Source organism: Streptomyces sp. NPDC043908, from assembly GCF_056435525.1.
Window position 1 is genome coordinate 343465 of sequence record NZ_JBWKEI010000004.1, and the last position, 111145, is coordinate 454609.

The 111145-nt window shown below is 72.9% G+C and carries 109 protein-coding genes, 1 tRNA gene and 1 riboswitch (2 of these 111 running past the window's edge); of the genes, 66 read left to right on the forward strand and 44 right to left on the reverse strand.

What is annotated here, in order from left to right:
- Window positions 1–627 carry the 5' portion of a transglycosylase domain-containing protein gene (locus AC069K_RS12205; protein ID WP_365100451.1) on the reverse strand. 1656 nt of this gene lie to the left of the window's left edge, so the window shows 627 of its 2283 coding nt (coding positions 1–627); its start codon is at window positions 625–627; its stop codon lies beyond the left edge, outside the window.
- A 428-nt stretch (window positions 628–1055) separates the two neighbouring features.
- On the opposite strand from AC069K_RS12205, the gene AC069K_RS12210 reads away from it, so the two are divergent.
- Window positions 1056–1421 carry a WhiB family transcriptional regulator gene (locus tag AC069K_RS12210; protein WP_358834023.1) on the forward strand — a complete coding sequence of 122 codons (366 nt, stop codon included), beginning with the start codon at window positions 1056–1058 and terminating at the stop codon, window positions 1419–1421.
- 83 nt (window positions 1422–1504) lie between these two features.
- Here the strand turns inward: AC069K_RS12210 and bagB are convergent, their stop codons facing one another.
- Window positions 1505–2902, reverse strand: coding sequence for an ATPase BagB (gene bagB / locus AC069K_RS12215; protein WP_478615237.1), 1398 nt, complete (start codon window positions 2900–2902; stop codon window positions 1505–1507).
- A gap of 2 nt (window positions 2903–2904) precedes the next feature.
- Window positions 2905–3867: an ATPase BagA gene (gene bagA, locus AC069K_RS12220; RefSeq protein WP_478614987.1), complete on the reverse strand. Its 963-nt coding sequence runs from the start codon at window positions 3865–3867 to the stop codon at window positions 2905–2907.
- Between the two features lie 72 nt (window positions 3868–3939).
- On the opposite strand from bagA, the gene AC069K_RS12225 reads away from it, so the two are divergent.
- A complete protein-coding gene (locus tag AC069K_RS12225; protein WP_003975360.1) occupies window positions 3940–4101 on the forward strand; it encodes a Sp36 family protein in 162 nt (53 codons plus the stop codon).
- Entirely contained in the window at window positions 4098–4598 is a 501-nt protein-coding gene (locus AC069K_RS12230) for a RidA family protein (RefSeq protein ID WP_478614990.1), read from the forward strand. The genes AC069K_RS12225 and AC069K_RS12230 overlap by 4 nt, the downstream gene beginning before the upstream one ends.
- 439 nt (window positions 4599–5037) lie before the next feature.
- On the opposite strand, the gene AC069K_RS12235 is transcribed toward AC069K_RS12230, so the two are convergent.
- Entirely contained in the window at window positions 5038–6060 is a 1023-nt protein-coding gene (locus AC069K_RS12235; RefSeq protein WP_358834026.1) for a LacI family DNA-binding transcriptional regulator, read from the reverse strand.
- A 24-nt stretch (window positions 6061–6084) separates the two neighbouring features.
- A complete protein-coding gene (locus AC069K_RS12240; RefSeq protein ID WP_365100446.1) occupies window positions 6085–6897 on the reverse strand; it encodes a response regulator transcription factor in 813 nt (270 codons plus the stop codon).
- Between the two features lie 229 nt (window positions 6898–7126).
- On the opposite strand from AC069K_RS12240, the gene AC069K_RS12245 reads away from it, so the two are divergent.
- From AC069K_RS12245 to AC069K_RS12280, 8 genes are all read left to right on the forward strand, one after another.
- Window positions 7127–7933: an alpha/beta hydrolase family protein gene (locus tag AC069K_RS12245; protein WP_478614995.1), complete on the forward strand. Its 807-nt coding sequence runs from the start codon at window positions 7127–7129 to the stop codon at window positions 7931–7933.
- 33 nt (window positions 7934–7966) lie between these two features.
- On the forward strand, window positions 7967–8221 hold the full coding sequence (locus AC069K_RS12250) for a MoaD/ThiS family protein (RefSeq protein WP_190087954.1): 255 nt from the start codon (window positions 7967–7969) through the stop codon (window positions 8219–8221).
- A 10-nt stretch (window positions 8222–8231) separates the two neighbouring features.
- Window positions 8232–9560 carry a hypothetical protein gene (locus tag AC069K_RS12255; protein ID WP_478614998.1) on the forward strand — a complete coding sequence of 443 codons (1329 nt, stop codon included), beginning with the start codon at window positions 8232–8234 and terminating at the stop codon, window positions 9558–9560.
- A gap of 54 nt (window positions 9561–9614) precedes the next feature.
- The gene (locus AC069K_RS12260; protein ID WP_358834030.1) at window positions 9615–10364 is read left to right on the forward strand and encodes an LmeA family phospholipid-binding protein; all 750 of its coding nucleotides are present in this window, start codon (window positions 9615–9617) and stop codon (window positions 10362–10364) included.
- A 298-nt stretch (window positions 10365–10662) separates the two neighbouring features.
- Entirely contained in the window at window positions 10663–10743 is an 81-nt protein-coding gene (locus AC069K_RS12265) for an Ms5788A family Cys-rich leader peptide (protein WP_365100641.1), read from the forward strand.
- Window positions 10744–10909: 166 nt separating this feature from the next.
- Entirely contained in the window at window positions 10910–11755 is an 846-nt protein-coding gene (locus tag AC069K_RS12270; protein ID WP_358834031.1) for a sulfurtransferase, read from the forward strand.
- Between the two features lie 38 nt (window positions 11756–11793).
- Window positions 11794–12081, forward strand: a complete 288-nt coding sequence (locus AC069K_RS12275) for a DUF1416 domain-containing protein (RefSeq protein ID WP_358834032.1) — start codon at window positions 11794–11796, stop codon at window positions 12079–12081.
- Between the two features lie 147 nt (window positions 12082–12228).
- Window positions 12229–12486, forward strand: a complete 258-nt coding sequence (locus AC069K_RS12280) for a DUF3099 domain-containing protein (RefSeq protein WP_344080574.1) — start codon at window positions 12229–12231, stop codon at window positions 12484–12486.
- An 84-nt stretch (window positions 12487–12570) separates the two neighbouring features.
- On the opposite strand, the gene AC069K_RS12285 is transcribed toward AC069K_RS12280, so the two are convergent.
- Window positions 12571–12936, reverse strand: a complete 366-nt coding sequence (locus tag AC069K_RS12285) for a DsrE family protein (RefSeq protein WP_365100437.1) — start codon at window positions 12934–12936, stop codon at window positions 12571–12573.
- Between the two features lie 297 nt (window positions 12937–13233).
- On the opposite strand from AC069K_RS12285, the gene AC069K_RS12290 reads away from it, so the two are divergent.
- From AC069K_RS12290 to ygfZ, 3 genes are all read left to right on the forward strand, one after another.
- Window positions 13234–13806, forward strand: coding sequence for a heme-binding beta-barrel domain-containing protein (locus AC069K_RS12290; protein ID WP_344080589.1), 573 nt, complete (start codon window positions 13234–13236; stop codon window positions 13804–13806).
- Window positions 13807–13937: 131 nt separating this feature from the next.
- Window positions 13938–14396 (forward strand): Fur family transcriptional regulator, encoded by a 459-nt coding sequence (locus AC069K_RS12295; RefSeq protein ID WP_365100436.1) that lies wholly within the window; start codon window positions 13938–13940, stop codon window positions 14394–14396.
- Window positions 14397–14406: 10 nt separating this feature from the next.
- Window positions 14407–15387, forward strand: coding sequence for a CAF17-like 4Fe-4S cluster assembly/insertion protein YgfZ (gene ygfZ, locus AC069K_RS12300; protein WP_358834036.1), 981 nt, complete (start codon window positions 14407–14409; stop codon window positions 15385–15387).
- Window positions 15388–15448: 61 nt separating this feature from the next.
- Here ygfZ and dtd read toward each other — a convergent pair whose 3' ends face one another.
- Complete coding sequence (gene dtd, locus AC069K_RS12305) at window positions 15449–15874, reverse strand: D-aminoacyl-tRNA deacylase (protein ID WP_358834037.1); 426 nt, start codon at window positions 15872–15874, stop codon at window positions 15449–15451.
- A gap of 143 nt (window positions 15875–16017) precedes the next feature.
- Between dtd and AC069K_RS12310 the strand changes: the two genes are divergently transcribed.
- The 3 genes from AC069K_RS12310 to AC069K_RS12320 all read left to right on the forward strand — a co-directional run bounded on the left by AC069K_RS12310 (window position 16018) and on the right by AC069K_RS12320 (window position 19002).
- Window positions 16018–16626 carry an RsiG family protein gene (locus tag AC069K_RS12310; RefSeq protein WP_365100431.1) on the forward strand — a complete coding sequence of 203 codons (609 nt, stop codon included), beginning with the start codon at window positions 16018–16020 and terminating at the stop codon, window positions 16624–16626.
- A gap of 49 nt (window positions 16627–16675) precedes the next feature.
- Window positions 16676–17632 carry an asparaginase gene (locus AC069K_RS12315; protein WP_365100429.1) on the forward strand — a complete coding sequence of 319 codons (957 nt, stop codon included), beginning with the start codon at window positions 16676–16678 and terminating at the stop codon, window positions 17630–17632.
- Between the two features lie 80 nt (window positions 17633–17712).
- A complete protein-coding gene (locus AC069K_RS12320; RefSeq protein ID WP_478615013.1) occupies window positions 17713–19002 on the forward strand; it encodes a GNAT family N-acetyltransferase in 1290 nt (429 codons plus the stop codon).
- Between the two features lie 15 nt (window positions 19003–19017).
- On the opposite strand, the gene AC069K_RS12325 is transcribed toward AC069K_RS12320, so the two are convergent.
- A complete protein-coding gene (locus AC069K_RS12325; protein WP_365100425.1) occupies window positions 19018–19206 on the reverse strand; it encodes a hypothetical protein in 189 nt (62 codons plus the stop codon).
- Window positions 19207–19367: 161 nt separating this feature from the next.
- Between AC069K_RS12325 and AC069K_RS12330 the strand changes: the two genes are divergently transcribed.
- The 3 genes from AC069K_RS12330 (at window position 19368) to AC069K_RS12340 (ending at window position 22417) form a co-directional block, all read left to right on the forward strand.
- Entirely contained in the window at window positions 19368–20264 is an 897-nt protein-coding gene (locus AC069K_RS12330) for a winged helix-turn-helix domain-containing protein (RefSeq protein ID WP_365100424.1), read from the forward strand.
- Window positions 20265–20373: 109 nt separating this feature from the next.
- A complete protein-coding gene (locus AC069K_RS12335) occupies window positions 20374–21066 on the forward strand; it encodes an HAD family hydrolase (protein WP_478615018.1) in 693 nt (230 codons plus the stop codon).
- A 169-nt stretch (window positions 21067–21235) separates the two neighbouring features.
- Complete coding sequence (locus AC069K_RS12340; protein WP_478615021.1) at window positions 21236–22417, forward strand: phosphotransferase family protein; 1182 nt, start codon at window positions 21236–21238, stop codon at window positions 22415–22417.
- A 259-nt stretch (window positions 22418–22676) separates the two neighbouring features.
- Here AC069K_RS12340 and AC069K_RS12345 read toward each other — a convergent pair whose 3' ends face one another.
- Entirely contained in the window at window positions 22677–23651 is a 975-nt protein-coding gene (locus tag AC069K_RS12345) for a zinc-binding dehydrogenase (RefSeq protein ID WP_478615024.1), read from the reverse strand.
- A gap of 145 nt (window positions 23652–23796) precedes the next feature.
- On the opposite strand from AC069K_RS12345, the gene AC069K_RS12350 reads away from it, so the two are divergent.
- The 6 genes from AC069K_RS12350 to AC069K_RS12375 all read left to right on the forward strand — a co-directional run bounded on the left by AC069K_RS12350 (window position 23797) and on the right by AC069K_RS12375 (window position 29181).
- Window positions 23797–24405, forward strand: a complete 609-nt coding sequence (locus AC069K_RS12350; protein WP_358833345.1) for a TetR family transcriptional regulator — start codon at window positions 23797–23799, stop codon at window positions 24403–24405.
- A gap of 175 nt (window positions 24406–24580) precedes the next feature.
- Complete coding sequence (locus AC069K_RS12355) at window positions 24581–26644, forward strand: HelD family protein (protein ID WP_478615028.1); 2064 nt, start codon at window positions 24581–24583, stop codon at window positions 26642–26644.
- A 202-nt stretch (window positions 26645–26846) separates the two neighbouring features.
- Window positions 26847–27431 (forward strand): YceI family protein, encoded by a 585-nt coding sequence (locus tag AC069K_RS12360; RefSeq protein WP_365100416.1) that lies wholly within the window; start codon window positions 26847–26849, stop codon window positions 27429–27431.
- 103 nt (window positions 27432–27534) lie between these two features.
- Window positions 27535–28002, forward strand: a complete 468-nt coding sequence (locus AC069K_RS12365; protein WP_478615032.1) for a helix-turn-helix domain-containing protein — start codon at window positions 27535–27537, stop codon at window positions 28000–28002.
- Window positions 28003–28031: 29 nt separating this feature from the next.
- A complete protein-coding gene (locus AC069K_RS12370) occupies window positions 28032–28733 on the forward strand; it encodes a hypothetical protein (protein WP_478615035.1) in 702 nt (233 codons plus the stop codon).
- 106 nt (window positions 28734–28839) lie between these two features.
- The gene (locus AC069K_RS12375) at window positions 28840–29181 is read left to right on the forward strand and encodes a DUF2516 family protein (RefSeq protein ID WP_358833367.1); all 342 of its coding nucleotides are present in this window, start codon (window positions 28840–28842) and stop codon (window positions 29179–29181) included.
- Between the two features lie 57 nt (window positions 29182–29238).
- On the opposite strand, the gene AC069K_RS12380 is transcribed toward AC069K_RS12375, so the two are convergent.
- The 3 genes from AC069K_RS12380 to AC069K_RS12390 form a co-directional block, all read right to left on the reverse strand.
- The gene (locus AC069K_RS12380) at window positions 29239–30663 is read right to left on the reverse strand and encodes a PP2C family protein-serine/threonine phosphatase (protein WP_478615038.1); all 1425 of its coding nucleotides are present in this window, start codon (window positions 30661–30663) and stop codon (window positions 29239–29241) included.
- A gap of 145 nt (window positions 30664–30808) precedes the next feature.
- A complete protein-coding gene (locus AC069K_RS12385) occupies window positions 30809–31828 on the reverse strand; it encodes a C40 family peptidase (protein WP_365100640.1) in 1020 nt (339 codons plus the stop codon).
- Window positions 31829–32186: 358 nt separating this feature from the next.
- Window positions 32187–32975 (reverse strand): class I SAM-dependent methyltransferase, encoded by a 789-nt coding sequence (locus AC069K_RS12390; RefSeq protein ID WP_478615042.1) that lies wholly within the window; start codon window positions 32973–32975, stop codon window positions 32187–32189.
- A gap of 194 nt (window positions 32976–33169) precedes the next feature.
- Between AC069K_RS12390 and mshA the strand changes: the two genes are divergently transcribed.
- The 3 genes from mshA (at window position 33170) to AC069K_RS12405 (ending at window position 37303) form a co-directional block, all read left to right on the forward strand.
- Window positions 33170–34513 carry a D-inositol-3-phosphate glycosyltransferase gene (gene mshA / locus AC069K_RS12395; protein ID WP_478615045.1) on the forward strand — a complete coding sequence of 448 codons (1344 nt, stop codon included), beginning with the start codon at window positions 33170–33172 and terminating at the stop codon, window positions 34511–34513.
- Complete coding sequence (locus tag AC069K_RS12400; RefSeq protein WP_365100404.1) at window positions 34506–34994, forward strand: type III secretion system chaperone family protein; 489 nt, start codon at window positions 34506–34508, stop codon at window positions 34992–34994. The genes mshA and AC069K_RS12400 overlap by 8 nt, the downstream gene beginning before the upstream one ends.
- Before the next feature lie 623 nt (window positions 34995–35617).
- A complete protein-coding gene (locus tag AC069K_RS12405) occupies window positions 35618–37303 on the forward strand; it encodes a glycosyl hydrolase family 28-related protein (protein ID WP_478615048.1) in 1686 nt (561 codons plus the stop codon).
- On the opposite strand, the gene AC069K_RS12410 is transcribed toward AC069K_RS12405, so the two are convergent.
- The gene (locus AC069K_RS12410; protein ID WP_365100402.1) at window positions 37257–38531 is read right to left on the reverse strand and encodes an MDR family MFS transporter; all 1275 of its coding nucleotides are present in this window, start codon (window positions 38529–38531) and stop codon (window positions 37257–37259) included. The two genes, AC069K_RS12405 and AC069K_RS12410, sit on opposite strands and share 47 nt — an antisense overlap.
- Before the next feature lie 196 nt (window positions 38532–38727).
- Between AC069K_RS12410 and AC069K_RS12415 the strand changes: the two genes are divergently transcribed.
- Window positions 38728–39489 carry a phosphoglyceromutase gene (locus AC069K_RS12415; RefSeq protein ID WP_358833356.1) on the forward strand — a complete coding sequence of 254 codons (762 nt, stop codon included), beginning with the start codon at window positions 38728–38730 and terminating at the stop codon, window positions 39487–39489.
- Between the two features lie 302 nt (window positions 39490–39791).
- Here the strand turns inward: AC069K_RS12415 and phoU are convergent, their stop codons facing one another.
- Window positions 39792–40511, reverse strand: coding sequence for a phosphate signaling complex protein PhoU (gene phoU, locus AC069K_RS12420; protein ID WP_478615053.1), 720 nt, complete (start codon window positions 40509–40511; stop codon window positions 39792–39794).
- A 212-nt stretch (window positions 40512–40723) separates the two neighbouring features.
- Between phoU and phoR the strand changes: the two genes are divergently transcribed.
- Entirely contained in the window at window positions 40724–42001 is a 1278-nt protein-coding gene (gene phoR / locus AC069K_RS12425) for a two-component system sensor histidine kinase PhoR (protein WP_365100390.1), read from the forward strand.
- A gap of 5 nt (window positions 42002–42006) precedes the next feature.
- Window positions 42007–42678 carry a two-component system response regulator PhoP gene (phoP, locus tag AC069K_RS12430; RefSeq protein WP_465270246.1) on the forward strand — a complete coding sequence of 224 codons (672 nt, stop codon included), beginning with the start codon at window positions 42007–42009 and terminating at the stop codon, window positions 42676–42678.
- Window positions 42679–42806: 128 nt separating this feature from the next.
- Here the strand turns inward: phoP and AC069K_RS12435 are convergent, their stop codons facing one another.
- Complete coding sequence (locus tag AC069K_RS12435) at window positions 42807–43487, reverse strand: copper chaperone PCu(A)C domain-containing protein (RefSeq protein ID WP_478615058.1); 681 nt, start codon at window positions 43485–43487, stop codon at window positions 42807–42809.
- Between the two features lie 629 nt (window positions 43488–44116).
- Here AC069K_RS12435 and AC069K_RS12440 point away from each other — a divergent pair.
- From AC069K_RS12440 to AC069K_RS12465, 6 genes are all read left to right on the forward strand, one after another.
- Window positions 44117–44599 carry a CarD family transcriptional regulator gene (locus AC069K_RS12440; protein WP_003953493.1) on the forward strand — a complete coding sequence of 161 codons (483 nt, stop codon included), beginning with the start codon at window positions 44117–44119 and terminating at the stop codon, window positions 44597–44599.
- Between the two features lie 251 nt (window positions 44600–44850).
- On the forward strand, window positions 44851–45588 hold the full coding sequence (ispD, locus tag AC069K_RS12445; protein ID WP_478615060.1) for a 2-C-methyl-D-erythritol 4-phosphate cytidylyltransferase: 738 nt from the start codon (window positions 44851–44853) through the stop codon (window positions 45586–45588).
- 7 nt (window positions 45589–45595) lie between these two features.
- A complete protein-coding gene (gene ispF, locus AC069K_RS12450) occupies window positions 45596–46135 on the forward strand; it encodes a 2-C-methyl-D-erythritol 2,4-cyclodiphosphate synthase (protein ID WP_478615244.1) in 540 nt (179 codons plus the stop codon).
- Between the two features lie 178 nt (window positions 46136–46313).
- Window positions 46314–47711 carry a cysteine--tRNA ligase gene (cysS, locus tag AC069K_RS12455; RefSeq protein WP_365100379.1) on the forward strand — a complete coding sequence of 466 codons (1398 nt, stop codon included), beginning with the start codon at window positions 46314–46316 and terminating at the stop codon, window positions 47709–47711.
- Between the two features lie 119 nt (window positions 47712–47830).
- Window positions 47831–48790: a 23S rRNA (guanosine(2251)-2'-O)-methyltransferase RlmB gene (gene rlmB / locus AC069K_RS12460; protein ID WP_365100377.1), complete on the forward strand. Its 960-nt coding sequence runs from the start codon at window positions 47831–47833 to the stop codon at window positions 48788–48790.
- Between the two features lie 101 nt (window positions 48791–48891).
- A complete protein-coding gene (locus AC069K_RS12465; RefSeq protein ID WP_478615065.1) occupies window positions 48892–50463 on the forward strand; it encodes a DoxX family protein in 1572 nt (523 codons plus the stop codon).
- 598 nt (window positions 50464–51061) lie between these two features.
- Here the strand turns inward: AC069K_RS12465 and AC069K_RS12470 are convergent.
- From AC069K_RS12470 to AC069K_RS12480, 3 genes are all read right to left on the reverse strand, one after another.
- Window positions 51062–51793 carry a nucleotidyltransferase family protein gene (locus AC069K_RS12470; RefSeq protein WP_358831549.1) on the reverse strand — a complete coding sequence of 244 codons (732 nt, stop codon included), beginning with the start codon at window positions 51791–51793 and terminating at the stop codon, window positions 51062–51064.
- Window positions 51794–51844: 51 nt separating this feature from the next.
- Entirely contained in the window at window positions 51845–52255 is a 411-nt protein-coding gene (locus tag AC069K_RS12475) for a hypothetical protein (protein WP_358831548.1), read from the reverse strand.
- A gap of 436 nt (window positions 52256–52691) precedes the next feature.
- Window positions 52692–53834, reverse strand: a complete 1143-nt coding sequence (locus AC069K_RS12480) for an ABC transporter ATP-binding protein (protein WP_365100374.1) — start codon at window positions 53832–53834, stop codon at window positions 52692–52694.
- A 228-nt stretch (window positions 53835–54062) separates the two neighbouring features.
- Between AC069K_RS12480 and AC069K_RS12485 the strand changes: the two genes are divergently transcribed.
- Window positions 54063–54139, forward strand: a tRNA-Thr gene (locus AC069K_RS12485).
- A 92-nt stretch (window positions 54140–54231) separates the two neighbouring features.
- Entirely contained in the window at window positions 54232–56376 is a 2145-nt protein-coding gene (locus tag AC069K_RS12490; RefSeq protein ID WP_478615070.1) for a restriction endonuclease, read from the forward strand.
- Window positions 56377–56547: 171 nt separating this feature from the next.
- Here AC069K_RS12490 and AC069K_RS12495 read toward each other — a convergent pair whose 3' ends face one another.
- Window positions 56548–57024 (reverse strand): N-acetyltransferase family protein, encoded by a 477-nt coding sequence (locus tag AC069K_RS12495; RefSeq protein ID WP_478615073.1) that lies wholly within the window; start codon window positions 57022–57024, stop codon window positions 56548–56550.
- Between the two features lie 289 nt (window positions 57025–57313).
- On the opposite strand from AC069K_RS12495, the gene AC069K_RS12500 reads away from it, so the two are divergent.
- Window positions 57314–58711, forward strand: a complete 1398-nt coding sequence (locus AC069K_RS12500; RefSeq protein WP_478615076.1) for an NAD(P)/FAD-dependent oxidoreductase — start codon at window positions 57314–57316, stop codon at window positions 58709–58711.
- 253 nt (window positions 58712–58964) lie between these two features.
- Complete coding sequence (locus tag AC069K_RS12505) at window positions 58965–59468, forward strand: hypothetical protein (RefSeq protein WP_365100636.1); 504 nt, start codon at window positions 58965–58967, stop codon at window positions 59466–59468.
- Between the two features lie 59 nt (window positions 59469–59527).
- Here the strand turns inward: AC069K_RS12505 and AC069K_RS12510 are convergent, their stop codons facing one another.
- Window positions 59528–60196 (reverse strand): pentapeptide repeat-containing protein, encoded by a 669-nt coding sequence (locus tag AC069K_RS12510; protein WP_358831543.1) that lies wholly within the window; start codon window positions 60194–60196, stop codon window positions 59528–59530.
- Between the two features lie 111 nt (window positions 60197–60307).
- Between AC069K_RS12510 and AC069K_RS12515 the strand changes: the two genes are divergently transcribed.
- Window positions 60308–61465 (forward strand): NAD(P)-binding protein, encoded by a 1158-nt coding sequence (locus AC069K_RS12515; protein WP_365100365.1) that lies wholly within the window; start codon window positions 60308–60310, stop codon window positions 61463–61465.
- 479 nt (window positions 61466–61944) lie between these two features.
- On the opposite strand, the gene AC069K_RS12520 is transcribed toward AC069K_RS12515, so the two are convergent.
- Both AC069K_RS12520 and AC069K_RS12525 read right to left on the reverse strand, forming a co-directional pair.
- Window positions 61945–62571, reverse strand: coding sequence for a response regulator (locus AC069K_RS12520; RefSeq protein ID WP_478615080.1), 627 nt, complete (start codon window positions 62569–62571; stop codon window positions 61945–61947).
- Window positions 62568–63695, reverse strand: coding sequence for a sensor histidine kinase (locus AC069K_RS12525; RefSeq protein WP_478615247.1), 1128 nt, complete (start codon window positions 63693–63695; stop codon window positions 62568–62570). The genes AC069K_RS12520 and AC069K_RS12525 overlap by 4 nt, the downstream gene beginning before the upstream one ends.
- Before the next feature lie 328 nt (window positions 63696–64023).
- Here AC069K_RS12525 and AC069K_RS12530 point away from each other — a divergent pair, with 328 nt between their 5' ends.
- Together AC069K_RS12530 and AC069K_RS12535 are read left to right on the forward strand one after the other, a co-directional pair.
- Complete coding sequence (locus AC069K_RS12530) at window positions 64024–64614, forward strand: GlcG/HbpS family heme-binding protein (RefSeq protein ID WP_478615250.1); 591 nt, start codon at window positions 64024–64026, stop codon at window positions 64612–64614.
- Between the two features lie 158 nt (window positions 64615–64772).
- Entirely contained in the window at window positions 64773–66176 is a 1404-nt protein-coding gene (locus tag AC069K_RS12535; protein WP_478615083.1) for a M1 family metallopeptidase, read from the forward strand.
- A 53-nt stretch (window positions 66177–66229) separates the two neighbouring features.
- Here AC069K_RS12535 and AC069K_RS12540 read toward each other — a convergent pair whose 3' ends face one another.
- Complete coding sequence (locus AC069K_RS12540; protein WP_478615253.1) at window positions 66230–67735, reverse strand: M4 family metallopeptidase; 1506 nt, start codon at window positions 67733–67735, stop codon at window positions 66230–66232.
- A 448-nt stretch (window positions 67736–68183) separates the two neighbouring features.
- Window positions 68184–68759: a TerD family protein gene (locus AC069K_RS12545; protein WP_101388906.1), complete on the reverse strand. Its 576-nt coding sequence runs from the start codon at window positions 68757–68759 to the stop codon at window positions 68184–68186.
- 180 nt (window positions 68760–68939) lie between these two features.
- Between AC069K_RS12545 and arfB the strand changes: the two genes are divergently transcribed.
- Window positions 68940–69374: an alternative ribosome rescue aminoacyl-tRNA hydrolase ArfB gene (gene arfB, locus AC069K_RS12550; protein WP_358831538.1), complete on the forward strand. Its 435-nt coding sequence runs from the start codon at window positions 68940–68942 to the stop codon at window positions 69372–69374.
- A gap of 533 nt (window positions 69375–69907) precedes the next feature.
- Here arfB and AC069K_RS12555 read toward each other — a convergent pair.
- The gene (locus AC069K_RS12555) at window positions 69908–70381 is read right to left on the reverse strand and encodes a flavin reductase family protein (RefSeq protein ID WP_478615256.1); all 474 of its coding nucleotides are present in this window, start codon (window positions 70379–70381) and stop codon (window positions 69908–69910) included.
- 497 nt (window positions 70382–70878) lie between these two features.
- On the opposite strand from AC069K_RS12555, the gene cdgB reads away from it, so the two are divergent.
- Window positions 70879–72546 (forward strand): diguanylate cyclase CdgB, encoded by a 1668-nt coding sequence (gene cdgB / locus AC069K_RS12560; protein ID WP_358831537.1) that lies wholly within the window; start codon window positions 70879–70881, stop codon window positions 72544–72546.
- Window positions 72547–72653: 107 nt separating this feature from the next.
- Entirely contained in the window at window positions 72654–73661 is a 1008-nt protein-coding gene (locus tag AC069K_RS12565; protein ID WP_478615088.1) for a carbohydrate-binding protein, read from the forward strand.
- A gap of 99 nt (window positions 73662–73760) precedes the next feature.
- Here AC069K_RS12565 and AC069K_RS12570 read toward each other — a convergent pair whose 3' ends face one another.
- From AC069K_RS12570 to AC069K_RS12580, 3 genes are all read right to left on the reverse strand, one after another.
- Complete coding sequence (locus AC069K_RS12570) at window positions 73761–74681, reverse strand: 1-phosphofructokinase family hexose kinase (protein ID WP_478615091.1); 921 nt, start codon at window positions 74679–74681, stop codon at window positions 73761–73763.
- A 132-nt stretch (window positions 74682–74813) separates the two neighbouring features.
- Window positions 74814–75959 (reverse strand): N-acetylglucosamine-6-phosphate deacetylase, encoded by a 1146-nt coding sequence (gene nagA / locus AC069K_RS12575; protein WP_478615094.1) that lies wholly within the window; start codon window positions 75957–75959, stop codon window positions 74814–74816.
- Window positions 75959–76942, reverse strand: coding sequence for an ROK family protein (locus AC069K_RS12580; protein ID WP_365100355.1), 984 nt, complete (start codon window positions 76940–76942; stop codon window positions 75959–75961). The genes nagA and AC069K_RS12580 overlap by 1 nt, the downstream gene beginning before the upstream one ends.
- Before the next feature lie 256 nt (window positions 76943–77198).
- On the opposite strand from AC069K_RS12580, the gene AC069K_RS12585 reads away from it, so the two are divergent.
- The 3 genes from AC069K_RS12585 to otsB all read left to right on the forward strand — a co-directional run bounded on the left by AC069K_RS12585 (window position 77199) and on the right by otsB (window position 79784).
- The gene (locus AC069K_RS12585; RefSeq protein WP_478615097.1) at window positions 77199–78467 is read left to right on the forward strand and encodes an extracellular solute-binding protein; all 1269 of its coding nucleotides are present in this window, start codon (window positions 77199–77201) and stop codon (window positions 78465–78467) included.
- A gap of 162 nt (window positions 78468–78629) precedes the next feature.
- Window positions 78630–78881, forward strand: a complete 252-nt coding sequence (locus AC069K_RS12590; RefSeq protein ID WP_365100353.1) for a DUF3263 domain-containing protein — start codon at window positions 78630–78632, stop codon at window positions 78879–78881.
- A 60-nt stretch (window positions 78882–78941) separates the two neighbouring features.
- Window positions 78942–79784: a trehalose-phosphatase gene (gene otsB / locus AC069K_RS12595; RefSeq protein WP_365100352.1), complete on the forward strand. Its 843-nt coding sequence runs from the start codon at window positions 78942–78944 to the stop codon at window positions 79782–79784.
- A 174-nt stretch (window positions 79785–79958) separates the two neighbouring features.
- On the opposite strand, the gene AC069K_RS12600 is transcribed toward otsB, so the two are convergent.
- Complete coding sequence (locus AC069K_RS12600; RefSeq protein ID WP_478615101.1) at window positions 79959–81344, reverse strand: alpha,alpha-trehalose-phosphate synthase (UDP-forming); 1386 nt, start codon at window positions 81342–81344, stop codon at window positions 79959–79961.
- A 76-nt stretch (window positions 81345–81420) separates the two neighbouring features.
- Window positions 81421–82368: a glucosyl-3-phosphoglycerate synthase gene (locus tag AC069K_RS12605; RefSeq protein WP_365100348.1), complete on the reverse strand. Its 948-nt coding sequence runs from the start codon at window positions 82366–82368 to the stop codon at window positions 81421–81423.
- A gap of 188 nt (window positions 82369–82556) precedes the next feature.
- Window positions 82557–82684, forward strand: a riboswitch (SAM riboswitch).
- On the opposite strand from AC069K_RS12605, the gene thrC reads away from it, so the two are divergent.
- The 4 genes from thrC (at window position 82678) to groL (ending at window position 86926) form a co-directional block, all read left to right on the forward strand.
- Window positions 82678–84030, forward strand: coding sequence for a threonine synthase (gene thrC / locus AC069K_RS12610; protein WP_365100346.1), 1353 nt, complete (start codon window positions 82678–82680; stop codon window positions 84028–84030). (Overlaps the previous riboswitch by 7 nt.)
- 34 nt (window positions 84031–84064) lie before the next feature.
- Window positions 84065–84343, forward strand: coding sequence for a MoaD/ThiS family protein (locus AC069K_RS12615; protein WP_358831527.1), 279 nt, complete (start codon window positions 84065–84067; stop codon window positions 84341–84343).
- Between the two features lie 409 nt (window positions 84344–84752).
- On the forward strand, window positions 84753–84956 hold the full coding sequence (locus tag AC069K_RS12620) for a cold-shock protein (protein ID WP_005315736.1): 204 nt from the start codon (window positions 84753–84755) through the stop codon (window positions 84954–84956).
- A 344-nt stretch (window positions 84957–85300) separates the two neighbouring features.
- The gene (gene groL, locus AC069K_RS12625) at window positions 85301–86926 is read left to right on the forward strand and encodes a chaperonin GroEL (protein WP_365100344.1); all 1626 of its coding nucleotides are present in this window, start codon (window positions 85301–85303) and stop codon (window positions 86924–86926) included.
- Window positions 86927–87038: 112 nt separating this feature from the next.
- On the opposite strand, the gene murQ is transcribed toward groL, so the two are convergent.
- Window positions 87039–87956, reverse strand: a complete 918-nt coding sequence (gene murQ, locus AC069K_RS12630; protein ID WP_478615106.1) for an N-acetylmuramic acid 6-phosphate etherase — start codon at window positions 87954–87956, stop codon at window positions 87039–87041.
- A 39-nt stretch (window positions 87957–87995) separates the two neighbouring features.
- Window positions 87996–88916, reverse strand: coding sequence for a MurR/RpiR family transcriptional regulator (locus tag AC069K_RS12635; RefSeq protein ID WP_358831524.1), 921 nt, complete (start codon window positions 88914–88916; stop codon window positions 87996–87998).
- Between the two features lie 86 nt (window positions 88917–89002).
- On the opposite strand from AC069K_RS12635, the gene AC069K_RS12640 reads away from it, so the two are divergent.
- Together AC069K_RS12640 and AC069K_RS12645 are read left to right on the forward strand one after the other, a co-directional pair.
- Window positions 89003–89374, forward strand: coding sequence for a hypothetical protein (locus AC069K_RS12640; RefSeq protein ID WP_358831523.1), 372 nt, complete (start codon window positions 89003–89005; stop codon window positions 89372–89374).
- Window positions 89371–89640 (forward strand): DUF4031 domain-containing protein, encoded by a 270-nt coding sequence (locus tag AC069K_RS12645; protein WP_365100339.1) that lies wholly within the window; start codon window positions 89371–89373, stop codon window positions 89638–89640. The genes AC069K_RS12640 and AC069K_RS12645 overlap by 4 nt, the downstream gene beginning before the upstream one ends.
- A 76-nt stretch (window positions 89641–89716) precedes the next feature.
- Here AC069K_RS12645 and AC069K_RS12650 read toward each other — a convergent pair whose 3' ends face one another.
- Window positions 89717–90349 (reverse strand): HD domain-containing protein, encoded by a 633-nt coding sequence (locus AC069K_RS12650; RefSeq protein ID WP_478615110.1) that lies wholly within the window; start codon window positions 90347–90349, stop codon window positions 89717–89719.
- Window positions 90350–90884: 535 nt separating this feature from the next.
- On the opposite strand from AC069K_RS12650, the gene AC069K_RS12655 reads away from it, so the two are divergent.
- Both AC069K_RS12655 and AC069K_RS12660 read left to right on the forward strand, forming a co-directional pair.
- Window positions 90885–92117 (forward strand): alpha/beta hydrolase family protein, encoded by a 1233-nt coding sequence (locus AC069K_RS12655; protein WP_478615113.1) that lies wholly within the window; start codon window positions 90885–90887, stop codon window positions 92115–92117.
- 107 nt (window positions 92118–92224) lie between these two features.
- Window positions 92225–92914, forward strand: a complete 690-nt coding sequence (locus tag AC069K_RS12660) for a copper homeostasis protein CutC (RefSeq protein ID WP_478615116.1) — start codon at window positions 92225–92227, stop codon at window positions 92912–92914.
- A 158-nt stretch (window positions 92915–93072) separates the two neighbouring features.
- On the opposite strand, the gene AC069K_RS12665 is transcribed toward AC069K_RS12660, so the two are convergent.
- Entirely contained in the window at window positions 93073–94311 is a 1239-nt protein-coding gene (locus AC069K_RS12665; RefSeq protein WP_365100332.1) for an LmeA family phospholipid-binding protein, read from the reverse strand.
- Window positions 94312–94403: 92 nt separating this feature from the next.
- On the reverse strand, window positions 94404–94817 hold the full coding sequence (locus AC069K_RS12670) for an ATP-binding protein (protein ID WP_478615120.1): 414 nt from the start codon (window positions 94815–94817) through the stop codon (window positions 94404–94406).
- A gap of 205 nt (window positions 94818–95022) precedes the next feature.
- Between AC069K_RS12670 and AC069K_RS12675 the strand changes: the two genes are divergently transcribed.
- Entirely contained in the window at window positions 95023–95859 is an 837-nt protein-coding gene (locus AC069K_RS12675) for a helix-turn-helix domain-containing protein (protein ID WP_478615122.1), read from the forward strand.
- A complete protein-coding gene (locus AC069K_RS12680) occupies window positions 95856–96098 on the forward strand; it encodes a DUF397 domain-containing protein (RefSeq protein ID WP_478615125.1) in 243 nt (80 codons plus the stop codon). The genes AC069K_RS12675 and AC069K_RS12680 overlap by 4 nt, the downstream gene beginning before the upstream one ends.
- 7 nt (window positions 96099–96105) lie before the next feature.
- On the opposite strand, the gene AC069K_RS12685 is transcribed toward AC069K_RS12680, so the two are convergent.
- Window positions 96106–96771: a hypothetical protein gene (locus AC069K_RS12685; RefSeq protein ID WP_365100327.1), complete on the reverse strand. Its 666-nt coding sequence runs from the start codon at window positions 96769–96771 to the stop codon at window positions 96106–96108.
- A gap of 222 nt (window positions 96772–96993) precedes the next feature.
- Complete coding sequence (locus AC069K_RS12690) at window positions 96994–99045, reverse strand: HelD family protein (protein ID WP_478615128.1); 2052 nt, start codon at window positions 99043–99045, stop codon at window positions 96994–96996.
- A gap of 294 nt (window positions 99046–99339) precedes the next feature.
- On the opposite strand from AC069K_RS12690, the gene AC069K_RS12695 reads away from it, so the two are divergent.
- Together AC069K_RS12695 and AC069K_RS12700 are read left to right on the forward strand one after the other, a co-directional pair.
- Window positions 99340–99531, forward strand: coding sequence for a hypothetical protein (locus AC069K_RS12695; protein WP_478615130.1), 192 nt, complete (start codon window positions 99340–99342; stop codon window positions 99529–99531).
- Between the two features lie 261 nt (window positions 99532–99792).
- Complete coding sequence (locus AC069K_RS12700) at window positions 99793–101031, forward strand: glycosyltransferase 87 family protein (RefSeq protein ID WP_478615259.1); 1239 nt, start codon at window positions 99793–99795, stop codon at window positions 101029–101031.
- Here AC069K_RS12700 and AC069K_RS12705 read toward each other — a convergent pair.
- Window positions 100983–102632, reverse strand: coding sequence for a DNA repair helicase XPB (locus AC069K_RS12705; protein WP_478615132.1), 1650 nt, complete (start codon window positions 102630–102632; stop codon window positions 100983–100985). The genes AC069K_RS12700 and AC069K_RS12705 overlap by 49 nt on opposite strands.
- Window positions 102633–102740: 108 nt before the next feature.
- Window positions 102741–105329 carry a helicase-associated domain-containing protein gene (locus AC069K_RS12710; RefSeq protein ID WP_478615135.1) on the reverse strand — a complete coding sequence of 863 codons (2589 nt, stop codon included), beginning with the start codon at window positions 105327–105329 and terminating at the stop codon, window positions 102741–102743.
- A gap of 81 nt (window positions 105330–105410) precedes the next feature.
- Here AC069K_RS12710 and AC069K_RS12715 point away from each other — a divergent pair, with 81 nt between their 5' ends.
- Together AC069K_RS12715 and AC069K_RS12720 are read left to right on the forward strand one after the other, a co-directional pair.
- A complete protein-coding gene (locus tag AC069K_RS12715; protein ID WP_478615138.1) occupies window positions 105411–106463 on the forward strand; it encodes a hypothetical protein in 1053 nt (350 codons plus the stop codon).
- Between the two features lie 418 nt (window positions 106464–106881).
- Window positions 106882–107550, forward strand: coding sequence for an HAD family hydrolase (locus tag AC069K_RS12720; RefSeq protein WP_478615141.1), 669 nt, complete (start codon window positions 106882–106884; stop codon window positions 107548–107550).
- Here the strand turns inward: AC069K_RS12720 and AC069K_RS12725 are convergent.
- The gene (locus AC069K_RS12725) at window positions 107547–107795 is read right to left on the reverse strand and encodes a hypothetical protein (RefSeq protein WP_358831508.1); all 249 of its coding nucleotides are present in this window, start codon (window positions 107793–107795) and stop codon (window positions 107547–107549) included. The two genes, AC069K_RS12720 and AC069K_RS12725, sit on opposite strands and share 4 nt — an antisense overlap.
- A 172-nt stretch (window positions 107796–107967) precedes the next feature.
- Between AC069K_RS12725 and AC069K_RS12730 the strand changes: the two genes are divergently transcribed.
- Window positions 107968–108351 carry a cold-shock protein gene (locus AC069K_RS12730; RefSeq protein ID WP_358831507.1) on the forward strand — a complete coding sequence of 128 codons (384 nt, stop codon included), beginning with the start codon at window positions 107968–107970 and terminating at the stop codon, window positions 108349–108351.
- 58 nt (window positions 108352–108409) lie between these two features.
- On the opposite strand, the gene AC069K_RS12735 is transcribed toward AC069K_RS12730, so the two are convergent.
- The 4 genes in view from AC069K_RS12735 to AC069K_RS12750 are tightly spaced (at most 27 nt apart) and all read right to left on the reverse strand, a layout consistent with a single transcriptional unit that may run on beyond the window.
- Window positions 108410–109270, reverse strand: a complete 861-nt coding sequence (locus AC069K_RS12735; RefSeq protein WP_478615144.1) for a 1,4-dihydroxy-6-naphthoate synthase — start codon at window positions 109268–109270, stop codon at window positions 108410–108412.
- Complete coding sequence (locus tag AC069K_RS12740; RefSeq protein ID WP_478615147.1) at window positions 109263–109901, reverse strand: futalosine hydrolase; 639 nt, start codon at window positions 109899–109901, stop codon at window positions 109263–109265. Before AC069K_RS12740 ends, AC069K_RS12735 begins: the two co-directional genes overlap by 8 nt.
- 1 nt (window position 109902) lies before the next feature.
- Window positions 109903–110400 (reverse strand): DUF2771 domain-containing protein, encoded by a 498-nt coding sequence (locus tag AC069K_RS12745; RefSeq protein WP_358831504.1) that lies wholly within the window; start codon window positions 110398–110400, stop codon window positions 109903–109905.
- Between the two features lie 27 nt (window positions 110401–110427).
- A protein-coding gene (locus AC069K_RS12750; protein WP_365113431.1) for an MFS transporter crosses the window boundary here: on the reverse strand, window positions 110428–111145 show its 3' portion. Its footprint extends 629 nt past the window's final position; only the last 718 of its 1347 coding nucleotides appear in the window; its start codon lies beyond the right edge, outside the window — the gene reads right to left on this strand; it ends in the stop codon at window positions 110428–110430.

The following is a 111145-nucleotide window of genomic DNA, read 5'->3' on the forward strand; positions in this document are numbered from 1 at the left end:
CTCGACGCCGTACGCCTGCTGCCCGAAGAACGTGATGTTGAGGTAGTTCTCCAGGATCTTCTTCTTGCCGAGCTCCTCCTCGACCTGGATCGCGTACTTCAGCTCCTTGACCTTGCGGCCGAGCGTCTGCTGGGTGGCCTCGGCGACCTTGTCGGGGTCGTCGCCGGCCTCCTCCACGAAGACGTTCTTCACGTACTGCTGGGTGAGCGTGGACGCGCCCTGGGCCACCCCGCCGGACGTGGCGTTCTTGTTCAGGGCGCGGAGCACGCCCTTGAGGTCGACCGCGCCGTGTTCGTAGAACCGCGCGTCCTCGATCGCGACGATCGCCTTCTGCATGTACGGCGAGATGTCCGCCAGCGGGACCACCGTGCGGTCGCGCGAGTACACCGTGGCGATCTGGCCGCCCTTGTTGTCCAGGATCGTGGTGCGCTGACTCAGCGGCGGGGTCTTCAGATTGGCGGGGATCTCGTCGAATCCCTCGACCGTGCCCTTGGCCGCGAGTCCCAGCGCGCCGAACGCCGGCAGCGCGATCCCCGCGAGCACCGCTCCGGAGAGCACACTCACCCCGACGAACTTGGCGGCCTGCTGGGTCCCGGTCAGACCACCGCCCGAGCGCTTCTTTGCCATGGGGGCAGCCTACGTTCTGATTCGCCGGACACGGGTCAATGCTCTGGCCTAAGCTGCTCTCAACTGTCACAGCAGTGTGGTCGCGCATCAAGTCGATGTTTGTGTCGGTGTCGGTCGACGTACAGCGCTGTTCGGCTCTCGCAGGAGGGCGGCCGTCCCGGATTCGCCGCCCGTTTACGCCTCATGCGTCATCTGGCGTCCGTTGTGGCTCAACTGAAACGTCCCGCTTGGTCGGGTTTCTGACGTTTGTCGCCGGCTCACTCCGTTGGGTGATCTGCCGCGTACGCATAGTCCGTTCGGGCCATTCAAGATTGGGCCCGAAGGGGGTGTTGCGCTGTGCCCACCTTCCGTAACGTCCTCAACTGGCAGCGGTGAATATGCCTCTGCCGCCGTGGGGGAGCCTCGATTCGGGAGAGGACGGCGCCGGCATGGGCTGGGTAACCGACTGGAGTGCGCAGGCAGCCTGCCGCACTACCGATCCGGACGAACTGTTCGTACAGGGTGCGGCTCAGAACAGGGCGAAGGCGGTGTGCACCGGATGTCCGGTGCGGACCGAGTGCCTCGCGGACGCACTGGACAACCGCGTCGAATTCGGCGTGTGGGGCGGTATGACGGAACGGGAACGCCGCGCGCTGCTGCGCCGACGCCCCACCGTCACGTCCTGGCGCCGTCTGCTGGAGACGGCGCGTACGGAGTACGAGCGCAGCACGGGCATCCTGCCCGTGGGCATCGACGACGAGGAGGCGTACGCCTACCGGCACGCCGTGGAGGAGACGTACGCGGCCGTGGGGTAGGCCGCATCCGTCCGGCGCGTCCATGCGGATCCAAGATCTGTCCAGGATCTATGAGGATCCGCGCCGAGACGCGTCGGCCTTACTCAGAGCGCTCCGGCCGCCTCTTCCTGGGCCGCGAGCCGTTCCCCGATGGCCCGGAGCCCGGCGAGATCGTGGACATCGCCGGGCAGGGCGGCCACTTCGGCCACCGGAACCTCGGGGTGAAGCGCGGTGAAGCGGTCACGTGTGCGCTGTTCACGCGCGAGCACCCGCATCCGCTCGGCGTGCAGGCGCAGCAGACCGGCGGTCAGCCGATCGACCGACACGCCGTCCTCGGGACCGGTGGGGGAGGGAGCTTCGGGAGAGGAACCACCGGTGCCACGATCCTCAGCCTTCCCGTACCCCTGATCGACAATGCGGCCGTCGACAAGATTTTCCCCGGGTCCCTCTTTCGGGCGGTCTGCCAGGTGTACTTCCGGGCGGCCCGCCGGGCGGTCCTCCTCCCCGTGCTCCTCCTGGTGGCCCTCCTGGTGGCCCTCCAGGTGGCCCTCGTCGTCGTCCCCCCGGTCCTGGGGCTCTTCCAGGTGTTCCGCCGCCGCGAGCGCCCGTTCGGCCGACAGCCGGGCCGCGTCGCTGCCGTGCACCCGGTTCAGTACGAGTCCGGCGAGCGGCATCGAGTCGGCCGCCAGACGCTCCACGAAGTACGCGGCCTCGCGCAGCGCGTCCCGCTCGGGCGCGGCGACCACGAGGAACGCGGTGCCGGGGGCCTGGAGCAGCCGGTACGTGGCGTCGGCGCGGGTGCGGAAGCCGCCGAACATCGTGTCCATCGCCGTCACGAACGTCTGCACGTCGCGGAGCAACTGGCCGCCGAGGAGCTTGCCGAGTGTGCCCGTCATCATGGACATGCCGACGTTGAGGAACTTCATCCCGGCCCGGCCGCCCATCTTCGCGGGAGCCATGAGCAGCCGGATGAACTTCCCGTCCAGGAACGACCCCAGCCGCTTCGGCGCGTCGAGGAAGTCGAGCGCCGAGCGCGAGGGCGGGGTGTCCACGACGATCAGGTCCCACTCGTCGCGGGCCCGGAGCTGGCCCAGCTTCTCCATCGCCATGTACTCCTGCGTGCCCGCGAAGCCGGCCGACAGGGACTGGTAGAACGGGTTGGAGAGGATCGCCCGGGCGCGCTCGGGGTCCGCGTGCGCCTCGACGATCTCGTCGAAGGTCCGCTTCATGTCGAGCATCATGGCGTGCAGCTCGCCGTCGCCCTCGACGTCCTTGACCCGGCGCGGGGTGTTGTCCAGCGAGTCGATGCCCATCGACTGGGCGAGCCGGCGGGCCGGGTCGATGGTCAGCACGACCACCTTCCGGCCGCGCTCGGCGGCCCGCAGCCCGAGCGCCGCGGCCGTGGTCGTCTTGCCCACGCCGCCGGAGCCGCAGCACACCACGATCCGGGTCTCGGGGTCGTCGAGCAGCGGGTCGATGGCGAGCGGCGCCGCCGTGTCCATGGTCACTGCCCCACCCCGAGCGCTCGCAGTCGTACGGCCAGGCGGTAGAGCCCGGCCAGGTCCATTCCCTCACCGATCAGCGGCAGTTCGTACGCCGGGACCCCCAACCCGGCGACCACCGCCCGCTGTTCGCGCTCCAGCTCCACCCGCTCGGCGTGCTCGGCGGCCTCCTGGAGGAGCGGGGTGACCAGCTTGGCCGAGCCGGTGACGCCGGCCCGGGTGAGGGCCTTGGCGACCTCCTTGCGCCGGTCTCCGGTGACGCCCCGGACCGCCTCCTCGTCCAGCAGGTGCGGGCGGACCATGTTCACGATGACGGCGCCGGTCGGCAGTTCGGCGGCGCGCAGCTCGGCGATGCCGTCGGCGGTCTCCTGGACCGGCATCTCCTCCAGGAGCGTCACCAGGTGCACGGCCGTCTCGGGCGACTTGAGCACCCGCATCACGGCCTGCGCCTGGTTGTGTATCGGGCCGATCCTGGCGAGACCGGCGACCTCGTCGTTGACGTTGAGGAAGCGGGTGATCCGCCCGGTGGGCGGAGCGTCCATGACCACATGGTCGTACGCGTACCGCCCCTGCTTGTCCTTACGCCTGACCGCCTCGCACGCCTTGCCGGTCAGCAGGACGTCGCGGACGCCGGGGGCGATGGTGGTGGCGAAGTCGATGGCGCCGATCTTCTTGAGCGCGCGGCCGGCCGAGCCCAGCTTGTAGAACATCTGGAGGTAGTCGAGGAGGGCCCGTTCGGCGTCGATCGCCAGCGCGTGCACCTCCCCGCCGCCCGGCGCCACGGCGATCTTCCGCTCCTCGTACGGAAAGGCCTCCGTCTCGAAGAGCTGTGCGATGCCCTGTCTGCCCTCGACCTCGACGAGGAGCGTGCGCTTGCCCTCTGTCGCGAGGGCGAGCGCGAGGGCTGCGGCGACCGTGGTCTTGCCGGTGCCGCCCTTGCCGCTGACGACCTGGAGCCTGCTCACACCGTCGAGCCTAACCAGTCCCCGGGCGGCCTACGCATGAGGCTGCCCCCGCCAGCGACTACAGTCGCCCCCATGACCAAGTGGGAATACGCGACCGTGCCCCTTCTCGTGCACGCGACCAAGCAGATTCTGGACACCTGGGGCGAGGACGGCTGGGAGCTGGTCCAGGTCGTTCCCGGGCCGAACAACCCCGAGCAGCTGGTGGCCTACCTGAAGCGGGAGAAGCAGGCATGAGCGGTGCGGGTGCGGCTGCGGGTTCGGGTTCCGGTTCGGTGGAGGCGAAGCTGGCCGAGCTCGGCCTGACGCTGCCGGAGGTCGTGCCGCCGCTGGCCGCGTACCAGCCGGCCGTGCGGTCGGGGGCGTACGTGTACACCGCCGGGCAGCTGCCGATGGTCGAGGGCAAGCTGACGCTCACCGGCAAGGTGGGCGCGGAGGTCACGGCCGAGGAGGCGAAGGACGCGGCGCGGGTGTGCGCGCTGAACGCGCTCGCCGCGGTGAAGTCCGTGGTGGGTGATCTCGACCGGATCGTGCGCGTGGTGAAGGTCGTGGGGTTCGTCGCCTCGGCGAGCGACTTCACGGGGCAGCCGGCCGTGATCAACGGGGCGAGCGAGCTGCTCGGCGCGGTGCTGGGCGACAAGGGTGTGCATGCCCGCAGTGCGGTCGGGGTGGCGGTGCTGCCGCTGGACGCGCCGGTCGAGGTGGAGATTCAGGTCGAGGTGGAGTCCGCGTAGGTTCTGGCCCGGGGTTCGTCTGCGGGTGGTGGTGGGTTGCTCGCGCAGTTCCCCGCGCCCCTGGGCCCCGGTTTCGTCCGCGGGCTGTGGACGGCTGGTCGCGCAGTTCCCCGCGCCCCCGAGGGGTCGTCGTTTGTCTGCGGGCCTGTGGTGGGTTGCTCGCGCAGTTCCCCGCGCCCCTGAGGGGGGCCCGCGCATCCGGAGAACAGGGTTCAGCCACACCCCCCTAGGGGCGCGGGGAACTGCGCGGCCAGCCACCCACGGCTCGCAGGTGAAGGACGGCCCTCGGGCGCCCGTGATCCGCCGGTGGAGGACGGTCGGGTCGTCAGGGGGCCGGGTCCATTCATGGTTCGCGGGGTGAGGACGGGCCCGTGAGGGGCGCGGGGGCTGCGTGAGCAATCCAGCACGGGCCGCAGATGGCGACCGGCCCCCGGCGGAGCTAGCCGCAGCCGCAGGACTTGCGGATCACCAGGCGGGACGGGAACTGCTTCAGGCGTTCGCGGCGTGAGCCCGCGACGCGGAGCGCGTCGTCCAGGACCAGGTCCACCGCCGCGCGGGCCATCGCGGGGCGGTCGGAGGCGACCGTGGTGAGGGGCGGGTCCGTCAGACCCGCCTCCTTCACGTCGTCGAACCCTGCCACCGCCAGCTCCCCCGGCACGTCGATCCGCAGCTCGCGCGCCGCCCGCAGCACCCCGATCGCCTGGTCGTCCGTGGAGCAGAAGATCGCGGGCGGGCGGTCGGGCCCGGCGAGGATCTGAAGGGCGACCTGGTACGCGTCGTACCGGTTGTACGGGGCCTGGAACAGGCGCCCCTCCGTCGGCCGCCCGGACTCCAGCATCGCCCGCCGCCAGCCCTCCACGTGGTCGGCCACCGGGTCGCCGACCGCCGGGGTCGACTCGACGCCGCCGAGGCAGGCCACGTACGCGTGGCCGTGTTCGAGGAGGTGGCGGGTGGCCAGTTGGGCGCCGCCGATGTCGTCGGTGACGACGGCCACGTCGTCGATCGCCTCCGGGCGTTCATGGAGCAGCACCACCCGCGCGTCCCAGGCGTCGATCTCGGCCGCCGCGCGCTCGCTGGGACCCTGGCTGACCAGGATCAGACCGGCGACGCGCATCCCGAGGAACGCCCGCAGATAGTGGACCTCGCGGTCGTCCAGATAGTCGGAGTTGCCGACCAGGACCATCTTCCCGCGCTCGGCCGCCGCCTGCTCCACCGCGTGCGCCATCTCCGCGAAGAACGGCTGGCGCGCGTCCGGGACGATCATGCCTATGAGGTCCGTGCGCCGGGAGGCCATCGCCTGGGCAACCCGGTCGGGCCGGTAGCCCAGCTCCTTGATCGCGGCGAGTACCCGCTCGCGCGTGGCCGGGGCGACCGGCCTCGGTCCGTTGTTGATGACATAGCTGACGACCGCGGTCGACGTACCCGCAAGTCTCGCCACATCATCCCGCGTCACCTTGGCCACGAGCGGGAGTCTACGCGGGGTGACCTACCTCTGGGCAGGGCGTACGGAGGCTTCCTCCGGCTCCGTGGCGGCCGGACCCGGTGGGGAGGCCACGGATCGCGCGGCCGCCGTGGCCTTGGTCTCCGCCGCCGCCTTCGCCTTGGCCTCTTCGGCCGCCCGTTCGACCTTCTCGGGGGTGACGAACCGGTACCCGACATTCCGGACGGTGCCGATCAGCGACTCGTGCTCGGGGCCGAGCTTGGCCCGCAGCCGCCGTACGTGGACGTCGACCGTCCGCGTACCGCCGAAGTAGTCGTAGCCCCAGACCTCCTGGAGCAGTTGCGCGCGCGTGAAGACCCGGCCGGGGTGCTGCGCGAGGTACTTCAGGAGCTCGAACTCCTTGAAGGTCAGATCCAGGACCCGGCCCTTGAGCTTCGCGCTGTACGTCGCCTCGTCCACGGAGAGGTCGCCGTTGCGGATCTCCATGGGGGAGTCGTCGGAGGTGATCTGCTGGCGGCCCATCGCCAGCCGCAGCCGCGCCTCGACCTCGGCGGGGCCCGCGGTGTCCAGGAGGACGTCGTCGATGCCCCAGTCGGCGGTGACGGCCGCGAGGCCGCCCTCGGTGACCACCAGGATCAGCGGACAGCCGGGGCCGGTGGAGCGCAGCAGCTGGCAGAGGGAGCGGACCTGCGGGAGGTCGCGGCGGCCGTCGACGAGGATCACGTCGGCGCCGGGGGTGTCGACCAGGGCCGGGCCCTCGGCGGGGGCCACCCGCACGTTGTGCAGGAGCAGGCCGAGCGCGGGGAGCACCTCCGTCGACGGCTGGAGGGCGTTGGTCAGGAGCAGCAGCGAGCTCATCGCGCCCCACCTGCCCGGGTCGTCGTCGGTTTCTTCGGTTCGTGCACGGATTGCTCGCCCATGACGTCGGTTCCTCCTCGGTCCCTGCGAGGACGTTTACGGCACTGCGCATCCACAAGGTTCTCGCGCCCTGAGAGCCTTTGTTCACCTGCTCGTAACAACGATCTGGAAACGCAAAAGGACCCGGGGGCTGCGCTGCCCGGATCCTCTGCCCAGCAGAATAGCCCACATGAGTTCCGGCGCGGAGGACCGATTTCACACTGTGGATGTCTCCTCGATCACCAGGGGACCGCGGCGCGCCACTCTGCGCACCTCGGACGGGGTGTCCGTGGAGGCCGTCCACGACCCCTGCGCGGCGGGCCGGACGGACACCGCGATCGTGGTCGCGCACGGCTTCACGGGCTCGGCGGACCGGCCCGCGGTGCGGCGGGCGGCGGCGGTGTTCGCCCAGTACGCGGGCGTGGTCACATTCTCCTTCCGGGGCCACGGCGGCTCCGGCGGGCGCTCCACGGTCGGCGACCGCGAGGTGCTCGACCTGGCGGCGGCCGTGGAGTGGGCGAGATCACTCGGCTACGCGCGCGTGGTCACCGTCGGGTTCTCCATGGGCGGCTCGGTGGTCCTGCGGCACGCGGCGACGCACAGGGGGCTCGACCGGGCGCGGACCGACGCGGTGGTGTCCGTCAGTGCGCCGGCCCGTTGGTACTACCGGGGGACGGCCCCCATGCGGCGGCTGCACTGGATGGTGACCCGGCCCGCCGGACGCCTGCTCGGGCGGTTCGGCTTCGCCACCCGGATCGACCACCGCCCGTGGAGCCCGGTGCCGCTCTCGCCGGTCGAGGCGGTCCCGCTGATCGCGCCGACCCCGCTCCTGATCGTCCACGGCGACCGCGACCCGTACTTCCCCCTCGACCACCCCAGGATGCTGGCAGCCGCCGGACCTGCGCAGTTGTGGCTTGAGGAGGGCATGGGGCACGCGGAGAACGCGGCCGGGGAGGCGTTGCTGCGCAGGATCGCGCACTGGCTGTCGGTGGCGTAGCCCATCATGGGGGACGACGAAAGGAGGGTCGCCATGGCAGCGGGAACCATCCGCTTCTGGGCCGCGGCCAAGTCCGCCGCGGGTGTCGCGGAGGAGCCGTATGCGGCGGCCACGCTGGCCGAGGCGCTGGACGCGGTGCGCGAGCGCCACCCCGGCGAGCTGACGCGTGTGCTGCTGAGGTGTTCGTTCCTCGTCGACGGGGACCCCGTCGGGACCCGTGGGCATGAGACCGTACGGCTTGCCGAGGGCGGCACGGTCGAGGTGCTCCCGCCGTTCGCAGGAGGGTGACCCCCACGTCATGAGCGATCAGCAGTACCCGCATCCGTACGAAGAGCCCTATCCGCGCTTCGACCAGTACGGGCAGCCGGTCCAGCAGTACCCGCAGCAGCACCAGCAGGCCCAGCAGCACCAGCCGCCGCAGCAAGCCCAGCAGGCCCAGCAGTACGACGCGTATCAGCAGTACGACCAGTACGAGCAGTACGACCAGTACGGGCAGCCCGTGCAACAGCAGTACCAGCAGCCCGCCCAGCAGCAGCACTTCCCGCACGACGCGTCGTACCAGGAGCAGCAGCGGTACACGCAGACGTGGGAGGGCCAGACCTGGGACACCCAGTACCAGCCCACGGTCCAGCCGCAGTCGCCGCAGCCGCAGCCGGTCCAGCAGCAGCCGGTCCAGCCGCAGCCCGTGCGGCAGCAGTACGCACAGGCGTACGCGCAGTCCGCCGACGACTCCGCGTACCTGCCGCCGCAGACGGGTTCCGTGCCGCTGCCCCCGGAGGCGCCGGTGTACGAGCCGGAGCCGCCCGCCGCGCCCGCGCGGAGTGAGGACGGCCCCGCCTACGGCTCGCCCACCACCGTCGGCAACACCCGGATCACCGACGCCCAGCGGGCCCGTGCCGAGGGGCGCTCGCCGATCATCGCGCCCGGGATGCAGCCCGCGGCCCTCACCGCCGTCCTCGGCGCGCTCCTGGCCGCCGCGTCCGGCATCGGCCAGTACGCGCTGGTGGTTCCGCTGGTGCTGCTCCAGGCCGTGACGGCCGCGGGCTGGTTCCGGCTCAACGGGATGTGGCCCGCCCGGCAGGGCATCGCGCTCGCCTTCCTCGGCGGCCTGGTCGCCGACGCGGCGCTGCTCGCCGTCGGCGACGAGCACGCGCCCGCGGCGATCCTGGGCACGCTCGGGGTGTGGGTGCTGCTCACGCTGGTGCTCCAGCTGCGCAGCCACGCGGACCCGGACGAGCGGATGTACGGCCTGATGGCGACCGTGGCCTCGGCGGCGCTCACGATCCTGGCCGCCGGGTACCTCGCCGCGATCCCGCACGCGGTGGCGGTGGGCGCGGTGGCGGTGGCCGTCGCCGTCCCGGCCCGCGCGCTGCCGCTGCCCGCCCCGGTCTCCGTGGCGGTCGCGCTGCTCGCGGCGGCGGGCGCGGGGATCGTGGCCGGCCGGCTCACGGACGTGGGCGCCCCGGGCGCGCTGCTGGGGCTCGCGGCGGGCGTGTGCGCGCTGATCGGGCTGCGGGTGGCCAGCTACGACTATCCCTCGCGATTCGTCCACATGACGGCCGGAGTGGCGCTGCCGCTGACGGCGGCTGTTCCCGCTCTGTATCTGATCGGTCGAGTGATCGGGTAATTCCGGGAGTTAGGCTCGCAGGGTCAACGACCAGCGTGGGGGGACTCGTACGCAATGCGCGCACTCCGGATATGGCTCATCGTCGCGGTGGTTCTCGGCGGCCTCTTCGTCGCCGCGGACCGCGTGGCGGTGAACGTCGTCGAGTCGAAGGTGGCCGACAAGATAAAGAGCAGTCAGGGGCTGCGGGAGACCCCCGACGTCTCCATCACCGGCTTCCCCTTCCTCACCCAGGCGATGGGCAAGGAGTTCGACGAGGTCGACGTGAAGCTCGGCGGGGTCACCGCGACGGCCGACGGCCACTCGGTCAACGTCACCGAGGTCCGCGCCAAGCTGCACGACGTGAAGGTCGACAGCAGCTACTCCTCCGCCACGGCCGTCCGGGCGGACGGCTCGGCCCGTATCTCGTACGCCGATCTGACCAAGTCCGCGCCCAAGGGCGCCACGGTCGGCTACGCCGGGCCGGAGCGGGCGGCCAAGGGGCAGGTGCAGGTGAGCGGGCCCCTCGCGGACCTGCTCGAAGGGGCGGGCGTGCAGGTTCCCGCCAGCCTGAAGGTGCTGCTCGCGGGGCGGACGGTCAGCGCGTACAGCACGGTGACGACGGACGGGGGCGCGACCGTGCGGGTGCGCTCCTCGGAGCTGCCCAAGCTGCCGGTGCCGGGCTTCGACGAGAAGCTGCGCAAGGCCGTCGACTACGACCTGAAGATCCAGGGTCTGCCGCGGGGGATCAAGCTGGACAAGGTGACGGCGGTGGAGGACGGGCTGCGGTTCTCGGGGACCGGGACGAACGTCTCCCTGGCGGGGTGATGGCCGACCGCGGTCGTGATGGCAGGCCGCGGCCGTCTTCGGGCCGCGAGCCCGGTGGTGGGCTGCTCGCGCAGTTCACCGCGCCCCCGGGGGGATGGGGTCGGGGTGACCCCGAGGGGTTCGATAGCCGGATCGTGAGACGGGGGTGTCCGATCCGCAGATGGTTCGCCGGGTGAGGCCGTCCCCGGGCGACGGCGGGGCGGCTTCAGACGGTTGCTGTCCCACTATCCGGATGATCGTGTCTCACCATGCGACACGCCGGTGACATGGCCACCCGTCCGTCCCTACGATCGGACCCATGAAGCTACAGGCGGATCTCACGAAGCGGCGGGCAGTCGACCTGTGCCGCGTCGCCGCCATGCTCTGTCGTCCCGTCTGACCGGGACCCGTCCCTCTCTGCGAAGAGACGGCAACTCCCGCGTTCCCCGGGCCCGTTGAACGTTTTCAGGGCCACCCCCCGTGCCGAGGCAACGCCGCGCCCGCTCGCGTGGCGTACCCCCGCACCTCCGCACCACCCGCCGCACCTGCCCCGGAGGAGAACCCGCATGAGCCGCAGCGACGTCCTGGTAGACGCCGACTGGGTCGAGGCCCACATCGACGACCCGAAGGTCGCCATCGTCGAGGTCGACGAAGACACCTCGGCGTACGAGAAGAACCACATCAAGAACGCGATCCGGATCGACTGGACCAAGGACCTCCAGGACCCGGTCCGCCGTGACTTCGTCGACCAGGAGGGCTTCGAGAAGCTCCTGTCGGCGAAGGGCATCGCGAACGACACGACCGTCGTCCTCTACGGCGGCAACAACAACTGGTTCGCCTCGTACGCCTACTGGTACTTCAAGCTCTACGGCCACGACAGCGTCAAGCTGCTCGACGGCGGCCGCAAGAAGTGGGAGCTGGACTCCCGCGACCTGGTCGACGGCTCGCAGATCCCCTCGCGCCCGGCCACCTCCTACAAGGCCAAGCCGCAGAACACCGCGATCCGCGCCTTCCGCGACGACGTGGTGGCGGCCATCGGCTCGCAGAACCTGGTCGACGTGCGCTCGCCCGACGAGTTCAGCGGCAAGCTCCTCGCCCCGGCCCACCTCCCGCAGGAGCAGTCGCAGCGCCCGGGCCACGTGCCCAGCGCCCGCAACATCCCGTGGTCGAAGAACGCCAACGACGACGGCACCTTCAAGTCGGACGACGCGCTGAAGGAGCTGTACGCCGCGGAGCAGGTCGATCTGGCCAAGGACACCATCGCGTACTGCCGCATCGGCGAGCGCTCGGCCCTGACGTGGTTCGTGCTGCACGAGCTGCTCGGCGTCGAGAACGTCAAGAACTACGACGGCTCGTGGACCGAGTACGGCTCCCTCGTCGGTGTGCCGATCGAGCTCGGCGCCAACAAGTAACCCCGCACAGCCCCCGACCGTAAACGTAAGGAAGAACCATGTGTGGAGCGAAGGCAGGCGGCCCCGACGCCTCGACGATCAAGCCCGGTGAGACCACCATCCAGGGCCAGGTGACCAAGGACGGCGAGCCCGTGGTCGGCTACGTCCGGCTGCTGGACTCGACCGGCGAGTTCACCGCCGAGGTCCCCACCTCGGCGACGGGCCAGTTCCGCTTCTACGCGGCCGAGGGCACGTGGACGGTGCGGGCCCTGGTGCCCGGCGGGACCGCGGACCGCACGGTCGTGGCGGAGACCGGCGGACTCGCCGAGGTCGCCATCGCCGTCTGACGGCGGGCACGTACCGGCCGGAGGGCCGCACCCCAGGGGGTTGGACGCTTACCTGGACCGGGTGCGGTCCTCCGTGCCGTTTCCGGACCCTTCCCGGCCCGTTCCCGAGCCGTTTCGGGCCTGCCGATCCGGTCGTACGCTGGATGCATGTTGGCCCGACGCCGGCGCGAGTACTTCTGGATGATGGGCGGATGCCTGGTCCTGTTCGTGTCCGCCTGGGGCTTCGTGCGGCTGTGGTCCGTCCCGGCCGCGGTCGCCATGTGCGTGGTCGCCATGGTGATCCCGCCGGTCGCGGCGATGGTGGCGAACCGGCGCGGCCCGGACGACCGCTGGTGGGACGACCCGTCCGGGGACCCCAAGTCCGACGAGTGGTGGGACGAGCTGGACGGCAAGAAGAAGTACTGAGCGGACCGGCGCGGGGCCCGGGGCGGGCCGCCCGCCCACGGCTGCCGGTACGCGCCCGTGCCGTCCGTACTCATAGACCCGTCCTTAATAGACCAGCGCCTGAGTCTCCTCCGCCATCGCCTCCTGGACGAAGACCTGCGCCCCGGCGATCCGCGCGCCCTCGATCAGGTCCGCCTCGGCGATGTCCCGCCGGGCCGCGCACTGCGTGCACACCGTGATCGTGCCGCCGCCCGCCAGGATTCCGTCGATCAGGTCCGGCAGCGGCGCCGCGTGCGGCAGCGCGAACTCGGCGGCCCGTCCCGGCAGCGCGAACCACGACGACTCGCCGGTCAGCCAGAGCGAGACCTCGATCCCACTGGCGACGGCGACCGCCGCCACGGTGAACGCCTGCGAACACCGCTCGGGGGCGTCGGCCCCCGCGGTCACCTTCAGTACGAGCTTCTTGGCCATACGCCGAACTGTAATGCGCACCCGCACGACCCCTCCCGCAGAACCAGCTGCTGGGCTGACGGGGCGCACCTCACAGAGAAGGCCGTGGCCGAACCCATTAGGCTGGGGTTCGGCCCTTTACTGCCCACACGCTCATCCGAGGAGCACCCCGTGCTTGAGGCTTTCTTCGAAACCCTGCTGGTCCTGGTCTGCGTCGGTGTCCTCGCCTTCGCCGGTCTGGCCGTGAAGAAGCTGTACCAGGGCCAGCGCTGAACCGCGCCCCAGCCGCAGACGTAACGAAAGACTGATCGAAGCCTCATGATCGAGATCCCGTCCGACCTGAACCCGGACCTCGTCCCCCTCGCGTTCCTCCTCGGTACGTGGGAGGGCGCGGGCGTCACCGACTTTCCGGGTGCCGAGAAGGCCAATTTCGGCCAGTCCGTCACCTTCAGCCACGACGGCCGGGACTTCCTGGAGTACGTGTCGCACTCCTGGATCCTCGACGCCGAGGGCAACAAGGTGAAGCCGCTGGAGACCGAGTCCGGCTTCTGGCGCATCGACAAGGACCGCAAGGTCGAGGTCGTCATGGTCCGCGACCAGGGCGTCGTGGAGATCTGGTACGGCGAGCTCGCCGACCAGAAGCCGCAGATCGACCTGGTCACCGACGCCGTGGCGCGCACCGCCGCCTCCGGCCCGTACACCGGCGGCAAGCGTCTGTACGGGTACGTGAAGAGCGACCTCATGTGGGTCGGCGAGAAGGCGACCCCCGAGGTGGAGCTGCGGCCGTACATGTCCGCGCACCTCAAGAAGGTCGTCACGCCCGAGGAGGTCGCGGCGATGGCCCGGGGCCTGGGCGACCTGCCGGACGACGGGATCGCCTTCTTCAAGTAGACCGCGTTCTTCGAGTAGGGGGACCGGATACGGCCGCCGGGCACGGGGCCGCGTACTGCCGCGCGTAAGGAGATCCGAGGGAGATCCGTTCCGCGCGGGGGTAATCGCGCGGTGGCTCCTACACTGGGCGTGTGGTGACCACCGACTGGCAGAGCGACCTCCGCAAGCGCGGGTACCGGCTGACCCCCCAGCGCCAGCTCGTGCTGGAGGCCGTCGACGTACTGGAACACGCGACGCCCGACGACATCCTCACCGAGGTGAGGAAGACGGCGGGCGGCGTGAACATCTCCACCGTGTACCGGACCCTGGAGCTCCTGGAGGAGCTGGGTCTGGTCTCGCACGCCCATCTGGGACACGGCGCCCCGACCTACCACCTGGCCGACCGCCACCACCACATCCATCTGGTCTGCCGGGACTGCACCTCGGTGATCGAGGCGGACGTGGACGTGGCGGCGGAGTTCACCGCGAAGCTGTGCTCGACGTTCGGCTTCACGACGGACATGAAGCACTTCGCCATCTTCGGCCAGTGCCAGGACTGCGCCAAGAACGCCGCCCAGGAAGCCGCCGGGGACGCGGGTACCGCGTCGTAGGCTTGCTGTCATGCAGCGACATTCCACGATGAGCCCTCTGCTCGCCCTGCCCGGCGCCGTCCCCGCCGAGGGACCCGACGAAGGTGTCGCCGCGCACTACGGCGACCTGTTCCGCGAGCAGCGCGCCCTCGCCGGCGGCACCGGCCTCGTCGACCTCTCGCACCGCGGTGTCGTCACCGTCACCGGCGACGACCGGCTGAGCTGGCTGCACCTGCTGCTGACCCAGCACGTCAGCGACCTGCGGCCGGGCCTGGCCACCGAGGCGCTGATCCTCTCCGCGCACGGGCACATCGAGCACGCGCTCTACCTCGTCGACGACGGCACGACGGTGTGGGCGCACGTGGAGCCCGGTACGCAGGACGAGCTCGTCGCGTACCTGGAGTCGATGAAGTTCTTCTACCGCGTCGAAGTCGCCGACCGTACGGCGGAGTTCGCGGTGGTGCACCTGCCCGCCGGATCGATCGCGCAGCCGCCCGCGGGCACGGTGGTCCGGGAGACCCCGCACGGGCGGGACCTGTTCCTGCCGCGCGAGGAGCTGGCGGCCTTCGCCGCCGAGGAGGGCCCCGCGATCGGGATCCTGGCGTACGAGGCCCTGCGGGTCGAGGCGCACCGGCCGCGGCTCGGCCTGGAGACCGACCACCGCACCATCCCGCACGAGCTGGGGTGGATCGGCACCGCCGTGCACCTCCAGAAGGGCTGCTACCGGGGCCAGGAGACGGTCGCGCGCGTCCACAACCTGGGGAAGCCGCCGCGCCGGCTGGTCTTCCTGCACCTGGACGGCAGCGAGGTGCTGCTGCCGGGGCACGGGACGCCGCTGCGGGTCGCCGCGGACGGCGCGGAGGGCCGCCAGATCGGCTTCATCACGACGTCGGCCCGCCACCACGAGCTGGGGCCGATCGCGCTGGCGCTGGTGAAGCGGAACGTCGCCGTGGACGCGGAGTTGCTGGCCGGGGGTACGGCCGCCGCCCAGGAGGTCGTGGTCGAGCCCTGATCCCGGACGCGGGCCGAACCGTCGCCTCCGTTGTGGGCGGGCGGCGGTGGGGCGGAGGGGGCTACACCTCCACCAGCACCGTGAACGGGCCGTGGTTGGTCAGGGACACCCGCATGTCCGCGCCGAAACGGCCCGTCTCCACGGTCGCGCCCAGCTCGCGCAGCCGCGCCACCACCTCGTCCACCAGCGGCTCGGCCACCTCGCCGGGGGCCGCCGCGTTCCAGGTGGGGCGGCGGCCCTTGCGGGCGTCGCCGTAGAGGGTGAACTGGGAGATCACCAGCAGCGGGGCGTCCACGTCCGAGCAGGACTTCTCGTCCGCCAGGATCCGCACCGACCACAGCTTCCGTGCCAGTTGCGCCGCCTTCTCGGGAGTGTCCCCGTGGGTCACCCCGACCAGGACGCACAGGCCCTCGCCCGTGATCTCGCCGACCGTCTCGCCCGCCACGACGACGCTCGCGCCGTCGACCCGCTGTACCACCGCTCGCATGGGACCCAACCTATTCCACGCACCAATCCGGCCCCACGGGGGCCGAACGGGTGGTGTGGGTCTGCATATGCACCACGGGGAGTGGCACGATGCTGACAGCCGGTGCGCCCCATCCCGCACCAGTCGAGGGGACGGTAGGACACATGAGCACTCCTGGCGCCGGGCAGCAGTCGCCCGGCCCCGTTTCGCTGACCCGGACGAGCACGTCGGCCGGGCGGGCGGCCGTGTCGCGACCACCCGTCCAGCGTGCCGGTGACCACCTGTCCGTGACCACGGAGCACGATCTGACCGCGCTGCGGCTGCCGGAGCTGCGCGGTCTGCGGCGGCAGTCGCAGAGCGACGAGGCCGACCTCAGCTACGTACGACGGCTGCTGCACGGCCGCATCGACATCCTGCGGGCCGAGCTCGCCCGGCGCACCGGGCCGCACACGCCCGTCGTGGAGCGGCTCTCCGAGATCCTGGCGGACGCGCCCTCCCCGCACCGGGCCTCCGCCCGCCACGTCACGCTCTCCACGCCCCGCAGCGCCGAGTACCGGCGGCTTGCGGCCGAGATGGACGCGGAGGTCCAGCTCTCCGACCTCGACGCCCGTACGGACGAGGAGCTGCACACCGCCATGGGGCGCCTGATCCGCTACGAGCAGCAGGTCTCGCGGCGCCGCCAGCACCTCCAGCGGACCGCGGACGATTGCAGCGCGGAGATCGCCCGCAGGTACCGTGAAGGGGAAGCACAAGTAGACGACCTGCTCATCTGACCGACGATTCCAAGGTCACCGGGCGGTCCAGCCCCGGAAGGCCTCCACCATGAGCACCGACACCGTCATATCCCCGGTCCTCGCCGAAGTCGTACGTTCCGGTTTCGTCGAGGGCCGGCATCGGGGCTCGCTGGTGGTGCTGGGGGCCGACGGCGGCGTGGAGTTCGCCCTCGGCGACCCGGCGGCGCCCGTCTTCCCGCGCTCCAGCAACAAGCCCATGCAGGCCGCCGCCGTCCTGCGGGCCGGGCTCGACCTCGCCGGGGAGCGCCTCGCGCTCGCCGCCGCCAGCCACTCGGGCGAGGGCTTCCACCTGGACCTGGTCCGCAAGATGCTCGCCGAGCACGGGCTCACCCCGGACGACCTCCAGACCCCGCCCGACCTGCCGCTGGACCCGGCCGAGGCCGAGACGTACCTCGCGGCGGGCCACGTCCGCGACCGGGTCACCATGAACTGCTCCGGCAAGCACGCGGCCATGCTCGCCGCCTGCCGCCTCAACGGCTGGGACGAGCGGTCCTACCTCGACCCCGCCCACCCGCTCCAGCGCCTCGTCCACGACGGGGTGGAGGCGGCGGCGGGCGAGCCGGTGGCGACGGTCGGCACGGACGGCTGCGGGGCGCCCCTGATGGCGATCAGCCTGACGGGCCTGGCCCGCGCCTTCCGTACGTTCGTGCTGGCCGGGCCCGGGACGCCCGAGCGCCGGGTGGCGGACGCGATGCGCGCGCACCCCGAGTACGTGGCGGGCACCCGCCGCCCCGACACCTGGCTGATGCGCGAGGTGCCCGGCGTGCTGTCCAAGATGGGCGCGGAGGCGGTGCAGGCGGTGGCGCTGCCGGACGGGCGGGCGCTCGCCTTCAAGGTCGACGACGGCGCCGCCCGCGCGCTGGGCCCGGTCCTGGCCCGCGCCCTGCGGCTGCTGGGCGTGGACGGCCCGGTGGTGGAGCGCGTCGGCAGCGCGCCGCTGCTGGGCGGGGCCGAGCGGGTGGGGGAGGTCCGGGCGGCGTTCTAGGGCGTGTTGCGCCCTGGCCCCGCCGGGGGCCACGGAAATTGGGGCGACAGGCGGGCCGGGGCGTGTTTAGCGTGGCGGGCATGAGCCCGACGCGTCAGCAAGCCGCTCCCGTGCCCGCCTCCACCCCCTCCCTCGACCTGCGTTCCGTCACCGAAGCCGAGTTCACCGACTGGCTGCGGACGGTGAACACCGGTTTCCTGCGCCCGCCGGTGGTGACGGAGAACGACCGGGCGCGCCGGCTCGCCCACAGCGATCTCTCGCGTACGCGGGGCGTCTTCGACGGTGACCGCTGTGTGGCGGCCCTGCGCTCGTTCGCCCAGGAGCTGACGGTGGTGGGCGGCGCGGCCGTCCCGGCGAGCGCGGTCACCAACGTCGCCGTCGCCCCGACCCACCGCCGGCGCGGTCTGCTCAGCCGGATGATGGCCGAGGACCTGGCGGCGGCGAGGGAGCGGGGCGACGTGGTGTCGACGCTGATCGCCGCCGAGTACCCGATCTACGGCCGGTACGGCTTCGGCCCCGCCACCTGGACCGCCGAGTGGGAGGTCGACACGGGCCGGGCGGGCCTGGACCCGCGCTGGTCCGGCCCCGAAGACGGCGGCACCATCGAACTGGTCGCCTCCGAGGACGTACGCAAGCTGGGGCCCGAGCTCTTCGAGCGCTTCCGGGCCCGGCAGCCCGGCGCGGTGACCCGCGACGCGCTCTGGTGGGACCTGGCCACGGGCGCGGCCACCCGCGACGACCACCCCTGGACCGAGCCGTTCTGGGCGGTCCACCGCTCGGCGCGGGGCGAGGTGGAGGGCCTGGCCGCCTATCACGCGGACGAGACGTGGACCGACGCCAAGCAGCCGCTGAACACCGCGACGGTACGCCAGCTGTTCGGGCTGACCCCGGCCGCCGAGCGCGCCCTGTGGCACTTCGTCTGCTCGATCGACTGGATAGCCAGGGTCCGCACCGGCTACCGCGCCCCCGACGACCTGCTCCCGCTGCTCCTGCCGGACCCGCGCGCGGCGAGGATCGTGACGCACGCGGACTTCCTGTGGGTGCGGGTGCTGGACGTCGTACGAGCCCTTGAGGCGCGTACGTACGCTGCGGCCGGCACCCTGGTCCTGGAGGTCACGGACGCGTCCGGCCTCTCCTCGGGCCGCTACCGCCTGGACGCGGACCCGTCCGGCGCGTCCTGCGCGCCGACGACCGAGTCAGCGGATCTGACCCTGGACGTGCGGGAGTTGGGCGCGCTGTACCTGGGAGACGAGTCGGCGGTGCGACTGGCCGCGCTGGGCCGGGTCGCCGAGGAGACGGCGGGGGCAGCGGAGAAGGCGGACGCCCTCGTGCGGACGGGGCGGCGTGCCTGGTGCCCGGACATGTTCTGAGGGTGGCGGGCGGGGTCATGTGTCGGTCTTCTGCGGGATGAGCGCGGCCAGCACGGCGGCCGCGCCGATGAGGCTGAAGGTGGCCTCGCCGGTCTGCTGGCCGACCGTCAGCAGGACGATGCCCACGCTGCCGACGACACCGAGCCGGTGGTGGACCAGCTTCTCGGCGGCGATGACGGCCAGGGCGAGTATGAGAGCGGTCATGGGCATGGAGTCCCTCCCCCGAGAGGTCCGCCTGATGGAGGTTCCGCGCGAACTTCACCAAGTTGGCGGACAACTTTCTCAAGTTGTCCCGCTACCTCAAGAGCCATAAACCAACTTCGCAACAACTCCCGTCGGCTGTCGGATAGTTGTAGCGTTCCGGTGTGACGTCGGAACCTGAGGTGACGGACGACGGCGGCGCCAGGCGCACGCCCGACGATGTGGCCGCCTCGCTGCGGGCCCGGATCCGCGCGGGCGAGCTCACGGTGGGCGCCAAACTGCCCACCCAGGCCTGGCTGGTGGACCACTACGGGGTGGAGCGGACGGTGGTGCGCCAGGCGCTGCGGCAGCTGCATGAGCAGGGGCTGATCACCGAGGGCCGCAAGGGCGCCCCGGCGAGGATCGCCAGCGCCGAGCCGGCCGCCTCCCGGCCCGCGGACGAGGAGCCGAAGCTGACGGCGGCCGTGCTCAGCCCCCGGGTGGCGGAGGCGTTCCGGGCCGAGGAGGTGCGGATCGACGCGGTGTGCCTGACGACGGAGACCCTCAACCTGGCGCTGGGCGAGCCGCTCGCCGCCATCCACGCGGGCGTGTTCCGCCCGGCCTCGGTCCACGTCCGCATCCTGCTGCCGGACCGGGGCATCAACCTCGCCTTCCCCCGGCCCGTGCGCCGCTCGGCGGCCGACGACCGGCTCGTCCACGAACGGTGGCTGAGCCAGCGCAACACCCAGGGCATCGTCCTGCGGGACAACCTGGAAGCGCTGCACATCGTCGAGGGGATCGACGTCCACATCGAGTTCCAGGCGCTGCCGCTCACCTCGCCGATCAAGCTGTACCTGCTGAACGGCTCCGAGGCGCTCTTCGGCTACTACGACATCACCGAGCGCCAGCAGCAGATAGCCGACACCTCGGTGGAGATCTTCGACTCGCTCGGCAACCAGTCGATGCTGTTCCAGTTCCTGCGCAGTGCGGGCGCGCGGGACGCGGCCTTCGTCGACCGCTCGCAGCGGTGGTTCGACAACCTCTGGGAGACCATCACCACCAGCCTCGACCTCGGACGCTGACGAAAGGCCCACGGGTGAAGTGGCGGCCGGAAAGGGCCAGTTGCGTGGACGGGGCAGTATGGGGGACGGGGTGACGCTATTCTGCCTCCTCCTCGACGGACGGAGTGCTGTGGACGACCCGCACGATCTCCTCGACGCCGCCCAATGCGTCATCTTCGACTTCGACGGGCCCGTGTGCGACCTCTTCGCGAAATACACCGCGGCCGATGTGGTGGACGACCTCCGCGCCTGGCTGGAACGCGATCTCGACGTGAGGGTCCCGCCCGGGAAGTACGCGGCCGATCCGCTCGGCTATCTCGGGCTGGTCGAGCAGAGCCCGCACGGCAGACGGTGGGTGAGAGAACTGGAGAAACGTCTCACCCAACAAGAGGAACGCGCCGCCGAGTCGGCCGAGCCGACGGAAGGAGCGGCCGACCTGATACGGGAACTCGGGGCCGTGGAGACCCGGCTCGGCATCGCCACCAACAATTCCGCCGAGGCGGTGGGGGCGTACCTCAGACGGATGGACCTGACCGACAGTTTCGGCGCGCACGTCCACGGCCGCGGGGCCGACATCGCCAGGCTGAAGCCCGATCCGGACTGCCTGCGGCGGGCCCTCGGCTCGACGGGGTCCGCGCCGGGGGAGTCCGTGATGATCGGGGACTCGGAGAAGGACCTCGACGCCGCCAACCGACTCGAAGTACCGTTCATCGCCTTCGTACCGACCGGGAAGAGCCGGGAATCCGGCGAACAGGATTCTGAGGGCCGATGGTACGAGCGAGTGCCGGTGGTCGAGTCGCTCCATGAGCTTCTGAGCAGGTGAGGGGGGAGGCGCCGGGGTGTCGCGGGGCGCCGGAGGAACCGGCCCGGACGACACCCCGGTGAACACATCCGGATCCTCCACTGCCGGCTCCGGCGGCTCGGTACAGTCCCGCTGAAGTTCCTCCGTCCTCCCGCGGCCCGACCCGCGCCGCACCCGAAGGCTCGACACGATGGCAACCGAGACGTCCCCGGCCCGGCTGAAGGCGGCCGGGCTCAGCCGGGACGGCGACCGGGGGGTGACCGGGCCCCTCCAGGGGCACCACCACGAGGCGTACGCGATCGTGCTCCCGCCGGGGAACCCGCTCGGCGCGGAGTACACGCGCGGGAAACTGCGGGAGCGGCGGGAGAACCTGTTCTGGTTCGACCGGCGTACCTTCGCCTCCGAAGACGCGCTTCTGATGGCGCTCAGAGGCCGGGTCTCCCGTATTCCCCACTGCGCGGAATTCACCGAGGGGCTGTTCCTCCAAGGTTTCATCGAGGGGCACACGCTCCCCCGTGCGCGATGCGGGCTCGGCCGCCTCTCCCGGCGCCATATGATCCAACTCGGGGTTTTCTTCAGGGAATTGGCCGCGGTCGAGCACGGGAAACTCTCCCTGGAATTGCTGCCCGAGAAGCAATACGGCCCCGGGGGCGGTCCGCCGCCTCCGGTCCGGGACGGGGACAGCGCGGGTTTCCTCGGCCGGCTGATCGACTTCACGCAGTTCCAGGTCTACGGAAAGCACGTGGCGGAGTTCGGCGCGCTATTCGACAGCCTGGGCGTTTCGGCCAGGTCGCTGCAAGGGCTGCGGGAGCGGGCCGCGCGGTTGACCGAGCGGCCGTTCTCCCTCGTGCACGGCGATCTGCACCGCCGGAACCTGATCGTCGACGCGGCGGGTGACCTCTGGTTCATCGACTGGGAACTGGCCATGATCGGGGACCCGTTGTACGAGCTGGCGACCCATCTGCACCTGATGGACTACCCCGAGTGCGACGCGCGGCGGGTCAAGAACGTATGGCGGGAGGCGGTCGGGGCCGCCCGTCCCGGTGCCTGTGAGGGCTGGGAGCGGGACCTGCCGCACCTGCTGGCGTTCAAGCGGGCGCAGTCCGTCTACACGGACGTGATCCGTACGGCCGCGGCCCTGCTGGTGGGCGCGGGCGCGCTGGCCCTGGTGGCGGGCGTCGTCGCGGGCCCGCCGGGGGCCATCGCCGGGCCGGGCCCGAGCCGTCTGCGGCTGGCCCGGGCGGCGGGCAGGATCCAGCGGGTGCTGGCCGCCGCCAAGGAGGCCCTCGGCCTGCCCGAGGTCCCCAGCCGCGCCCGGATCCGGACGGCGTACGGGGACTGGCTGCGGGAGCGGGTGCGGCGGCGGGGCTAGCCCGGTACTTCCCTCGGCGCTCCAATCCCGGCGTCCGGGCGTCCGGGCGTCCGGGCGTCCGGGCGTCCCGGCGTCCGGGTGTCCCCGTGCCCCGTGCCTCGTGCCCCGGCGTCCGGGCGTCCCCCTGCCCCCGTGTCCGGGCGTCCCCGTGCCCCGTGTCCCCGCGTCCCCGTGTCCCGGCGTCCCCGCATCCCTACGGCCCCGCGCCCCCGTCTCTCCCGGGCCGGCCCTCCCATGGCGAGGAACACCTGCCGGCCGCCTACGCCCTGAGCAGCACCTTCCCCACCACCCCGCGCTCCTCCACCGCCCCGTGCGCCTCCCCCGCCCGCTCCAGCGGGTACACCGCCCCGATCACCGGGCGCAGCCGGCCCGCCGTCGCCTCCTCCAGGGCTCGGGTGGCCAGGGTGACGCGGTGGTCGGGGGTGAGCTGGACGTCGGCTATGCCGAGTACGGTGACCGCCCGGGCGGCCGCCTCTGCCGGGTCGACCGGGGCGAAGCCCTGGCCCGTGGGGGCGCCGTGGGCCGAGAAGCGGCCGCCCTCGGCCGTCAACGGGAAGGCCGCCGCGCCGAGTTCGCCGCCCACGCCGTCCAGGACCACGTCCGCGCCCGCCCCGCCCAGCACCTCGGCCGCCCGCTCCGGCCAGTCGGGGGCCGCCGCGTCCACGACCTCGTGGGCGCCCAGGCCCCGTACCAGCGCCAGCTTCCGCTCGCCCCGCGCCACCGCCACCACCCGCGCGCCCCGCGACCGGGCCAGCTGGACCAGGAGCGTGCCCATGCCGCCGGACGCGCCCGTGATCAGGACCGTCTCGCCCGCCTTCAGGGCCGTCAGGTCCAGCAGGGCCAGCGCGGTCACGGCGTCGTGGACCAGTGCCGCCGCCTCCCGCAGCCCCAGCCCCTCGGGGACCGGGACGAGGTGGGCGACCGGGACGGCCGCCAGCGACGCGTAGCTGCCGGCGTCGACGGCGGCGATCACCCGGCGCCCCGCCCACCGGGCCGGGTCGACCTGCGCCCCGGTCGCCGTCACCGTGCCCGAGAGGCCGCCGCCGGGCACGTACGGCGGCCGGACGTCGAAGTACTCGCCGAACGCGCCCGCCCGTATCTGCGTCTGCACGAAGAGCGTGTCGATGTGGTCGACCGCGACCACCACCTCGTGCGGTCCGGCCACCGGGTCCGGCAGCTCCACCGGAACCAGTACCTCCGGGCCGCCGAACTCCTCCACCTGTGCCACGCGCATGCCGCTCACCCATCCCCGTCGTACGTTCGCCGAAGTCGCTGGATCCGCCAGGAACCGCGAAGCGCTTCCTTGATCCGGAGTCTTCGGCCTCAAGCGCGGTTGAGGTCAAGCACGGGCCGCCCCCGCCTCCCCGTACGCTCAACCCATGGGTTTGCGGGAGCGGAAGAAACAGCAGACGTACCAGGCCGTCTCGGACGTGGCGATCGCCCTCTTCCTGGAGAAGGGCTTCGACAACGTGCCGGTCGCGGAGGTGGCCGCCGCCGCCGGGATCTCCAAGCCGACCCTCTTCCGCTACTTCCCGGCCAAGGAGGACCTGGCCCTGCACCGGTTCTCCGACCACGAGGACGAGGCCGCGCGGGTGGTCGCCCAGGGGCGTGACGAGGGGCTCGCGCCGCTTCCCGCGCTGCGCCGCCACTTCCTGGCGGGGCTTGCCGGCCGCGACCCGGTGACCGGGCTGAACGACGACCCCCGGGTGCGCGCCTACCACGGGCTGCTCTACGGCACGCCCAGCCTGGTGGCGCGGCTCTTCGCCTACCAGAGCCGGGCCGAGGGGGCGCTCGCGGCGGCCCTGGGCACGGACATCGGGGCGCGTCTCGCGGCCGGTCAGATCATCGCCGTCCAGCGGATCCTCGCGGACGAGAACTGGCGCCGCATCCAGTCCGGCGAGAGCGCCGAGGACGTGTACGAGGGCGCGGTGGCGGCGGCGGAGGAGGCGTTCGCGCAGTTGAGGGAGGGGCTGGGGCGGTACGCCTGAGCAGCGGGAGCGGGAGCGGGAGCGGGAGCAGGAGCAGGGGTGGGAGCAGCTAGCAGCAGCGGGAGACCGGGGGGCAGAAGCCGGGAACCGGGTACCGGGTACCAGGATGCGGCCCCTCCCTGAAGAATTCGTTACTGAGTAAAGAATGTAACCGGGTTGCGTTATGCTGGACGGCATGACGCCACTCGACCGCGAACTCAGCCGGGAACGGGCCTACCACGACGCCTGCCGCGCGGCCCTGCGCGCCATGGCCGAAGGCGCGGACGAGCGGGTCGTGACCGGCGAGAACGCCTTCGCCTCCGGCGCCGACGCGGAGGTGCTCGGCTACCAACTGCGCAGCTGGGCCAAGGAGTTGCGGCAGGACCCGGACAGCCCGCTGTTCTTCGGGCGGCTGGACTTCGAGGACGGCGAGGCCCGCGGCGACCACGCCGGGCAGCGTTACTACATCGGCCGCCGCCGCATCAGCGAGCACCCCTCCGCGCCCCCGCTGGTCGTCGACTGGCGGGCGCCCGTCTCGCGGACCTTCTACCAGGCGGGGGCCCGCGACCCGCTCGGTGTCGCCGTGCGCCGCCGCTTCGGCTGGGCCCCGGGCAGCCACGGCGCCCCCGAGGACCTCACCGGCCTGGAGGACGAGCGGCTGGGCGCGGCGGGCCCCGCCGAGGGGGACGGGCCGCCCGGCGCCATCCTCGCCGCCGAGATCGAGCGCCCCCGCGTCGGCCCCATGCGCGACATCGCCGCGACCATCCAGCCCGAACAGGACGACCTCGTACGGTCGGAGCTCGGCCGGTCCCTGTGCGTCCAGGGCGCGCCCGGCACCGGCAAGACGGCGGTCGGGCTGCACCGGGCCGCGTATCTGCTCTACACCTACCCGCAGCGCATCCAGCGCGGCGGCCTGCTGGTCCTCGGCCCCAACCGGACCTTCCTGCACTACATCGCCCAGGTGCTGCCCGCCCTCGGTGAGATCGACATCCGGCAGTCCACGGTCGACGACGAGGTCGCGCGCACGCCCGTGCGGGCCGTCGACGACGAGGCCGCGGCGGTCGTCAAGCACGACGTCCGCATGGCGCGCGTGCTGCACCGGGCGCTGTACGCCCGGGTCGCCGGGGCGTCCCGCCGGTTCGAGGCGGTCGAGGTGCCCGACGGGTCCTACCGGTGGCGGGTGGGCGCGGGCGAGCTGGCGGGGATCGTCGAGGAGGTACGGGCCGAGGCGCCCCCGTACGCGGTGGGCCGCGAGCGGGTGCGCAGCCGGGCCGTGCGCGTCATCCAGCTGGCAGCCGAGCGCCGGGCCGGGCCGATGAACAACACCTGGCTCCAGCGGATCTCGCGGGCCCGCCCGGTCTCCGCGTTCGTCGACGCGGCCTGGCCGAAGGTCGCGCCCGAGGAGGTGCTCGCGGCGCTGTTCACCGACCCGGACGCGCTGGCGGAGGCCGCCGAGGGGGTGCTGACGGACGAGGAGCGGAAGCGGCTGTTGTGGAGCCGGGCGCCGCGCTCGTACAAGTCGGCCAAGTGGTCGGCGGCCGACCAGATCCTGCTCGACGAGCTCGCGGGCCTGATCGAACGCCCCCGGGGATACGGCCACATCGTCGTCGACGAGGCGCAGGACCTCTCCCCGATGCAGTGCCGGGCCGTCGCCCGCCGCTCCGGCTTCGGCTCGCTCACCGTGCTGGGCGACCTCGCGCAGGGCACCACGCCGTGGGCGGCCCGAGACTGGCCGGAGCACCTGGCGCACCTGGGCAAGCCGGACGCCCCGGTGGTCCCGCTGACCACCGGCTTCCGGGTCCCGGCCCCCATCGTGGCCCTGGCGAACGGCCTGCTCGGGGCGCTCGGAGTCGCCGTACCGCCCTCCCGCTCGCTGCGCCGGGACGGGGAGCTGGCGGTGCGACGGGTCGAGGACGTACGGGCCGCGGTGGCCGACTCCGTACGGGCGGCGCTCGCGCACGAGGGGTCGGTGGGCGTGATCGCGCGCGACGCGGACGTACCGGAGCTGCGCGCGGCCCTCGCGGCGGCGGGCGTGGCGACGGCGGAGCCGGACGAGCTGACGGCGGCGGCCCGGGTGACGGTGCTGCCCGCGACGATGGCGAAGGGCCTGGAGTACGACCATGTGGTGGCCGTGGAACCGGCGGCGATCGCCGAGGCGGAGGAGCGGGGCCTGCACCGGCTGTACGTGGTGCTGACACGGGCGGTGTCCCGGCTTGAGGTCCTGCACAGCAGGCCGCTGCCGGACGCGCTGCGGCCCTGACGCGCCCGGGGAAGTGGTCAACACGCGGAATGCCCGGTGGAGTTGGCTGCGCGCGGGGTCCCGACTCACTATGTTGTCGATGGTTCAAGCAAGAGGCCGAGCCCTACGCGGGGTGAGGCCGGCCCCGCGCGGGGGCGCGGGGCGGCGCACGGCACCGCGAGCACTCCACCACTCGACGCCTACGTCTTCAGGGGGTACCAGCATGTCCGCCACTTCCTCCCCGTCGTCCGCCGCCGGCGAGCCGGCCGTCACGGCGGCCGACCTGCCCGGTTACGAGACCGGCACCTGGACGATCGACCCGGTCCACTCCGAGATCGCCTTCTCCGTACGGCACTTGGGCATCGCCAACGTGCGCGGCCGCTTCGACGACTTCGACGGCGAGATCGTGCTCGCCGAGAACCCGCTGGAGTCCTCGGTCCGCGCCGCGATCAGGATCGCGTCGGTCTCCACGGCGCACGACCAGCGCGACGCCCACATACGGTCGGAGGAGTTCCTGCACGCGGAGAAGTACCCGGAGATGACCTTCCGCTCCACGGGGGTGCGGCGCGGCGGCCGTGACGGCTTCCTGGTCGACGGCGAGCTGACCGTGCGCGGCGTCACCCGCCCCGTCACCCTCGACCTGGAGCTGAACGGCTTCGGCAAGGGGTACGAGGGCCGCTCGGTGGCGGGCTTCTCCGCGACCACCCAGCTCAGCCGCAAGGACTTCGGCGTCACCGGCGGCCCGACCGGCGCGGCGCTCGGCGACACCATCAAGATCACGCTGGATGTGGAGGCGAGCCGGGTCTGAGGCGGGGCGGGCCATGCCCCGGAACGTGGCACGGAACGTGGCGCGGCACACTTTTGCAAGCGGTCGCTTGCAATAGTTAGCGGCGAGGAGGCAGTATCGGGGCATGGCATCGCTCAACGTCGGCAGTCTCGGCGAGTTCCTGCGCGAGCAGCGGCGTTCCGCGCAGCTCTCGTTGCGGCAGCTCGCGGACGCCGCCGGGGTGTCCAATCCGTATCTGAGCCAGATCGAGCGCGGGCTGCGCAAGCCGAGCGCGGACATCCTCCAGCAGCTCGCCAAGGCGCTGCGGATCTCCGCCGAGACGCTGTACGTGCAGGCCGGGATCCTCGACGAACGCGAGCCGGATGCGGCCGGGACGCGCAGCGCCATCCTCGCCGACCCCTCGCTCGACGAGCGGCAGAAGCAGGTGCTGATCCAGATCTACGAGTCCTTCCGCAAGGAGAACGGGCTCGACGCGGACGCACCTGCTCCGGCCGCGGGCCCGAAGCCCGGTGAGAACGCCGGGAACGCCGAGAACGCTGAGAACGGCGAGAACGGCGACACGGGCGATGCCGCCTCGGCTCCCACGAGCTGACCCACGTACCGATCCGGGAGGAAACCAGCATGGCTGTCACCGATGAGCTGCGTAATGCCCTGACCGACCCCAAGCCCCTCTTCTTCGTCGCCGGCGCGCTCGACCTCGGCGCCAAGCAGGCCGCGAAGGTCCCGGAGAAGATCCCGGGCCTGGTCGAGCGGATCCAGAGCGAGGTCCCGGCGCGGCTGGAGGCCGTGCGCAGGACCGACCCCAAGGTCGTCCAGGACAAGGTCGTCGCCCAGGCCAAGGAGGCCCAGGCCGCCGTCACCGCCAAGGTGACCGAGGTCGTCGGCGCGCTCGACGGCGACGTGAAGAAGCTGGGCGACTCCGTCCAGCACCTCGCGCTCCAGGCGGTCGGCCTCGCGGTCGAGTCGCTGGTCAAGGGCCGTGAGGGGTACGAGAAGGTGGCCGAGCACGGGCAGGCCGCCGTCAAGAAGTGGCGCGGCGAGGCCGCCGAGGAGATCCTGGTGGTCGCCGAGGCCGTCGAGGGTCCGGCGACGACGCCCGCGTCGGCGCCTTCCGGGACCGGGGCCGCGACCGGGGCCGGGGCCGGTGTCACGGCCGACGAGCCCGTCGTCGCCCCGCCCGCTCCGGCCGGCACCGCGAGCGAGCCGGAGTCCGCTTCCCCGTCCCCCTCCCCGACCGCGGCCGTGTCCGCGTCCGGGTCCGCGAAGAAGCCCGCCGCGCGCAAGAGCACGGCCAAGAAGCCCGCGGCCAAGCCCTCCGAGTGACCCCGGTCCGTCGCGGCGGCGGGCACCCTTGCGGTGTCCGCCGCGTTGGACGGGTACCTTGGCCGCGTAGGGACGATCCCGGGAAAGGTGGCGGACGACCGTGCTGATGCAGGGATTCACGGGGTTCATGTGGCTGCTCAGTACAGCCCTGACCGCACTGAGCCTGTTCGCGCTAGTGGACGCTGCCTTCCGCCGGGAGGACGCGTTCCGTGCGGTGGACAAGCAGACCAAGCCGTTCTGGCTGATCATTCTGGCCATCGCGCTGCTGGTCAGCGTGTTGTTCCCGGTGCTCTCGTTCCTGCCGGTCATCGGCGCGGTGGCGGTGATCGTCTACATCGTGGACGTCCGTCCCGCGGTCCGGGCGATCAGCGGCGGGCGCGGGCGCGGCGGCCGTCGCGGCGGATCGAGCAGCGACGGTCCGTACGGGCCGTACAACGGCGGCCGGTAGGGGCCTGCCCCCCGGGTAGGGGCCCTGCCCCACCCCTCCTCTTCGGGTCCGTCCGGGTCAGCAGCCCGGCCGGGCCCGTTCCAGCAGCACCACCGCGACGTCGTCGGTGAGTTCACCGCCGTTGAGCTCGCGGGCCTCGGTGACCGCCGCCTCCAGCAGGGACTCGCCGCGCAGGCCCCCGGTCAGCAGCCGGTTGACCATGGCGGTCATGCCCTCCTGGCCCAGCCGCTGGTTGCCGACGCCGGTCCGGCCCTCGATGAGCCCGTCCGTGTACATCAACAGGCTCCACACCTCGCCCAGTTCGACCCGGCGGCGCGGCCAGTGGGTCTGCGGCAGCAGGCCGAGCGCCGGGCCCTCGCTCTCGTACGCGAGCAGGCCCGCCGGGCGGTCCGCGCGGGCGATCAGCGGGGCCGGGTGGCCCGCCAGGCTGAGGTCGGCGCGGCGGCCGTCCGGCGCGATGTCGAGCGTGCAGAGCGTCGCGAAGATCTCGTCGTTGTCGCGCTCGTGCTCCAGGACCTGCTGGAGCGTGGCCAGGAGGGCGTCCCCGCTCAGGCCCGCGAGGGTCAACGCGCGCCAGGCGATGCGCAGTTCGACGCCGAGGGCGGCTTCGTCGGGGCCGTGGCCGCAGACGTCGCCGATCATGGCGTGGACGGTGCCGTCGGGGGTGCGGACCGTGTCGTAGAAGTCGCCGCCGAGCAGGGCGCGGGAGCGGCCCGGCCGGTAGCGGGCCGCGAAGAGCAGCTCGGAGCCCTCAAGCAGGGGCGTGGGCAGCAGCCCGCGCTCCAGGCGCGCGTTCTCCTGGGCGCGCAGCCGGGACTCCGCGAGCTTGTACTGCGCGGTGTCGGCGCGCTTGCGTTCCACCGCGTACCGGATGGCGCGGCTCAGCAGCCTGCCGTCCAGCTCGTCGCGGAAGAGGTAGTCCTGCGCGCCGACCCGGACGGCCTCGGCGGCGCGCTCGGCGTGGGTGGAGGCGGTGAGGGCGAGGACCGGGTGCCGGGGCGCGAGGCGCAGCAGGTGCCGCAGCGCCGCGAGCTCGTCGTCAACGTCGCGGCCGGGCAGCGCGAGGTCGAGGAGGATGCAGTTCACGTCGTCGGTGAGCAGCCGCTCGGCCTCGGTGAGATTGCGCGCGGTACGGATACGGACCCGGGTCCCGGTGCTGTGCAGCAGCTCGGAGACGGTGAAGGGGCCGCCCGGGTCGTCCTCGATGACGAGCAGGTTGAGGGCGGTGGCGGGCTGCGGGGCGGCGCCGGCGGCCGCCTTCGGGCCCGGGCCGCTCGCGGTGGCCGGGTGCGGCGCGGCCGGCAGGACGGCCCGGCCGGTGCCTCCCAGGGCGTCCGGGGCGTCCGGGCCGGCGGGCGCGGCGGGCACCCGTGTCCCCGGCAGGGCCGGGGCCTGCGGACCGGCGGCGGCCGAAGCGGCCGGGAGCGGTTCCTCCGGCCCTCCCCGGGGCGTTCGGGGGGACCCCATGTGCGGTGCGGGCATCGTTCCGGTCTCCCTCCTCCCGAGGGCGCCGCGGAACGCCGGGCTGCGTTGCCGCCAGTCCGGGACCCTAGCCGCAGTGGGCCGCGCAGCGGAATGGCGTTCGGTGACTGTTCGGCAAATGGCTCATGGCATATGCCACATTGCCTTACTTGTCCGGGCGGACCACTCCCAGGATCGGCATGGTGCCCGCGCCCGCGACCGTCACGTTGCGGCCGGGCCGGGGGGCGTGCACGATCGCGCCGTCGCCGATGTACATCCCTACATGGGTCGCGTCCGCGAAGTAGATGATGAGGTCGCCCGGGCGCATGTCCTTCACGGCGACGTGCGGCAGCCGAGCCCACTGCTCCTGCGAGGTGCGCGGGATGCCGCGGCCGGCCGCGAGCCAGGCCTGGGAGGTCAGGCCCGAGCAGTCGAAGGCGCGCGGCCCCTCGGCGCCCCACACGTACGGCTTGCCGACCTGGTCGGTGGCGAACTTCACCGCCCTGCGGCCCTGTTCGCTCGCGCTGGTGTTGATCTCCTTCAGTATCCCCGAACCGAGCCAGTCCGTCTGCGCCTTGTACTGCTGCTTGCGCTCCAGCTCGGCGAGGCGCTCGCGCTCCTTCGCCTCCAGCTGGGACTCCAGCTTCTCGGCGGCCGCGATCTTGCCGGTGATCTCCTTCTTGGCGGTCTCCTTCTTGACCCGGTTCGCCTCCAGCCTCTTCCACTGGGCGGAGGCGTCCTTGGAGTACTGCGCCAAGTCCTGTTGCGTACGCCGCAGTTCGGCCAGCATGCCCTGGGCGGCCTGCTGGCCCTGGCGCAGCCGGCCGGCGCCGTCGAGGAAGGCCTCCGGGTTGCCGCTGAGCATCATCTGCGCACCGGCCGGCAGCCCGCCCGTGCGGTACTGCAACCGGGCCGTCGCGCCCGCCTGGTCCCGGAGCCGCTTGATCCGCTCCTCGCCCTTGACGATCTCCTGGGCGATCTTCACGATCTCGGCGGACTGGAGCTTGGTCTGCTCCTGGGCCTGGTTGTACGCCTCGGTCGCGACCGCCGCCTGCCGGTAGAGCTCGTCCACCTGCTTGCGCACGTCCTCCAGGCGCTCCGCGGACACGGGCGGGGCGGCCGGAGGAGCGGTCGACGCGGTCGGGTCCGGCGTCGGGTTCGGCGCGGCGAACGCCGTGGCCGGCATCGCGAGCACGGTCAGGGCGCACACCACGGTGATCGCGGTGGCCAAACGGCGCGGCTGCACTAAGTCTCCCCCTCCGGACAACCGGACAACACCAGGCAATACGGTAGGTGATTTACCGTCAGTAACATTTTGGCGACGTCGTGATGGTGCCATGCCGTCCCCCAAAACGACAGGGGCGGACGGCTACCTCACGGGTCACCCCCCGCGTGTGGGACGAACGGAACGGGCGGTGCGTTCCCCTCGGCGGCGATCAGCTCGCGGATTCACCCGTCCGAGGTCAACCGCCCCCGGAGCGCCCGGGGCGTGCCCCGGACACGCACACCCCCGTGCCGCCCTCACCCCCACCTCGCTGCCGCCCTCACCCCCGTGGCGCCAGCGCCCCCCACTCCACCGTGACCTCCCCCTGCCGCCACCGCCGGGGCCCGTCCCGCAGCGGCCAGTCCGCCGCCAGGTCCCGGACCGCCCGGATCCAGCGCTGCCGCGCGCCCAGCGAGGCGTACGGCGCCGCCGCCGCCCACGCCCGGTCGAAGTCGCGCAGGAACGCGTGGACCGGCTCGCCCGGCACGTTCCGGTGGATCAGCGCCTTCGGCAGCCGCTCGGCGAGGTCCGAGGGGCGGTCGAGGGAGCCGAGCCGGGTCGCGAAGGTCACCGTGCGCGGACCGGAGGCGTCGAGGGCGACCCACACGTGCCGCCGCCCGATCTCGTCGCAGGTGCCCTCCACGAGCAGCCCGCCCTCCGCCAGCCGCCCGCACAGCCGCGCCCACACCGCCGCGACCTCGCCCTCCTCGTACTGCCGCAGCACGTTCGCCGCCCGGATCAGCAGCGGCGGGCGGGGCAGCGGCACCTCGAAGCCGCCGTGCAGGAAGGTGAGGCCGTCCCTCTCGTACGGCTTGGCGGCGGCGACCCGGGCGGGGTCGATCTCGATCCCGACCACCGAGACGGCGGGCGCGGCGGTCCGCAGCCGCCCGAGCAGCTCGACGGCCGTCCAGGGGGCCGCCCCGTACCCCAGGTCCACCGCGACGGGCGCCTCGGCGCGGCGCAGCGCGGGCCCGTGGACCTCGGCGATCCAGCGGTCCATGCGGCGCAGCCGGTTGGGATTGGTGGTGCCGCGCGTGACGGTGCCGACGGGGCGCTTGGGTGGAGCCATAGGACGAGGGTAGGCGCCGGGAGAGTGCGCGCCCGGTGGCGGCCCGATGGGCAAGTTTTCGGCAAAAGAGCGGGGAAGCGGAAATGAAAGGAAGGGTTCCGGTGGTTACCGGTCATTGAGGGCGCCCGCGTGCCCTCAAGAAGCATGCCCAGCCCGCAGCGCCACCCGCCTTTCCCGGCCGAGAGGACGTCGACGTGAGCCAGTACGTGTCCCGGTTCACCGGCACCCTGGCGGGGCCGCCCCGGCTCCGGCTCCCCGGTGCCCACCGCAGACCGCGCCGGATCGCCATGCTCAGCGTCCACACCTCCCCGCTGCACCAGCCGGGCACGGGTGACGCGGGCGGCATGAACGTCTACATCGTGGAGCTCGCCAGACGGCTCGCCGAGATCAACATCGAGGTCGAGATCTTCACCCGGGCCACCACCGGCGGCCTCGCCCCCACGGTCGAGATGGCGCCGGGCGTGCTCGTCCGCCATGTGGACGCGGGCCCGTACGAGGGCCTGGCCAAGGAGGAGCTGCCGGCCCAGCTGTGCGCCTTCACCCACGGCGTGATGCAGGCCTGGGCGGGCCACCGGCCCGGCCACTACGACCTCGTCCACTCCCACTACTGGCTCTCCGGCCACGTCGGCTGGCTCGCCGCCCAGCGCTGGGGCGTGCCTCTCGTCCACGCCATGCACACCATGGCCAAGGTCAAGAACGCGGCGCTCGCCGAGGGCGACACGCCCGAGCCCGCCGCGCGCGTGATCGGGGAGACCCAGATCGTGGACGCGGCGGACCGGCTGATCGCCAACACCGCCGAGGAGGCCGACGAACTCGTCCGCTTCTACGACGCCGAGCCCGGCAAGGTCGCGGTCGTCCACCCCGGGGTGAACCTCGACCGCTTCCGCCCCGGGGACGGCCGGGCGGCGGCCCGGGCCCGGCTCGGTCTGCCGCAGGACGCCCTGATCCCGCTCTTCGCGGGCCGCATCCAGCCGCTGAAGGCGCCCGACATCCTGCTGCGGGCGGTGGCGGTGCTGCTCACCGAGAAGCCGTCGCTGCGCTCGCGGCTGGTGGTTCCGGTGATAGGCGGGCCCTCGGGCAGCGGTCTGGCGAAGCCGGAGGGGCTGCACAAGCTGGCGGCCCGGCTCGGCATCTCGGACGTGGTCCGCTTCCACCCGCCGGTGGGCCAGGATCGCCTCGCCGACTGGTTCCGGGCCGCGTCGGTGCTGGTCATGCCCTCGTACAGCGAGTCCTTCGGCCTTGTGGCGATCGAGGCGCAGGCGGCGGGGACGCCGGTGGTGGCGGCCTCGGTGGGCGGTCTGCCGGTCGCGGTGCGCTCCGGCGAGACCGGCTTCCTGGTGCCCGGCCACGACCCGGCCGACTACGCGCGCGCCCTGAGCCGCTTCGTGGACGACCCGTCGCTGGTGGGCCGGATGGGCGCGGCGGCGGCCCGGCACGCGGAGTCCTTCGGCTGGGGCACGGCCGCCTCGGCCACGGCCGACGTCTACACCGCCGCCATGCACGAACACCGCCGTCGCGTACGCTCGCACCATGGCTGACGCACGCGCGGTGATCGACGCGTACCTCAAGGACGCGGAGCTGGAGTGGGAGTCCCCCGAGCCGGACTCCTACGTGGTGAAGCTCCCCGGCACGAGGAAGCTGTCCACGACGTGTTCGCTGCGGGTCGGGCGGCACTCCCTGTCGGTGAACGCCTTCGTGGTCCGCCACCCCGACGAGAACGCGGCCGGCGTCCACCGCTGGTGCCTGGAGCGCAACCTCCGGCTGTACGGGGTGGGTTACGCCATCGACAAGCTCGGCGACGTCTACCTCGCGGGCAAGCTCCCGCTCTCCTCGGTCACCCCCGAGGAGCTGGACCGGCTGCTCGGCACGGTCCTGGAGGAGGCGGACGGCTCCTTCAACACCCTGCTGGAACTGGGCTTCGCGACGGCGATCCGGCGGGAGTACGAGTGGAGGGTGTCGCGGGGGGAGTCCACGCGGAACCTGGACGCGTTCAAGAGTCTGACCCAGCCGAGGGGCTAGCCTGCGGCTCGCTGTGCCCGAAACCCGCGGCCCGTCTGTGGCCGCTCGCGCAGTTCCCCTTCCGGGCCCGGTTTCTGCCTGCGACCCGTGGTGGGCCACTCGCGCAGTTCCCCGCGCCCCTTTCGGGCCGGTTTTCGTCTGCGGGCCGGTGGGGGCCGCCCGCGCAGTTCCCCGCGCCCCTTCAAGGCCCGTCCTTAGTCTGCGGGCCGTCTGTGGCCGCTCGCGCAGTTCCCCGCGCCCCTTCCGGGTCCGGTTTTCGTCTGCGGCTCGGTGGGGGCTGATCGCGCAGTTCCCCGCGCCCCTTCAGGGCCCGGTGGGGGCTTGTTGACCGGTTCCCCGCGCCCCTTTGCCGGCCCGCCTCGTCTGCGGGTCGTCTGTGGTCGCTCGCTTCGGTCCCCGCGCCCCCAGGTGGTTAGGGGCGCGGGGAACTGCGCGACCAGCCGCCCCCTCGCCGCAGACGAAAAGGCATCGGCCGCCCGCCCGAGGGCTTTCGGGGAGGGGCGGGGTGGGGGAAGGCCAAGGGGTTCCCGCACCACCGCTCCGCATGCCATGCTCACCTCCGCGCAACACGCACACCTGAACACAGTTCATGTACGTGGATGACAGGTGACGGAGGCCAGTCCATGAGCACACCCCGCCCGGCCCTCCCCGGACGCACCCTCCCCAGACGCACCCTCCTCGGCGGCGCCCTGGCCGCCACCGCGGCCACCACCCTCCCCACGGTGGCCCGCGCCCAAGCGCCCCCACCCCCCACCCTGTGGCAGGAATTCACCCGCGCCCCCTTCACCCACCCCCAGATCCCCTACATAGCCCGCGCGGGCCGCCACGGCGGCGGCGACCACCGGCCGCCCCGCCCCCGCCCGCCCGTCACCCGGCTCTCCCCGGACCCCACCGCCGACGCCGCCCCCGCCATCAACCGCGCCCTGGAAGCGGCCGGCCGGGCCGGTGGCGGAGTGGTGGTCCTGCCGCCGGGCACCTTCCGGATCGACGGCCTGATCCGTATCGCGCACAGCGGCGTCACCCTGCGCGGCGCGGGCAGCGCGCGCACCACGCTGTACGCCACCAGGAACCTCACCGAGCTGATCGGCCCGTACGGCTCCCGCTACGGCGGGGACAAGTCCTCCTGGTCCTGGGCCGGCGGGCTCATCTGGCTGGCCCCGCGGGCCCGTTGGGACGCGCTCACCGACGCCATCCGGGCCAGGGCGTGGCCCTTCGAGGGGTGGACCGGCAACCGGCGGGACGAGTGGAGCACCCTCACGACCGTCACCGCCCCCGCCCCCCGCGGCTCCTGGACCGTGACCGTCGCCGACGCCTCCCGGCTGCGCCCCGGCGCCCTCGTGCTGCTGCGCCTCGCCGACGACAGCCGCCACACCCTCCTCCAGCACATGTCCGGCGACGGCCCCGGCCGGGCCGCGTACACCTGGGACGACAAGACCAAGCTGACCTCGTACGTCCCGTACGAATGGCCCGTGCGGATCGCGCGCGTCGAGCGCCGCGCGCGCGGCCATCGCGTCACCTTGGAGCGGCCGCTGCCGCTCGACGTGCGGCCCGAGTGGGACCCCCGGCTGACCACCCACGTCCCCGCCCTCACGGACTCCGGGGTCGAGGGCCTCACCCTGGAGGCCGTCGAGACGCCGCAGTCCCCGCACCTGCTCGACAAGGGCTACAACGGCGTGACCCTCCAGTGCGCGTACGACTGCTGGGTCGACGACGTCGTCGTCCGCCACGTCGACAACGGCTTCGGCCTGGTCGCCGCCTCCGCCTGCACCCTGAGGCGCACCCGCGTCGAGGGGCGCGGCTCGCACCACCCGTACTTCTGCCGGGAGGGCTCGCACGACAACCTCGTGGAGGACTTCACCATCGTCCGGCGCACGGTCCCCGCGCGCCCCGGCACCCAGCTCCACGGCATCAACGTGGAGGGCCTGTCCAGCCACAACGTCTGGTCGCGCGGCCGGATGGAGATGGGGACGTTCGACTCCCACCGCGGGCTGCCGTTCGCCAACGTACGGACGGAGATCGTGGTGGAGAACGACGGGCGGCACGGCGGCGACGCCTCCGCCGGGCCGCTCTTCGGCGCCCGGTTCACCCACTGGAACATCACCGTCACCAACCACCGCGCGGGCCTGGTGAAGATCGACGGCCTCGCCCCCTACAGCGCGACCGTCGGCATCAGCGAGGTGCGGGAGTTCGACCAGATCGACGTGCCCGACTTCACCGGGGACCCGCACGCCCGCCTGGAGGCGTACGGCGCCCCCGGATCCGTCAGACCACGGAACCTGTACGAGGCTCAGCGCGCTCGGGGACGCTGACCCCGGCCACCACGTCCTCGCCGTCCGCCAGACCCCGCATCAGCAGCGCGTACCCGGCCGCGGCCACCGTCCCCAGCACCGCGCAGGCCCCCCACAGCCAGTCCGCGCCGAAGCGGTCGACGACGAAGCCGGAGAGCAGCGGGGCGACCAGGGCCGCCACCGACCAGGACATCGTGTACACGCCCTGGTAGCGGCCCCGGCCGTGGACGGGCGAGAGGCGCACCACCAGACCGGTCTGGGTGGGGGAGTTGACGATCTCGGCCAGCGTCCAGACGCAGATCGTCAGCGCGTACGCCGCCACCGAGCCGGCGAACGCGGTCAGCCCGAAGCCGTAGCCCGCCAGGAGGGCGGAGACGATCAGCAGCCGGCGCGGGTCGCGGTGCTCGATGGCGCGGGTGACCGGGATCTGGAGGGCGACGATGAGGACGCCGTTGACCGCGATCGCCAGGCCGAAGTCCGCGCTGGAGAAGCCGTCCGCGCCCATCGCCACCGGCAGGCCGACGTAACCCTGCTGGAAGATCAGGGAGATGAGGAAGGAGAGGCCGACCACGCCCATGAAGCGGCCGTCGCGGAAGACCGTGCCGAGGCCGATCTCCGGCTCCAGGTCCTTCTCCCGTACCGTCGCGGCCGCCTCGGGGCGGGACTCGGGCAGCTTGAGGAAGACCAGGACGGCGCAGACGAGGGTCAGCGCGGCCTCGCCCAGGAAGCCCGCCAGGTAGCTGTGCTGGGCGATGAAGCCGGCGCCCGCCGAGGAGACCGCGAACCCGAGGTTGATCGCCCAGTAGTTGAGCGAGAAGGCCCGCATCCGGTCCTCGGGCCGCACGATGTCCGCCATCATCGCCTGGACCGCCGGGCGGGAGGCGTTGGAGGCCATGCCGACGAGGAAGGCCGTCGCGACGATCGCCGCCGGGTCGGTCACGAAGCCGAGCAGCGCCACCGAGAAGGCGGTCGCGGTCTGCGCGATCATCATCGTGGGGCGCCGGCCCAGCCGGTCGGTCAGGACGCCCGCGCCGAGCGAGGAGATGACGCCGCCCAGGCCGTGCAGGGAGACCACCAGACCCGCGTACGAGGCGGAGTAGCCGCGCTCATGGGTCAGGTACAGGGTCATGAAGGTCGCGACGAACGCCCCGAGCCGGTTGATCAGCGTGCTCGTCCACAGCCACCAGAACTCCCGGGGCAGCCCCGAGACGCTCTCGTGTGCCGCTCGTCTGAGACTGGCGACGGACATCGGTTTCCCCCCGGAGCGCGAACGGACAGCACCCGTCCGTGTAAGTGGTGCTGGCGACAGCAGCAACTTACGATTCCGGGGCGTACGCCCGCCACCCAATTGACGGCGGCCGTCAATCGTCCAGCTGCCGAGACGCCCGCGGCAGCTCGCCGCCCGCGCGCGCGAGGGCCCGGTTGCGTCGATTACGCTCGGACGCATGGCCGACGCACCGTACAAGCTGATCCTCCTCCGCCACGGCGAGAGCGAGTGGAACGAGAAGAACCTGTTCACCGGGTGGGTGGACGTCAACCTCACCGCGAAGGGCGAGAAGGAGGCGGCGCGCGGCGGTGAGCTGCTCAAGGACGCCGGCCTGCTCCCCGACGTGCTGCACACCTCCCTCCAGAAGCGCGCGATCCGCACGGCCCAGCTGGCGCTGGAGTCCGCCGACCGCCACTGGATCCCCGTGCACCGCTCGTGGCGCCTGAACGAGCGCCACTACGGCGCGCTCCAGGGCAAGGACAAGGCGCAGACGCTCGCCGAGTTCGGCGAGGAGCAGTTCATGCTGTGGCGCCGCTCGTACGACACCCCGCCGCCCGCCCTTGAGGACGGCACCGAGTTCTCCCAGTCGGACGACGCGCGCTACGCGACGATCCCGCCGGAGCTGCGCCCGCGCACGGAGTGCCTCAAGGACGTCGTGGTCCGCATGCTGCCGTACTGGTACGACGGCATCGTCCCGGACCTCCTCGCGGGCCGCACGGTCCTGGTGGCGGCGCACGGCAACTCGCTGCGCGCCCTGGTCAAGCACCTCGACGGCATCTCCGACGCCGACATCGCGGGCCTGAACATCCCGACCGGCATCCCGCTCGTCTACGAACTGGACGCCGACTTCAAGCCGGTCAAGCCGGGCGGCACCTACCTCGACCCGGACGCGGCGGCGGCGGCGATCGAGGCGGTCAAGAACCAGGGCAAGAAGAAGTAGCCCACCCGCGTGCGCGAAAGGCCCCGTCCGGTAGCCGGGCGGGGCCCTTCTCGTGCCGCTCGCTCAGCAGCCGCCGCCGCACTGGCAGGCGCCGCCCGACTGGCAGCCGCACTGGCAGGTGGGGCCGCAGCTGCAGTTCGACGCGGTGGGGGTCGGGGTCGGGGTCTCGGTCATGGTCCCTCCCGGGGTTGGGGGTAGGCGCGCACCTCACCCCATTGGATGCCCACCGGGGCAGGCGCATCAACGGCGCGCGCGCATCTCCTTCGCGCGCCGTGCGTGCTCCGGGACGCCCCAACCGGGCGCTACGCGCCCGTGGTGCCCGCGGCGCCCGCAGCGCCTTCGACAGGATGTGTCTCGACCTGCACCGGGGGCTGGAGCTCGTCCGCGTGCTCGCCCGTGACCAGGTAGACGACCCGCTTGGCGACCGAGACGGCGTGGTCGGCGAACCGCTCGTAGTAGCGGCCGAGGAGCGTCACGTCGACGGCCGTCTCGATGCCGTGCTTCCAGCGGTCGTCCATCAGGTGCTGGAAGAGCGTGCGGTGCAGCAGGTCCATCTCGTCGTCGTCCTGCTCCAGCTGGAGCGCGAGGTCGACGTCCTTGGTGATGATCACCTCGGCCGCCTTCGCCATCAGGCGCTGCGCCAGCTGGCCCATCTCCAGGATGGTGGCGTGCAGGTCGTGCGGGACCGCCCGCGCCGGGTAGCGCAGCCGGGTCAGCTTGGCCACGTGCTGGGCCAGGTCGCCGGAGCGCTCCAGGTCCGCGCTCATCCGGAGCGAGGTCACCACGATCCGCAGGTCGGTGGCGACCGGCTGCTGGCGGGCCAGCAGGGCTATCGCCCGTGCCTCCAGGTCGTGCTGGAGGTCGTCGACCTTCTGGTCGGCGGCGATCACACTCTCGGCGAGCTTGAGATCGGCGTCGAGCATGGCCGTCGTGGCGCGCCCGATCGCCGACCCGACAAGGCGGGCCATCTCGACCAGGCCCTCGCCGATCGAGTCCAGTTCCTCGTGGTACGCGTCCCGCATGGGTGTCCCTCTTTCGATGACTCCGGGCTATGACTCCGGGGGAGGCAGGGGATGCCGCGGCCCCCACGCTCCCACGGTCCGTGGGCTACGCGTCCGATTCGGCCACACCAAGTGAACCAGCACTATCACCATGGTGAACTCTGGGCGACGAACGTTCGAGCAGGCACCCGGATGGCTGGGAGAGTGTCCGCGCACCCGCATAACCTGGAGGCATGGACGTGAACGCGGCGGTCGCCGCAGCTGCAGCGATCGCCGGGTTGTGCACCGGCGTCATCGCCATGCTGGCGTTCCGCTGGAGCGAGCGCGACCAGGCGCGGCCCACCCGGACGTCCCTGCACACGGACGCGGTCCTGCCGCCCGGTGTGGACACCGTGCTCTCGGTGCTCCGCTCCTCGGCGGTGGTCCTCGACGAGAGCGACTCGGTGGTCAAGGCCAGCTCGGCGGCGTACGCCCTGGGGCTGGTCAGGGGCGGCAAGCTGGCCGTGGAGCCGATGCTCCACATGGCCCGCGACACCCGGCGGGACGGCGAGATACGGCAGGTGGAGCTGGACCTGCCGCGCCGGGGCACCGGCCGGGGCGAGGCGCTGGCGGTCTCCGCCCGGGTCGCCCCGCTCGGCTCCCGGCTCGTGCTGCTCCTGGTCGAGGACCTCACCGAGGCGCGCCGCATCGAGGCGGTCCGGCGCGACTTCGTCGCCAACGTCAGCCATGAGCTCAAGACCCCGGTCGGCGCGCTCTCGCTGCTCTCCGAGGCCGTCATGGACGCCTCGGACGACCCCGTGGCGATCACCCGCTTCGCGGGCCGGATGCAGATCGAGGCCAACCGGCTGACCAACCTGGTCCAGGAGCTCATAGACCTCTCCCGGGTGCAGAACGACGACCCGCTGGAGGACGCCGAGCCGGTCCGGGTCGACGAGCTGGTGGCCGAGGCCATCGACCGCTCCCGCCACCCCGCCTCCACCAAGCAGATCACCATGGCCGCGGGCGGCACGGCGGACCTGTACGTCTGGGGCCACCGCGGCCAGCTCGCCGCCGCCCTCGGCAACCTCGTCGAGAACGCCGTCAACTACTCCCCGGCCAGGACCAGGGTCGGCATCGCGGGCCGCCGCGTCGCCGCGCCCGGCGGGGACTTCATCGAGATAGCCGTGACCGACCAGGGCATAGGCATCTCGGAGAAGGACCGGGAGCGCGTCTTCGAACGCTTCTACCGCGTCGACCCGGCCCGCTCCCGCGCCACCGGCGGTACGGGCCTGGGCCTGGCCATCGTCAAGCACGTGGCCGCCTCGCACGGCGGGGAGGTCACGGTGTGGAGCTCCGAGGGACAGGGCTCCACCTTCACCCTGAGGCTGCCGGAGGCCGGCGCCGTCCGGGACCGCGCCGCACCCGACCCGGCGGGCCCGGACGACGACGCCGTCGACGAGCCGCCGTACGACACCTTTGCCACCGCGCACGACTCCACCACTGTGCCCCCTGCCCCGGAGGTCCTTCCGTGACCCGAGTGCTCGTCGTCGAGGACGAGGAATCGTTCAGCGACGCCCTGTCCTACATGCTCCGCAAAGAGGGCTTCGAGGTCGCCGTGGCGGCCACCGGGCCCGACGGGCTCGACGAGTTCGAGCGCAACGGCGCCGACCTCGTGCTGCTCGACCTGATGCTGCCGGGACTGCCCGGCACCGAGGTCTGCCGCCAGCTGCGCGGCCGCTCCAACGTCCCGGTGATCATGGTCACCGCCAAGGACAGCGAGATCGACAAGGTGGTGGGCCTCGAAATAGGAGCCGACGACTACGTCACCAAGCCGTTCTCCTCCCGGGAGCTCGTCGCCCGCATCCGCGCGGTGCTGCGCCGGCGCGGCGAGCCCGAGGAGGTCACCCCGGCGGCCCTGGAGGCGGGCCCGGTCCGCATGGACGTGGACCGCCACGTGGTGACGGTCTCCGGCGGCAAGGTCGACCTGCCGCTGAAGGAGTTCGACCTCTTGGAGATGCTGCTGCGCAACGCGGGCCGCGTGCTGACCCGTATGCAGCTGATCGACCGGGTCTGGGGCGCGGACTACGTGGGCGACACCAAGACCCTCGACGTCCACGTCAAGCGCCTGCGCGCCAAGATCGAGCCGGACCCGGGGGCGCCGCGGTACCTGGTGACGGTGCGGGGTCTGGGCTACAAGTTCGAGCCGTAGGCCGCCCCCGCGGGGCGCGCGGTGGCGGAATCCGAGCCGTACGCGCGCGTCCCGGAACGTCGTAGGCGACAGGAGGGGCCCCGGACGTCTGTCCGGGGCCCCTCCTGTCGCGTACGTGTACGTCTACGTCAGTGCGCCGCACCCGTGCTCGCGCTGCCGGACGGCTTGCCCTTGGCCGGGGTGTTCGACGGCTTGCCCGCCGGCTTGCCGCTCGCGGTGGCGCCCGGGGTGGTGCCGGCCTCCGGCGAGGTGGCCGCGCCCGGCGCGCCCGGCGTGGCCGCCGGGGGCTTGGGGAGCTCGCTCGGGCCGTAGCCCTCGAAGTAGCTGGTGGAGGGGATCACGAAGGCGCGCAGCGTCACGTCGCCCGCCTTGCTCAGCTGGAAGGTGACCGGCTGGGCGTCGCCGTTCCTGGCGGCCTCCTTGCCGTTCTCGACGACGGCGGACGCGTTGTCCTTGCCGCCGAGGATCAGCGAGCCGTGCGGGGGCACGGTGAGCCCCTTCTGGCCCTTGGCGGGGGACAGCTTCACCGTGGCGCCGGAGGACGCGAGCTTGACCGCGTCGAGCGTCTGCGGCTTGTCGCCGTTGTTGAAGAGGGTCGCCGCGATGACGGCCGGACCGGGGGCGTCCGCCTTCGGCTGCGTCAGGACGGTCGCGTTCTGGATCTTGATGTCACCGACCTTGACGGCGGCGTTGTCCGGCTTCACTTCGAGCGTCTGCGCGTCGTTGCCCGCCGAGCAGGCGGCGACAGAGGCGAGCGAGAACGCGATGGCAGAGGCGGCGAGGGCGCCGCGTCGAAGGCTGCGGCTCACGGCGGCGGCAACTCCTTGGACGTAAGGACATCTAAAGGACGGCAAAGTCTGTGTCAGCTGGCTTAGGTTACCGAGCCGTCCCGGCGAGCCCGCACCCGACCCGCCCCTGCGCGCCGGTGCGCCGCGCCGGGAGTCGCGCGCCCTTCCCGGCGCACCCGCCGTACGCGTCTCCACAACTCTCCCCACAACCTCCCCCGGACCTCCGCACCCGCTCTGATCTCGACGTTTCCCGCGCCGTTCACATATCACCGGTGATCAATTCCCCGGACCGCCCCGCATTCCTTACCGAAAACCCCCCGGTCCGCACCCGGTGATCAATTCGCGAAAAAGTCGCGGTCCCGCCGAACGGGTGACCGATCACCGAACGGAGCAGTGGAAGTTCACCGCTTGGAACCCGACAAACCGGGATGTTCGGTGCATCGGAAGGGGGTTGCGAAGAGTGTGACGGGCATGTTTCCCTGCCCCCGAACAGCCGCTCCGACCTGCGAATACCCCTTCCCGCGAGCCCTCCGCAGCACGTTCCTGTTGCTGTTGTCAAGCCCCGAGATATGCCCTGACCTGCGAAAACGCCATTCAGAACAGGCTGTTCTCGTGTTACTCTGGATAGCCACGGAAGGGGTACCTGTCACATGACGTTCAAGGTTGGCGACACCGTGGTCTATCCCCATCACGGGGCCGCGCTGATCGAGGCCATCGAAACTCGCCAGATCAAAGGCGTGGACAAGACCTACTTGGTGCTCAAGGTCGCCCAGGGCGATCTGACGGTACGCGTACCCGCGGACAATGCGGAGTTCGTAGGCGTGCGCGATGTGGTCGGGCAGGACGGGCTGGACCGGGTCTTCGAGGTGCTGCGCGCACCGTATGCGGAGGAGCCCACGAACTGGTCCCGTCGCTACAAGGCGAATCTGGAGAAGCTCGCCTCCGGCGATGTCATCAAGGTCGCCGAAGTGGTGCGCGACCTGTGGCGTCGTGAGCGCGAGCGCGGACTCTCCGCAGGTGAGAAGCGCATGCTCGCCAAGGCGCGCCAGATCCTGGTGAGCGAGCTGGCCCTCGCTGAGAACACCAACGAAGACAAGGCCGAGGCCCTCCTCGACGAGGTTCTCGCGTCCTGACACCGGCCGACTCCGGGGGCTGCGCCTCCCGGTCGGCCAGTAATTGCCGCGGTGCCCGCTGACCAGCAGTGACCTTACTGCTGTGTCGCCGGGCGCTGCGGCATGTTCGGACATCATTCGTACGCCCACGGCATCCGCAGCGGCTCGCCGTGCCGGGCAGAGCGCCCGACCGGTCGTCACGGAAGGGGCCGGTCAGGGGCGTCGCGCCCAGCTTGCTGAGGCCATACCCATGTCGCCGAAGGACACAAACCTTGTCTGAGGAAACGCGCGTTTTCCGCACCGCCGCCGTGATCCCCGCGGCCGGCCGCGGCGTGCGGCTCGGCCCGGGCGCCCCCAAGGCGCTCCGCGCGCTGAACGGCACGCCCATGCTCATCCACGCCGTCCGGGCCATGGCCGCCTCCCGCGCCGTCTCGCTCGTCGTCGTCGTGGCCCCGCCCGAAGGCGCCACCGAGGTCAGGAACCTGCTGGCCGAGCACGCCCTCCCGGAGCGGACCGACTTCGTCGTGGTGCCCGGGGGCGAGACCCGCCAGGAGTCCGTACGCCTGGGCCTGGAGGCGCTGCCGCCCGGCATCGACGTGGTCCTCGTCCACGACGCGGCCCGCCCGCTGGTACCGGTCGACACGGTCGACGCGGTGATCGAGGCGGTACGGGACGGGGCCCCGGCCGTCGTCCCCGCGCTGCCGCTGGCCGACACCGTCAAGGAGGTCGAGCCGCACACCGACGGCACCCCCGAGCCGGTGCTCGCCACGCCCGACCGGTCCCGGCTGCGCGCGGTCCAGACCCCGCAGGGCTTCGACCACGCCACGCTGGTGCGCGCCCACGGACACGTCGAGGGCGAGGTCACCGACGACGCGGCCATGGTCGAGCGGCTCGGCCTGAAGGTCGTGGTCGTGCCCGGCCACGAGGAGGCCTTCAAGGTCACCCGCCCGCTGGACCTGGTCCTGGCCGAGGCGGTCCTGGCGCGCAGGAGGGCGAACGATGGCTTCTGAGGGAACGATGGCTTCTGAGCCGACGCCGATGCCCGCGCCTACGGCCCCGGCCCCGGCCCCGCTCGCCCCGGTGATCCCGCAGGTCGGCATCGGCACCGACATCCACGCCTTCGAGGAGGGCCGCGAGCTGTGGTGCGCGGGCCTGCTCTGGGAGGACGAGGGGCCCGGCCTCGCCGGCCACTCCGACGCGGACGTCGTCGCGCACGCCGCCTGCAACGCGCTGTTCTCGGCGGCGGGCCTCGGCGACCTCGGCGCCCACTTCGGCACCGGCCGCCCCGAGTGGTCCGGCGCCTCCGGCGTCACCCTCCTCACGGAGGCGGCCCGGATCGTCCGGGCCGGCAGCTTCGGCATCGGCAACGTGGCCGTCCAGGTCGTCGGCCCCCGCCCGAAGATCGGCAAGCGGCGCGACGAGGCGCAGAAGGTGCTCTCCGACGCGGTCGGCGCGCCGGTCTCGGTCTCCGGCGCCACCACCGACGGCCTCGGCTTCCCCGGCCGCGGCGACGGCCTCGCCGCGATCGCCACGGCGCTGGTCTACCGGACCGGGTGACCGGGATGACCGGACGGCCGGATGAACCTGACGGACACGTTCCGGTGGCTCCCGGAAAGCCCCGCGGCCGAGCGCGCCGCGCCGCCGCCGCGGCCCGCCGGAAAAGCTTCTGTCACACTTCGGTGCCCCGTGGCCCAAGGGTCGCGGGGCACCGCCACGGGCCCACTACCCTGGACCCGTGACTATTCGCCTGTACGACACCAGCGCCCGGCAGATCCGTGATTTCACCCCGCTCGTGCCGGGCTGTGTCTCGATCTACCTCTGTGGCGCGACCGTGCAGGCCGCCCCGCACATCGGACACGTCCGCTCCTACCTCAACTTCGACATCGCGCGCCGCTGGTTCCAGTACCGCGGCTACGACGTCACGTTCATCCGCAACGTCACCGACATCGACGACAAGATCATCGCGAAGTCGGCCGAACAGGGCCGCCCCTGGTGGTCGATCGGGTACGAGAACGAGCGCGCCTTCAACGACGGCTACCAGGCCCTCGGTTGCCTGCCGCCCACCTACGAGCCGCGCGCGACCGGGCACGTCCCGGAGATGATCGAGATGATGCGCGGTCTGATCGAGCGCGGTCACGCGTACGAGGCCGACGGCAGTGTCTACTTCGACGTGCGCTCCTTCCCCGGCTATCTGGAGCTGTCCAACCAGGACATCGACGACCTGCGCCAGCCCGACGAGGGCGTCGCGGGCAAGCGCGACCCGCGCGACTTTGCCATGTGGAAGGCGTCCAGGCCCGGCGAGCCCGACTGGGAGACGCCCTGGGGCCGCGGCCGTCCCGGCTGGCACCTGGAGTGCTCGGCGATGGCCCACAAGTACCTGGGCAGCGCCTTCGACATCCACGGCGGCGGCCGCGACCTGATCTTCCCGCACCACGAGAACGAGATCGCCCAGGCCAAGGCGTACGGCGACGACTTCGCCGCGTACTGGATGCACAATGCCTGGGTCACCATGGCCGGCGAGAAGATGTCCAAGTCGCTCGGCAACTCGGTGCTCGTCTCCGACATGGTCCAGCGGTGGCGCCCCATCGTGCTCCGCTACTACCTGGGCACCCCGCACTACCGCTCCACCATCGAGTACAGCGAGGAGGCCCTGCGCGAGGCCGAGTCGGCGTTCGCGCGCATCGAGGGCTTCGTGCAGCGCGTCGTGGAGAAGGCGGGGGGCGTGGTCGAGCCCGCCGCCGAGGTGCCGCCGGCGTTCGCCGAGGCGATGGACGACGACCTGGGCGTCCCGCAGGCGCTCGCGATCGTCCACACCACGGTCCGCCAGGGCAACAGCGCGCTGGCCGCCGACGACAAGGAAGAGGCCGTCGCCCGTCTCGCCGAGGTCCGCGCCATGCTCGGCGTCCTCGGTCTGGACCCGCTGGACGCCCACTGGGCGGGCGAGGCCGACCGCGGCGACGACCTGCACGGGGCCGTCGACACGCTCGTACGGCTGGTGCTCGAACAGCGCGAGGCGGCCCGCGCCCGCAAGGACTGGGCCACCGCGGACGCCATCCGCGACCAGCTGGCCCAGTCCGGGCTCGTCGTCGAGGACAGCCCCAGCGGCCCCCGCTGGAGCCTCGGCCCCCGCTGACGGGCAGGCGCGATGTGCCGCCCGGGCGACTGGGCGGCACACTTCATATACGTACGTACGCAGGACCCGCGGTCGCCACCACGCCCCGTAGGTCGCACAATCACGGAAACAGGTAGGTCATGGCCGGGAACAGCCAGCGCAGGAACCGCCGCACGTCCAACAAGAAGGGCGCGACGGTCGGCAGCGGTGGCCAGCGGCGCCGGGGCCTGGAGGGCAAGGGCCCGACGCCCCCCGCGGAGGCCCGCAAGAAGCACAAGAAGAACCGCATCGCCACCGCCAAGGCCAAGCAGGCCGCGACCCGCCGGCCCGCCCCGCGCCGCGGCGGCCCCAAGGGCACGTCCGAGATGGTCGTCGGCCGCAACCCGGTCTTCGAGGCACTGCGCGACGGCGTCCCGGCGACCACGCTGTACGTGCAGCAGTACATCGACAACGACGAGCGGGTGCGCGAGGCGCTCCAGCTCGCGGGCGAGCGCGGCAACATCAACCTGATGGAGGCCCCGCGCGCCGAGCTCGACCGGATGACCAACGGGCTCAACCACCAGGGCCTGGTCCTCCAGGTCCCGCCGTACGAGTACGCGCACCCGCAGGACCTCCTGGAGGCCGCGTACGACAACCACGACGAGCCGCTGATCGTCGCCCTCGACGGTGTCACCGACCCGCGCAACCTCGGCGCGATCGTCCGCTCCACCTCCGCCTTCGGCGGCCACGGCGTGGTCGTGCCCGAGCGCCGCGCGGCCGGGATGACGGCCGGCGCCTGGAAGTCCTCGGCGGGCACCGCCGCCCGTACGCCGGTCTCGCGCGTCACCAACCTGACCCGCGCCCTGGAGGACTACAAGAAGGCCGGTGTCACCATCGTCGGCCTCGCCGCCGACGGCGAGCACACGGTCGAGCAGCTTCAGGCGCTGGCCGGACCGGTCGTCATCGTGATCGGCAGCGAGGGCAAGGGCCTGGGCCGCCTGGTCGGCGAGACCTGCGACTACCGGGTGCGCATCTCGATGCCGGGCGGCGCCGAGTCGCTGAACGCCGGTGTCGCGGCGGGCATCGTGCTCTACGAGGCCGCGCGCCGCCGCAAGGGCTGACGCGGATCCGCCCGACGCCCGTCCGGAGTAGGTGATCTTGACGGGCCTCGGACAGATCGCCTGCGTCAAGGCAGTGTCCTAAACCACCATCACTCGGTTAGATGAGTGTGGACACCAGAACGCCCCGGCCCGGGTTCGACGATCAGCCTGCCCTGAGTATGGTCAAGGTGGACTCCGACCCGGCGCAGGTCATCGTCAACCACGCCAGTTTCCGGGTGCACTTCGCCCCGAAGGCCCAGTCGAAGCGCCCTCCGAGGGACCCGGCGAGGATGCCGGCCGCCCCCGGGGCGGCCCGCCGCCGGGCCCCGGTGGTGTGGAGCGGCCGGGCGGCGCCCGGGGCGACCGGCCTGCTCCAGGCGGTGCGCGGCCTGGACGCGCCACCCGCGCCGGGCGAGGCGCTCGACGCGGGCACCACCCAGGTCATCCCGCGCGTCGACGAGGACACCAGGCCGACGCCCGTGGTGGTCGGCCCGCGCGCGCCGCTCGCGGACTCCGGGGGCGGCGCCGAGACGGCCCTGCTCCAGGCGGTGCGCACCCAAGGGGCGTACGGGGACGGCGACTTCGACGCGTTCGAGCGCGGCTACGGCGAGGACGGCCCGGACGGGCCCGACGGCGCCGACGGACCCGACGGACCCGACGGCTCCGACGCGCGCGGCCAGCGGCACGGCGCGGACCAGGTGCGCCACGCGTACTACCCGGGCCGCCGGATGAACCTCGGCGTGGTCCTGCTCCCGCTGCGCGTCTTCCTCGGCTTCATCTCCGTGTACGCGGGGATGGGCAAGCTCTGCGACCCCGTCTACTTCGACGGCGGCGAGCGCGGCTCGATGATGAAGTGGCTGAACTCGCTGCACCCGTGGGCCCTCGCAGAGCCGCTGCGCACCTTCGCGCTCCAGCATCCGGTCGGGGCGGGCCTGTCGGTGGCCTTCCTCCAGATCGTGGTGGGCGTGCTGACCATGCTGGGCTTGTGGCAGCGGGTCGCGGCGGTGTTCGGGGCGCTGCTCTCGGCAGCCCTGCTGCTGACGGTGAGCTGGCAGACGGTCCCGGCGTACGACGCGCCGGACTTCATCTACCTGGCCGCCTGGTCCCCGCTGATCACGGCCGGCGCGCCGGTGTACTCGCTGGACGCCCGCCTCGCCGGCGAGGCCTGGCGCCGGCTCGGCCCGCGCTCCACGCTGTGGGAGCTGCGGCGGCGGGTGCTGCGGCGGGGCACGGTGATGGCGACGGTGGTGGTCGGGCTGACCCTGGTGATCGGCTCGCTGCTCGGCGGTGCGGTGCGCTCCACCGAGATGGTGACGGTGCCGGGTCCGCACTCCGACCCCACCAACTACCTCCCGGGCACGCCGCTGGCGCCCACGCCCTCCACCCCGTCCGTGCGGCGGCCCGGTTCGCCCAAGCCGTCCGCGAGCGGCTCGGCCAAGCCTTCGGTGAAGCCGTCCAAGCGGGCGGCGTCGAAGCCGGTGCGGGAGTCGGGGGCGGTGGGGGGTGTGCCGAGCCAGACGTCCCAGGGGACGACGGGCCACAAGGCGCCGACGCCCCGCCACAAGCCGGCGCCGGTCGCGCCGCCGTCGTCGACGTCCGGGCCGACGTCGACGGGGGGTGCGTCGACTCCGTCGGGGGGGTCCGGGGGGTCTACGGGGGGTAACCGGAACCCGATCGGCGGCCTACTGGGCTGACGGCGCTCAGCCCCCACCCCGCCCCTTCCCCAAACCCTCCGGGGGTGGGGGGAGGGGCGAAGGCATTTCCCCGGGGACCACGCCCCCACGCCCCCGGCGGGGCCTGCGGCCCCTACACCCCACTCCGGGGCTCCGCCCCTGCCCCCGGCGGGGCCTGCGCCCCCTACACCCCACTCCGGGGCTCCGCCCCTGCCCCCGGCGGGGCCTGCGGCCCCTGCACCCCGCTGCGCGGCCGCCTTTGTCTGCGGACCGTGCTGGGGCACCCGCGCAGTTCCCCGCGCCCCTCAAGGGGCCTCCGGCCCCTCCTCGGGCCGGCTGCACTGCACGCGTGCGACAAGTGCAACCCCCTAGGGGCGCGGGGAACTGCGCGACGAGCCCACCACCGACCCGCAGCCGAAGTCCGAGTCTGAAGGGGCGCGGGGAACTGCGCGAGCAACCCTTCACCGGCCCGCAGTCGAAGTCCGAGTCTGAAGGGGCGCGGGGAACTGCGCGAGCAACCCTCCACCGGGCCGCAGGGCAAAAGATGGGGTGCGGGGGCGTAGCTCCCGTCGGGGGGAGGGGGGGTAGGGCCCGGGGGGCGCCTGCGGGCCGGGGCGTTTTAGTGGCGGGGCGTTGCCAGTTCCTTCGCCGCCTCCGTCAAGTCCTTCGCCGTGTCGATCGCCCGCCAATACGCCCCGTGCGGCAGCGGAAACCCGGCCAGGCGGCGTTCGCGGGCCAGGCGCGGGAACGTGGTGCGCTCGTGGTCACCCCGGTCCGGCAGCAGCTCCGTGAAGGCGGAGGAGAACACGTACACGCCCGCGTTGATCAGATACGGCGACGGCGGGGACTCGATGAAGTCCGTGATGTGGCCGAAGGCGTCCGTCTCGACCGCGCCCCACGGGATTCGGGGACGGGCCAGCGCCAGCGTGGCCGTCGCGTCGCGCTCCCCGTGGAAGGACGCCATCTCGCGCAGCGAGAACCGGGTCCAGATGTCACCGTTCGTGGCGTACCACGGCTGGTCGCCGTGCGGCAGGTGCGCCGCCGCGTACTTGAGGCCGCCCCCGCGCCCCAGCGGCTCGCTCTCGACCACCGTCGTGACGCGCAGCGGAAGGTCCGCCGAGTCCAGCCACTCCTGGAGCACGTCGGCGAGGTGGCCGCAGGAGATCACGGCGTCGGTGACGCCCTCCGCCGCGAGCCAGGCAAGCTGATGGCCGATGATCGGGGTCCCGGTGCCCGGGATCTCGACCATCGGCTTGGGGCGGTCGTCGGTGTACGGACGCAGTCGTGAGCCCTGGCCGCCCGCCAGGACCACGGCCTGCGTCGGGAAGGTCGAAGTCGTGCTCGCAGTCATGCGGTGAACCCTATGCCGTGGACCGGACGCGGTACGGCCGGGCTGCCGCGCTCAGGACTCCTGGGCCACGCCCGAGGCGAACGACGTGTCGCAGACGGGGCGCGAGTACGACTGGGCCTTGGCGGGGCCGTACTGCTTCACGGCGGCCTGGCCCAGCGCACGCGCGATCGACATGCAGTGCTTGGCGAGCGAGGGGCGCTGCTCCACCTCGCGCTGGAGGTGGGTGAGGGCGGTCCCGGGGTCCTTCTCCTGGAGTTCGAGGAGCAGCGCGTCGCGCAGGACGTCCTGCGGGGCGCGTGGCTTCGCGCGTACGGAGACGTCCTGGGAGGAGGCGGTCAGCAGCTGCGAGTCGCTGGTCCCGGCCCAGTTGACCCGGGTGACCGCGAGCGTCCCCGAGAGGACGAGGACGACGGGCAGGACGAGAGCTAGGGTGCGGCCGATTCGGCGGGCTGTGTGCGTCACGGAGGCGAGCGTAGCGGGGAGTAATGATTTGGCGACATTTAGTCACCCAGTCGAGGGATGGTTCGAGGCGGCGTTTCGAATCCCGTGTTGACGAACACTGTTCGAAATGGCCGGTCTGCCGGGGTATTTGTCGACAGGTGACAGTGCGCGGGCGGAAACCCGGACGCGTGGAAACCCGGACCCGTGGAAACGCGGACGCGTGGAAACCCGGAAGCGTGGAAACGCGGGGGTGCGGAAACCCGGGCCCCCGGAAACCCGGGCCCTCGGAAACCCCGGGCCCTCGGAAACCCCGGGCCCCCGGAAACCCCGGCGCGCGGAAACCCGGACGCCCGGCCCCCCGGACGCGCGGTAATCCAGGGGCACCCAAACCCGGCGGCACGGAAAAGCCCCGCACCCCGGTAGGTGGGTGCGGGGCCGGCTGACGTGCCGCCGTACGTCAGTCGCTGAGGCGCTCGCCCGTCGAGGTCGAGAAGACATGCGTCTCGCCGGGCCGCGGGACCACGTGGAGCTGGGAGCCCTTCTCGGGGACCGAGCGGCCGTTCACCCGGACCACGAGGTCCTTCTGCTCGCCGCCGACGTCGGCCGTGCCGTACACGTAGCCGTCGGCGCCGAGCTCCTCCACCACGTTCACCGTGACGGCCAGGCCCGCGGGCTCGGCCTCGGACTCCTTGGAGAGGGACGCCGCCGCCGCGGCCGCGCCGTTCTGCTCGACGATGTCGAAGTGCTCGGGGCGGACGCCGACCGTCACCGTGCGGTCGCCCCGGTCGGCCGCGGCGGACAGCGCCTCCCGGCTGACGGGGACCACGCTGTTGCCGAACTTCACGCCGCCGTCGGTGATCGGGACCTCGACCAGGTTCATCGCGGGCGAGCCGATGAAGCCGGCGACGAAGAGGTTGGCCGGGCGGTCGTACATGTTGCGCGGCGAGTCGACCTGCTGGAGCAGACCGTCCTTGAGGACCGCCACGCGGTCGCCCATGGTCATGGCCTCGACCTGGTCGTGGGTCACGTACACCGTGGTGATGCCCAGGCGCCGCTGGAGCGAGGCGATCTGGGTGCGGGTGGAGACGCGGAGCTTGGCGTCGAGGTTGGAGAGCGGCTCGTCCATGAGGAAGACCTGCGGCTCGCGCACGATGGCGCGGCCCATGGCGACGCGCTGGCGCTGACCGCCGGACAGGGCCTTGGGCTTGCGGTCCAGGTACTCGGTGAGGTCGAGGATCTTCGCCGCCTCCTCGACCTTCTTGCGGATCTCCGCCTTGTTGACCCCGGCGATCTTGAGCGCGAAGCCCATGTTGTCGGCGACGGTCATGTGCGGGTAGAGCGCGTAGTTCTGGAACACCATGGCGATGTCCCGGTCCTTGGGCGGGAGGTGGGTGACATCGCGGTCACCGATGCGGATGGCTCCGCCGTTGACGTCCTCCAGGCCCGCGAGCATCCGCAGGGAGGTGGACTTTCCGCAGCCCGAAGGGCCGACGAGGACGAGGAACTCGCCGTCCTCGATCTCGATCTCGAGCCCGTCGACCGCGGGCTTGGTGGAGCCCGGGTAGATCCGGGTCGCCTTGTCGAACGTGACAGTGGCCATGGGAGACCTGTCCCTTCACCGGCAGGAACGTGCCGGACGATCCGAGTAGAGGGAGAAGTGGTGTAGTCCACCTGGGTGGGCTGCACGAGACGCTACCCGGCGCTGTCCGATCTGTCAGCAGGTGCGGGAGGGGAACTTCCTGGAGGTGCCGATCGTGCTCTGTGTAGAGTGAGGGAGCCCTCGTCGCGAGGTGGGGGCGCCTCGCGTGCGCGGCCCGGCGCACGTGCCGCCGCCTTAGCTCAGTTGGCTAGAGCGCTTGACTTGTAATCTTGAGGTCGTCGGTTCGATTCCGACAGGCGGCTCCACCGAAACACCGCGTCACACCGTGTCCCGGACCTTTCTGGTCCGGGACAATCGTGTCTCCAGGGGTGTGTGGGAAAGGGGCCGGGGGAGCCGTATGAGTCGTCGTGCCAGCGGGTTGGCCGGGGTGTGGGCACAGGCCCAGCGCCAGGAGCAGCGCCAACGGGAGGTCCAGCACCGGGCGGCGGTCCAGCAGCAGCGGCAGATGGAGCGCCGGCAGCGCGAGCACGAGAGGGACGCCGCGCGGGTCCACCGCGAGCAGCGGGCCGCGTACCGCCAGAGCCGTGAGGCGGACGCCCGGCAGCGCTCGCAGGAGCTGGACGCGCGCGTGGAGGAGTTGACGGGGCTGCTGGCGGCGGGGTGCGCCCTGCCCCCGTTCCGTACGGCGTCGCTGCTGCGCGAGGAGGCCGTCGAGCCGTTCTCGCCCGGGGCGCTGGCGCGTCCGGTGCCGATGCCGGACCCGGCGCGCTACGAGGCCCGGGGCGGCTGGACGGGCCGCCGCGCCCAGCAGGAGGCCCAGGCCGCCTACCGGCGGGACTGGGACGCGGCGCAGGTCGCCGAGACCGAGCGGCGCCGCCAACTGGCCGACTACCGGGCGCGGTACGAGTCCTGGGCGCGCGAGCGGCTCGCGGAGGTCCGGGGCCACAACGCGGGCGTGGCCGAGCTGGTGGCCGGTCTGCGCGCGGGTGAGCCGGACGCGGTCGTCGAGTACTTCTCGGCGGCCCTGTACGCGGCCTCCGCCTGGCCCGAGGGCTTCCCGCGGCAGCTGTCCTGCGCGTACGACCGGGGCGCCCGCCAGCTGGTGCTGGACTGGGAGCTGCCCGCCTTCGACGTCGTCCCCGCCGCCAAGTCCGTACGGTACGTGGCCAGTACGGACGAGGAGCGCGAGTCCGCCCGTCCGCTGACCCAGCGGCGGGCGCTGTACCGGGACGTGCTGGCGCAGAGCGTGCTGCTGGTGGTGCGGGACCTGTTCGCGGCGGACGAGTACGGCGTCCTGGACGCGGTGGCGCTCAACGGCTTCGTGGACGACGTCGACCCGGCGACCGGCCGCCGGGCGGAGATCGTGCTGGCCTGTGTGCTGGTGGACCGGGCGGCCTTCCAGGGCCTGGAGCTGACGCAGGTGAGCGCGGTGGACTGCCTGGTGGAGGCGGTACGGGGCCGGCTGTCGGCCCGTCCGGACCAGCGGGCCGCGGTGGCCGCGGTGCGCCGCCCGGGCGAGGTCGGCTCGGGGGTGCTCACGCACGGCGCGGACTCCGAGGAGGATCCGGACCTGTTCGTGATGGACCCCATCGTGTTCGAGTCCCTGGTGGCCGAGCTGTTCCGGGCGCGCGGGATGGACGCGGTGACCACCCAGCGCTCCAACGACGGCGGTGTGGACGTGGAGGCGGTGGACCCCGACCCGATCAGCGGCGGCCGGATCATCGTCCAGGTCAAGCGCTACCGCAACACGGTCCCGCCCACCGCGGTCCGCGACCTGTACGGCACGGTCCAGGCGGCCGGGGCCAACAAGGGCGTCCTGGTGACCACTTCGGGCTTCGGCCCCGGCTCGTACGCCTTCGCCCAGGGCAAGCCGCTGACGCTGGTGTCCGGGGCCGAGCTGGTGGACCTGCTGCACGCGTGCGGGCTGCGGGGGAGGCTGGGGGAGCGGCCGGGGCGCCGGGTGCCGGAGCAGCGGGGCCCCTCGGGCACGCTGGTGGACGTACCGGCGGCGGGGGCCGACGCGGGCGACGACGCGCCGGAGGCCCCCGAGTCCGACGTGGACTTCAACGTCCTGGGCATGACGTGGACCGGCTCGGTGGTCCTGGACGTGTGCGCGCTGGTGTGCGAGGGCGGCCGCGTCCTCGACGACGACCACTTCGTCTTCTTCAACAACCGCGAGATACCCGGGGGTTCGGTGCGGATGGTGCCGGGCGCGCTGGGCGACCGGGCGGCGGTCCGGGTGGCGTTCGACGCGCTGCCGGGCCGGGCGGACCGCCTGGTCCTGGTCGCCTCGGTCGACCCCGAGGCGAACCCGGACGCGGACCTTGCCGGCTTCACGGACGCGGCCATCCGCCTGCGCGACGCGGCCGGTACGGAACTGGACCGCCTGGACGTCTCGGACGGCCGCGCGGGCGAAACGGCCCTGGTGCTGGGCTCGTTCCGGCGCCGCGCGGGCGGTGACTGGGACTTCGTGGTGGGCGGGAAGGGGTACCGGGGCGGTCTGGAGAAGCTGGTGGGGGACTTCGGGATCGAGGTGGAGTAGCGACCGGGGCCGGGGGAGCGCGGCTCCGAAGGCGGCCCCGCCCGACGGCTCCGGGCGGCTCCGGGTGGCCTTTCAGCGGCTCCGGGCGGCCTTCGGCGGACGGCTCCGGGCCGGTGGCCTTCGGCGGCTGCGGGCCGGCGGTCTTCGGCGGCGCCGCGCGGACGCCGTCGGTTACCGCGTCGCTCCCAGCTCCGCCAGCGCCCCGTCCGCCAGCCGGTAGACCGTCCACTCGTCCTGCGGCCGGGCGCCCAGCGACTCGTAGAAGGCGATGGAGGGGGTGTTCCAGTTCAGGACCGACCACTCCAGGCGACCGTAGCCACGGGCCACGCAGATGCGGGCCAGCTCGGTCAGGAGGGCCTTGCCGTGGCCGCCGCCGCGCAGTTCCGGGCGTACGTACAGGTCCTCCAGGTAGATGCCGTGCACTCCGCGCCAGGTGGAGAAGTTGAGGAACCAGAGCGCGAAGCCCGCGGGCTCACCGGTGTCGGTCTCGGCGATGTGCGCGTACGCCGCCGGATGCTCGCCGAACAGCGCCTGGTGCAGCTGCTCCGGCGTCGCCCGCGCCTCGTCCGGGCACTTCTCGTACGTGGCCAGCTCGCGGACCATGGCGTGGATGACGGGGACGTCGTCGGGCGTCGCGGTACGAATCATGGCCGCAGGGTAGCCGGGCGGCGGGCGAGCGGTCGCGGGGGTTCCGCTCCGCGGACGGGGCTCGGCGGGACCGCGGCCGCAGCGCCGCCCCCCAGCCGCTCCGGGCCGGGCGCGTCCTCGTGCCCCGGTCCACGACCTGCCTCGGCGAGGGGCGTGCCGCGGCGAGCGGTGCGCCACGGCCCGGCCCTGCCCCGGCTTCCCCTAGCCGCGGATTCCACAGCCGGGGATTTCCGTAGCTGCGGATTCCGTATCTGGACAGGGCTCGTCCGGCGGTGTACCAACAAGGCCCATGAGCACGCGGACGATCAACGGCGGCATCTCCTTCTGGTACGCGCAGGACGGCATCCCGACCCCGCGCGAGCCCCTGACGGGCGACGCGACGGCGGACGTCGTCATCGTCGGCGGCGGCTACACGGGCCTGTGGACGGCGTACTACCTGAAGAAGGCCGTGCCCTTCCTCGACATCACCGTGCTGGAGGCCCGCTTCTGCGGTTACGGCGCCTCCGGCCGCAACGGCGGCTGGCTCTACAACGGCATCGCGGGCCGCGACCGGTACGCGAAGCTGCACGGCCACGAGGCCGCCGTGCGGCTCCAGCGGGCCATGAACGACACGGTCGGGGAGGTCGTGCGGGCCGCCGCCGAGGAGTCGATCGACGCCGACATACACCGGGGCGGTGTGCTGGAAGTCGCCTACACTCCCGCCCAGTTGGGCCGCCTCAAGGCCTTCCACGCCGCCGAGCTCGCCTTCGGGGAGGAGGACCGGCTGCTGCTGGGGGCCCGGGAGACGGCCGAGCGCGTCCGGGTCGCCGGGGCCGTCGGCTCCGCCTGGACCCCGCACGGCGCCCGCGTCCACCCCGTCAAGCTGCTCAAGGGGCTGGCGGCGGCCGTGGAGGCGCTGGGCGTCACCGTCCACGAGTCGACCCCCGTCACCGAGATACGCCCCAAGCACGCGGTCACTCCGTACGGCACGGTCCGCGCGCCGTACGTGCTGCGCTGCACCGAGGGGTTCACCGCGTCCCTGAAGGGCCTGCGCCGCACCTGGCTGCCGATGAACTCCTCCATGATCGCCACCGAGCCGCTGCCGGCGGAGCTGTGGGAGGCGATCGGCTGGGAGGGCCGCGAGACGCTGGGCGACATGGCGCACGCGTACATGTACGCGCAGCGCACCGCCGACGACCGGATCGCGCTCGGCGGGCGCGGGGTGCCGTACCGCTTCGGCTCGCGCACCGACAACGACGGCCGGACGCGGCCGGAGACGGTCGAGGCCCTGCGCGACGTCCTGATCCGCTTCTTCCCCCAGCTCGCGGGCGTCGCGGTCACGCACGCCTGGTCCGGGGTGCTGGGGGTGCCGCGCGACTGGTGCGCCACCGTCACCCTCGACCGCTCGACGGGCCTCGGCTGGGCGGGCGGCTACGTCGGCTCGGGCGTGGCCACCGCCAACCTCGCCGCCCGCACCCTGCGCGACCTGGTCCAGCAGGACTCCGGCCAGGCCGGCCCCACCGAGCTGACCGCGCTGCCGTGGGTGGGCCACGAAGTCCGCCGCTGGGAGCCGGAGCCGCTGCGGTGGGCGGGGGTGCGGGGGATGTACGCGGCGTACCGCGAGGCGGACCGCCGGGAGCTGACCACGCACGCGGCCGAAACGCACCGGATCGCGGTGGTGGCGGACCGGATCTCGGGCCGGCACTGACGTTCTGGGGAGCGGCCGTGCCGGGGGCCGGCGCCGCCCGGCCGCCCAGGCGGTTTCCCGCGCCCTGCGGGGCCCGGTGGCCGGGGAGCGGCTGTGGCAGGAGGGCGCCTCCTGGCCGCCGGGTCCGCTGGCCCGGCCACCCGGCCACCCGGCCGCCCGGCCGCCCGCGCGGTTTCCCGCGCCCCCCGGGGCGCGGCCGCCAGTGAAGGGGGCTGCGGCAGGGGGGCGTCTCCCGGGCGTGGGACCATCGAGCGTGCTCGACATCGGCTACTCCCTCTCCAACCGCTTCCCCGACCCCCCGCAGACCGACTACCGCCGCGCGGACGTCCACGCCCTGCGCCACGACCTCTTCTGCGGAGACGTCTACCTCGCCGACACCAAGGCGGACCGCGAGGTGTCCACAGCCTGGGGATGGGTGCCGGTGCTCGACTTCGCCTGGGCGCTCTGCGACACCGTGGAGGCGCTCGACCGCGACCCGCGCGGCAGCCGCTCCTCCCGGAGCCAGTACGCCGAGATCGACTTCACCGAGTCCAGCGACCGCATGCTCTTCGAGCGCCGCTTCGGCTGGGTCGACGTCGAGGCCGACTGGATGCCCGGCGACGAGCCCCCGCTCACCTTCAGCCACCGGCTGCTGCGCCGCGAGGCCCGCGACTTCCTGCACGACGTGATCGCCGACCTCAGCGACATGCACGACGACCTCGCCGAGAACCCGGTCATCTGGACCCTTCAGTCCCGCTTCCCGCGCCTGACGGACTAGGCGCCGGGTCCCGGGCCCGGCCCCGGACCGGGACCCGCACCCGCACCCGGGCCCGGACCTCACGCCACCACCCGCACCCCCACCTGCGCCGCGAACGCCGGTGCCAGGTCGACCAGCTGGGACGGTGTGATCACCGCGCCCGCCAGACGGTCCACGCCCCGGGCGATGTCCAGGAGCGAGGCGCCGCGCAGGTCCACGTCCTTCATCCGGGCGCCGGTGAAGTCCGCGCCGCGCAGCTCGCAGCCCGCGAACGCCACCCGGTCGAGCCGGGCCGCCGCGAAGTCCGGCTCGGCCAGGACGCAGTTCTCGAAGAGCACGTCCCGCAGGTCGGTGTCGCGCAGATTGAGGTAGTCGATCTTTCCGCCGCGGATCAGCACCCGTTCGAGCACCGCGCCGTGCAGCTGCACACCACCCATCCGGACGTCGTGGACCTCCACATCGCGCAGGGACGCGCGCGAGAGGTCGGTCCCCACGCCCCGGACCCCCGACAGCACCGTGTCGATGAGACGGGACCCGGGCAGCCGCGTCCCGTCCAGTACGCAGCCGAACACCCCGCAGTCCATGAAGCGGGCCCCGGTGCCCTCCTGGCCCGACAGGTCCAGATTCCGGAACTCCAGGCCGTCGTAGTCACCCTCCGGTTCCAGTTCCGCCGGACCGTGTGGTGCCAGCGGGGGCAGCCGGACCTCCGGACGCCGCACCGCCGTCACTTCGCTCGCCCTCTTCGCCATGACTCCATGCTGGACCACGCCACTGACAACCGACCCACCCCTACCTGTCACATTCCACCCTCCTCTCTCCGTCTCTAACGATGAGTGCCCGCACAGCGACAGGAGAGCAGAATGGACCGGATCACCGTCATCGGCGGCGGCCTCGCCGGGCTCACCGCGGCCATCACCGCCGCCGAGTCCGGCGCCCGGGTGAACCTGTACGAGTCGCACCACACGCTGGGCGGACGCGCGCGCACCGCCGAGGGCCCGTACCTGACCAACGACGGTCCGCACGCGCTGTACAACGGCGGCCCGCACTGGGCCTGGCTCAAACGCCGGGGCCTGCTGGGGCCGGTCGCCTCCGTACCGCCGCTGGAGGCCGCCAGATTCCGCTTCCACTGGGACGGCTCGCTGCGGCACACTCCGCCTCTGGCCCTGCTGAAGCTGGCCCGGCAGAGTCCGGAAAGCGCCCCCGTGGACAGCGACTTCGCGTCCTGGGCGGCCGGGATCGTCGGCGCGAAGGCCGCCCGGGCCGCCGCCAACTACGCGGCGGTCGCCCTCTTCCACCACGACCCCGGATCGCTGTCCGCCGCGTTCGTCCAGGAGCGGCTGCACCGCGCGGCCGCGCTGCCGCCCGAGGCGCGCTATCCGGTGGGCGGGTGGGGCGCGCTGGTCGACCGGATGGCCACGCGCGCGTGGGAGCTGGGGGTGCACGTGGAGACCACCGCGCGCGTGGACGCGCTCCCCGACGACCACGGGCCGGTGGTCGTCGCGACCTCCCTCGACGCGGCGCGCCGGCTGCTCGGGGACGACTCGCTGCGCTGGACCAGTGGCCGTACCGTCCTGCTCGACGTCGGGCTCACCAGCCGGCGGGGCGATCCGTTCGTCGTCTCCGACCTTGAGACCCCGGGCTGGATCGAACGCTTCACGGCGGCGGGCCGTACGCTCGCGCCGGCCGGGCACCAGCTCCTCCAGGCGCAGTTCCCCATCGCGCCGCACGAGTCGAAGGCGGACGGGGTCGCGCGGGGCGAGCGGCTGCTGGACGCGGCGTTCGCGGGGTGGCGCCAGCGGCTCACCTGGCGGCGGGACGCGCTCGCGGCGGGGCGCACGGGGGCGGTGGACCTGCCCGGCACCACGTGGCGCGACCGCCCCGCGATCGACCGCGGCCACGGGGTGTTCCTGGCGGGCGACCAGGTGGCGGCTCCCGGTGTCCTGTCGGAGGTGGCGTTCGCGAGTGGGGTGGAGGCGGGGGTGGGGGCGGTGCGGGGGTTGCGGATGGCGGCGGCGTGACGGTTGCCCGGGGCCCGTCTGCGGCCGCTCGCGCAGTTCCCCGCGCCCCTTCGGGCCAGGGGTCCGTCTGTGACCGCCCGCGCAGTTCCCCGCGCCCCTTCAGGGCTCCGACTTCGTCTGCGGGCCGGTGGCGGGTTGCTCGCGCAGTTCCCCGCGCCCCTTATTGGGTCGGACTTCGTCTGGCGGCCGGTGGTGGGCTGGTCGCGCAGTTCCCCGCGCCCCTGGAAGGGTGCCGGTCCGGTTGTTGTCTGCGGGTGGTGGTGGGCTGGTCGCGCAGTTCCCCGCGCCCCTAGGGGGTCGGCCGCAGCCGGAACAGTCGGCTCAGCCACAGGCTTTGAGGGGCGCGGGGAACTGCGCGACCAGCCGCCCACGACCCGCAGACGAACCCCTGGCCCGAAGGGGCGCGGGGAACTGTGCGGCCAGGTCGCCACCCGGTCGCAGGCGGAAGGAGGGGGCTGGGCGCAGCCCGGGAAGGGGGCTTACGGCAGGAGGCGTTGCTCCTTGCCTCGGGCCACCGCCCCCGCCCGCGTCTCCACCCCCAACTTCTCGTAGATCCGCCCCAGATGCGTCTTCACCGTCGCCTCGCTGATGAACAGCGCCCGCGCGATCTCACGGTTGCCCAGGCCCCGGGACAGCTGCGCCAGGATGTCCAGTTCGCGGTCGGTGAGCGAGGGCGCGCCCGTACCCCGCATGCGTTCCATCACCCGGCTCGCCACCGGCGGCGACAGCGCCGTACGGCCCTGGGCCGCCGCGCGGATCGCCGCGAACAGCCCCTCCGGGCGTTCGGCCTTCAGCAGATACCCCGTCGCCCCGGCCGCGATCGCCCGCGTGATGTCCGCGTCCGTGTCGTACGTCGTCAGGACGAGCACCCGTACCCCCGTCCCCGCGATCCGCCGCGTCGCCTCGACTCCGTCGATGCCCGGGCCGAGTTGGAGGTCCATCAGCACGACGTCGGGGCGTACCCGGGCCGCCGCCGCGACCGCCTCCTCGCCGCTGCCCGCCTCCCCGACCACCTCGATGTCGGGCTCGCTGCCGAGCAGGGCGAGCAGCCCGGCCCGTACGACCGCGTGGTCGTCGCACAACAGGATCCGCACCACCGCGTTCACCGTTCCTCCAGGGGGATCGCCGCCGACAGCACCGTGCCCTCGCCCGGCGCCGACTCCACCGTCAGCGTCCCCGCGAGCTGCCGCACCCGCGCCCGCATCGCGGGCAGCCCGTGGCCCCGGCCGCCCCGAGGCCCCACGCCCGCGACCGCGAACCCGCGTCCGTCGTCCGCCACGTCCAGCACGATCTGGTCACCCAGATAGGTGAGGGTGAGCGCGGCCGTGGCCGCGCGCGCGTGCTCGGTCACGTTCGCCAGCGCCCCCTGCGCGATCCGCAGCAGCGCCGACTCGACCCGGTCGGGCAGCGCCACCGGCACCCCGTCGACGTGCAGCCGTACGTCCAGGCCGGACTCGGCCGCCGCCCGCGCGGCCAGCGCCCGCAGCGCCTGGGGCAGGCTGCCGCCCGCCGCGAGCTCCGCGGGCGCGAGGTCGTGGACGAAGCGGCGCGCCTCGGCCAGGTTGCGCTCCGCGATCGACTCGGCCGTACGGACGTGGCGGCGCGCCGCCGCCGGGTCGGACTCCCACACCCGCTCGGACGCCTGGAGCAGCATCTGCTGGCTCGACAGGCCCTGCGCGAGCGTGTCGTGGATCTCCATGGACAGGCGCTGGCGCTCCGCGAGCGTGCCCTCGCGCCGTTCGGTGGCGGCCAGTTCGCGCCGGGTGCGCAGCAGGTCGTCGATGAGCAGGCGCTGCCGGTCGCCCTGGCGCTGCATATGGACGAAGACGGCGGTGGCGACGGCCGCGACGGCGGGCGGCGCGACCACCAGGTTGGGGTCGATCCCCTCGGCCAGCGTCAGTTGCGCGGCCACCACGAACGCCGTCAGCAGCGCCACCAGCACCAGCGCGGCCCGCGTCGGCAGCGTCCGCAGCCCGGTGTAGAACAGCGGCACCGCGCACCACGAGAAGCTCGGCGCGAGCACCACCAGCACCATCCACACCGCCACCACCACCCCCAGCCAGCCGAGCCGCCGGGGGGTGAGCCGCGTACCCAGCGCGGGGCCGAGGACGTACAGCGCGGCCAGGGCGGCCGAGAGCGCGACGATCCACGCGGTGCGGCCGTCGCCGGGGTGGCGGATCAGGAAGCGCGCGAGCGAGGCGCCCAGCAGCAGGAAGAAGGCGGCGTGCATCACCGCGGGCAGCCAGCGCTCGTCGGCCGCCGGCCGTTCGCCGCACCGCTCCGCCGCTGCCTCCACTGACCGGCTCCTGACCTGCGCGTACGTACGTATTCGTACTCATCCTCACCCGGTCCGGCCACCCTCGCATCAGCCGATCGGATGACGGCCGGGTCGACCGGTCCGCCCCCGGGGACCAGCCGGTGCGCCGACCGGGCGGTGGCCTCCCGGGGCCCACGATCGAAGCATGGACACGAACCAGAGCATGGACACGAACCAGAGCATGGACACGAACAAGGACACGAGCACGAGCACCATGACCCGCACCAGCACGGGCGCGGACATGGGCTCCGGCACGGGCCGGAACGCCTCCCGTTCGCTCGGCTTCCGGCCCACCAGGAAGCTCCTCGTCGGCGCTCTCGCCGCCACGGCCCTCGCCGCCGGCACCTTCGGCGCGGTCGGCGCCAGCGCCGCCGCCCCCGCCGCCGGGGCCCCCGCCGCCCCCCGCGCCGACGCGGGCGACCGCGACCTGACCCACTCCACCCACCTCACCGTCGCCGCCGCGACCAGGGCCGCCACCGCCGCCCTCGACGCCGCCCGCAAGGAAAACCAGCGCGTCTCGGTCGCCGTCGTCGACCGCAACGGCAACACCGTGGTCACCCTGCGCGGCGACGGCGCCGGGCCGCAGTCGTACGAGTCGGCCGGGCGCAAGGCGTACACCGCCGTCTCCTGGAACGCCCCCACGTCCGTGCTGGCAGGCCGCCTCGCCCAGGCGCCCCAGCTCAAGGACATCCCCGGCACGCTCTTCCTCGCGGGTGGCGCGCCCGTACGGGACCAGGGCGCCCCGATCGCGGGCATCGGCGTGGCCGGCGCCCCCAGCGGCGACCTGGACGAGAAGTTCGCCCAGGCGGGCGTCGCCGCACTGACCAAGTAGCCCCCCGGGCCCAGCAGCCCCCGGACGCATGGAGCCCCCCGACCGGGCAATCCCGCCAATCGAGCCGCCCAGCGCAAGCACCCACCCCACCTGGCGCGAAACGGTCCCTCCGCCCCGCATCCTCACGCCCCCCGCGCCCCCGCCCGTAGGATCGCCGTGTGGATCACCGCAGCGCGATACGACGTCGCCGGCTCGCCCTCTCCGCCGTTGCCGTCCTGCTCGCCCTCGGCGGCTGCACGGGCGGGGTGGAGGGCAAGCCGGGGGCGGCGGGGCTGCGGGACGGGCTCTTTCCCAGGCTGGGCAACGGCGGGTACGACGCCGAGCACTACGGCGTCGTCCTCGACTACGACCCGGCCCGCGGCCACCTCACCGGCCGCGTCACCCTCGACGCCCGCGCCACCCGCGACCTCAGCGCCTTCAACCTCGACTTCGCGGGGATGGAGGTGACGTCGGCGACGGTCGGCGGCGAGCGCGCGGACGCCAACCGGGCGGGCAGCGAGCTGACCCTGCGCCCGGCGGACGAGATCGGCAAGGGGGAGCGGTTCCGTACGAGCGTCGCCTACTCCGGGACCCCCAGGACCCTCACCGACCAGGACGGCTCGCACGAGGGCTGGCTGCGGCCCGCCGGCGGCGGCGCGCTCGCGCTCGGCGAGCCCGCCGGGTCGATGAGCTGGTTCCCGTCCAACAACCACCCCGCCGACAAGGCGACGTACGACCTGGCGGTCACCGTGCCCGAGGGGTTCACGGCGGTCTCCAACGGCGAGCTCGCCTCGACGGTCACCAGGAACGGGCGGACCACCTTCACCTGGCACACCGGGGAGCCGATGGCGAGCTATCTGGCGACGGTGGCGATCGGGCGGTACGACCTGAAGCCGGTCACCACGGTGGCGGGACTGCCCGTCCACACCGCGGTCGACCGGGCCGCGGCGAAGGAGTCCGCCGAGGTGGTCGGGCAGCTCCCGGAGATCGTCGCCTGGGGGAAGCAGAACTTCGGTCCCTACCCCTTCTCCTCCACGGGGGTGATCGTGGCGCCCGAGGGATCGGCCGAGTACGCGCTGGAGACCCAGAACCGGCCGGTGATCCCCGCCGACCAGCTCGACACCACGACCCTCGTCCACGAGCTCGCCCACCAGTGGTTCGGCGACTCGGTGACGCCCCGGCGCTGGAAGGACATGTGGCTGAACGAGGGCTTCGCGACGTACGCGGAGTGGCTGTGGAGCGAGGACCACGGCGGCAGGTCCGCCCAGGCGCACTTCGACGAGGTGTATGCCAAGCCGGACGACGACGAGGTGTGGGACTTCCCGCCCGCCGAGCCCCCGTCGGCCGCCCGGATCTCAAACAAGCCGGTGTACGAGCGCGGCGCGATGGTGGTGCACCGGATCCGCCGGGCCGTCGGGGACGACGCGTTCTACGACCTCGTCCAGGGCTGGACGAAGCGGTACCGGCACGCGAACGCCTCCACGGAGGACTTCGTCCGGTTCGTGGAGGAGCGGTCCGACGAGGCCCTGACGGACCTGTGGGACACCTGGCTCTACGGGGAGGGCAAGCCCAAGTCCCCGTAGAGCCGGGCGGGTCGTGCCGGCGGACCGGCCTACCGGTGTGTCACTTCACGTTGTCACTTCACGTTGACGGCGGTCCACGCGGCGGCCACCGTCTTGTACTCGGTGCTGCTCGCCCCGTACAGGTCGGCCGCAGCCTGGAGGGTCGTGGTGCGCGCCTTGGCGTAGTTGGTCGTCGACGTCATGTAGGTGGACAGCGCCTTGTACCAGATCTTGTACGCCTTGGTCCGCCCGATGCCCGTGACCTTGGAGCCGTCGGACGTCGGGGAGTTGTAGCTGACGCCGTTGATCACCTTCGCGCCGCTGCCCTCGGACAGCAGGTAGAAGAAGTGGTTGGCGACGCCGGACGAGTAGTGCACGTCCTTGTTGCCGACCGTGCTCGACCAGTAGTCCGCCGACTGGCCGTCCTTGCTCGGCTTGTCCATGTAGCGCAGCGGGGTGCCGTTGCCGCGGATGTCGATCTTCTCGCCGATGAGGTAGTCACCGGGGTCGCTGGCGTTGTTGGCGAAGAACTCCACCGACGTGCCGAGGATGTCGCTGGTGGCCTCGTTGAGCCCGCCGGACTCCTTGCTGTAGTTGAGCTTGGCGGTGGCGGCGGTCAGGCCGTGGCTCATCTCGTGGCCGGCGACGTCGAGCGCGGTGAGCGGCTTGAGGTTGTTCGCGCCGTCGCCGTACGTCATGCAGAAGCAGCTGTCGTCCCAGAAGGCGTTGACGTACGCGTTGCCGTAGTGGACGCGGGAGTACGCGGCCTTGCCGTTGCCCGCGATGCCGTTGCGGTTGAGCTCGGCCTTGTAGAAGTCCCAGGTCACGGCGGCGCCGTAGTGCGCGTCCACACCGGCGGTCTCACGGTTCTGCGGGGTGCCGTCGCCCCAGGTGTCCACCGACTTGGCGAAGAGGGTGCCGGTGCCGGAGGAGCCGTGCTTGAGGTCGTACGTCTTGTGCCCGCCGCGGCCCGCGTCCGTCAGGCTGTACGTGGTGCCGGACTTGGAGGTGCCGAGGGTGACCTTGCCGGAGTACTCGCTGGTGCCGGTCCCGGTGTCGATGGCCTCGTACGCGTAGAGCTCGGCGCCGGTCGCGGCGTCGGTGATGACATGGCGCTCGCTGGGGGTGCCGTCGCGCTGGGTGCCGGTGAGGACGGCCTCGTACGCCAGGACGGGCTTGCCGCCGGCGGCCCAGACGACCTTGCGGGCGTGGGCCGGGGCGGCCTTGAGGGAGGCGCCGGAGGTGGCGACGGATATCCGGGCCTCGATGCTCTTGCTGACCCCCTTCAAAGAGCCGTCCTTCTTGGCGTGGACGACGAGGTCGCCGCCGAGGACGGGCAGGCCGTCGTAGGTGCGCTCGTAACGGGTGTGGACGGTGCCGTCCACGTCCTTGACGACGTCCCGTACGACGAGGGCCTCCTTGGCGCCGAGGCCCAGCCGGTGGGCGGTGGCGGGCGCGGCGGCCTGGGCGGCCTGGAGCGCGCCGGCGCGCTCGGCCACACCGAGCACGCGGGCGCCTGCACCCGCCTCGCGGTCGGCGGCTCCGGCACTGGTGCCCGACTGGACGCCGACGACGACCATGGCGGCGGTGGCGGCGAGTGCGGCGGCACGCAGGGAAGTTCTCACGGAGGGGTCTCCTTCACTCGATCCGTTGCGCGGTGGGGGTGCGCGGTGGGGGGTGGTGCGAGTGGGTGGCTCCCGTGCGGGTGGGGCCCGTCCGGGCGGTGTCCGCACAGGAGTTGGGCGCAGGTGCGTGGGGCGCATCTGCGTGTGGTGCGTGGGGTGAGCGTGCCAGCGGATGACCGGTTCTTGACAGGGTACCGACAAGTATTTGACTGGAATGTGTCCGTCAGGGGGTGCGGGGTGTCCGGTAAACGTGCGGTTCGCGGGGGTGGGAACCGGGTACCGGGCGCGGGCACGCCGAAGCCCCCGGCGCGAAGGGCGCGGGGGGCTTCGGGGGTCGTTCTCTCAGGCGCGGGTGCCGGCGGCGGCGCTCAGGCCGGTGCCGGGCCGGTGCCGGAGCGGAGGCTCAGACGTTGACGCCGAAGTCCTGGGCGATGCCGACGAGGCCCGAGGCGTACCCCTGGCCGACCGCGCGGAACTTCCACTCCGCGCCGTTGCGGTACAGCTCGCCGAAGACCATGGCAGTCTCGGTGGCGGCGTCCTCGCTCAGGTCGTAGCGCGCGATCTCGGCGCCGCCGGCCTGGTTGATGATGCGGATGAACGCGTTGCGGACCTGGCCGAAGTTCTGCGAGCGGTTCTCCGCGTCGTAGATGGAGACCGGGAAGACGATCTTGTCGACGTCGGCGGGGAGGCCGGCCAGGTTGACGTTGATCTGCTCGTCGTCGCCCTCGCCCTGGCCCGTGACGTTGTCACCGGTGTGGACGATGGTCTGGTCCGGGGTGGACTTGTTGTTGAAGAAGACGAAGTGGGCGTCCGAGTAGACCTTGCCCGCCGGGTTGACCGCGATCGCGGAGGCGTCGAGGTCGAAGTCGGTGCCGGTGGTGGTGCGGACGTCCCAGCCGAGGCCCACCGTGACGGCGGTCAGGCCCGGGGCCTCCTTGGTGAGCGAGACGTTGCCGCCCTTGGACAGGCTTACAGCCATGGGAAGTCCCCTTCGTCGTACGTCGTGATGTGCGGGCTACGGCCGTTCCCGAAGCTACCGTCATCCCTCTTAACGTCGGCAGGGCATGCCGGGTTCCAGTTGTCTTTACTTTCTTTGCCGGAGTGCGGACGGGCGGGTGCCGTGCAAAAGAGGGTGACGCGGCGCGCCGGGCGGGGGACCATGGAGCCCATGTCCGGGCCCTACCTCATCCGCGGCTCCGTCTCCCTTCCGGAGGCCGAGCTCATGTGGCGTTTCTCGCGGTCCTCCGGGCCCGGCGGGCAGCACGTCAACACCAGCGACTCGCAGGTGGAGCTCCGCTTCGACCTCGCGCGTACGGAGGCGCTGCCGGAGGTGTGGAAGGAGCGGGCGCTGGCGCGGCTGGAGTCGCGGCTGGTGGGTGGGGTCGTGACGGTCCGGGCCTCCGAGCACCGGTCGCAGTGGCGCAACCGGGAGACGGCGGCGGTACGGCTGGCGGCGCTGCTGGCCGAGGCGACCGCGCCGCCGCCGAAGCCTCGGCGGGCGACGCGGATTCCCCGGGGGATCAATGAGCGGCGGTTGCGGGAGAAGAAGGCCCGAGGCGAAACAAAACGCGGCCGCACGGGCCGCGACTGGTAACCAACCCTCCCGGGCGCCAGCACCCCGGCCCCCTTCGCCGGGACCTGCGCCCCCCCACCCCCTTCGGCGGGACCTGCGCCCCCACCCCCCTCGCGGGACCTGCGCCCCCCACCCGCTTCGGCGGGACCTTCGGCCCCACCCCTCTCGGCGGGGCCTGCGGCCCCCGCGCCCCGCTTGCGGGGCTGCGCCCCGGCCCCTCTTTTGCCTGCGGACCGTGGTGGGCTGGTCGCGCAGTTCCCCGCGCCCCTGAGGTACTCCACCGCACCCGGAGAACCGCCCTCGGCCCAAGACCCCCAGAGCCGCGGGAAACGACGCGACCAACCACCCACCGCCCCCTGAAGAGGCGCGGGGAACTGCGCGAGCAACCCACCACCGGCCGGCAGGCGAAGTCCCGGCCCGTTCAGGGGCGCGGGGAACTGCGCGAGCAGCCCGCCACCGGCCGGCAGGCGAAGTCCCGGCCGTTCAGGGGCGCGGGGAACTGCGCGAGCAACCCTCCACCGGCCCGCAGGCAAGGACCCCGCCCGGGAGGGCGCTCAGCCCAGTTGGCGGTACCGCCCCCGGAAGTACGTCAGCGGCCCCCCCTCCGCACTGGGCAACTCCACCCCCAGCACCCGGGCGATCACCAGCGTGTGATCGCCGGCCTCCACCCGCTGTTCCGTCCGGCACTCCAGCGTCGACAGCGCACCCCCCACCAAAGGCGCCCCGCTCAGCTCGCCCCTCTTGTAGGCGATGTCGTCGAAGAGCAGGCGGTCGCTGATGCGGCCCTTCATCGCGAAGCGGCCCGCGATGTGGCGCTGGCTCTCCGAGAGGACCGAGACCGCCCAGAGGGGCTGCTCGGCGAGCAGGTCGTCCATGCGGGAGCCGTTGCGTACGCTCACCAGGATCAGCGGGGGGTCGATGGAGACGGACAGGAACGCCGTGGCCGTCATGCCGACGTCCTCGCCGCGCGGGCCCGCGTCCTCGTCGTGGGCGGTCACCAGCACCACCCCGCCGGCCAGCCGGGACATCGCGGCACGGAATTCGTCATTGCTCACCCCCTCAGCATGGGGGGTCTGCGACGGCAGGGACGGGAGAGCTCGGAGAACGTCTGTCTGCAACACGTACAGAACGCTAGTCTCCGGCGTCAACGCCGCACATCGGGCCCTGGGACCAGAGAGGTCCTAGGACCAGGGAGCGCAGGGAGGCCGCCGTACTGCAAACCACGACCCCCGCACCACCCCCACCCCGCCCCAAAAACCGGCATTAACGCCTGTTTGCATTCCTTAATTCCGCGGAGCGCTCCCACCCCAGGCGGGGCGCCCGTCATCACCCCGTGTGACTTGAGTCACAGAGTGCAGTAATTGTTGACCCTGTGTACCGAGTGGGCAGCTCGCTGTGATTCAGTGACGGGGACGTTGCACGAAAAGCGCCCACGGGGTAGTCGGAAGCCGGGCCGGAAGCCGGAGAAGAAACGCGCCGAATCAGGATCCTGGAGTTGCTGTCGAGGTCTCGGGGAGAGCGAGCAATGGAGACCGAGTCGGAGCCGTACGTCCGTCTTGCGACTCTGCGGCAGCTGCATCAGGTGGTCACCGACCTGAACACGGCCCGCAGCCTGGCGGACACGCTGCAGACCGTCGCCGACGGCGTCATCGCCGGGCTCGGATACGAGCTGGCCTGCGTCAACCTCGTACGCCCCGACGGTGACCTCGTCGTCGCCGCCTTCGCCGGGAACGCCGCCGCCGAGGCCCTGATCACCGGACGCGTCGGCAGCCGCGCCTCCTGGGAGCGCCGGCTCACCATGGGCGAGGGCTGGGGCGACCTGCGGTTCATCCCGCACACCGAGGGCTGGGTGCTCCTGGAGGACGACGTCCCGCAGTGGTACACCGAAGGCCCCGAGCCGCGCTTCGAGGACGAGTGGCACCCCCAGGACCGCCTCTACGCGCCGATGTACGCCTCGGGGGGCGGGCGCGAGCTGCTGGGGGTCATCTCCGTCGACAAGCCGCGCAACGGACGGCGCCCGGGCGCCTGGGGGCGCGAAGCGCTCCAGATGTACGCCTCCCAGTCCGCCATTGCGATCAGCAACGCCCGGCTTCGCGCAAACATGCAGCGCGCGCTGGTACGCCTGGAGCGGGAGCAACAGGCGCTCCGGGCCAGCGAGGAGAGCTTCCGGCAGGCCTTCGAGTACGCGCCGTCCGGTATGGCCATCGCCGAGATGGGCGGTGACCAGCACGGACGCCTGCTGCGCACCAACGACGCGCTCTGCCGGCTGCTCGGCAGGCCCGCCGCCGTCATGCGGCGCTACTCCTTCGCCGACCTCGTCCACCCCGAGGACATAGGGCTCCTGCTGCGCACCTCGGCCGAGGGCGGCCGCGCCGAGCTGCGGCTCGGGCGGCGCGACGGCTCCTACGTCTGGGTGTCGCTGCGCAATTCCGTCGTCGCCGATACCGCCGACGGCCCCCGTTTCCTGCTCACCCACGTCGAGGACATAGAGGAGCGCAAGCGGCACGAGCTCCAGCTCGCCCACCGCGCCTCGCACGACTCGCTCACCGGCCTGCCCAACAGCGCGGAGCTGCGCGCCCGCCTCTCCGCCCGGCTCTGCCAGCGCCCGTACGCGGTGGGCGCCACCGCCGTGGAGGCGCTGGACGCGGCGTACGGGCAGGTGCACGACGGGCGGGGCGAGACCCCGGGGCACGCGGTCTGCGACCCCGGCTTCGACTTCGACCCGGTGCCCGGCGCGGGTCCCTTCGACCACCACGTGCACATGGTCGCCCCCGAGGGGGACGTGGACGACGGCACCAAGGGGCTCGCCGTCCTCTTCTGCGACCTCGACGGCTTCAAGTCGATCAACGACCGGTTCGGCCACAACACCGGCGACGCCGTCCTCATCGAGGTCGCGCGCCGGCTCACGACCGGCGTGCGCGACGGCGACACCGTCGCCCGGCTCGGCGGTGACGAGTTCGTCGTCCTCGCCGACGGCCTGGGCGCGGCCGACGCCGCCGACCTCGCAGTCCGGCTCCGCAACGCGATCATCCCGCCCATCAGGGTGGACGGGCGGGCGGTCCGCGTCGGGGCGAGTTTCGGGATCGGCTGGGCCAGCTGCGGGATGTCCGTCGAGGAGGTCCTGCGCTCCGCCGACCAGCGGATGTACATCGAGAAGCGGTCGCGCGCGAAGGTGCACCGGCGCGCCGGTTAGCCTCCCGCGCGACGGGCGTGAGACCGAGGTCGCGGCCATGGTGTCGGCCGTTCGGGGTAGGCTCGGCCGGTCGGCGACGGCTGGCGAACAGTGAGGAGTGACCCCGGATGACGCCCGGCAACAACGGCGCGAGCACGCCCGAGGACGACGATCCGTTCGGCTATCTGTACGAGGACGGACAGGCCTCCGGCGCCACCCCGCCCCGCTCGGGCGGCTACGGCTACCCCAACCCGACGGCACCGCAGCAGCCCGGCGTGCCCCGCACCTCGTACAACCAGGTGCGCACGGTCGGCGAGCGCCAGTACGGGCAGGTCCCGCAGCAGCAGTACAACCAGCAGTACGGCCAGCCCCCCCAGCAGCAGGGCCGCCAGCAGTACGGCCAGCCCACCGCCCAGTACGCGGCGCCCGAGACCTATGGCGGGGGCGCCGGCGGTCCCAGCCGTCCCGCGCCCCCGGCGGCGGGCGGCGGCGGGCGCGGCAGCCGCGGCCCCAACACCAAGGGTCTGCTGATCGGCGCGGTCGCGGTGGTCGCGGCGGTCGTCATCGGTATCGGTGTGGCGCTGGCCACCAACGACGACGGCAAGAAGGACGACGGCGCGAACTCGCCCACGGGCGGCGGCACCTCCACGGGCGCCCCGCAGCAGCCGTCGAACAAGCCCTCGGACTCGCCGTCCGCCCCGGCCCAGGAGCTCCCCAAGCAGGACGCGGCGACGCTGAAGCTGGGCGGGGGCGCGGTGCTGGCCAAGGACGTCAAGGGCGCGCAGGGCACGGACGGGGCGTACGTCAGCGGCTTCAACCAGATCGGCGCCTCGCTGACCTGGCAGGCCGATCTGCCGTCGTCCGGGGGCTACTACCTGTACGTGCGGTTCGCCATCCCGGCGAAGGACGCCAACGCGACCGTGACGGTCAACGGCAAGCCGAACGCCCAGCCGATAGGCCTGAAGAACTTCAGGGGGTCCACCGACCCGAAGCTGGAGAACAACTGGCAGTACACGTGGACGCAGGTCAACCTCAAGAAGGGCCAGAACACCATCAAGTTCTCCTGTGAGCAGGGGAACCAGTGCGACGCGGTGTTCGACTGGGTCGAGATCAGCAAGACCAAGAAGCAGTACTAGAAGCAGTAGCCAGCAGTACGGGAAGCGGTAGCAGTCGGCAGGTCTGTTCGGCGCGGACCGCATGGCGCGACCAGCCACTGAGGCACGCGGGCGGCCCGCTCAGTCCGGCAGGGCGCTCACCCGTACCTCGGGGAGCAGGTCCTCGTACGCCCCGGCGTCGTACTCCCCCGCCACCGGCGCCAGTACCGTCGCCGTCGACAGGGCCACCGCCCTCGCCAGGCGGTCCGGCCACGGCAGGCCCTCCACCAGGGACGACAGCAGGGCCGCCACCGCCGAGTCGCCCGCGCCCGTGGGGTTGCCCCGGACCGGGGACGGCGGGGCCGCCTGCCAGGTGCCCTCGGGGGTGACCGCGACCAGGCCCTCGGGGCCGAGGGAGGCGACCACGCTGTGCGCGCCCCGGCGGCGGGCGTCGCGGGCCGCGCGCAGGGGCTCGCGGGAGCCGGTGACCCGGGCCAGTTCGTCCGCGTTGGGCTTGATCAGGTCGGGGCGGGCGGCGAGGCCGCGCCGCAGGGGTTCGCCGCTGGTGTCCAGCAGGACGGGGACGCCCGCCGCGCGGGCCCGGCGTACCAGGTCGGCGTAGGCGCCGACGGGGACGCCGGGCGGCAGGCTGCCGCAGAGGGCCACCGCGTCCGCCTCCCGCAGCAGCGGCTCGTACGCCGCCAGGAACGCCTCCCACTCCTCGGCCGTGACCTGCGGTCCCGGCTCGTTGAGCTGCGTGGTGTCGCCGGTGGCCGCGTCCACGACCGCGATCGTGCGGCGGGTGGTCCCGGCGATGGGGACCAGCGCGTCGACGGGGGCGAGCGGGGCGAGCAGTTCGCGCAGGACCGCGCCGGTGCGACCGCCCGCGAAGCCCGTGACGACGCATTCGTGGCCGAGCGCGGCCAGGACACGGGCCACGTTGAGGCCCTTGCCGCCGGGGCGCTCGGTCACCTCCTCCACCCGGTGGGCGGTGTGCGGGACGAGCTCGGGGACCCGGTAGGTCAGGTCGAGTGCCGTGTTCGGCGTGACGGTCAGGATCACGGGGTGATCATGCCAAACGGACGGGGGCCGGCCCAGACCCCACGGGCCCGGTTCCGGCCACCGCCGTGCCCGGAGCCCGGCCCGGACCCCACGGGCCCGGTTCCGGCCACCCCCCCCCGTGTCCGGAGGGGTTCAGCCCAGCGGGGGCGCCACGATCCACTCGCCCCGGCGCATCACGCCCTTCAGCGTGAACGCCTCGTCCAGGACCACCAGGTCCGCGTCCTTGCCCGGCTCCAGCGAGCCGACCCTGTCGTACACGCCGAGCAGCCGCGCCGGGTTGGCGCAGAGCGCGCGGACCGCGTCCTCCACGGAGAGGCCGTCGACGCTCACCGCGCGCCGGAACGCGCGGTCCAGGGTGAGGGTCGAGCCCGCGATGGAGCCGCCCTCGACGAGCCGGGCGACGCCCTCCTTGACCTCGACCTCCAGCGGCCCGAGGTGGTAGAGCCCGTCGCCGAACCCGGCCGCGTCCATGGCGTCGGTGATGAAGGCGACCCGGTCGGCGCCCTTGTGGTGGAAGGCCAGTTCGAGCGAGGCGGGGTGCAGGTGCGTGCCGTCGTTGATCAGCTCGACGGTGATCCGCTCGTCCTCCAGGAGGGCGGCGATCGGGCCGGGCGCGCGGTGGCCGAGCGCGGGCATCGCGTTGTAGAGGTGGGTGGCGACGGTGGCGCCCGCGTCGATCGCCTCGACGGTCTGCTCGTAGGTGGCGTCGGTGTGGCCGATGGCGGCGATCACCCCGTGCTCGGCGAGCAGCCGTACGGAGTCCAGGCCGCCGGGCAGCTCGGTGGCGAGGGTGAACATCCTGGCGGTGCCCCGGGCCGCGTCCATCAGCTTGCGGACCTCGGCCGGGTCGGGGTGGCGCAGCAGGTCCTCGCTGTGGGCGCCCTTGCGGCACGGCGAGATGAAGGGGCCCTCGAAGTGGATGCCCGCGAGGTCGCCCTGCTCGACCAGTTCGGAGAGCAGCCCGGCCCGCTGGGCCAGGAAGTCCATCTCGCCGGTGACGGTGGAGGCGACCATCGTGGTGGTGCCGTGCAGGCGGTGGGTGTGGATGCCCTTCAGGACGTCCTCGACCGTGCCGTTGGTGAAGGAGGCGCCGCCGCCGCCGTGGACGTGCATGTCGACGAAGCCGGGGACGACCCAGTGGCCGCTGAGGTCGACGCGCTCGGCGCTCCCGGGCGCGCTTCCCGCGATCCGCGCGCCCTCGACGATCACGCGTCCGTTCTCGACGACACCGGTCGGCAGCACGACGCGGGCGCCGGAGAGGACCTTGACTGCGGCCATCAGGCGGTTACCTCCGTGGAGTGGGGGGCGCCGGGAGGGGTCCCGGTGCCGGGTGCGGTGCCGGTGGCGGCGAGCAGGTCCCAGGCGAGCAGGCCCGCGCCCAGGCAGCCCGCCGTGTCGCCGAGGGCCGCCGGGACGATCGCGGGCATCTTCTGGAACGTGACGCGCTCCTCGACGGCCGCCCGCAGCGGTACGAACAAGGTTTCCCCGGCCTCGGCGAGTCCGCCACCGATGATCAGGGTGCGGGGGTCGAGCAGGGTGAGCGCGGTGACGAGGCCGTCCGCGAGGGCGGCGACGGCCTCGTGCCAGACGGCCACCGCCGCCGGGTCGCCGGAGGCGACGGCCTTGGCGCAGTCGGCCGCGTCCGCGTCCGGGTCGCCGCTGGCCTCGGCCCACGCCTGGGTGACGGCGGAGGCGGAGGCGAGGCGCTCCAGGCAGCCGCGCTGGCCGCAGCCGCAGGGGATGCCGCCGGGGCGCACCACGATGTGGCCGATCTCGCCGGCGTAGCCGTGGGCGCCGGGCTCGATGCGGCCGTCGATGCCGATGGCCCCGGCGATGCCGGTGCCGAGCGGGACGAAGAGGAAGCGGTCGGCGCCCCTGCCCGCGCCGATGCGGCCCTCGGCGAGGCCGCCGGTGCGCACGTCGTGGCCGAGGGCGACGGGCAGGCCGTCGAGCCGCTCGCTCAGCAGCGCCCGCATGGGGACGTCGCGCCAGCCGAGGTTGGCGGCGTAGACGGCGACGCCGTTCTCGGCGTCGACGATGCCGGGCACGGCGACGCCGGCCGCCCGGGCGCTCTCGCCGAGGTGCTCCTGGCCGTACGAACGCAGCTCGGCGGCGAAGTCGAGGATGCCCGCCACGACGGCCTCGGGGCCGCGCTCGCGGCCGGTGGGCCTGCGCGCCTCGTACAGCAGGCCGCCGTCCGCCCCGATGAGGGCGGCTTTCATCCCGGTGCCGCCCACATCCAGGGCGATGACGTGTCTCACGGGGACAGTCTCGCGCGTTCACCCATGAAAGGTCTAGTCCACTCACCGCGTGGCGGGGTAAGCGTTTTCCCAAGTGCCGCCCGGAATACGGCCGTACGGGTGGGGCATCAGGGGGAGAAGTTGCGGAAGTGATATCCAACTGGTGTAGACCTCAGCCCCGGCTGCGAGGGAAGATCGCAGCTCATGTAGACAGGACGTTGCGAACAGGACGTTCACGGGGGACCGACTGGCGAACAACGAGGGTGGGACAGAGCACGTGCAGCGGCGCTTCTTCGGTCTGACGGCGGCGGTGGCCGCACTCGGCATGGCGGCGGCGGGCCTCACCGGCTGCGGCAGCGACAGCGGCTCCGGCGGTGTCACCCTCAAGCTGGTCGCCGCCGACTACGACATCGCGGGCGGCAACAGCACCAAGGCGTACTGGCACGACGTGGTCGGCGCGTTCGAGAAGAACAACCCCCGCATCAAGGTCGAGGTCTCCGTCCTGTCGTGGGACGTCGTCGACGCCAAGGTCGCCGAGATGGTGAAGGCGGGCAAGGCCCCCGACATCGCGCAGATCGGCGCGTACTCCGACTACGCCGCCGGCGGCAAGCTCTACTCCGTCGACCAGCTGCTCTCCATCCCCGTCCAGGCGAACTTCCTGGCGCCGCTGGCGGACGCGGGCGAGATGAAGCGCGTCCAGTACGGCATCCCGTTCGTCGCCTCCACGCGGCTGCTCTTCTACAACCAGACGCTCTTCGACAAGGCGCACATCAAGCCGCCGCAGACCTGGGCGCAGCTGGCGTCCGACGCGAAGGCGCTGAAGGCCAAGGGCGTGAAGACCCCGTTCGCGCTGCCGCTGGGCAGCGAGGAGGCCCAGGCCGAGACGATGATGTGGATGCTGAGCGGCGGTGGCGGTTACGTCAACCAGATCTCCGGCTACGACATCGACTCGCCCGAGAACATCAGGACCTTCAACTGGCTGAAGAAGAACCTGGTCGAGGAGGGCCTCACCGGGCCCGTCGCCCCGGCGAAGCTCAACCGGCAGGCGGCCTTCGACGCGTTCGCCAAGGGCGAGGTCGGCATGCTCAACGGCCACCCCTCGCTCATGGAGCAGGCCAGGAAGAAGGGCGTGAAGTTCGGCAAGGTCGAACTGCCGGGCGTGGAGGGCAAGGCCAAGGCCTCGATGGGCGTGGCCGACTGGATCATGGGCTTCAAGCAGAACGGCCACCGCGAGGAGATCGGCAAGTTCCTCGACTTCGCGTTCAACGACCAGAACGTGCTGGCCTTCGCCGACAAGTACGACCTGCTGCCCGCGACCCGTACGGCGTCGCAGACCATGCAGAACGACGGCAAGCACCCGGAGCTGAACGAGTTCCTGGCCGCGCTGCCCACCTCCGAGCTGCCGCCGGTCGGCAAGACCTCCTGGCCGAAGGTCAGCGAGACGATCAAGAAGCGGATCGGCGGGGCGGTGTCCCCGGAGGGGGATCCCCGGTCGGTGCTGGAGGGCATCGCGAAGGTCGCCACGGAGGCCGAGAACGCGGAGTAGGGCCGCCCGGGCTGCCCGGACTTCCGGGCTTCCGGGCTTCCGGGCTTCCGGGCTTTGTCTGCGGGTGAGTGGTGGGTCGCTCGCGCCGTTCCCCGCGCCCCCGAAAGGTCCGGGGGTGGACCGGGCCCGGACCGGTTGCCCGGCGGCGCTACGTTGGGACGTATGACTGACCACGACGAGGGCGGGCGCGGGCTCGGGGAGCGGGCGCTGGCCGTGCTGGCCATCGAGCGGCGTTCCTGGGCCGGGCCCGGCGCCAAGGAGCGGGCCGTGCGCGAGCGGCTGGGGATCTCGCCGACGCACTACTACCAGCTCCTCAACGCCCTGCTCGACGACGAGCGGGCGCTCGCCCACGACCCGGTCACGGTGAACCGGCTGCGCCGGGTACGCGAGGCGCAGCGCGAACGCCGGGGCTGACCGGCGCTTTCCCCCACCCCGGCATGGCTGTGATCCGGGCCGCGCCGTTAGGGTCGTGGCATGGGCAGCCACACGCATCCTTTGCCGACCCCTGCCACGTCCGCCGGGCGCGAGGCGCTGGCCGCGATCCTGGCCGCGCCCGAGCGGGCCGTGATCGCACTCGACTTCGACGGCACGCTCGCCGAGATCGTCGCCGACCCCGAACAGGCCCGGGCGCACCCCGGCGCGGTGCCCGCGCTCGCCGCGCTCGCCCCGAAGGTCGCCTCGGTCGCCGTGATCACCGGCCGCCCCGCGGGAGTGGCCGTACGGTACGGCGGCTTCGCGGGCGTCCCCGGTCTGGAGCACCTGGTGGTGCTGGGCCACTACGGGGCCGAGCGCTGGGACGCGGTGACCGGGACGGTCCACGCGCCCGCGCCGCACCCCGGCGTCACCGCCGCCCGGGCCGAGCTGCCGGGCGTCCTGGACGCGCACGGGGCCTGGCGGGGCACCTGGATCGAGGAGAAGGGGCAGGCGGTCGCGGTCCACACCCGGCGCGCCTCCGACCCCCAGGCCGCGTACGCCGCCCTGCACGACCCGCTCGCCGCCCTCGCCGCCCGGCACGGCCTGATCCTGGAGCCCGGCCGGCTGGTCCTGGAGCTGCGGCCCCCGGGGATGGACAAGGGGGTGGCGCTGGCGGAGTACCTGCGCGAGGTGGGCGCGGGGTCCGTGGTGTACGCGGGGGACGACCTCGGTGACCTGCCCGCGTTCGGGGCGGTCGAGAAGCTGCGCTCGGACGGGGTGCCGGGGCTGCTGGTGTGCAGTGGGGCGGGGGAGGTGCCGGAGCTCGCGGAGCGGGCGGATGTGCGGGTGCCGGGGCCGGGGTCGGTGGTGGAGTTCCTCTCGGCGCTGGGTGAGTGCCTGTAGGAGCCCCCACCCCACCCCTTCCCGGAAGCCTCCGGCGGACATCGGCCGTCTGCGGACCGCGGCCGGCCGGCCGCGCCCACGCGGCGGAGCCGCACGTCAGCACAGGCCCGCGCCCCTGACTGCCCAGGGGCGCGGGGAACTGCGCGAGCAACCCAGCACGGTCCGCGGACGAAATCAGCGCCGCAGCTCCTCCAGCTGCTCCAAGAACCACCGCTGCGGCGGCAACGCGGTCGCCGCGGCGGCCAGCCGCTTCGTGCGGGCGGTCCGTTCCTCCGGTCCCATGGACAGCGCCTCGTGCAGCGCGGCCGCCGTCCCCGACACGTCGTACGGGTTCACCACCACCGCGTCCTCGCCCAGCTCCTCGTACGCCCCCGCCTCCCGCGACAGCACCAGCGCGCACCCGGAGTCCGAGACCACCGGCACCTCCTTGGCGACCAGGTTCATGCCGTCCCGGATCGGGTTGACCAGGGCCACGTCGGCGAGCCGGTACGCCGCCAGTGAGCGGGCGAAGTCGTCCTTCACATGGAGGACCACCGGGGTCCAGTCGTCCGTCCCGTACGCGGAGTTGATGGCGGCGGCCACCCGGGACACCTCCTCGGTGTACTCCCGGTACACCGCCAGGTCCTGGCGCGACGGATAGGCGAAGGCGACGTGCACGACCCGCCCGTGCCACTCGGGGCGCTCGTCGAGGAGCTGCCGGTACGCCAGCATCCCGCGCACGATGTTCTTCGACAGCTCCGTGCGGTCGACCCGCACGATCGCGCGGCGGCCCGCGCCGATCTCCTCGCGCAGCGCGGCCATCCGCTCCTCGACGTCGCTCTCGTGCGCGCGGCGCCGCAGGAACTCCGCGTCCGCGCCGAGTCCGTGCACCCCGATCCGGGTGGTGCCCGTACCGCCGACGACGTCCTCGCAGCAGCGGGTGAACGCGTCCGCCCAGCGGTGGGTGAGGAAGCCGAGCCGGTCCGCGCCGAGCATCCCCTTCAGGAGCTGGGCGGCCACGTCGTCCGGGAGCATCCGGAAGTACTCGGGCGGCGCCCACGGGGTGTGCGAGAAGTGGCCGATGCGCAGGTCGGGGCGGAGTTCGCGGAGCATGCCGGGGACCAGCGCCAGGTGGTAGTCCTGGACGACCACGGCCGCCCCGTCCGCCGCCTCGTCCGCCAGCGCCTGCGCGAAGGCCCGGTTGTACGCCTCGTACGCACCCCACTGGCGCCGGAACTCCGCGTCGAAGGCGGGCTCCAGCGGTGTCTGGTAGAGCATGTGGTGGACGAACCACAGCACCGAGTTGGCGATGCCGTTGTAGGCGTCGGTGTGGACGGCCGCGTCGATGTCCAGCATCCGCACGCCCGGCTCGCCCACCCCGCGCCGCACCGCCTCCCGGTCGCCGTCGCCGAGCGCGGAGCACACCCACAGGGTGTCCGCCTCGGCGCCGATGGCGGAGAGACCCGAGACCAGGCCGCCGCCGCCGCGGCGGGGTGTGAGTGTTCCGTCGGGGTCGAGGGTGTACGAGACCGGGCCGCGGTTGGACGCGACGAGGATCTGGGCAGCACGCGCGGGGACCATGGAGACGAACCTAGCCCGAAGCGGAATGCCTCAAACGTGCGAACCGTGTCACGGACCCCCCGGCGGCCGCGCCCGCTCACGCCGCGCGGTGCACCGCGTACTCCGAGATCTCGCGCATCGGCGGGCGTTCCTCGGTGTCCACCGCGTAGGTGCGCGGGACGAAGCCCTCCTCGGCCCGTTCGAACTGCGTCAGCGACGGACGGACCAAGTGGGCCCGGGACAGGCGCAGTTGGGCCGTGCGGTAGATCGCCGCTGCCATCCGGCCGAGCGCCTGCCCGTCCTGGTGGCGGTGTCTGCGCACGCCCACGTCGACCTGGGCCAGCGCGTCGAGACCCACGGTGTGCAGCGCGTCGACGAGCAGCCCCAGCTCCACTCCGTAACCGACGGGGAAGGGCAGCCGCTCCAGCAGGGAGCGCCGGGCCGCGTACTCGCCGCCCAGCGGCTGGACGAACCCGGCCAGCTGCGGCCAGTGCAGATTGAGCAGCGGGCGGGCCACCAGTTCGGTGACGCGACCGCCCTGACCTGGGGAGTCTCCGAACGGGCGGTCGTACATCGCCTTGACGAGGTGCACGTCCGGGTCGGTCAGGAGCGGGCCGACGATGCCGGAGACGAAGCCGGGGTCGAACTCCTTCAGATCCGCGTCGATGAAGCAGACGATGTCACCCGTGGTGACCAGCAGGGAGCGCCACAGGACCTCGCCCTTGCCGGGCAGCGCCGGTATCCGGGGCAGGATCGCGTCCCGGTGGACCACGCGGGCGCCCGCGGCGGCCGCGACCTCGGCCGTGCGGTCGGTGGAGCCGGAGTCGACCACCACCAGCTCGTCGACGAGCGGCACGGCGGCGGTCATCAGCTCGCGGCGGATCGCGGTGACGATCTGCCCGACCGTGGCCTCCTCGTCCAGCGCGGGCAGGACCACGCTGACCGTGGTGCCGGTGCGGCGCTTGGCCGCCGTGATCGCGTCCAGCGGGCGGTCGGCCGCCGACCAGGAACGCCTGCTCAGCCAGCGTTCCACCTCTTCCAGCACGATCGGTGACCCCTCTGTGAGTGACGGCGCGCGGGACGGCGCGGGTGCCGCCTGTGATCCATCTCGCGGTTCGGACGACTATCTCAACCGTCCGGGCCTTCGGTTACAGTCTTGAACAACGCGGACGGCGCTCGCATGTCGGGGTCGTCGCGCGGACAAACGCCCGGGTCCTGGACCCGGTGCCACAGCGCTCATCCAGAGGGACTGAGGGAACGGCCCGTTGAAGTCCCGGCAACCCTCCTGCCGACCGCGAGGTCACGGTGGGGAAGGTGCCAATTCCGTCTCATGGCGAAATGCGCCATGGGGAAGATGAGGAGAAAGGGCCTCGCCATCATGGCTGTGCACACCGCCGACGTAGCTGCCACCCCTGTCGCCACCGCGGACGCCACCACCGCAGACGCCGCCACCTCCGTGGATCTCGGTCCCGCCGTCGCGCTTTCCTGCCGGGAATGCGGCGAGCGGTTCGACCTCGGCCCCGTCTTCGCCTGCGCCCTGTGTTTCGGGCCGCTCGAAGTCGCGTACGACCTTCCGACAGGTGACCCCGAGGCGCTCCGCAAGCGGATCGAAGCGGGCCCGGACAACATCTGGCGCTATGCGCCCCTGCTGCCCGTTCCGGCCAATGTGGCGGAAAAGCCCAACCTGAATCCGGGATTCACCAAGCTCGTCAAGGCCGACAACCTCGCCCGTGAGCTGGGCGTCACCGGCGGTCTCTACGTCAAGGACGACTCCGGCAACCCGACGCACTCCTTCAAGGACCGCGTCGTCGCCATCGCCGTCGAGGCCGCCCGCGCCTTCGGCTTCACCACGCTCTCCTGCTCCTCCACCGGCAACCTCGCGGGCGCGGTCGGCGCCGCCGCGGCCCGGGCGGGTCTGCGCTCCTGCGTCTTCATCCCGCACGACCTGGAGCAGGGCAAGGTCGTCATGGCCGCGGTGTACGGCGGCGAGCTGGTCGGCATCGAGGGCAACTACGACGACGTCAACCGCTTCTGCTCGGAGCTCATCGGCGACCCGCTCGGCGAGGGCTGGGGCTTCGTCAACGTGAACCTGCGCCCGTACTACGGCGAGGGCTCCAAGACGCTGGCGTACGAGATCTGCGAGCAGCTCGGCTGGCGGCTGCCCGACCAGCTCGTCGTCCCGATCGCCTCCGGCTCCCAGCTCACGAAGATCGACAAGGGGCTCCAGGAGCTGGTGAAGCTGGGGCTCGTCGAGGACCGGCCGTACAAGATCTTCGGCGCCCAGGCCGAGGGCTGCTCGCCGGTGTCGACCGCCTTCAAGGCGGGCCACGACGTGGTCCGCCCGCAGAAGCCGGACACCATCGCCAAGTCCCTCGCCATCGGCAACCCGGCGGACGGCCCCTACGTCCTGGACATCGCCCGGCGCACCGGGGGCGCGGTGGAGGACGTGAACGACGGGCAGATCGTGGACGCGATCAAGCTGCTGGCCCGGACCGAGGGCATCTTCGCCGAGACGGCGGGCGGCGTGACGGTCGGTGTCACCCGCAAGCTCATCGAGGAGGGGCTTCTCGACCCGTCCCTGACTACTGTCGTCCTCAACACGGGTGACGGCCTCAAGACCCTGGACGCGGTGGCGCCGACCACCGGCCCGACCGCGACCATCCGCCCGAGCCTGGACGCGTTCCGCGACGCCGGCCTGGCCGGCTGACCCACCAGCTCCCAGACGGAAGGCAGGAAGCCCCATGAGCGTCAACGTCCGCATCCCCACCATCCTCCGCACGTACACCGGCGGGCAGGCCGAGGTCGCGGCCGAGGGTGCCACCCTCGCCGAGGTCATCGCCGACCTGGAGAAGAACCACACGGGGATCGCCGCCCGGGTCCTGGACGACCAGGGCAAGCTGCGCCGGTTCGTCAACGTGTACGTCAACGACGACGACGTCCGCTTCGAGCAGGGCCTGGAGACGGCCACGCCGGACGGCGCCGGGGTCTCGATCATTCCGGCCGTCGCGGGCGGCTGCTGAGCTACTCCGCGTTACCTGAATTGCCCCCTCCGCAAGCTAAGCGGAGGGGGCAATTCAGTGTGGTTGAGCGCGGTACAGTGGGGAAGTCCCCTTCGTTGCGCATGCCACGTGCATATGAGAACGCGACGAACCGGCGTCGAGATGCAGTCAAAGTGTTCGAGCATATTGCTCCTTAAGTGCGCTTTGCCCGGCCCGACTTGCCCCGTAATGCTGGAATAGGCGGCATTCCGCTCCTGGCCCCCGCCCGGAATTCTCGTCCGACTGACCTGTTGCAGAGGGCAGTTGGGCAGATACATTCAGCCGCGGTCGACGCGTTCCGGCGCACACCCTCTCCTGTCGGAGGGTGGAGATCTGACCCGGGTCCGCGAAGTGCGGTCCCGTGCAAGGGCCAGTAATAGGGGAGTTAGGCATGGCTCAGGGCACCGTCAAGTGGTTCAACGCGGAGAAGGGGTACGGCTTCATCGCGGTCGACGGTGGTGCGGATGTTTTCGTCCACTACAGCGCGATCCAGATGGACGGGTACCGCACCCTTGAAGAAGGTCAGCGAGTCGAGTTCGAGATCTCGCAGGGCCAGAAGGGTCCGCAGGCGGACATGGTCAAGCTCGCCGTCTGATCTCGGCGCGATCGGCCACCGACGCATACAGGCCCGTGGGGCCCGCATCCTCTGTAAATGGATGCGGGCCCCACGTGTGTGTCCGGGCCCGCCTCGGCGGTCCGGACCCCGGCGGGCGGGTGTCCGGGACCGGGCCGTGGCGGTGGGACGGCCTTGCACTCTCCGGGGTCGAGTGCTAATCATTGGCGTTAGCACTCTCCGAGTGAGAGTGACAGAACTTGGATCGGGTCAGTGAGGCCCGCGGACCGGGTGGGGCAAGGAACCACAAGGGTCGCGAGCCGTCCGTCGCGGGCACCGGCGCGGTCCACGAAGAACGCCACCCCTGTCCGGGAGGACCACTTCACATGGCCAAGATCATCGCGTTCGACGAGGAGGCACGGCGCGGTCTCGAGCGCGGGATGAACCAGCTCGCCGACGCCGTCAAGGTCACCCTTGGCCCCAAGGGCCGCAACGTCGTCCTCGAGAAGAAGTGGGGCGCCCCCACGATCACCAACGATGGTGTTTCCATCGCCAAGGAGATCGAGCTCGAGGACCCGTACGAGAAGATCGGCGCCGAGCTGGTCAAGGAAGTCGCCAAGAAGACGGACGACGTCGCCGGTGACGGTACGACCACCGCGACCGTCCTCGCCCAGGCGCTCGTGCGCGAGGGTCTGCGCAACGTGGCCGCGGGTGCCAACCCGATGGCCCTGAAGCGCGGCATCGAGAAGGCCGTCGAGGCCGTCTCCGGTGCGCTCCTGGAGCAGGCCAAGGATGTCGAGACCAAGGAGCAGATCGCTTCGACGGCCTCCATCTCCGCCGCCGACACCCAGATCGGCGAGCTCATCGCCGAGGCGATGGACAAGGTCGGCAAGGAAGGCGTCATCACGGTCGAGGAGTCCCAGACCTTCGGTCTGGAGCTCGAGCTCACCGAGGGCATGCGCTTCGACAAGGGCTACATCTCGGCGTACTTCGCGACCGACATGGAGCGCATGGAAGCCGCGCTCGACGACCCGTACATCCTGATCGTCAACTCGAAGATCGGCTCGGTCAAGGACCTGCTGCCGCTCCTCGAGAAGGTCATGCAGTCGGGCAAGCCGCTCCTGATCATCGCCGAGGACGTCGAGGGCGAGGCCCTGTCGACCCTGGTCGTGAACAAGATCCGCGGCACCTTCAAGTCCGTCGCCGTCAAGGCCCCGGGCTTCGGCGACCGCCGCAAGGCCATGCTGAACGACATCGCCATCCTCACCGGCGGCACGGTCATCTCCGAGGAGGTCGGCCTCAAGCTGGAGAACGCGGGTCTCGACCTGCTCGGCCGCGCCCGCAAGGTCGTCATCACCAAGGACGAGACCACCATCGTCGACGGTGCCGGTGACAGCGAGCAGGTCGCCGGTCGCGTGAACCAGATCCGCGCCGAGATCGAGAACTCGGACTCGGACTACGACCGCGAGAAGCTCCAGGAGCGTCTGGCGAAGCTGGCCGGCGGCGTGGCCGTCATCAAGGCCGGCGCCGCCACCGAGGTGGAGCTCAAGGAGCGCAAGCACCGCATCGAGGACGCCGTGCGCAACGCCAAGGCGGCCGTCGAGGAGGGCATCGTCGCCGGCGGTGGCGTGGCCCTGCTCCAGGCCTCCTCGGTCTTCGAGAAGCTGGACCTGTCGGGTGACGAGCTGACCGGCGCCAACGCCGTGAAGCTCGCCCTGGAGGCCCCGCTGAAGCAGATCGCCGTCAACGGTGGTCTCGAGGGTGGCGTCATCGTCGAGAAGGTCCGCAACCTGCCCGTCGGCCACGGTCTGAACGCCGCGACCGGTGAGTACGTGGACATGATCGCCGAGGGCATCATCGACCCGGCGAAGGTCACGCGCTCCGCGCTGCAGAACGCCGCGTCGATCGCCGCGCTGTTCCTCACCACCGAGGCCGTCATCGCCGACAAGCCGGAGAAGGCCGCCGCGGGCGGCGCTCCGGGCGGCATGCCGGGCGGTGACATGGACTTCTGATCCTCGTCGGAGGATCGGCAAGCCCGGTTACGTACGGAGGGCGGCACCCCACGGGGTGCCGCCCTTCGGCGTTCACGGAGTCCGGCGGGCGTTCACGGACTCCGGCGGGCGGCTACGGCAGCGCCGCGCGCAGCCGGCCCCGGGCCTCGGCCAGCCGCCGGGCCGCCGCCGCCGCGTCCAGATCCGCGAGCAGCATCAGGATCGCCGTCTTCACCTCGCCGCCGGCGGCGGTCAGGGCCGCCTCGACGGCCTCCTCGTCCGCGTCCGTGGCCAGCGCCACGATCCGGCGGGAGCGGGCGCGCAGCTTCTCGTTGGAGGCGCGGACATCGACCATCAGGTTCCCGTACGTCTTGCCGAGCCGGATCATCGTGATCGTCGAGATCATGTTGAGGACGAGCTTCTGGGCGGTGCCGGACTTGAGCCGGGTCGAGCCGGTCAGCAGCTCCGGGCCGACCACCACCTCGATGCCGTGCTCGGCGGCGGCGGCGAGCGCCGAACCGGCGTTGCAGGCCAGGCCCACGGTCAGCGCCCCGCGCGCCCGGGCGTGCTCGACGGCTCCCACCGCGTACGGGGTGCGGCCGGAGGCGGAGACCCCGACGACCGTGTCCAGCGCGGTCAGGGCGAGCCCGTCCAGATCGGCCGCCGCCAGCTCCCGGGAGTCCTCGGCGCCCTCGACGGAGGAGGCGAGGGCCGCCGGGCCGCCCGCGATCAGCCCGACCACCTGGGAGGGGTCGGTGTTGAAGGTCGGCGGGCACTCGCTGGCGTCCAGCACCCCGAGCCGCCCGGCGGTGCCCGCGCCCGCGTAGACGAGCCGCCCGCCCCGGCCCATCCGCTCGGCGGTCGCGTCGATGGCGGCGGCGATGCGCGGGAGCTGGGCGGCGACGGCGGCCGGGACCGTGGCGTCCTCCCCGTTCATGATCCGGGCGATCTCGGCGGTCGGCAGCCGGTCGATGTCGGCGAGCTCGGGCCGGAACGCCTCGGTGGTCAGGGTGGCCAGCTGGGCGCGGAGTTCCCCGTACGTGGAAGTCATGGCGCTGCTCTCTCGTGACGTGGGCGGGGGCACCCGGGGTCAGCGGGTGCGCGGGCTGTGGCGGTGGGCGAGCGCCTCGTAGGAGGCGGCGAGCGCGGGGGCGGCCGTCTCGTACGTGCGCTGGGCGACACCGATGAACAGGCAGTCCACGACGAGGAGCTGGCTGGTGCGCGAGGACATGGCGGCCGGGCGCAGCTCGCTCTCGCGGGCGGTGGAGGTGGTCAGTATGTGGTCGGCGTACTGGGCTACGGGGCCGTCGGGGCGGCCGGTGAGGGCGATGGTGGTGGCGCCCCGCTCGAAGGCGACGCGCAGCGGCTCGATGACGTCGCCGGTCGAGCCGGAGTGGGTGATCGCCACGGCCGCGTCCCCCGCGCGCAGTTGCACGGCGTTGGTGACGGCGAGGTGCGGATCGGTGTGGGCGTGCGCGACGAGGCCGATCCTGAGCAGCTTCTGGGCGAGGTCCTGGCCGACAAGGGAGGAGGCGCCGACGCCGTACACGTCGATGCGGCGGGCCTGCGCGAGGGCGGCGACGGCCGCGCCGAGCTGGACGGTGTCGAGGGCGGCGGCGGTGTCGGCGAGGGTCTGCTGCTCGTCGTGGGCGAGCTTGGCGACGACGTCGGCGAGGGGGTCGTCGACGGCGATGTCGGCGGTGACGGCCGGGGCGCGCCCCGACTGCTGCTGGGCGGCGAGCCCGGCGAGCGCGAGGCGCAGATCGCGGTAGCCCGGGTAGCCGAGGAGGCGGGCCGTGCGGACCACGGTGGCCTCGCTGGTGCCGGTGAGCTCGGCGAGGCCGGTGACGGTGAGGGCGGCGCACCCGGCCGGGTCCCCGGCGACGGCCTCGGCGACGCGCTGCATCGAGCGGGTCATCGACGGTGCCAGGGTGCGCACCTTGGCCGCGAGGGCGGCGGGGGCCGGGGGAGCCGCGTCGCCGGTGAAAGTTTCCTTCACGTCGTGGTTCACCCTTGAAAGATATTTTCGCAGGTGGGGCGGGGTCAACCCCTCGGCCCGGGACGGGCGGAAGTGGTGGATGGGGTGACAATGGCTCCATGGACGACGTCGACCCCCTGGAGCAGTACCTGCACGCCGCCCGCGCCTTGGTGCTGGCGGACCTGGCCGCGCGCGACGTGGCCCAGGCCGATGTCGTCTCCCTGGTCGAGGACGCGGTGACGCACCGCCGCTGGTGGGTGGAGCAGTGGCCGGACGGGGCGTCGTACGTCGCCGGGCTGGTCGCGCAGGACGTGCAGGACGCGCTCCTGGAGAAGTACGGCCGCTGGCCCATCTGCCCCGTCTGCCACGCCGGGGACCCGCACGCCCTCGACGTGGAGCCCGAGCTCGGGCCCGACCCGCACTGGGTGTGCGGCAAGGCGGGGGTGACGGTGGCCCCGGTCGGCGGCCTGGGCGCGGGCCCGCTCGCATGACGCTCTACATCGACCCGCCGACCTGGCCGGGCCACGGCCGTATGTGGTCGCACCTGGTCAGCGACGTGTCGTACGAGGAGCTCCACGCGTTCGCCGCCGCCGTCGGCTGCCCGCCGCGCGCCTTCGACCGCGACCACTACGACGTACCGGAGTCGCGGTACGCGGACGCGGTGCGGGCCGGGGCGGTGGAGGTCGGCTCCAAGGAGCTGGTGCGGCGGCTGACGGGGGCGGGGCTGCGACGGCCCAAGGGGCGCCCGGCGCCTTAGCCGTGGTGGTTTCGGCTGCCGGCAGCCGTCGTGGCTCCGCGGCCGTCTTGGCCGTCGCGCTCGGCCGGTCGGTGGCTCAGCCGGTGAGCAGCTCCAGCTCCGTCGTCAGGTTCTCGCGGGCGCGGGTCTCCCACTCGTGGGCGCCGTACGGGGTACGGAAGAGCCTGGGCAGGGCGAGGAGCTGGCGCAGGACCTGGGCGCGGCCGGTGCGGAAGGCGTCGTCGGGGACGAAGGCGTACTCCTCGCGGACGGCGGCGGCGTACGCGGCGTACTCCTCCGGGCCGCCCGCGAGCACCGCGAGGTCCGCGTCGCACAGGACCTCGCCGTTGGTGTCGCCCTCGGCGGGGTCGTGGGTGACGGTCAGGCGTACGAGCCGGGCGACCTCGGCGGTGTCCTCGGCCCCCAACCCGGCCTCGGCCAGCGCCCGTTCGGCCAGGGCCGCGCTGCGCTCCTCGTTCTCGGAGCGGTCCGGCCGGTAGACGGCGTCGTGGAACCACGCGGCGAGGCGGACGAGTTCGGGGGCGGCGGCGTGGTCGGCGAGGGTGTCGATGTGGCGCAGTACGGCGGTGAGGTGGGCGACGGTGTGGTACTTGCGGTGGGGCTCGCTCCAGCGGGTGAGGAGGTTGGTGGCGTAGGGGGTGGGGTCGGGGGTGGGGGTTTGGCGGGCGGCGCTGAGGGTGTCGGCCCAACGGGCAACGAGATCGACCATCCCCCGAGCGTAACGACGCCCCGCCCCCCTCCACCGGGGCTGCGCCCCGGGCCCCGTTTCCGCCTGCGGGAGGCGGTGGACCGGTCGCGCAGTTCCCCGCGCCCCTGAAAGGGCCGGAGATTCGCCTGCGGGTGGTGGGTGGCTGGCCGCGCAGTTCCCCGCGCCCCTGGGGTGTCCGGGTCCGGCTTTTGTGTGCGGGCTGGTGGTGGGCTGGTCGCGCAGTTCCCCGCGCCCCTAAAAGCCTGTGGCTGAGCCAACTGCTCCGGCTGCGGCCAACCCCCTAGGGGCGCGGGGAACTGCGCGAGCAACCGAAGCCGACCCGCGGATGAAGTCCGGGCCCGATAGGGGGCGCGGGGAACTGCGCGAGTCACCCACCACCGGGCCGCAGGCGAACACCGGGCCGGATCAGGGGCGCGGGGAGCTGCGCGAGTCACCCACCACCGGGGCGCAGGTGAGCACCCTCGGGCTACCCCCCGCCCCGCCCCGGGGGCCTCCCCGATGGGCAGGGGAGCGGCCCCCTGGGACAGTCGGAGGCATGATCGCGCCCTCTCGCCGGATCGTCCTGACCGCCACCGCCGCCACCGTCCTCCTCGGCAGCGGAGCCGCCACCGCCACCGCAACCCCCCGCATCCACACCGAACTCCCCCCACCCACCGGCCCCCACCCCGTCGGCACCGTGAGTCTGCGGCTCGTCGACCGGGCGCGGCGGGATCCGTGGGGCACGCGGGCCTGCCGGGAGCTGATGGTGGGGGTGCGGTATCCCGCCCGCCGGGTGCGCGGGTACGCGCGTGCGCCGCAGATGACCCGCGCCGCCGCCGACGCGTACGGCCGGACGAGCGGACTCGACCTGCCCGAGGGAAGCGTGGACTGGGGCGCCACCCGCAGCCACGCCCACACCCACGCCCCCGTCGCCCACCCCGCCCCCCACTCCGCCGGCTTCCCCGTCGTCCTCTACTCGCCCGGCGCCGGCGACCCCCGCACCCTGGGCACCACCCACTGCGACGAGCTCGCCTCGCGCGGGTACGTCGTGGTGATGCTGGACCACCCGTACGACGCCCAGGTCGTCGAGTTCCCCCGGGGCCGGCTCGAACGGACGGTGCTGCCCCGCGAGTACGCCCGCGCCAAGAAGGCCGGGCCCGAGCACGTCGTCGCGCTGCTGAGGAAGGTCGTGGACGTACGGGTGGCCGACACCCGGTTCGTCCTCGACCGGCTCCGCCACCTCCCCGGCCCCCTCGGGCGGCTCCTCGACCTCGGGGCGGTCGGGATGTTCGGGCAGAGCGCGGGCGGGTTCACCGCCGCGCAGACCCTGCACGACGACCGCCGCATCAGGGCCGCGCTCAACATGGACGGCGTGATGGGCTACACCGAGAACGACCACGACCCGGCGAACCCGTCCTCCGTCGGCACCGACGGCGTCACCCGCCCCCTGCTCCTCATGGGCATGGACGGCGACGACCACCACACCCTCCCCTCCTGGGGTGCCGCGTGGCGGCACAGCACCGGCTGGCACCGGGACCTGGCCCTTACTGGCACCGCCCACGCCTCGTTCACCGACCTCCAGTCACAGATCCCGCAGATCGCCCGCCGGCTCGGTCTGCCGGACGCCTTCGTCACCCAGAACGTGGGCACCATCGACCCGGTACGTTCCGTCGCCGCCCAGCAGGCGTACGTCGGCGCCTTCTTCGACCGGTGGCTGCGCGGCCGCGACGAGGCCGGCCTCCTGGAGCGGCCCTCGCGGCGCTGGCCGGAGGTGCGGTTCGTGGAGTGAGCCCCCGGCGCGCCGCCCCCTGACGCATGCGGCCCCGCGCCCCGCCGCGTAGGCTGTTATTGGACTAGACCTGTTGAACGGGTAGGCAGCCGAGGAATTGGGGTCAGATGAGCAACCGTGCACTGCTTGAGGTGATCGCTCTCGACGCGGACGACGCCGTCGCGGCACAGGCCGGCGGCGCGGACCGGCTGGAGCTGGTCACCGACATGGCGGCCGACGGCCTCACCCCGTCCCGGCGGACCTTCGCGGCGGTCCGCGCCGCCGTGGACATCCCGCTGCGGGTGATGCTGCGCGCGGCGGACGGCTTCGCGGCGGGCGACGTGGACGCGCTCGTACGGGACGCGCGGGCGCTGCGCGCGGAGGGCGCGGAGGAGTTCGTGCTCGGCTTCCTCGACGAGGCGGGCGCCCCGGACATGACGGCCGTACGGGCGCTGGTGGCGGAGCTGGACGGATGCCGGTGGACGTTCCACCGGGCCGTCGACCGCGCCGCCGACCGCGACGCCCTGCGCAAGGAGCTCGCGGGCCTGCCCGGCCTCGACACGTATCTGACGGCGGGTGCGGCCGGAGGCGTCGACGACGGCCTGGAGACGCTGGTCGCGGAGGCGGGCCGGTCCGGCGAGCCGGGCTACGAGCCCCGCATCCTCGTCGGCGGCGGCCTCCGCCTCGACCACCTGCCGCGCCTGCGGGACGCCGGGATCGACGCGGTGCACATCGGCGGCGCGTCGCGCCCCGACGGCTGGGCGGCCCCCGTCTCGGCCCGGGCCGTCGCCCAGTGGCGCGAGACCCTGGACGCGTAGCGAAGGAACGGCAGGCAGGCAGGGGGGCGGTACACCCGGCCCCGCCCCGGACCCGGGGGGCCACGCGCCCGACGCCGCGCCCGGCACTGCCCCGGACCCCGAGGGCGGTAGCCCCGCGCCCGGCACCGCGCCCCCGGCCGGCACACCCGGCCCCCCGCCTACCGCCCCTTCCCCACCGCCAGCTCCACCCCCGAGACCGTCGCCACCACGCCGTCCTTCTCCACCCGTACGTCCCGCACCCGCAGCATCCGCGCCTCGCGCGGCAGCGTGTACGAGAAGGACAGGCGGTCGGAGAGCTCCGGCGGTCGCATCGCCAGCAGGCCCGTGACCAGCTTCGGGTCGATGCCGATCTTCGACAGCAGCCAGGGGTGGTCCGCCACCACGTCGACGAGATTGACCCGTGTCAGCTGCTCGGCGAACCGGGGCGTGCCGGTCAGCTCGTGCAGCTTCTCCTCGCTGCGCAGCGCCGCCGCCACGTCCTCCTTCGGCACTCCGAGCCGCTCCACCACCGCCGGGACCGACAGCAGCGCCTTCACGCGCGCGGTGTCCCGGCTGATGAGGTCGGCGGCCTCGCGGTGCAGCGTCAGCCCCCGGTCCCGTCCCGGCCGGTACGTGGCGATGCCCGGCATGTCGAGGCTCATGCCGTCGACGTCCGTGGACAGCCCGCTGGAGCCGACGAGCCGCACCTGGGCCCGTGCCCGTACGCGCAGCTCCTGCCCGGCGATGGTCAGCCGGCCGTCCGCGCCCACCGTGTCGCCGCTCACCCGGCTGAACTTCAGCTGCGAGGCCGCCAGTTCCCGGTTCATGTCGTCGAAGGACAGGGTGATCCGGCCGTGGAGATCGCCGATGACCGCACTGCGGATGTCGTTCGGCAGATCTCCGGTCAGAGTGATGTTCCGCGCGCTGGCCTGCACCTTCGCGAGCGATATCCGGTCGGCGGCCACGTGCGGCACGGTGACGTCCACCCGTTCCAGCCGCTTGTCCAGGACCTGCGTGAGGAACGGGAACCCGTGGATGTCCACCTCGGGAGCGGCGGCCAGGTGGAGTTCGTCCTGGAGCGCCTGCCGCGCCTTCTTCTCCGCGTACATCGCCGCGCACCGGTCCGCGAGGACCAGGAACCCGACGCACACGACCAGCGCGAACACCAGCTTGGCGAGGCGCGGGAGCGCGGCGAAGGGACTGCGGCGGCGCCGACGGCCGCGCCTCGCGCGCCGGCCCTTCCCGGCGCGGCGGTGGTCCGGCGGGGACCACGCGTCGTCCTCGGGCTCGGCGTACATACGGCTGAGGTCGAGCGGGAGGACCGTGAGCCCGGCGGGCTCGGGTCCGCCCTCGGAGCCGGGCTCGGGATCGGCCAGGGCCGCGAGTTCGTCATAGGGGTTACGGGGACGGGGTTGCATGCGTGCGGGGGAGCGCATCGTCTTATCCCACCACACATGCCCCCTTCGAACACAAGCGCCACCAACGGTACGTCCACCGCGACGGCATCCGGCTACCCGTCCACCCGTACCTCGGCCCACACCGTCTTGCGCGGCACCGGCCCCTCCTCCGTGCCCCAGCGCGCGGCCACCGCCGCCACCAGCAGCAGCCCCCGCCCCGATTCCGCCTCGCCGCGACCGCCCGCGTCCGCCGACGCGCCCACGGTGGCCGGCAGCCGCCGGTCCCCCCGCCCGTCCGTCACCGCGATGCGCAGGGTCCCTTCCCGCAGGGCGAGGGCGAGTTCGAAATCGCGGCCGGGCACGCGCGCGTGCAGGACCGCGTTGGACGCCAGCTCCGCGACGACCAGCGCGGCCGTGTCCGACGCCTCGCCGTGGCGCGGCACGCCCCACTCCGCGAGCCGCCGGACGGCGAGCAGCCGGGCCAGCCGCGCGCCGTGCCGGGTGGCGGAGATCCGGCGTCTGAACATACGTACGGTAGTGGACAGATGGGCGGTCGTCGTTCCGTTCTCGGGGTGCATGGGGCCACAGTGGCGCCGCTCGCACGCCCGTGACCAGGCTGGGAGCGCGTACTCCGCGCGAGCGTACGCGGCCGTGCTGTAGACAGTACGGCCAACGGGCCGTAACTCTGGGTGAGTTACGCGCGGGGAGATCCACTCACCGGAGGGCAGCCACATGGCCTGGGACCACGAGGGATACGACAGCGAGCCGGAGCCGTCGGACAGTCTGCGGACGTTCGGCGCGGTCCTCCAGGCCCTGCGGGAGCACGCGGGGCTGAGCCGCGAGGACTTCGCCGTCCTGGTCGGCTTCTCCAAACACACCATCGCGTCCGTTGAGTTGGGTCGCCGCATGCCGGACCCCGACCTCGTCGAGAGCGCCGAGGCGGTCCTCGGCAACACGAACGCCCTGCGCAGGGCGATGCAGTACCTCAACCGCCAGCCGGGACTCGCCCGCTGGTTCCGCCGCTGGGCACAGTACGAACGGTGCGCGATCAGCCTCTACACGTACGAGTCGCGGCTCGTACCCGGGCTGTTGCAGACGGAGGCGTACGCGCGGACGTTGTTCGGGGAGCGCGTGCCGCCCCTGGCCGACGCCCAGGTCGAGGTCCAGTTGGCGGCCCGGCAGGAGCGGCAGCAGCTTCTGCGGGACCGGCCCAACACGTCGTTCAGTTTCATCATCGAGGAGCACGTCTTCCTGCGGCGCACGGGTGGGGCCGACGTGACCCGCGAGCTCATCGACTACATCCTGGAGTGCACCTCTGCTCGGAACATCCAGCTGCAAATTATGCCGATGGCAAGGGGTGTTCATGCCGGACTGGACGGGCCCATCCAGCTCCTCGAAACCCCGGCGAACCGGTGGTTCGGTTACTGCGAGGGGCAGGAGAGCGGCCAGTTCATCTCTGATCCCAAAGTCGTCAGCATGCTCCACATGCGGTATGCCAAACTGCGCACGCAGGCCCTCACTCCCGAGGACTCCGTGCGTCTGTTGAAGCAACTGCGAGGAGCGTTATGACCGCCACTGAACTCGCCTGGTTCAAGAGCAGCTACAGCGGCGGAGACGGCGACAGCTGCGTCGAAGTCGCCCTCGACTGGCGCAAGTCCACGTACAGCAGTGGGTCCAGCGGCGACTGCGTGGAGGTGGCCACCTGCCCCGCCACCATCCACGTCCGCGACTCCAAGGACCCGCAGGGCCCCGCGCTCGCCCTGTCGCCGGCCGCGTGGGCGCGGTTCGTCCCGTACGCGGCCGACTAGGAGCGGGCTACTTCCAGTAGAGGCCCTGGCCCATGGTGAAGGGGCTGCCCCAGTACTCCGCCGACACGACCTTCGTCGTCGCGGAGGGCGCCAGCGCGACCGCGCAGCCCTTCTGGGTCTTGCCGTGGGTGAAGTCCTTGGGCAGGGACTCGCTCGGGCACTTGTCGAAGTGGCCGATGACCATCAGGTTCTGCGCCTCGGTGTCGTCGCCGAGGTGGCCCTTCATGTGGCCGACGGAGGCGTACGCCAGGTCCGTCGTGCCGACGTTCTCGACCGTGTAGCGGATGTAGTACGGGACCTTCCCGCTGACCTTGTCGCCGAGCTTGAGCGGGGCCAGGTCGGCGGGGGCGCCCTTCTCGATCGCGTCGACGGTGAGCGCGATCTCGCCCTTCGTCGTGGTGCCGTAGGTGAACGGGAACCGCGCGGCCTCGCCCAGCTTGAACGTCTGGCCGCCCTTGGCCTGGCCGGCTCCGCCGCCGCCCGAGGGCGCCGGGGGCTGGGTGGAGGGCGCCTGGGACGCGGGTGCGGACGGCGTCGGCTTCGCCCCGCCGACCGGCTGGTCCGCGCCGTCGTCCCCGTTGCACGCGCTCAGCGCCAGCGAACCGACGACCACCAGGCCGACGGACGCCAGCTTGACCCGGCCGCCGCCCTTGCGCATGACAGAACTGCTCATGGTGTGAACTCCCCCGTTGAAGCGATGACGCTGTGGACCGATGCTGTGGACCGCCTTGGCGATCTCTACGAACAGAGTTCCTACGGGACGAGCGCGACGCGTCGCCAGCGGGGTGTCCGAAATGCCCGGGCCCGTGGCCGATTCATGACGTCGCCAGGACGAAAGCGCTACGCGAGGCGGACATCGGCGACCTGGGGCGGCCTGGGGCTCAGCGGCGGCGGATCAGGTCAGCTGGGCGGGCAAGGGCGCCGCGTGGCAGACGGTGAGGCCCGAGACCGCCCGGGTCAGCGCCACGTACAGGCGGCGCAGGCCGGTGCGCTCGTCCGGTTCGCCGTCGACCACCGCCGAGGGCTCGTCCAGGACCACGTAGTCGTACTCCAGGCCCTTCGCCAGGGAGGCGGGGACCAAGGTGAGCCGGGACTCGGCCGTGGTCTCCTCGCCCGGGCCCAGGAACGCCAGGCCCGCCGCCGTCAGCGCCTCGGCGAGCACCGGGATCCGCGCGTCCGCCGCGATCAGCCCGGTCGAGCCCTCGTGTTCCAGCGCCTGGCGGCAGGCGGCCAGCACGTCCGCGTCCAGCTCGTCCGGGGCCGAGGCGCGCACGGCCAGCGAGCCGGGGGTCTCACGCACCGACTCCACCGGGGCCAGGCCCGGCGAGATCGACGGCAGCAGCCGCGAGGCGTACGCGATCACCTCGCGCGGCACGCGGAAGCCGGCCGTCAGCTCCTCCACCACCGCGTCCGGCTTGCCCAGATGGCGCAGCGCCTCCTCCCAGCTCGCCGTCGCCCAGGGCGTGGTGCCCTGCGCCAGGTCGCCCAGGACCGTCGCCGAGCCGGTCGAGCAGCGGCGGCCGACCGCCCGGTACTGCATGGGGGAGAGGTCCTGCGCCTCGTCGACCACCACATGGCCGAGCGAGTGGGTCCGCGCCACCAGGTCGTTCGCCTCGTCGATCAGCACCGCGTCCGCCGCCGACCACCTGGCGGCCCTGACACTGCGGGCGGGCTTCGCCCACAGGATGGTCTTCTGCTCGTCCGCGCTGAGCAGTCCCTCGGCGTGCGCGGCGAGGAAGTCGGCGTCCGAGAGCAGCCGCAGCACCAGCTTCGCCGGGTCGACCGGCGGCCAGAGCTCCTTCACGGCCGCCTTCACCGCCGCGCTGCGCGCCACCGCGTCCTGCACCCGGTCGTCGGGAGCCTCGCCCGCCTGCTCCATCCGGACGAGCACGGCGTGCGCGATGCGCTGCGGCAGGGCGTCCCGGGCGGCCCCGTACCGGATGTCCCGCTCCCGCAACTCGCGGACGATCTCCTCCAGTTCGTACGCCGGGATCCGCCAGCGGCGCGAGCCGCGCACCACCACCAGCGGCTCGGTGGGCAGGCTCACATGGCTGCGGACCGCCCGGCGCAGCACCTCGGCCATCCGGGCGTCGCCCTTGACGATCGCGGCGGGCGCGTCGTCGACGCCCTTCACCTCGACGTGCGCCACCAGGTCGTCGACGGTCGCCTGCCTGACCTCCAACTCGCCCAGCGCGGGCAGCACTTGCTCGATGTAGTGGAGGAAGGAGGCGTTCGGGCCGATGACCAGCGTGCCGGTGCGGGCGAGGCGGTCGCGGTGGGCGTAGAGGAGGTACGCGACCCGGTGCAGGCCGACGGCCGTCTTGCCGGTGCCGGGGCCGCCCTGCACACAGACCGATCCGCCGAGGCCGGACCGGACGATCTCGTCCTGCTCCGGCTGGATCGTCGCCACGATGTCGCGCATCGGGCCGACACGCGGACGCTCGATCTCCGCCTGGAGCAGCTTGCTGGTGGTGGCCGCCTCGGCGGGGTCGGTGAGGTGCTCGTCCTCGTACGCCGTGAGCTCGCCGCCCGTGTAGCCGAAGCGGCGGCGCAGCCCGATGTCCTGGGGGTCCTTGCGGGAGGCGCGGTAGAACGGCTGGGAGACCGGCGCGCGCCAGTCGATCACCATCGGGTCGCCCTCGGCGTCGTGGACGTGGCGGCGCCCGATGTAGAACCGCTCGCCCCCGGCGCCCTCGGCCAACTCGGCGCCGGGGGCGTGCAGATAGTCGAGGCGGCCGAAGAAGAGCGGGGTGTGCGAGAGGTCGGCCAGGGCCTTGATGCGGTCGTCGATCTGGCGCTGGAGGACGGCGGCGTTCACCCAGTTCGCGGTGACGTCCTTGATGTCGAGGTTCTGCACGTCCTCGCGCATCGCTCGCAGGGCCGCGCGCGACTCGCCCAGGTGGGCGCGCTCACGGCTGAGGGGGTCTTCGGGGTCGTGCGGGGACACGGGGTTCCTCCGGGCGGCTGGTCGGGCTGGCTCGCCTTGCGGCTTCGGCGGCCGGCCGGTTTCCGTCCGGGCGGCGGCGCTCCTCGGAGGGAGGCGGGGAAGCGGCGATTGTAGTCAGGGGGGCCGGGCGGGGCGAACGAATTTTCCCGGGCCCGGCCCGGACCCCGGGACAGCCCCTAGGGAGCGGGGTCCTACCCGTAGGGGATGGCCTTGGACCAGAGGTGGACATGGGGAGCCGGACGGTTCCGACCGCAGAGCGATGAAAGAGGAGGGGCCCGGGAGCACCATGGATACATGAGCACCGTGACCTGCACCCCCGCGCCCACCGTCCCGGCCCCCCGGGGCGCCACCGCCACCGGCGCCGAGCACGCCCCGCACCGCGTCGGCAACGCCCTGCGCGCCGCCAAGGCCTTCGCGGGCGCCGCCCTGAGCGTCGTCGTCCTCGGCGAGTACTCGGAGGAAGCGGGCGTCCGCCGCCACCGCTGACCCGTCCCCCCAAGGGGCGCGGGGAACTGCGCGACCGGCCCGCGGCGACCCGCAGCCGAATACCCGGCCCCCCTCACCCTCCCTGCTGCCCGCTGAGCCTGCCCCGGCCCGCTCGTCGGATCCTCTAGGGTCACGCCCGTGACGTACCGGAACGTGACCGACCGTTCGCGCAGAGCAACACCCGCCACATCCGCCGAACCCGTTACATCCACCGCAGCCGCCGCAGCCGCCGCAGCCGTCACACCCGCGACCGGCGTGGTCCTGCTCGCCCTCTCACTCACCGCACTGGCAGCGCTCTGCCTCGCCCTGCGCGTCCCCATGGCGGACGCCCTGGTCTACCGGGCGGAGGGCGCGGCCGTCGCGCACGGCACCGATCTGTACGGCTTCACCGTCACCCGCTGGCACCTGCCCGCCACTTACCCGCCGTTCGCCGCGCTCCTGTTCGTGCCGACCACCTGGCTCCCCGTACCGGTGCTCAAAGCCGTCTTCGCCGTCGGCAACGCGCTGCTGCTCGCCCTCCTGGTACGGCTGTCCTGCCGGTTCGCCGGAATCACGGCCCGCCCGGCCGCCCTGCTCGCCGCCACCGCCGCCGGGCTCTGGCTTGAACCGGTGTTCCAGACGCTGCTGTTCGGCCAGATCAACCTCGCCCTGACCTGCCTGGTCCTGGGGGACCTCACCAGGCCGCCCGGCTCCCCCGGCAAGGGCTTCGCGACCGGGGTGGCGGCGGGCATCAAGCTCACCCCGGCGCTCTTCCTGCTGTACGCGCTGCTCAGGGGGCGGTGGCGGGAGGCGGGGACGGGCGCCGCCGCGTTCGCCGGGACCGTGCTGCTGGGCGGGCTCGTCCTGCCCGGCGCCAGCGTGGACTTCTGGACGCGGCGGCTCTTCGAGACCGAACGGGTCGGCAAGGTGTGGATCGTCGACAACCAGTCGCTCCAGGGCCTGGTGGCCCGGCTGCTCCACACGCCCGCGCCCGGCGCGGCCGGGGTGGCGGTCGCGGCGCTCGTCGCGGTGGCCGGGCTGTGGACCGCCCGCCGGGCGCCCGAGCGGTGGGGGGTCCTGGTCACCGCCCTCACCGCGCTGCTCGTCTCCCCGGTCAGCTGGTCCCACCACTGGGTGTGGTGCGTTCCGCTGCTGGCGGTCCTGGTGGCCGAGGGGCGGGTCCGTACCGCCGTCGCCGTGGCGGTGGTGTTCACCGCGCGCACGCTGTGGCTGGTGCCGCACGCGGGGGAGCTGGACCTCCATCTCCCCTGGTGGCAACAGCCGTTGGCGTCACCGTACGCACTGCTGGGCCTCGCCCTGTCGGCGCAGGCCGCCTTCCGCCTGCGGCCCGGCGCCCCTCAGGGGCGCGGGGAACCGCGCGAGGAGCCGACCACGGCCCGCGGACAACGACCCGGCCGATCAGGGTCCCGGGGAACCGCGGGACTCAGCCCCCGTCAGCCCACGGGCCCCCGTCAGCCCACGTCCCCCGCGAGCAGATCGTCCGCGTCCACGATCCGGTAGGCGTACCCCTGCTCCGCCAGGAACCGCTGGCGGTGCGCCGCGAAGTCCTGGTCGAGGGTGTCGCGGGCCACCACCGAGTAGAAGTGCGCCTGGTGGCCGTCCGCCTTCGGGCGCAGCACCCGGCCGAGCCGCTGGGCCTCTTCCTGGCGTGAGCCGAAGGTGCCGGAGACCTGGATGGCGACCGTCGCCTCGGGCAGGTCGATGGAGAAGTTCGCGACCTTGGAGACGACCAGCACCGAGATCTCGCCCTGCCGGAAGGACTCGAAGAGCTTCTCGCGCTGCGCGTTGGGCGTCTCGCCCTTGATCACCGGCGCGTTCAGATGCTCGCCCAGCTCGTCGAGCTGGTCGATGTACTGCCCGATGACGAGGATCTGCTGGCCCGCGAACTTCCGCACCAGCGCCTCGGTGACCTTCCGCTTGGTGGCGGTGGTCGCGCAGAACCGGTACTTCTCCTCGGTCTCGGCCGTCGCGTACGCCAACCGCTCGGAGTCGGTCAGATTGACCCGGACCTCCACGCAGTCGGCGGGCGCGATGTAGCCCTGCGCCTCGATCTCCTTCCACGGCGCGTCGAACCGCTTCGGGCCGATCAGCGAGAAGACGTCCGACTCGCGCCCGTCCTCGCGCACCAGCGTCGCCGTGAGGCCGAGCCGCCGGCGGGCCTGGAGGTCGGCGGTGAACTTGAAGACCGGGGCGGGCAGCAGGTGCACCTCGTCGTAGACGATCAGCCCCCAGTCCCGGGAGTCGAAGAGCTCCAGGTGCGGGTACACACCCTTCCTGCGGGTCGTGAGCACCTGGTACGTGGCGATGGTGACCGGCCGGATCTCCTTGCGCGTCCCGCTGTACTCGCCGATCTCCTCCTCCGTCAGCGAGGTGCGCTTGACCAGCTCGTGCTTCCACTGCCGGGCCGAGACGGTGTTGGTGACCAGGATCAGCGTGGTGGCCTTGGCCTGCGCCATGGCGCCCGCCCCCACCAGCGTCTTGCCCGCGCCGCAGGGCAGCACGACGACCCCGCTGCCGCCGTGCCAGAACCCCTCGACGGCCTGCTTCTGGTACGGCCGCAGCGCCCAGCCGTCCTCCGCGAGCTCGATCGGGTGCGCCTCGCCGTCCACGTACCCCGCGAGGTCCTCGGCGGGCCAGCCGAGCTTGAGCAGGGTCTGCTTGATCTGGCCGCGCTCGGAGGGGTGCACCGCGACCGTGTCCGCGTCCAGCCGCGCGCCGACCAGCGGGGCGATCTTCTTGGAGCGCAGGATCTCCTCAAGGACCGGCCGGTCGGTGCTGGTCAGCACCAGACCGTGGACGGGGTGCTTGCTGAGGGTGAGGCGTCCGTAGCGCGCCATCGTCTCGGCGACGTCGACGAGCAGGGCGTGCGGCACCGGGTAGCGGGAGAACTCGACGAGCGCGTCCACCACCTGCTCGGCGTCGTGCCCGGCCGCGCGCGCGTTCCACAGCCCCAGCGGGGTCAGCCGGTAGGTGTGGATGTGCTCCGGCGCCCGCTCCAGCTCGGCGAAGGGCGCGATGGCCCGGCGGCAGGCGTCGGCCTGCTCGTGGTCGACTTCCAGGAGCAGGGTCTTGTCCGACTGGACGATCAGTGGCCCGTTCACGCGGTGCACCCTCATTCCGTACGTACGTGGAGGCGGCGAAACCTCCAGTGTGCCTCAGCGGGGCGCGGGCGGGGGTGCGACGGCCGGACCGGGGGGACGGCCGTCGGCTCAGGCGGGGTCGTCCGCCAGCTCCGCGACCCCGGTGATCCGGTGCAGCGGATACGTGCGCACCTCGTCGGCCGTGTGGTCGTACGCCGTCACGAACCCGCCCTCCACCCGCACCGGCGCGATCACCCGCTGGCTGGCGGCGCCGTCCGCGTTGACGTAGCCGATCCACAGGGCCGAGCCGGTCATCACCGCGGCCTGGACGGTGGCCAGCGTCTCGGCGGCCGTGGTGCGCGGCAGCCCGCCCGGTTCGGCGGGGGTGGCGCGCGGGGCCTCCTTGCGGACGACCGTGGCGGCCTCGTCGCCCGCGCGGATCGCCCGGACCGCCGCGCCGAGCAGCGTCTCGTCGGGCAGCGGCGGCCCCTCCGGCACGGGCGCGGGGACGGCACGGGGCGGGGTGCGGCGGGTGTCGGCCCGGGTGATCACCACATCGCCCTCGGCGGACTCGGCGGCCGGGGCGTACCCCATCGCCCGCAGCCCTTCGAGGAGCGCGGCGGGGTCGGCCTGGGCGGCGAGCACGGTCGGGGCGAGCCGGCGCAGCCGCAGCCCCGCCGACCGCTTGTCCGCGACGATCTCGTCGAGGAGCGTGTCGTCGTCGCAGCGCACGTACGCCGAGGCGGCGCCGACCCGGAGGTGCCCGTGGCGGCGGGCCACGTCGTCGATGAGGTAGCTGAGCGGCTGCGGGACGGGGGTGGCGCTGTGCGCGGCGAGGAAGGCGTGCAGGTCGGAGGCGGCCTGCCCGGCGTCGAGGGCGCGGCGCACCGAGGCGGGCGTGAACCGGTACACCGTCGCGCCGCCCTTCGACTCGATGTCCGCCAGCACGTTCAGGGTCGCGGCGAGCGGGCGCCGCAGCGGACCGGGCGCGACCGCGGTGAGGTCGGCCTGGAGCAGGACGTGGTCGACGGGCTCGGGCAGGTGCGGCGCGAGCGCGGCGGCGGCCGCGAGACCGGCGGGCGGGGCGGTGGCGCCGGACCGGGGCGCCCTGGCGGTGTCGCCGGCCGCGGCGAGCAGCGCCCGCCCGTGCCCGGCGAGCGCGCCCCGGCCCGTCACGCCCAGCCACTCCGCCTCGGCCAGCGTCCACCGGGCCAGCCGGGGCCGCAGGTCCTCGGGGCCGGTGCGGGACGGGTGCTCCCAGCGCAGCCGGGCCAGCAGCGTCTCGGGGTCGGGCGCGGTCCCCTCGGGCAGCAGCGCGAGCAGGGCCAGCACCCGGTGGCGCACCTCCGGGGCGGGGGAGCGGTCCAGGTCGGGGCCGAGGGCCGCGAGGGTGCGGGCGCGGGCGTCCTGATCGCCGACCAGGCCCGGCGTACGGGTCGCGGCGAGCCACGCGGCGGCCAGCCGCGACCAGCGCTCGGCGGGCGGCAGGTCCAGCCAGTCGTCGTACGCGGGCGTCGGCGCGTACCGCTCGTCCGCCTCCCCGTCGGACGCCAGCAGCCCGGCCGCGTAGGCGAGTTCGAGCCAGAAAGCGGCGGCCTGCTCGGTGGTGTCCAGGGCGGCGGCCGTCCGTTTCAGGTCACGCACGCTCAGACCGCCCGCGCGCAGCACGGCAGGCCCGCCCTCGTTCCACTCGGCCAGCAGGTCCTCGACCATGGTCAGCGCGGTCAGCGCCTGCCCCGCCGCCGCGGAGTCCACCACCTGCGGCTTGTACTCCCGGGCCGGCGCGACGGCGGGCGCCACCGGCTCGGGCGCCCGGTGCGCGCGCCCGGCGCGCAGATGCAGGGCGGCCTCGCGCGGCAGGACCACCGTGCGCGCCGAGGTCGGCAGCAGCAGCCCGTGGTCGCGCAGCCAGCGCACCGGCGGCGCCGGATCCGCCGACACCTCGCCGTACGGCGGCCCCCACACCAGCCGGTCGAGCACCGCGAGCGCCTCCGGCGGGGCGGTGTCGAGCAGCTCCGACATCCGCGTCCGGTCGGTGAAGAGCGAGGTCAGCGCGGCGACCGCGGAGACCGGGTCATGGGTGGCGGGGAGCCCGGCCGCCCGGAGGATCTCCTGCACCCGCCCCGGCGACATCCCGGCCGTGGCCTCGGCGACGGTCGGGCCGAGGCCGGTGGGGGAGGGGTGCGCGGGGGAGGGCGCCAGCAGTTCGCGGGCGGTGCGCACCAGCCGCAGCCGCTCGTCGGTCCCCCACACCAGCGCCTGCTCCCGCAGCCCCGCGACCGCCCCCGGCAGCGCCTCCTCGACGGCCGGGTCGCCCTCGTCGCCCGCCAGGAGCGCCAGCAGGACCGGATAGGGCGCCGGGTCGGGCGCCACGGCCAGCGCCTGCGCGGTCTGGAGCGCGAACCGGTCGAGCCGCTCCAGCGCCCGCACCACCGAGGCCCGCGTCCCGGCGCGGGTGGCCAGCTGCGTCAGGTCGTTGGGTACGGGAGAGAGCAGATCGGGCCGGGCGCGCAGGAGCGCGGCGAGGGAGGAGTCGGGGCGCGAGCGGAGCGCTTCGGCGAGGGTGCGGGGCGCGGCGGGCACGCGGGTGCCGCCGGCGGCGTGGTCACCGGCGGCGCGGTCGGCGCGGTCGGTGTGGCTGTCGGGCCCGCTCACTCCACCCGCTCCGGTCGGTGCTTCGGACACGTGCGCCTCCTGGTCGCGCTCGCCGGTCCCCATCCGCCCCACGGTAGCCGCTGCGCGCTACCGTCAGGGCAGGGAGGCGGCGGCGGGCCCCGGCGGGGCACGAAGGGGAACGGTGTGGGGATCGAGAGCGACCAGCTGGTCTACGACTACCTGAGCCGGGTCGGCGACCTGGCCCAGCGGCGGCAGTTGCCCTCCGCGGCACGGATGCGGCTGGTGTCCGGGCTGCGTGACGAGATCGACCGCAGACGGGCGAAGTTCGGCGCCGACTCCCCGGCGGCGGTGCGCCGGATCCTGGGGCGGCTCGGTACGCCGGACGAGGTGGTGGAGTCCGTCTCGACGGCCGGGGCGTACGAGGCGCCGCCGGAGGTGGAGACCGCGGGGCGGGGGGTGCCGGGGCAGCGGGACGGGGGCCGGGGACGCCGCCAGCTCTTCCCCCGCCCGCGCGAGTCGTCCCCGAACCCCCCGCCCGCGCCCGCGCCCTCGGCCCCTCCTCCGCCGGTGACGGCCGCGTCGCCGCCGCACCTCGCCGGCATGGACGAACTCGGCTCCTCCGACGGCGAGCCGGACTGGTGGCGGATCGAACCGGGCCCGTTCGGGGGCGGCCCCGGGGAGTCGGTGGCGGGGTTCGTGGGCGGGGTGGAGATCCCGGAGATACTGCGGCCGCCGGAGGAGTTGGCGAAGGCGGAGGCGGCGAGGGCGGAGGCGGCGAGGGCGGAGGCGGCGAAGGCGGCCGAGGCCGCGAAGGTGGCCAAGGCCGTTGAGGGCGCCGAGGAGCCGGTCGAGGCGGCCGTCGACGAGCCTCTGGGGCGGAGGATCCGGCTCCCCCGCCCGTCCCTCTCCAGCCCGCTGCTGCTGGCCGCGGCGGTGCTGCTGGTGGTGGGCGCGGCCCTGGGCAACTGGTTGGCGCTGGGCGGCGGCTGGCTCCTGGCGTACCTGTCACGTCGCCTGACGCCCGCGGAGACGAAGTGGGCGGTCCTGGGCGTGCCCGGCCTTGCGGTGGCCGCGGGCGCGGTATGGCTGTGGGGCCGCCAGGACGGCCGCTGGGGCACGCCGATCGCGGAGGGGGCGATGGGGGATGCGGTGGCGGGGGTGTGGCCGTGGGTGGTGCGGGGGGCTGCGGTGGGGTCGGCGGTGTTTTTGGTGTGGCGGGGTGGGCGTCGCCGCTGAGCGGGTCGGCTCGGCCCGGGGTTCGTCTGCGGGCCGGTGGAGGGTCGCCCGCGCAGTTCCCCGCGCCCCTTATCCGGCCGGGATTTCGTCTGCGGGCCGGTGGAGGGTTGCCCGCGCAGTTCCCCGCGCCCCTTATCCGGCCGGGACTTCGCCTGCGGGCCGGTGGCGGGCTGGCCGCGCAGTTCCCCGCGCCTCTGAAGGGGGCGAGTGTGGGAGTTCGGCTGCGGGAAGTTGCCTCAGGGGCGCGGGGAACTGCGCGACCAGCCCAGCACGGTCCGCAGACGAAAGACGGGGCCCGGGGCGCAGCCCCGTTCGGGAGTCCGGGGCGCAGCCCCGTTCGGGAGTCCGGGGCGCAGCCCAGGGAAGGTGGCTCTCGCCCCCGGAGGGTTCAGGGGAGGGGCGGGGTGGGGGAGACACAATGGGGGGCATGGCTACGCGTACCGTCGGGTTCGACCTCGACATGACCCTCATCGACTCCCGCCCCGGCATCCACGCCTGCTACACCCGCCTCGCCGAAGACACCCACACCCCCATCGACGCCGACGCCGCCGTCAGCCGCCTCGGCCCCCCGCTGGAGTGGGAGCTGAGCCACTGGTTCCCCGAGGACCGCGTCCCGGAGATGGCCGCGCGGTACCGCGAGCTGTACCCCACGTACGCCATCGCCCCCACCCACGCCCTCCCCGGCGCCGCCGACGCGATACGCGCGGTCCAGGAGCTCGGCGGGCGCGCCATCGTCGTCACCGCCAAGAACCGGCCGCAGGCCGCCCTGCACCTCACCCACCTCGGGCTGGAGCCCGACGAGCTGATCGGCGGGCTGTGGGCGGAGGCCAAGGCGGAGGCGCTGCGCGCGCACGGCGCCTCGGTGTACGTCGGCGACCACACCGGCGACGTCCGCGGCGCCCACGCCGCGGGCGCGCTCTCGGTGGCCGTGCCGACCGGCCCGATCGGCGCGCGGGAGCTGCGCGAGGCGGGCGCGGACGTCGTCCTCGCCGACCTCACGGAGTTCCGCCCGTGGTGGAAGGCGTACGTCAGCGCCCAGGACACCCTCCGGGCCGCTCCCCCCGCCGCTCCCCAGCCCGCCCCCTAGGCCGCCCCGCGGCCCGCCCGGACCGACCGCACCACACCCGCCCCGGCGATCAGGAAGCCGACGCCCATTAGCATGCACACCGCGTAGGCGACGGGCGGGAACGGGGAGGTGTGCAGGAACAGCGGCGCCACCGTGACCAGCGTGGCGAGCGCGCCGACGAAGAAGACGATGACACCGGCGCGAACCAGCCGGTCCCCGCTGTTCGACTCGTCCCTGGCCGAATTCGCTTGGGTTTCGTTACTCACTCGGTCAGGGTAGTTCCCTGCCCGTAAGGACCCGCCGGGACGTCTTGTCAGCAGCCTCTGGACCATTAGCCTTGGTGTCGGCGGGTCCCAAGGCGACCCGCTGCAGTGCTATCCAGAGCCGTTCTCCGCGGCGCCCCGAGCACCCACGACGAGTACGAGGACGAGGACAGACGTGCCTACCGGCAAGGTCAAATGGTTCAACAGCGAGAAGGGCTTCGGCTTTCTCTCCCGCGACGACGGCGGCGACGTCTTCGTCCACTCGTCCGTGCTCCCCGCCGGGGTCGAGACACTCAAGCCCGGCCAGCGCGTCGAGTTCGGCGTGGTCGCGGGCCAGCGCGGTGACCAGGCGCTCTCGGTGACCGTCCTCGACCCGGCCCCCTCGGTCGCCGCTGCCCAGCGCCGCAAGCCCGACGAACTGGCCTCCATCGTCCAGGACCTGACGACCCTGCTGGAGAACATCACGCCGATGCTGGAGCGCGGCCGCTACCCCGACAAGGCGGCCGGCAAGAAGATCGCCGGACTGCTGCGGGCGGTGGCGGACCAGCTCGACGTCTAGTCCGCTGGTCCGTGAACCCGAACCGGTCCACGAACCTGAGCCGGTCCACGAACCCGAGCTAGTCCACGAACCTGAGCGCGTCGCGGCCGAGCGGAGGCACCAGCCCCTCGGCCGCGGCCCGCGTCAGCAGCCCCCGCACCGCCGCGTAGCCGTCCTCGCCCAGATCGTGGGTGAACTCGTTGACGTAGAGCCCGATGTGCTGGTCGGCGACCGTCGGATCCATCTCCTGGGCGTGCTCCCGTACGTACGGCCGGGAGGCCTCCGGGTCGTCCCAGGCCATGCGGACGGACGTCCGGACGGCCCCGGCCAGCTCGCGCAGCCGGGCCTCGCCGAGCGAGCGGCGGGCGATGATCGCGCCCAGCGGGATGGGGAGCCCGGTCGTCGACTCCCAGTGCTCGCCCATGTCGGCGAGCGAGTGCAGCCCGTACTCCTGGTACGTGAAGCGGGCCTCGTGGATGACGAGTCCGGCGTCCACCCGGCCGTCGCGCACGGCGGGCATGATCTCGTGGAACGGCATCACGACGACCTTGCCGACGCCGCCGGGCACCACGTCGGCCGCCCAGAGCCGGAAGAGCAGATACGCCGTCGAGCGCTCGCTCGGCACGGCGACGGTCTTGCCGGTGAGGTCCACACCGGGCTCGCGGGTGAGCACCAGCGGGCCGCAGCCGCGCCCCAGCGCCCCGCCGCAGGGCAGCAGCGCGTAGTCGTCCAGGACCCAGGGCAGCACGGCGTACGACACCTTCAGCAGGTCGAAGCCGCCGTCGCCGGGGCCGCGTTCGGCGATGCCGTTGGTGATGTCGATGTCCGCGAAGGTGACGTCGAGCTCCGGCGCCCCCGGGACACGTCCGTGCGCCCAGGCGTCGAAGACGAACGTGTCGTTGGGGCAGGGCGAGTAGGCGATGCGCAGCGGCTCAGTCATGACCGTTCCAACTCTCCAGTACGGGCGGGAGCTTCCCGAAGGCGTCGGTGAGTGCGGCGAGCGCGTCCCCGATCCGCCAGGCGGAACGGTCGCGCGGCCCCACGGCGTTGGAGACGGCCCGGATCTCCAGCACGGGAACCCCCTGCTGGGCCGCGGCCTCCGCGACCCCGAAGCCCTCCATCGCCTCGGCGGCCGCCCCCGGGTGCCGGGCGGCCAGCTCGGCGGCGCGGGCGGCGGTGCCGGTGACGGTGGAGACGGTGAGGACGGGCCCGTACACGGCGCCGATGGCCCCGGCGGCCTCCCGCGCGAGCGGCTCGGGCGGCAGATGGGCGCAGCGCCCGAACCCGAGCGCCTCCACGTCCCGGTATCCCTCGGGCGTGTCGGCCCCGAGGTCGGCGGCGACGATCCGGGACGCGGCGACGAGGCCGCCGACGGGCGCGGCGGACGGGAACCCGCCCCCGATCCCGGCGGAGACGACCAGGCCGTACGGGGTGCGGGCCAGGGCGTTGGCCGTGGCGGCGGCGGCCGAGGCGGGGCCCACGCCCCCCACGAGGACGTCCGCGCCCGCCGGGCACGCCCGCGTGACCGCGTCCCGCTCGGCGGGGACGGCGGTCACGACCAGGACGCGCACGTCAGCCGTTGTCGTGCTTGAGGGTGAAGCCCCACACCGACTTCGGCTTGTTGTCCTCGTTCACCTGGACGATGTTGATCTTCCGGGACTTCGGCGCCGCGGACTGGCCGCCGGTCGCGAAGACGTCGGCGTTGGGGAACGAGCGGTAGGTGGTGCTGATGGGCTCGCCGAAGATCGGCGAACCGTCGAGCAGCGCGATCCACTTGTCGCCGTGCTCCACCACGTCCGGGTCCACGCCCAGACGCAGGGTCGAGCCCGGCGAGTACTTGATCGTCTTCGACGTCTTCACGCTGCTCAGGCAGGTGGTGAGCTTCTCCTCGGAGAGCACCTTGCCGTCGTTGCGGCAGGCGGCCTCGGCGTTCACCGAGGTCGTCCCGACCGTCACGGTCGCGAGGGGCGTCGGCTTGTCGCAGGCGGAGAGGGCGAGGAGGCCGACGGAGACAGCGCCCAGGGCGATGCCGGCCCGGCGGGCCTTACCGGAGGTGAACGAGGCGGTCATGAGCCGAAGGCTATCGGTCCGCCGAGATCACGCCACGCGCGGGTGTGGTGTGCCGCGCCGCGACGAGCTCAGCAGCCCCCGTACGGACGTGAGCGCGCCCACCGCGAGCAGGCCCGCCGCGACCGACATCCCGAGCACGCCGTTGAGCGGCAGCACGATCCCTATGGCACCGCCCAGCACCCACGACATCTGGAGCGCGGTCTCCGAACGGGCGAACGCGGAGGTCCGCACCTCCTCGGGCACATCGCGCTGGAGCATCGCGTCCAGGGACAGCTTCGCCAGCGCCTGGGTGAAGCCCGCGGTCGCCCCGAGCACCGCCATCAGCACCCCGCTGAAGAACGCCGCCGCGCACACCCCCGCGCCCAGCGCGGCCAGCAGCGCCGCCACGATGATGATCTCCGGGCCCCGCGAGCGCAGCATCGAGCCCGCCGCCGTGCCGAGCGCGTTGCCCACGCCCGCCGAGACGCCGACCACGCCCAGCGACACGGCGGCGCTCTGCCCGGACAGCGGGTGCTCGCGCAGCAGGAACGCCAGGAAGAAGATCAGGAAGCCGGAGAGCGCGCGCAGGGCCGCGTTGGCGATGAGCCCGCTGCGCACGGACGAGCCGACCGAGCTCAGGCCCGGTTTGCGGCCCGCGCGCTCGACCAGACCGGCCTTGCTCTCGCCCTTGGCGGAGTCCACCTTGTGGTCGAGCGTGAAGGCCAGGAACGTCCCCATCACGAACAGGCAGAACGCCCCGTACAGC

What these genes read in the sequence shown, in the direction of transcription:
- AC069K_RS12480 (WP_365100374.1), bottom strand. Translation starts at nt 53,834, where the DNA reads ATGGCCACTGTCACGTTCGACAAGGCGACCCGGATCTACCCGGGCTCC.
- AC069K_RS12325 (WP_365100425.1), bottom strand. Translation starts at nt 19,206, where the DNA reads ATGACCGCTCTCATACTCGCCCTGGCCGTCATCGCCGCCGAGAAGCTG.
- AC069K_RS12565 (WP_478615088.1), top strand. Translation starts at nt 72,654, where the DNA reads ATGACGCCCGGCAACAACGGCGCGAGCACGCCCGAGGACGACGATCCG.
- AC069K_RS12645 (WP_365100339.1), top strand. Translation starts at nt 89,371, where the DNA reads ATGACGCTCTACATCGACCCGCCGACCTGGCCGGGCCACGGCCGTATG.
- rlmB (WP_365100377.1), top strand. Translation starts at nt 47,831, where the DNA reads ATGGCCGGGAACAGCCAGCGCAGGAACCGCCGCACGTCCAACAAGAAG.
- murQ (WP_478615106.1), bottom strand. Translation starts at nt 87,956, where the DNA reads ATGACTTCCACGTACGGGGAACTCCGCGCCCAGCTGGCCACCCTGACC.
- AC069K_RS12675 (WP_478615122.1), top strand. Translation starts at nt 95,023, where the DNA reads ATGGCCTGGGACCACGAGGGATACGACAGCGAGCCGGAGCCGTCGGAC.
- AC069K_RS12655 (WP_478615113.1), top strand. Translation starts at nt 90,885, where the DNA reads ATGATCGCGCCCTCTCGCCGGATCGTCCTGACCGCCACCGCCGCCACC.
- AC069K_RS12370 (WP_478615035.1), top strand. Translation starts at nt 28,032, where the DNA reads ATGGCTGTCACCGATGAGCTGCGTAATGCCCTGACCGACCCCAAGCCC.
- AC069K_RS12250 (WP_190087954.1), top strand. Translation starts at nt 7,967, where the DNA reads ATGGCAGCGGGAACCATCCGCTTCTGGGCCGCGGCCAAGTCCGCCGCG.
- AC069K_RS12410 (WP_365100402.1), bottom strand. Translation starts at nt 38,531, where the DNA reads ATGTCCGTCGCCAGTCTCAGACGAGCGGCACACGAGAGCGTCTCGGGG.
- AC069K_RS12515 (WP_365100365.1), top strand. Translation starts at nt 60,308, where the DNA reads ATGGACCGGATCACCGTCATCGGCGGCGGCCTCGCCGGGCTCACCGCG.
- AC069K_RS12310 (WP_365100431.1), top strand. Translation starts at nt 16,018, where the DNA reads ATGAGCACTCCTGGCGCCGGGCAGCAGTCGCCCGGCCCCGTTTCGCTG.
- AC069K_RS12365 (WP_478615032.1), top strand. Translation starts at nt 27,535, where the DNA reads ATGGCATCGCTCAACGTCGGCAGTCTCGGCGAGTTCCTGCGCGAGCAG.
- AC069K_RS12745 (WP_358831504.1), bottom strand. Translation starts at nt 110,400, where the DNA reads ATGACCGCCTCGTTCACCTCCGGTAAGGCCCGCCGGGCCGGCATCGCC.
- AC069K_RS12665 (WP_365100332.1), bottom strand. Translation starts at nt 94,311, where the DNA reads ATGCAACCCCGTCCCCGTAACCCCTATGACGAACTCGCGGCCCTGGCC.
- AC069K_RS12510 (WP_358831543.1), bottom strand. Translation starts at nt 60,196, where the DNA reads ATGGCGAAGAGGGCGAGCGAAGTGACGGCGGTGCGGCGTCCGGAGGTC.
- AC069K_RS12710 (WP_478615135.1), bottom strand. Translation starts at nt 105,329, where the DNA reads ATGGGGACCGGCGAGCGCGACCAGGAGGCGCACGTGTCCGAAGCACCG.
- groL (WP_365100344.1), top strand. Translation starts at nt 85,301, where the DNA reads ATGGCCAAGATCATCGCGTTCGACGAGGAGGCACGGCGCGGTCTCGAG.
- AC069K_RS12650 (WP_478615110.1), bottom strand. Translation starts at nt 90,349, where the DNA reads ATGGTCGATCTCGTTGCCCGTTGGGCCGACACCCTCAGCGCCGCCCGC.
- AC069K_RS12405 (WP_478615048.1), top strand. Translation starts at nt 35,618, where the DNA reads ATGAGCACACCCCGCCCGGCCCTCCCCGGACGCACCCTCCCCAGACGC.
- AC069K_RS12540 (WP_478615253.1), bottom strand. Translation starts at nt 67,735, where the DNA reads ATGGTCGTCGTCGGCGTCCAGTCGGGCACCAGTGCCGGAGCCGCCGAC.
- phoU (WP_478615053.1), bottom strand. Translation starts at nt 40,511, where the DNA reads ATGCGGGACGCGTACCACGAGGAACTGGACTCGATCGGCGAGGGCCTG.
- AC069K_RS12255 (WP_478614998.1), top strand. Translation starts at nt 8,232, where the DNA reads ATGAGCGATCAGCAGTACCCGCATCCGTACGAAGAGCCCTATCCGCGC.
- ispF (WP_478615244.1), top strand. Translation starts at nt 45,596, where the DNA reads ATGGCTTCTGAGCCGACGCCGATGCCCGCGCCTACGGCCCCGGCCCCG.
- AC069K_RS12640 (WP_358831523.1), top strand. Translation starts at nt 89,003, where the DNA reads ATGGACGACGTCGACCCCCTGGAGCAGTACCTGCACGCCGCCCGCGCC.
- AC069K_RS12285 (WP_365100437.1), bottom strand. Translation starts at nt 12,936, where the DNA reads ATGGCCAAGAAGCTCGTACTGAAGGTGACCGCGGGGGCCGACGCCCCC.
- AC069K_RS12590 (WP_365100353.1), top strand. Translation starts at nt 78,630, where the DNA reads ATGACTGACCACGACGAGGGCGGGCGCGGGCTCGGGGAGCGGGCGCTG.
- AC069K_RS12415 (WP_358833356.1), top strand. Translation starts at nt 38,728, where the DNA reads ATGGCCGACGCACCGTACAAGCTGATCCTCCTCCGCCACGGCGAGAGC.
- AC069K_RS12600 (WP_478615101.1), bottom strand. Translation starts at nt 81,344, where the DNA reads ATGGTCCCCGCGCGTGCTGCCCAGATCCTCGTCGCGTCCAACCGCGGC.
- dtd (WP_358834037.1), bottom strand. Translation starts at nt 15,874, where the DNA reads ATGCGAGCGGTGGTACAGCGGGTCGACGGCGCGAGCGTCGTCGTGGCG.
- AC069K_RS12210 (WP_358834023.1), top strand. Translation starts at nt 1,056, where the DNA reads ATGGGCTGGGTAACCGACTGGAGTGCGCAGGCAGCCTGCCGCACTACC.
- AC069K_RS12245 (WP_478614995.1), top strand. Translation starts at nt 7,127, where the DNA reads ATGAGTTCCGGCGCGGAGGACCGATTTCACACTGTGGATGTCTCCTCG.
- cdgB (WP_358831537.1), top strand. Translation starts at nt 70,879, where the DNA reads ATGGAGACCGAGTCGGAGCCGTACGTCCGTCTTGCGACTCTGCGGCAG.
- ygfZ (WP_358834036.1), top strand. Translation starts at nt 14,407, where the DNA reads ATGCAGCGACATTCCACGATGAGCCCTCTGCTCGCCCTGCCCGGCGCC.
- AC069K_RS12660 (WP_478615116.1), top strand. Translation starts at nt 92,225, where the DNA reads ATGAGCAACCGTGCACTGCTTGAGGTGATCGCTCTCGACGCGGACGAC.
- AC069K_RS12735 (WP_478615144.1), bottom strand. Translation starts at nt 109,270, where the DNA reads ATGACTGAGCCGCTGCGCATCGCCTACTCGCCCTGCCCCAACGACACG.
- AC069K_RS12315 (WP_365100429.1), top strand. Translation starts at nt 16,676, where the DNA reads ATGAGCACCGACACCGTCATATCCCCGGTCCTCGCCGAAGTCGTACGT.
- AC069K_RS12685 (WP_365100327.1), bottom strand. Translation starts at nt 96,771, where the DNA reads ATGAGCAGTTCTGTCATGCGCAAGGGCGGCGGCCGGGTCAAGCTGGCG.
- AC069K_RS12490 (WP_478615070.1), top strand. Translation starts at nt 54,232, where the DNA reads ATGAGTCGTCGTGCCAGCGGGTTGGCCGGGGTGTGGGCACAGGCCCAG.
- AC069K_RS12340 (WP_478615021.1), top strand. Translation starts at nt 21,236, where the DNA reads ATGGCAACCGAGACGTCCCCGGCCCGGCTGAAGGCGGCCGGGCTCAGC.
- AC069K_RS12240 (WP_365100446.1), bottom strand. Translation starts at nt 6,897, where the DNA reads ATGAGCTCGCTGCTGCTCCTGACCAACGCCCTCCAGCCGTCGACGGAG.
- AC069K_RS12280 (WP_344080574.1), top strand. Translation starts at nt 12,229, where the DNA reads ATGTTGGCCCGACGCCGGCGCGAGTACTTCTGGATGATGGGCGGATGC.
- AC069K_RS12440 (WP_003953493.1), top strand. Translation starts at nt 44,117, where the DNA reads ATGACGTTCAAGGTTGGCGACACCGTGGTCTATCCCCATCACGGGGCC.
- AC069K_RS12545 (WP_101388906.1), bottom strand. Translation starts at nt 68,759, where the DNA reads ATGGCTGTAAGCCTGTCCAAGGGCGGCAACGTCTCGCTCACCAAGGAG.
- AC069K_RS12680 (WP_478615125.1), top strand. Translation starts at nt 95,856, where the DNA reads ATGACCGCCACTGAACTCGCCTGGTTCAAGAGCAGCTACAGCGGCGGA.
- AC069K_RS12495 (WP_478615073.1), bottom strand. Translation starts at nt 57,024, where the DNA reads ATGATTCGTACCGCGACGCCCGACGACGTCCCCGTCATCCACGCCATG.
- AC069K_RS12695 (WP_478615130.1), top strand. Translation starts at nt 99,340, where the DNA reads ATGAGCACCGTGACCTGCACCCCCGCGCCCACCGTCCCGGCCCCCCGG.
- AC069K_RS12290 (WP_344080589.1), top strand. Translation starts at nt 13,234, where the DNA reads ATGATCGAGATCCCGTCCGACCTGAACCCGGACCTCGTCCCCCTCGCG.
- AC069K_RS12555 (WP_478615256.1), bottom strand. Translation starts at nt 70,381, where the DNA reads ATGTCCCGGCTGGCCGGCGGGGTGGTGCTGGTGACCGCCCACGACGAG.
- nagA (WP_478615094.1), bottom strand. Translation starts at nt 75,959, where the DNA reads ATGGCCGCAGTCAAGGTCCTCTCCGGCGCCCGCGTCGTGCTGCCGACC.
- AC069K_RS12400 (WP_365100404.1), top strand. Translation starts at nt 34,506, where the DNA reads ATGGCTGACGCACGCGCGGTGATCGACGCGTACCTCAAGGACGCGGAG.
- AC069K_RS12470 (WP_358831549.1), bottom strand. Translation starts at nt 51,793, where the DNA reads ATGACTGCGAGCACGACTTCGACCTTCCCGACGCAGGCCGTGGTCCTG.
- AC069K_RS12500 (WP_478615076.1), top strand. Translation starts at nt 57,314, where the DNA reads ATGAGCACGCGGACGATCAACGGCGGCATCTCCTTCTGGTACGCGCAG.
- AC069K_RS12375 (WP_358833367.1), top strand. Translation starts at nt 28,840, where the DNA reads ATGCAGGGATTCACGGGGTTCATGTGGCTGCTCAGTACAGCCCTGACC.
- AC069K_RS12260 (WP_358834030.1), top strand. Translation starts at nt 9,615, where the DNA reads ATGCGCGCACTCCGGATATGGCTCATCGTCGCGGTGGTTCTCGGCGGC.
- AC069K_RS12350 (WP_358833345.1), top strand. Translation starts at nt 23,797, where the DNA reads ATGGGTTTGCGGGAGCGGAAGAAACAGCAGACGTACCAGGCCGTCTCG.
- AC069K_RS12465 (WP_478615065.1), top strand. Translation starts at nt 48,892, where the DNA reads ATGAGTGTGGACACCAGAACGCCCCGGCCCGGGTTCGACGATCAGCCT.
- AC069K_RS12670 (WP_478615120.1), bottom strand. Translation starts at nt 94,817, where the DNA reads ATGTTCAGACGCCGGATCTCCGCCACCCGGCACGGCGCGCGGCTGGCC.
- arfB (WP_358831538.1), top strand. Translation starts at nt 68,940, where the DNA reads ATGGAGCCCATGTCCGGGCCCTACCTCATCCGCGGCTCCGTCTCCCTT.
- AC069K_RS12360 (WP_365100416.1), top strand. Translation starts at nt 26,847, where the DNA reads ATGTCCGCCACTTCCTCCCCGTCGTCCGCCGCCGGCGAGCCGGCCGTC.
- AC069K_RS12225 (WP_003975360.1), top strand. Translation starts at nt 3,940, where the DNA reads ATGACCAAGTGGGAATACGCGACCGTGCCCCTTCTCGTGCACGCGACC.
- bagB (WP_478615237.1), bottom strand. Translation starts at nt 2,902, where the DNA reads ATGGACACGGCGGCGCCGCTCGCCATCGACCCGCTGCTCGACGACCCC.
- AC069K_RS12525 (WP_478615247.1), bottom strand. Translation starts at nt 63,695, where the DNA reads ATGCACGCCGCCTTCTTCCTGCTGCTGGGCGCCTCGCTCGCGCGCTTC.
- AC069K_RS12385 (WP_365100640.1), bottom strand. Translation starts at nt 31,828, where the DNA reads ATGCCGGCCACGGCGTTCGCCGCGCCGAACCCGACGCCGGACCCGACC.
- AC069K_RS12355 (WP_478615028.1), top strand. Translation starts at nt 24,581, where the DNA reads ATGACGCCACTCGACCGCGAACTCAGCCGGGAACGGGCCTACCACGAC.
- AC069K_RS12270 (WP_358834031.1), top strand. Translation starts at nt 10,910, where the DNA reads ATGAGCCGCAGCGACGTCCTGGTAGACGCCGACTGGGTCGAGGCCCAC.
- AC069K_RS12720 (WP_478615141.1), top strand. Translation starts at nt 106,882, where the DNA reads ATGGGGGGCATGGCTACGCGTACCGTCGGGTTCGACCTCGACATGACC.
- AC069K_RS12615 (WP_358831527.1), top strand. Translation starts at nt 84,065, where the DNA reads ATGAGCGTCAACGTCCGCATCCCCACCATCCTCCGCACGTACACCGGC.
- phoR (WP_365100390.1), top strand. Translation starts at nt 40,724, where the DNA reads ATGGACGTGAACGCGGCGGTCGCCGCAGCTGCAGCGATCGCCGGGTTG.
- AC069K_RS12620 (WP_005315736.1), top strand. Translation starts at nt 84,753, where the DNA reads ATGGCTCAGGGCACCGTCAAGTGGTTCAACGCGGAGAAGGGGTACGGC.
- AC069K_RS12320 (WP_478615013.1), top strand. Translation starts at nt 17,713, where the DNA reads ATGAGCCCGACGCGTCAGCAAGCCGCTCCCGTGCCCGCCTCCACCCCC.
- AC069K_RS12380 (WP_478615038.1), bottom strand. Translation starts at nt 30,663, where the DNA reads ATGCCCGCACCGCACATGGGGTCCCCCCGAACGCCCCGGGGAGGGCCG.
- AC069K_RS12275 (WP_358834032.1), top strand. Translation starts at nt 11,794, where the DNA reads ATGTGTGGAGCGAAGGCAGGCGGCCCCGACGCCTCGACGATCAAGCCC.
- AC069K_RS12345 (WP_478615024.1), bottom strand. Translation starts at nt 23,651, where the DNA reads ATGCGCGTGGCACAGGTGGAGGAGTTCGGCGGCCCGGAGGTACTGGTT.
- AC069K_RS12530 (WP_478615250.1), top strand. Translation starts at nt 64,024, where the DNA reads ATGGGCTCCGGCACGGGCCGGAACGCCTCCCGTTCGCTCGGCTTCCGG.
- otsB (WP_365100352.1), top strand. Translation starts at nt 78,942, where the DNA reads ATGGGCAGCCACACGCATCCTTTGCCGACCCCTGCCACGTCCGCCGGG.
- AC069K_RS12230 (WP_478614990.1), top strand. Translation starts at nt 4,098, where the DNA reads ATGAGCGGTGCGGGTGCGGCTGCGGGTTCGGGTTCCGGTTCGGTGGAG.
- AC069K_RS12265 (WP_365100641.1), top strand. Translation starts at nt 10,663, where the DNA reads ATGAAGCTACAGGCGGATCTCACGAAGCGGCGGGCAGTCGACCTGTGC.
- thrC (WP_365100346.1), top strand. Translation starts at nt 82,678, where the DNA reads ATGAGGAGAAAGGGCCTCGCCATCATGGCTGTGCACACCGCCGACGTA.
- AC069K_RS12390 (WP_478615042.1), bottom strand. Translation starts at nt 32,975, where the DNA reads ATGGCTCCACCCAAGCGCCCCGTCGGCACCGTCACGCGCGGCACCACC.